The 115,343-nt window shown below is 67.3% G+C and carries 95 protein-coding genes (1 of these 95 running past the window's edge); 42 read left to right on the top strand and 53 right to left on the bottom strand.

Annotation, left to right across the window (positions count from 1 at the left end; genetic code table 11):
* The 6 genes from AC13GA_RS15555 to AC13GA_RS15530 form a co-directional block, all read right to left on the bottom strand.
* On the bottom strand, positions 1-860 hold the 5' portion of the coding sequence (locus tag AC13GA_RS15555) for a two-component system sensor histidine kinase NtrB (RefSeq protein WP_482998492.1). 202 nt of this gene lie to the left of the window's left edge; only the first 860 of its 1,062 coding nucleotides appear in the window; its start codon is at positions 858-860; the stop codon falls past the left edge of the window.
* 115 nt (positions 861-975) lie between these two features.
* Positions 976-3,021 carry a TonB-dependent receptor gene (locus tag AC13GA_RS15550; RefSeq protein ID WP_482998491.1) on the bottom strand — a complete coding sequence of 682 codons (2,046 nt, stop codon included), beginning with the start codon at positions 3,019-3,021 and terminating at the stop codon, positions 976-978.
* A gap of 79 nt (positions 3,022-3,100) precedes the next feature.
* A complete protein-coding gene (locus tag AC13GA_RS15545) occupies positions 3,101-3,403 on the bottom strand; it encodes a hypothetical protein (RefSeq protein WP_046985380.1) in 303 nt (100 codons plus the stop codon).
* Positions 3,404-3,511: 108 nt separating this feature from the next.
* A complete protein-coding gene (gene mltA / locus AC13GA_RS15540) occupies positions 3,512-4,666 on the bottom strand; it encodes a murein transglycosylase A (protein WP_482998490.1) in 1,155 nt (384 codons plus the stop codon).
* 51 nt (positions 4,667-4,717) lie between these two features.
* Complete coding sequence (locus tag AC13GA_RS15535; protein WP_253078084.1) at positions 4,718-5,212, bottom strand: cytochrome b; 495 nt, start codon at positions 5,210-5,212, stop codon at positions 4,718-4,720.
* 325 nt (positions 5,213-5,537) lie between these two features.
* Positions 5,538-7,043 (bottom strand): alpha/beta hydrolase, encoded by a 1,506-nt coding sequence (locus AC13GA_RS15530; RefSeq protein WP_482998489.1) that lies wholly within the window; start codon positions 7,041-7,043, stop codon positions 5,538-5,540.
* 127 nt (positions 7,044-7,170) lie between these two features.
* On the opposite strand from AC13GA_RS15530, the gene AC13GA_RS15525 reads away from it, so the two are divergent.
* Both AC13GA_RS15525 and AC13GA_RS15520 read left to right on the top strand, forming a co-directional pair.
* Positions 7,171-8,880 (top strand): histidine kinase, encoded by a 1,710-nt coding sequence (locus AC13GA_RS15525; RefSeq protein WP_482998488.1) that lies wholly within the window; start codon positions 7,171-7,173, stop codon positions 8,878-8,880.
* On the top strand, positions 8,868-9,569 hold the full coding sequence (locus AC13GA_RS15520) for a LytR/AlgR family response regulator transcription factor (protein WP_046985383.1): 702 nt from the start codon (positions 8,868-8,870) through the stop codon (positions 9,567-9,569). The genes AC13GA_RS15525 and AC13GA_RS15520 overlap by 13 nt, the downstream gene beginning before the upstream one ends.
* Before the next feature lie 121 nt (positions 9,570-9,690).
* On the opposite strand, the gene AC13GA_RS15515 is transcribed toward AC13GA_RS15520, so the two are convergent.
* The 4 genes from AC13GA_RS15515 to glnA form a co-directional block, all read right to left on the bottom strand.
* On the bottom strand, positions 9,691-10,437 hold the full coding sequence (locus AC13GA_RS15515; protein ID WP_482998487.1) for an N-acetylmuramoyl-L-alanine amidase: 747 nt from the start codon (positions 10,435-10,437) through the stop codon (positions 9,691-9,693).
* Positions 10,438-10,579: 142 nt separating this feature from the next.
* Positions 10,580-12,010, bottom strand: coding sequence for an ammonium transporter (locus AC13GA_RS15510; protein ID WP_482998486.1), 1,431 nt, complete (start codon positions 12,008-12,010; stop codon positions 10,580-10,582).
* 22 nt (positions 12,011-12,032) lie between these two features.
* A complete protein-coding gene (locus tag AC13GA_RS15505; RefSeq protein WP_004134334.1) occupies positions 12,033-12,371 on the bottom strand; it encodes a P-II family nitrogen regulator in 339 nt (112 codons plus the stop codon).
* 347 nt (positions 12,372-12,718) lie between these two features.
* On the bottom strand, positions 12,719-14,128 hold the full coding sequence (glnA, locus tag AC13GA_RS15500) for a type I glutamate--ammonia ligase (RefSeq protein ID WP_010487206.1): 1,410 nt from the start codon (positions 14,126-14,128) through the stop codon (positions 12,719-12,721).
* A 219-nt stretch (positions 14,129-14,347) separates the two neighbouring features.
* On the opposite strand from glnA, the gene AC13GA_RS15495 reads away from it, so the two are divergent.
* Positions 14,348-15,142: an undecaprenyl-diphosphate phosphatase gene (locus AC13GA_RS15495; RefSeq protein WP_033832703.1), complete on the top strand. Its 795-nt coding sequence runs from the start codon at positions 14,348-14,350 to the stop codon at positions 15,140-15,142.
* A gap of 73 nt (positions 15,143-15,215) precedes the next feature.
* A complete protein-coding gene (locus AC13GA_RS15490; RefSeq protein ID WP_482998485.1) occupies positions 15,216-16,043 on the top strand; it encodes an META domain-containing protein in 828 nt (275 codons plus the stop codon).
* 132 nt (positions 16,044-16,175) lie between these two features.
* Here the strand turns inward: AC13GA_RS15490 and AC13GA_RS15485 are convergent, their stop codons facing one another.
* From AC13GA_RS15485 to AC13GA_RS15445, 9 genes are all read right to left on the bottom strand, one after another.
* Positions 16,176-16,787: a YbhB/YbcL family Raf kinase inhibitor-like protein gene (locus AC13GA_RS15485; RefSeq protein ID WP_136638468.1), complete on the bottom strand. Its 612-nt coding sequence runs from the start codon at positions 16,785-16,787 to the stop codon at positions 16,176-16,178.
* Between the two features lie 10 nt (positions 16,788-16,797).
* Positions 16,798-18,867 (bottom strand): tetratricopeptide repeat protein, encoded by a 2,070-nt coding sequence (locus AC13GA_RS15480; RefSeq protein ID WP_046986730.1) that lies wholly within the window; start codon positions 18,865-18,867, stop codon positions 16,798-16,800.
* 56 nt (positions 18,868-18,923) lie between these two features.
* Positions 18,924-19,913: a YheT family hydrolase gene (locus tag AC13GA_RS15475; RefSeq protein WP_482998559.1), complete on the bottom strand. Its 990-nt coding sequence runs from the start codon at positions 19,911-19,913 to the stop codon at positions 18,924-18,926.
* A gap of 52 nt (positions 19,914-19,965) precedes the next feature.
* Complete coding sequence (locus AC13GA_RS15470) at positions 19,966-20,757, bottom strand: lysophospholipid acyltransferase family protein (protein WP_046986729.1); 792 nt, start codon at positions 20,755-20,757, stop codon at positions 19,966-19,968.
* 120 nt (positions 20,758-20,877) lie between these two features.
* Positions 20,878-21,312, bottom strand: a complete 435-nt coding sequence (locus tag AC13GA_RS15465) for a hotdog fold thioesterase (protein WP_253078076.1) — start codon at positions 21,310-21,312, stop codon at positions 20,878-20,880.
* 10 nt (positions 21,313-21,322) lie between these two features.
* Complete coding sequence (locus AC13GA_RS15460; protein WP_482998484.1) at positions 21,323-23,374, bottom strand: phospholipase D family protein; 2,052 nt, start codon at positions 23,372-23,374, stop codon at positions 21,323-21,325.
* Positions 23,371-23,988, bottom strand: a complete 618-nt coding sequence (locus tag AC13GA_RS15455) for a YceI family protein (RefSeq protein ID WP_046986726.1) — start codon at positions 23,986-23,988, stop codon at positions 23,371-23,373. Before AC13GA_RS15455 ends, AC13GA_RS15460 begins: the two co-directional genes overlap by 4 nt.
* Positions 23,989-23,992: 4 nt before the next feature.
* A complete protein-coding gene (locus AC13GA_RS15450) occupies positions 23,993-24,469 on the bottom strand; it encodes a SixA phosphatase family protein (RefSeq protein ID WP_004134282.1) in 477 nt (158 codons plus the stop codon).
* A 37-nt stretch (positions 24,470-24,506) separates the two neighbouring features.
* Positions 24,507-25,136 (bottom strand): ParA family protein, encoded by a 630-nt coding sequence (locus AC13GA_RS15445; RefSeq protein ID WP_012509676.1) that lies wholly within the window; start codon positions 25,134-25,136, stop codon positions 24,507-24,509.
* A gap of 123 nt (positions 25,137-25,259) precedes the next feature.
* On the opposite strand from AC13GA_RS15445, the gene AC13GA_RS15440 reads away from it, so the two are divergent.
* Positions 25,260-26,744 carry an AAA family ATPase gene (locus AC13GA_RS15440; RefSeq protein WP_046986725.1) on the top strand — a complete coding sequence of 495 codons (1,485 nt, stop codon included), beginning with the start codon at positions 25,260-25,262 and terminating at the stop codon, positions 26,742-26,744.
* A gap of 476 nt (positions 26,745-27,220) precedes the next feature.
* Here AC13GA_RS15440 and AC13GA_RS15435 read toward each other — a convergent pair whose 3' ends face one another.
* Positions 27,221-27,856, bottom strand: a complete 636-nt coding sequence (locus tag AC13GA_RS15435) for a tetratricopeptide repeat protein (RefSeq protein ID WP_046984760.1) — start codon at positions 27,854-27,856, stop codon at positions 27,221-27,223.
* A gap of 170 nt (positions 27,857-28,026) precedes the next feature.
* On the opposite strand from AC13GA_RS15435, the gene AC13GA_RS15430 reads away from it, so the two are divergent.
* Positions 28,027-31,713, top strand: a complete 3,687-nt coding sequence (locus tag AC13GA_RS15430) for an indolepyruvate ferredoxin oxidoreductase family protein (protein ID WP_482998483.1) — start codon at positions 28,027-28,029, stop codon at positions 31,711-31,713.
* Positions 31,714-31,786: 73 nt separating this feature from the next.
* Here AC13GA_RS15430 and AC13GA_RS15425 read toward each other — a convergent pair whose 3' ends face one another.
* Positions 31,787-32,401: a DUF938 domain-containing protein gene (locus AC13GA_RS15425; RefSeq protein ID WP_482998482.1), complete on the bottom strand. Its 615-nt coding sequence runs from the start codon at positions 32,399-32,401 to the stop codon at positions 31,787-31,789.
* Positions 32,402-33,109: 708 nt separating this feature from the next.
* Between AC13GA_RS15425 and AC13GA_RS15420 the strand changes: the two genes are divergently transcribed.
* From AC13GA_RS15420 to AC13GA_RS15380, 9 genes are read left to right on the top strand one after another with little or no spacing between them, the layout of a single operon-like run.
* Positions 33,110-34,741: a TldD/PmbA family protein gene (locus tag AC13GA_RS15420; protein WP_482998481.1), complete on the top strand. Its 1,632-nt coding sequence runs from the start codon at positions 33,110-33,112 to the stop codon at positions 34,739-34,741.
* 30 nt (positions 34,742-34,771) lie between these two features.
* Positions 34,772-36,406, top strand: coding sequence for a TldD/PmbA family protein (locus AC13GA_RS15415; RefSeq protein WP_046984783.1), 1,635 nt, complete (start codon positions 34,772-34,774; stop codon positions 36,404-36,406).
* A gap of 21 nt (positions 36,407-36,427) precedes the next feature.
* Positions 36,428-37,762: a TldD/PmbA family protein gene (locus AC13GA_RS15410; RefSeq protein WP_046984782.1), complete on the top strand. Its 1,335-nt coding sequence runs from the start codon at positions 36,428-36,430 to the stop codon at positions 37,760-37,762.
* Positions 37,762-38,469: a DUF4159 domain-containing protein gene (locus AC13GA_RS15405; protein WP_012509667.1), complete on the top strand. Its 708-nt coding sequence runs from the start codon at positions 37,762-37,764 to the stop codon at positions 38,467-38,469. The genes AC13GA_RS15410 and AC13GA_RS15405 overlap by 1 nt, the downstream gene beginning before the upstream one ends.
* A 16-nt stretch (positions 38,470-38,485) precedes the next feature.
* Entirely contained in the window at positions 38,486-39,469 is a 984-nt protein-coding gene (locus AC13GA_RS15400; RefSeq protein ID WP_004134018.1) for an AAA family ATPase, read from the top strand.
* 7 nt (positions 39,470-39,476) lie between these two features.
* Entirely contained in the window at positions 39,477-40,373 is an 897-nt protein-coding gene (locus AC13GA_RS15395; protein ID WP_295382263.1) for a DUF58 domain-containing protein, read from the top strand.
* On the top strand, positions 40,370-41,491 hold the full coding sequence (locus AC13GA_RS15390) for a BatA domain-containing protein (protein ID WP_426354691.1): 1,122 nt from the start codon (positions 40,370-40,372) through the stop codon (positions 41,489-41,491). The genes AC13GA_RS15395 and AC13GA_RS15390 overlap by 4 nt, the downstream gene beginning before the upstream one ends.
* Complete coding sequence (locus AC13GA_RS15385) at positions 41,488-43,656, top strand: hypothetical protein (RefSeq protein ID WP_482998480.1); 2,169 nt, start codon at positions 41,488-41,490, stop codon at positions 43,654-43,656. The genes AC13GA_RS15390 and AC13GA_RS15385 overlap by 4 nt, the downstream gene beginning before the upstream one ends.
* Complete coding sequence (locus AC13GA_RS15380; protein ID WP_482998479.1) at positions 43,653-45,461, top strand: hypothetical protein; 1,809 nt, start codon at positions 43,653-43,655, stop codon at positions 45,459-45,461. Before AC13GA_RS15385 ends, AC13GA_RS15380 begins: the two co-directional genes overlap by 4 nt.
* 130 nt (positions 45,462-45,591) lie before the next feature.
* On the opposite strand, the gene AC13GA_RS15375 is transcribed toward AC13GA_RS15380, so the two are convergent.
* Both AC13GA_RS15375 and AC13GA_RS15370 read right to left on the bottom strand, forming a co-directional pair.
* Positions 45,592-46,266: a hypothetical protein gene (locus tag AC13GA_RS15375; protein WP_136638456.1), complete on the bottom strand. Its 675-nt coding sequence runs from the start codon at positions 46,264-46,266 to the stop codon at positions 45,592-45,594.
* A gap of 40 nt (positions 46,267-46,306) precedes the next feature.
* A complete protein-coding gene (locus AC13GA_RS15370; RefSeq protein ID WP_136638455.1) occupies positions 46,307-46,825 on the bottom strand; it encodes a hypothetical protein in 519 nt (172 codons plus the stop codon).
* A 212-nt stretch (positions 46,826-47,037) separates the two neighbouring features.
* Between AC13GA_RS15370 and AC13GA_RS15365 the strand changes: the two genes are divergently transcribed.
* The 3 genes from AC13GA_RS15365 to AC13GA_RS15355 all read left to right on the top strand — a co-directional run bounded on the left by AC13GA_RS15365 (position 47,038) and on the right by AC13GA_RS15355 (position 50,927).
* A complete protein-coding gene (locus AC13GA_RS15365; RefSeq protein ID WP_482998478.1) occupies positions 47,038-49,527 on the top strand; it encodes a DEAD/DEAH box helicase in 2,490 nt (829 codons plus the stop codon).
* The gene (locus tag AC13GA_RS15360) at positions 49,524-50,546 is read left to right on the top strand and encodes a ribonuclease H-like domain-containing protein (RefSeq protein ID WP_482998477.1); all 1,023 of its coding nucleotides are present in this window, start codon (positions 49,524-49,526) and stop codon (positions 50,544-50,546) included. The genes AC13GA_RS15365 and AC13GA_RS15360 overlap by 4 nt, the downstream gene beginning before the upstream one ends.
* A 66-nt stretch (positions 50,547-50,612) precedes the next feature.
* Entirely contained in the window at positions 50,613-50,927 is a 315-nt protein-coding gene (locus AC13GA_RS15355) for an I78 family peptidase inhibitor (protein ID WP_482998476.1), read from the top strand.
* 67 nt (positions 50,928-50,994) lie between these two features.
* On the opposite strand, the gene AC13GA_RS15350 is transcribed toward AC13GA_RS15355, so the two are convergent.
* Positions 50,995-52,980 (bottom strand): M56 family metallopeptidase, encoded by a 1,986-nt coding sequence (locus AC13GA_RS15350; RefSeq protein ID WP_482998475.1) that lies wholly within the window; start codon positions 52,978-52,980, stop codon positions 50,995-50,997.
* A 3-nt stretch (positions 52,981-52,983) separates the two neighbouring features.
* Positions 52,984-53,370 (bottom strand): BlaI/MecI/CopY family transcriptional regulator, encoded by a 387-nt coding sequence (locus AC13GA_RS15345; protein ID WP_136638451.1) that lies wholly within the window; start codon positions 53,368-53,370, stop codon positions 52,984-52,986.
* Positions 53,371-53,561: 191 nt separating this feature from the next.
* Here AC13GA_RS15345 and AC13GA_RS15340 point away from each other — a divergent pair, with 191 nt between their 5' ends.
* Positions 53,562-54,683 (top strand): serine hydrolase domain-containing protein, encoded by a 1,122-nt coding sequence (locus tag AC13GA_RS15340; RefSeq protein ID WP_136638450.1) that lies wholly within the window; start codon positions 53,562-53,564, stop codon positions 54,681-54,683.
* On the opposite strand, the gene AC13GA_RS15335 is transcribed toward AC13GA_RS15340, so the two are convergent.
* The 3 genes from AC13GA_RS15335 to AC13GA_RS15325 form a co-directional block, all read right to left on the bottom strand.
* A complete protein-coding gene (locus AC13GA_RS15335; RefSeq protein WP_482998474.1) occupies positions 54,618-55,430 on the bottom strand; it encodes a hypothetical protein in 813 nt (270 codons plus the stop codon). The genes AC13GA_RS15340 and AC13GA_RS15335 overlap by 66 nt on opposite strands.
* A 3-nt stretch (positions 55,431-55,433) precedes the next feature.
* Positions 55,434-56,849 carry an XVIPCD domain-containing protein gene (locus tag AC13GA_RS15330; RefSeq protein ID WP_482998473.1) on the bottom strand — a complete coding sequence of 472 codons (1,416 nt, stop codon included), beginning with the start codon at positions 56,847-56,849 and terminating at the stop codon, positions 55,434-55,436.
* 119 nt (positions 56,850-56,968) lie between these two features.
* Positions 56,969-58,075: an SDR family oxidoreductase gene (locus AC13GA_RS15325; RefSeq protein ID WP_482998472.1), complete on the bottom strand. Its 1,107-nt coding sequence runs from the start codon at positions 58,073-58,075 to the stop codon at positions 56,969-56,971.
* Positions 58,076-58,270: 195 nt separating this feature from the next.
* Between AC13GA_RS15325 and AC13GA_RS15320 the strand changes: the two genes are divergently transcribed.
* Positions 58,271-58,579 carry a putative periplasmic lipoprotein gene (locus AC13GA_RS15320; protein WP_046984765.1) on the top strand — a complete coding sequence of 103 codons (309 nt, stop codon included), beginning with the start codon at positions 58,271-58,273 and terminating at the stop codon, positions 58,577-58,579.
* Here the strand turns inward: AC13GA_RS15320 and AC13GA_RS15315 are convergent.
* Positions 58,557-59,612 carry a DNA topoisomerase IB gene (locus AC13GA_RS15315; RefSeq protein ID WP_046984764.1) on the bottom strand — a complete coding sequence of 352 codons (1,056 nt, stop codon included), beginning with the start codon at positions 59,610-59,612 and terminating at the stop codon, positions 58,557-58,559. The genes AC13GA_RS15320 and AC13GA_RS15315 overlap by 23 nt on opposite strands.
* 111 nt (positions 59,613-59,723) lie before the next feature.
* Here AC13GA_RS15315 and AC13GA_RS15310 point away from each other — a divergent pair, with 111 nt between their 5' ends.
* The 3 genes from AC13GA_RS15310 to AC13GA_RS15300 all read left to right on the top strand — a co-directional run bounded on the left by AC13GA_RS15310 (position 59,724) and on the right by AC13GA_RS15300 (position 66,239).
* Complete coding sequence (locus AC13GA_RS15310) at positions 59,724-60,113, top strand: I78 family peptidase inhibitor (RefSeq protein ID WP_029380146.1); 390 nt, start codon at positions 59,724-59,726, stop codon at positions 60,111-60,113.
* Positions 60,114-60,288: 175 nt separating this feature from the next.
* On the top strand, positions 60,289-64,743 hold the full coding sequence (gltB, locus tag AC13GA_RS15305) for a glutamate synthase large subunit (RefSeq protein ID WP_337302969.1): 4,455 nt from the start codon (positions 60,289-60,291) through the stop codon (positions 64,741-64,743).
* 50 nt (positions 64,744-64,793) lie between these two features.
* Positions 64,794-66,239 carry an FAD-dependent oxidoreductase gene (locus tag AC13GA_RS15300; protein ID WP_046984763.1) on the top strand — a complete coding sequence of 482 codons (1,446 nt, stop codon included), beginning with the start codon at positions 64,794-64,796 and terminating at the stop codon, positions 66,237-66,239.
* Here AC13GA_RS15300 and AC13GA_RS15295 read toward each other — a convergent pair.
* Positions 66,225-68,633 carry an ATP-binding protein gene (locus AC13GA_RS15295; RefSeq protein ID WP_482998471.1) on the bottom strand — a complete coding sequence of 803 codons (2,409 nt, stop codon included), beginning with the start codon at positions 68,631-68,633 and terminating at the stop codon, positions 66,225-66,227. The genes AC13GA_RS15300 and AC13GA_RS15295 overlap by 15 nt on opposite strands.
* 167 nt (positions 68,634-68,800) lie before the next feature.
* Between AC13GA_RS15295 and AC13GA_RS15290 the strand changes: the two genes are divergently transcribed.
* A complete protein-coding gene (locus AC13GA_RS15290) occupies positions 68,801-69,667 on the top strand; it encodes a methylglyoxal synthase (RefSeq protein WP_253079662.1) in 867 nt (288 codons plus the stop codon).
* A 377-nt stretch (positions 69,668-70,044) separates the two neighbouring features.
* On the opposite strand, the gene AC13GA_RS15285 is transcribed toward AC13GA_RS15290, so the two are convergent.
* From AC13GA_RS15285 to ttcA, 3 genes are read right to left on the bottom strand one after another with little or no spacing between them, the layout of a single operon-like run.
* A complete protein-coding gene (locus AC13GA_RS15285; protein ID WP_046984705.1) occupies positions 70,045-70,824 on the bottom strand; it encodes a M48 family metallopeptidase in 780 nt (259 codons plus the stop codon).
* Between the two features lie 59 nt (positions 70,825-70,883).
* Positions 70,884-71,789: a recombination-associated protein RdgC gene (locus tag AC13GA_RS15280; RefSeq protein ID WP_005411825.1), complete on the bottom strand. Its 906-nt coding sequence runs from the start codon at positions 71,787-71,789 to the stop codon at positions 70,884-70,886.
* 36 nt (positions 71,790-71,825) lie between these two features.
* Positions 71,826-72,722, bottom strand: coding sequence for a tRNA 2-thiocytidine(32) synthetase TtcA (gene ttcA, locus AC13GA_RS15275; RefSeq protein WP_482998470.1), 897 nt, complete (start codon positions 72,720-72,722; stop codon positions 71,826-71,828).
* Positions 72,723-72,812: 90 nt separating this feature from the next.
* Here ttcA and AC13GA_RS15270 point away from each other — a divergent pair, with 90 nt between their 5' ends.
* The gene (locus tag AC13GA_RS15270) at positions 72,813-73,016 is read left to right on the top strand and encodes a YdcH family protein (RefSeq protein WP_012509637.1); all 204 of its coding nucleotides are present in this window, start codon (positions 72,813-72,815) and stop codon (positions 73,014-73,016) included.
* Positions 73,017-73,174: 158 nt separating this feature from the next.
* On the opposite strand, the gene plsB is transcribed toward AC13GA_RS15270, so the two are convergent.
* The 4 genes from plsB to AC13GA_RS15250 form a co-directional block, all read right to left on the bottom strand.
* The gene (gene plsB, locus AC13GA_RS15265; protein ID WP_482998469.1) at positions 73,175-75,811 is read right to left on the bottom strand and encodes a glycerol-3-phosphate 1-O-acyltransferase PlsB; all 2,637 of its coding nucleotides are present in this window, start codon (positions 75,809-75,811) and stop codon (positions 73,175-73,177) included.
* Positions 75,811-76,764: a hypothetical protein gene (locus tag AC13GA_RS15260; protein WP_046984702.1), complete on the bottom strand. Its 954-nt coding sequence runs from the start codon at positions 76,762-76,764 to the stop codon at positions 75,811-75,813. The genes plsB and AC13GA_RS15260 overlap by 1 nt, the downstream gene beginning before the upstream one ends.
* Before the next feature lie 398 nt (positions 76,765-77,162).
* The gene (gene pyrF / locus AC13GA_RS15255; protein WP_046984701.1) at positions 77,163-77,888 is read right to left on the bottom strand and encodes an orotidine-5'-phosphate decarboxylase; all 726 of its coding nucleotides are present in this window, start codon (positions 77,886-77,888) and stop codon (positions 77,163-77,165) included.
* Positions 77,885-78,808: a 5'-nucleotidase, lipoprotein e(P4) family gene (locus tag AC13GA_RS15250; RefSeq protein ID WP_046984708.1), complete on the bottom strand. Its 924-nt coding sequence runs from the start codon at positions 78,806-78,808 to the stop codon at positions 77,885-77,887. The genes pyrF and AC13GA_RS15250 overlap by 4 nt, the downstream gene beginning before the upstream one ends.
* A gap of 102 nt (positions 78,809-78,910) precedes the next feature.
* Between AC13GA_RS15250 and AC13GA_RS15245 the strand changes: the two genes are divergently transcribed.
* Positions 78,911-79,561, top strand: coding sequence for a YceH family protein (locus tag AC13GA_RS15245; RefSeq protein WP_046984700.1), 651 nt, complete (start codon positions 78,911-78,913; stop codon positions 79,559-79,561).
* A 114-nt stretch (positions 79,562-79,675) separates the two neighbouring features.
* Here AC13GA_RS15245 and AC13GA_RS15240 read toward each other — a convergent pair whose 3' ends face one another.
* Complete coding sequence (locus AC13GA_RS15240) at positions 79,676-80,203, bottom strand: GNAT family N-acetyltransferase (protein WP_253077931.1); 528 nt, start codon at positions 80,201-80,203, stop codon at positions 79,676-79,678.
* A gap of 261 nt (positions 80,204-80,464) precedes the next feature.
* Positions 80,465-82,441 (bottom strand): UvrD-helicase domain-containing protein, encoded by a 1,977-nt coding sequence (locus AC13GA_RS15235; protein WP_012509630.1) that lies wholly within the window; start codon positions 82,439-82,441, stop codon positions 80,465-80,467.
* 99 nt (positions 82,442-82,540) lie between these two features.
* On the opposite strand from AC13GA_RS15235, the gene AC13GA_RS15230 reads away from it, so the two are divergent.
* Genes AC13GA_RS15230 through AC13GA_RS15220 form a run of 3 tightly spaced genes read left to right on the top strand, consistent with a single transcriptional unit; the run spans position 82,541 to position 84,573 of the window.
* Positions 82,541-83,212 (top strand): SEL1-like repeat protein, encoded by a 672-nt coding sequence (locus tag AC13GA_RS15230; protein ID WP_046984695.1) that lies wholly within the window; start codon positions 82,541-82,543, stop codon positions 83,210-83,212.
* Positions 83,209-83,943 carry a hypothetical protein gene (locus tag AC13GA_RS15225; RefSeq protein ID WP_482998468.1) on the top strand — a complete coding sequence of 245 codons (735 nt, stop codon included), beginning with the start codon at positions 83,209-83,211 and terminating at the stop codon, positions 83,941-83,943. Before AC13GA_RS15230 ends, AC13GA_RS15225 begins: the two co-directional genes overlap by 4 nt.
* A gap of 9 nt (positions 83,944-83,952) precedes the next feature.
* Positions 83,953-84,573, top strand: coding sequence for a thymidine kinase (locus AC13GA_RS15220; RefSeq protein ID WP_046984694.1), 621 nt, complete (start codon positions 83,953-83,955; stop codon positions 84,571-84,573).
* Positions 84,574-84,722: 149 nt separating this feature from the next.
* Here the strand turns inward: AC13GA_RS15220 and AC13GA_RS15215 are convergent, their stop codons facing one another.
* The 4 genes from AC13GA_RS15215 to AC13GA_RS15200 form a co-directional block, all read right to left on the bottom strand.
* Positions 84,723-86,327: an OpgD/OpgG family glucan biosynthesis protein gene (locus AC13GA_RS15215; RefSeq protein ID WP_012509627.1), complete on the bottom strand. Its 1,605-nt coding sequence runs from the start codon at positions 86,325-86,327 to the stop codon at positions 84,723-84,725.
* Positions 86,328-86,432: 105 nt separating this feature from the next.
* Positions 86,433-87,245 (bottom strand): bifunctional DNA-formamidopyrimidine glycosylase/DNA-(apurinic or apyrimidinic site) lyase, encoded by an 813-nt coding sequence (mutM, locus tag AC13GA_RS15210; protein WP_482998467.1) that lies wholly within the window; start codon positions 87,243-87,245, stop codon positions 86,433-86,435.
* Positions 87,246-87,369: 124 nt separating this feature from the next.
* Positions 87,370-87,702: an EF-hand domain-containing protein gene (locus tag AC13GA_RS15205; RefSeq protein ID WP_482998466.1), complete on the bottom strand. Its 333-nt coding sequence runs from the start codon at positions 87,700-87,702 to the stop codon at positions 87,370-87,372.
* A complete protein-coding gene (locus tag AC13GA_RS15200; RefSeq protein ID WP_482998465.1) occupies positions 87,699-88,901 on the bottom strand; it encodes a DesA family fatty acid desaturase in 1,203 nt (400 codons plus the stop codon). The genes AC13GA_RS15205 and AC13GA_RS15200 overlap by 4 nt, the downstream gene beginning before the upstream one ends.
* Before the next feature lie 187 nt (positions 88,902-89,088).
* On the opposite strand from AC13GA_RS15200, the gene AC13GA_RS15195 reads away from it, so the two are divergent.
* The gene (locus AC13GA_RS15195) at positions 89,089-89,874 is read left to right on the top strand and encodes an ABC transporter ATP-binding protein (RefSeq protein WP_046984689.1); all 786 of its coding nucleotides are present in this window, start codon (positions 89,089-89,091) and stop codon (positions 89,872-89,874) included.
* Between the two features lie 141 nt (positions 89,875-90,015).
* Here the strand turns inward: AC13GA_RS15195 and AC13GA_RS15190 are convergent, their stop codons facing one another.
* A complete protein-coding gene (locus tag AC13GA_RS15190; RefSeq protein WP_482998464.1) occupies positions 90,016-91,218 on the bottom strand; it encodes a DUF4785 domain-containing protein in 1,203 nt (400 codons plus the stop codon).
* A gap of 11 nt (positions 91,219-91,229) precedes the next feature.
* The gene (locus AC13GA_RS15185; RefSeq protein WP_046984687.1) at positions 91,230-92,108 is read right to left on the bottom strand and encodes a hypothetical protein; all 879 of its coding nucleotides are present in this window, start codon (positions 92,106-92,108) and stop codon (positions 91,230-91,232) included.
* Between the two features lie 260 nt (positions 92,109-92,368).
* Between AC13GA_RS15185 and AC13GA_RS15180 the strand changes: the two genes are divergently transcribed.
* On the top strand, positions 92,369-93,208 hold the full coding sequence (locus AC13GA_RS15180; protein ID WP_100442918.1) for an acid phosphatase: 840 nt from the start codon (positions 92,369-92,371) through the stop codon (positions 93,206-93,208).
* 108 nt (positions 93,209-93,316) lie between these two features.
* Here AC13GA_RS15180 and AC13GA_RS15175 read toward each other — a convergent pair whose 3' ends face one another.
* Positions 93,317-95,587, bottom strand: coding sequence for a TonB-dependent receptor (locus tag AC13GA_RS15175; protein ID WP_046985030.1), 2,271 nt, complete (start codon positions 95,585-95,587; stop codon positions 93,317-93,319).
* Between the two features lie 159 nt (positions 95,588-95,746).
* Here AC13GA_RS15175 and AC13GA_RS15170 point away from each other — a divergent pair, with 159 nt between their 5' ends.
* Together AC13GA_RS15170 and AC13GA_RS15165 are read left to right on the top strand one after the other, a co-directional pair.
* Complete coding sequence (locus AC13GA_RS15170) at positions 95,747-96,763, top strand: TIGR00266 family protein (RefSeq protein WP_428709479.1); 1,017 nt, start codon at positions 95,747-95,749, stop codon at positions 96,761-96,763.
* A 178-nt stretch (positions 96,764-96,941) separates the two neighbouring features.
* On the top strand, positions 96,942-97,934 hold the full coding sequence (locus AC13GA_RS15165) for a patatin-like phospholipase family protein (RefSeq protein ID WP_019337382.1): 993 nt from the start codon (positions 96,942-96,944) through the stop codon (positions 97,932-97,934).
* A gap of 39 nt (positions 97,935-97,973) precedes the next feature.
* On the opposite strand, the gene AC13GA_RS15160 is transcribed toward AC13GA_RS15165, so the two are convergent.
* Entirely contained in the window at positions 97,974-98,459 is a 486-nt protein-coding gene (locus AC13GA_RS15160; protein WP_046985032.1) for an Lrp/AsnC family transcriptional regulator, read from the bottom strand.
* 125 nt (positions 98,460-98,584) lie between these two features.
* Between AC13GA_RS15160 and phhA the strand changes: the two genes are divergently transcribed.
* Positions 98,585-99,478, top strand: coding sequence for a phenylalanine 4-monooxygenase (gene phhA / locus AC13GA_RS15155; RefSeq protein WP_482998463.1), 894 nt, complete (start codon positions 98,585-98,587; stop codon positions 99,476-99,478).
* 98 nt (positions 99,479-99,576) lie between these two features.
* Here the strand turns inward: phhA and AC13GA_RS15150 are convergent, their stop codons facing one another.
* The gene (locus AC13GA_RS15150) at positions 99,577-100,632 is read right to left on the bottom strand and encodes a LacI family DNA-binding transcriptional regulator (RefSeq protein WP_428709480.1); all 1,056 of its coding nucleotides are present in this window, start codon (positions 100,630-100,632) and stop codon (positions 99,577-99,579) included.
* A 239-nt stretch (positions 100,633-100,871) separates the two neighbouring features.
* On the opposite strand from AC13GA_RS15150, the gene AC13GA_RS15145 reads away from it, so the two are divergent.
* From AC13GA_RS15145 to AC13GA_RS15130, 4 genes are all read left to right on the top strand, one after another.
* Positions 100,872-101,462 (top strand): cysteine dioxygenase family protein, encoded by a 591-nt coding sequence (locus AC13GA_RS15145; protein ID WP_046985035.1) that lies wholly within the window; start codon positions 100,872-100,874, stop codon positions 101,460-101,462.
* Between the two features lie 116 nt (positions 101,463-101,578).
* Positions 101,579-102,217, top strand: a complete 639-nt coding sequence (gene eda / locus AC13GA_RS15140; RefSeq protein WP_046985036.1) for a bifunctional 4-hydroxy-2-oxoglutarate aldolase/2-dehydro-3-deoxy-phosphogluconate aldolase — start codon at positions 101,579-101,581, stop codon at positions 102,215-102,217.
* 96 nt (positions 102,218-102,313) lie between these two features.
* On the top strand, positions 102,314-103,342 hold the full coding sequence (adhP, locus tag AC13GA_RS15135; protein ID WP_046985037.1) for an alcohol dehydrogenase AdhP: 1,029 nt from the start codon (positions 102,314-102,316) through the stop codon (positions 103,340-103,342).
* A 127-nt stretch (positions 103,343-103,469) separates the two neighbouring features.
* A complete protein-coding gene (locus tag AC13GA_RS15130; RefSeq protein ID WP_046985038.1) occupies positions 103,470-103,862 on the top strand; it encodes a hypothetical protein in 393 nt (130 codons plus the stop codon).
* Positions 103,863-103,933: 71 nt separating this feature from the next.
* On the opposite strand, the gene ligD is transcribed toward AC13GA_RS15130, so the two are convergent.
* The 3 genes from ligD to AC13GA_RS15115 form a co-directional block, all read right to left on the bottom strand.
* Positions 103,934-106,420, bottom strand: a complete 2,487-nt coding sequence (ligD, locus tag AC13GA_RS15125) for a DNA ligase D (protein WP_482998462.1) — start codon at positions 106,418-106,420, stop codon at positions 103,934-103,936.
* 3 nt (positions 106,421-106,423) lie between these two features.
* A complete protein-coding gene (gene ku / locus AC13GA_RS15120) occupies positions 106,424-107,329 on the bottom strand; it encodes a non-homologous end joining protein Ku (protein WP_136640057.1) in 906 nt (301 codons plus the stop codon).
* Between the two features lie 154 nt (positions 107,330-107,483).
* On the bottom strand, positions 107,484-107,882 hold the full coding sequence (locus AC13GA_RS15115; protein WP_004132921.1) for a hypothetical protein: 399 nt from the start codon (positions 107,880-107,882) through the stop codon (positions 107,484-107,486).
* A gap of 147 nt (positions 107,883-108,029) precedes the next feature.
* Between AC13GA_RS15115 and AC13GA_RS15110 the strand changes: the two genes are divergently transcribed.
* On the top strand, positions 108,030-108,374 hold the full coding sequence (locus AC13GA_RS15110) for a hypothetical protein (protein ID WP_428709484.1): 345 nt from the start codon (positions 108,030-108,032) through the stop codon (positions 108,372-108,374).
* A 43-nt stretch (positions 108,375-108,417) separates the two neighbouring features.
* Here AC13GA_RS15110 and AC13GA_RS15105 read toward each other — a convergent pair whose 3' ends face one another.
* Positions 108,418-110,508 (bottom strand): TonB-dependent receptor family protein, encoded by a 2,091-nt coding sequence (locus tag AC13GA_RS15105; RefSeq protein ID WP_482998461.1) that lies wholly within the window; start codon positions 110,506-110,508, stop codon positions 108,418-108,420.
* A 171-nt stretch (positions 110,509-110,679) separates the two neighbouring features.
* Here AC13GA_RS15105 and AC13GA_RS15100 point away from each other — a divergent pair, with 171 nt between their 5' ends.
* The 3 genes from AC13GA_RS15100 to AC13GA_RS15090 all read left to right on the top strand — a co-directional run bounded on the left by AC13GA_RS15100 (position 110,680) and on the right by AC13GA_RS15090 (position 114,048).
* On the top strand, positions 110,680-111,882 hold the full coding sequence (locus tag AC13GA_RS15100; RefSeq protein ID WP_447780585.1) for an amino acid aminotransferase: 1,203 nt from the start codon (positions 110,680-110,682) through the stop codon (positions 111,880-111,882).
* Between the two features lie 334 nt (positions 111,883-112,216).
* Positions 112,217-113,233, top strand: coding sequence for a class 1 fructose-bisphosphatase (locus AC13GA_RS15095; protein ID WP_014035428.1), 1,017 nt, complete (start codon positions 112,217-112,219; stop codon positions 113,231-113,233).
* Between the two features lie 107 nt (positions 113,234-113,340).
* A complete protein-coding gene (locus AC13GA_RS15090) occupies positions 113,341-114,048 on the top strand; it encodes a 2OG-Fe(II) oxygenase (protein ID WP_482998460.1) in 708 nt (235 codons plus the stop codon).
* A 54-nt stretch (positions 114,049-114,102) separates the two neighbouring features.
* On the opposite strand, the gene AC13GA_RS15085 is transcribed toward AC13GA_RS15090, so the two are convergent.
* Positions 114,103-115,194, bottom strand: coding sequence for a PA0069 family radical SAM protein (locus AC13GA_RS15085; protein ID WP_046986644.1), 1,092 nt, complete (start codon positions 115,192-115,194; stop codon positions 114,103-114,105).
* Positions 115,195-115,343 lie beyond the last annotated feature (149 nt).

The following is a 115,343-nucleotide window of genomic DNA, read 5'->3' as shown; positions in this document are numbered from 1 at the left end:
TCCTCGGGCACGCCACGGCCGTCGTCGGCAATCTCCAGGCGCAGCGCCAGCGTGTGCAGCTGCTCGGCGATGCGTACGCCGTGCTCGACGCGGGTGCGCAGGGTGATGTTGCCGGCACCGGCCTGGATCGCGTTGCGCACCAGGTTCCACACTGCCTGGGTGAGGCGATCGGCGTCGCCATGGAATTCGGGAATGCTGGGGTCGTAGTCGCGCTGCAGGCGTACCGCCCAGCCGGCCTCGTTCTCGGCCAGGCGCAGCACGCGTTCCAGCGCGGCGTGGATGTTCAGTTCGGCGTGAGGCGCGGCCGGGGCCGGTGACAGCAGCTGGTCGAGCAGGCCGTTGAGGCGCTCGATCTCCGAACCGATCAGCTCGATCAGCTCACGTTCGCTGGCGTCACGCTGGGCCGCGCGCCGGGCCAGCAACTGGGCCGCGCCCTTCAAGCCAGCCAACGGATTGCGCAGTTCATGGGCCAGCCCCTTCAGCGCCGCGCTGAGCGCGCTGGGCAGGGCCTGGGTCGGGTCGAGCCCGGGGAACTCATCGACCGGGTGCGCCTCCAGCAACCAGCCACCATCGTCGCGGCGGCTCATCCAGCCCTCGGCGAAGCGCGGTGCCTCGCCGGGCACCGCCAGCGCCAGCCGGTTCAGGCGCAGGCTGTCGCGCTCATCGCGGGCCAGGAAATGGGCCAGCGCCTCACCCTGCACTTCCAGCGCGGCCAGGGGCTGGCCGAGCAGGCGGCGGATGCTGACACCCAGCCAGCGCGCGAAGGCCGGGTTGCAGCCGATGATGCGGCCCTCAGCCCCGGCCCAGGCCAGCGGCGTGCCCAGGGCGTCGAGGGATGGCGGCGGTGCGGGGTCGGACATTGCACCAATGTAGTGCAAAACGAGGGTTTGGGGTCGGGGCCCTTTCTATCAGGAAAGGGGCCTGACCCCTGCCGCAGGGCGAGCAAGTTCGCCCACTACCGGATACGTGGGCGGGTCACAGCTTCATGTTGAGGCCGACGAACACGCTACGGCCCGGGGCCGGCGAGAACATCGGGCGGGCGCTGTCCCAGAAGAAGCTGTCGTACCAGGCGTAGGCGTACTGGCGTCCGGTAACGTTCTTCAGCTGCAGGTCCACGCTCCAGCGGGGGTTGATCTGGTACGCGGCGCTCAGGTCGAGTACGGCAAAGCCACCGAACTTGCCGGCCACGTTGCGCTCTTCCAGGTAGTAATCGCCCTGTGCACGCGCCTGCAGGCCCAGCCGCAGCGCGTCATTGGCGCGGTAATCCACGCCCAGGTTGCTGATGTGTCGCGGGGTGGCAGCCACTTCGAGGCCCTGCAGGGAAACGCTGGCATCGCGGTCGTCGCGGGTGATCTTCGCTTCCTGGTAGGCGTGCGACGCCCAGACCGTCCAGTCGTCGCCCAGCTGCAGGCTCAACTGCGCATCCACGCCGCGTCGGCGGGTCTTGCCCAAGGTGACCGTCGTACCGGTGGCCGGCATGTTGGATACCTCGTTTTCCGCGTCCTGCTGCCACACCGCCAGACGCGCCTGGCTGCCCGCGAACGGCTGGAATTTCAGGCCCAGCTCCATGCCGGTGTTGGTGGACGGCTGCATCGGCGCCTGCCCCGGGGTGAGGTAGGCCGGCGCGGTGGAACCGGTGAGCACCTGGAAGGTGCGGCCCCAGTTTGCGTAGACGTGGGTGTTCTGGCCCAGGCTGTGGATGACGCTCAGTTTGGGCTGGCCGATGCTGCCGTAATCCTGCAGCCGAGCGCTGAGGCCGTTCATCAGGTGGGTACGGCCACTGAAGCGGTCCACACGGTAGGCCGGCACGATCTTCCACGCCTCGACGGGCTGGTAGATGGCCTGCACGTAGGCGCCCCAATTGTCGAAGCTGTGGCGGTCGTTGTTCTGCACCCGTGCCGGGGCACGGCTGAAGTCGGTGGGTTCGGCGTAGACGTAGCGCTCGCGGATGTAGCCGTTGTCCTGCTGCTCGTAGTTCAGGCCGCCCTCGACGGTAAGCGCGGGGCTGGCCTGCCAGGTGAGCGTGCTGAGCAGGCCATTCTGGCGCTCATCCCACACCCGGCGCTGGCGCGGCAGGTTGCCGGTGGGCAGGTCGCTGAAGGTCACGCGGCGGTCGTCTTCGTAGCGGTTGTAATAGAGCCGCGTGCCGAAGGTGAGCCTCTCGGACAGTTTCATATCCAGGTGCGCGGCAATCTGGCGCATGTCGCGGTCATCACCATCGTTGCCGTTGCGCAGGTTGCTGCCACGTCGATGCGTACGCATTTCCTCGACGGTCATGAAGCCGGGCTCGTCGGCTTCGTGGTGGTAGGCGCGCGCGGTCAGGCCCACGCGCAGCCCATCGTCCAGCGTGCCGAGGAACCATTTGCCGCCCAGCGAGTACTTCCTGGAGGTGTCATGGTCGCGATAGCCATCGCTGGCCTGGGTACCAACGAAGTAGTTCTGCGCGAAGCCATTGGCTTCGCGGCCCACCGCCAGCTGCGCATCACGGGTGTTGTAGCTGCCGTAGGCCAGCCGTGCATCGGTGTAGTTGCCACCCTGGCGCGTACCGAAGTTCACGTTGCCGCCGATGTTGTGCAGGCCGTAGCGCGGGTCGTTGGTACCACGTACCACTTCGATGTAGCTGATTTCCAGCGGGAACAGCATGTCGATGTAGCGCTGGTTGCCGCTGTTGACGTTGCTGGGGATGCCATCGATCAGCGTCTTGATGGCATTGAGGTAGCCCTCGCCGTTGAAAGCCCGGAAGCTGACCTTGCCCGATTCGGCACCCTGCCGGGTTTCGGTCAGCTGGATGCCCGGCATCTGCCCCAGCAGCTCCCAGCTGTGGGAGACGTTGCGGTCTTCGATCTGGTCTGCGCCCAGCACGTCCACCGAAGTCAGTACCTGGTGCGCGCTCAGCTGGCCTTCGCCGTGCTGGTGCACATCGACCTTGCCCAGGGTGAGCGCGGCATCCGCCGACTGTGCGAGTGCTTCAGGGGCGAACGGCGCGGCCGCGAGGGCGGCCACCAGCGTGGAGGTCTTCATGGGGAGGGCGGCAGGAGGCAGAAAATGAAACTTTATAACATTTCAAATCTGCCAGCCATCCAGCGGGACCCGCCCTTCGTTACACCGGGTAGCCGGTCGCCTCGCGGGCCTTCTTCCAGGCGATGTCGAACTCGCGCGCGCTGATTTCGTCGTCTTCATCGAAATCCATGAACGACACCGGCTGGTCGGCCAGCACGAAGCGGTCATCGCTCTGCCCGGTTTCATCGGCCCAGACCACCTTGGCCCCGTAGATCTCCACCTGGCGCACGATTTTTTCACCACGGGCTTCCATCAGCACGTTGCCCTTGCCCAGGCTCGATTCGGCCCAGTGCTTGTAGTACTTCTTGCTGTTGGTCTTTGCGTTGGGTTTTGCGTATTTCATTGCATTGGTCCTGGCCGCAGGTGCGACCGGAAAGTTCGGAATGGCGCCATTATCAGGCATTCGCGCGCAGATCCCTTTCCTGCGGAGAGGGATCTGCCCCCTGCCAAACTACTTCGGCAAGGGGGCGCCCTTCGGCCACAGCATCCAGATGTTGCCCTTCTGCTTCATGTCACCGGCCAGCTTGCCGGCGGCATCGCCGCTGCCCCAGTACAGGTCCGCGCGCACTTCGCCGGCAATCGCGCCGCCGGTATCCTGCGCGGCCACCGGGCGCACCACCGGGCTGCCGTCCGGGCGCGTGGTGGACAGCCACAGCAGGCTGCCCAGCGGCACCACGGTGCGGTCCACCGCCACGCTGTAACCCGCCGTCAGCGGCACGTTCAGCGAACCGCGCGGGCCTTCCGGGCTGTCCGCGCTGCGCACGAAGAACACGTAGCTGGGGTTGCTGCGCAGCAGTTCCGGCACACGGGAAGGGTTGGCCCTGGCCCAGGCGCGGATCGCGTCCATGGTCACGTCCTCCTTCTTCAGCTGGCCCTGGTCCACCAGCCAACGGCCGATCGCGCGATAGGGATGGCCGTTCTGTTCGGCATAGGCCAGGCGCACCTGCGTGCCATCGGCCAGGCGAACCCGGCCCGAGCCCTGGATCTGCAGCAGCTGCAGGTCCATCGGATCGGTCAGCCAGGCCAGCACCGGGGCCTTGGCGCCCTTGGCCGCGATGGTGCCTGCATCGTCATAGGGCTTGAGCACCTTGCCATCGACGCGGCCGCGCAGGCGCTTGCCCTTCAGTTCCGGGTAGACGCTGTCCAGCTGCACCACGATCAGGTCATCCGGCGTGCCGTACACCGGCACGGTGGCCTTGTCGGTGCGGGTCAGGCTGCCGGGGTAGATCGGCTCGTAGTAGCCGGTGATCAGCCCATCAGCCTGGTGCCCCCCGGCACGCAGCGCGTAGGCATCGAGGTCGCGCTGCAGGAACTGGCGGATCGCGGCAGGGTCCTTGTCGTTCACTGCTGCAGCCGTGGTGCAGGGCTTGGCCCAGACAGCGTCGTTCTTCAGGCGGGTGCAGCTGCTGCGCCAGGCAACGAAGCCGGCCTGCAGATCGGTATCGGAAACCGGCGGCAATGCGCCCCATTCGGCCTTGACGTACGTGGCGGGCGATGGGGCAGGCGGTGTCTCTGGCGGCGTTCCCAATGTGGAACACCCCGCCAGCAGCACGAGGGTACCCAGGCTCCAGTACCTGCGGTTCGATTGGGCGTTGAATGCGGTCATGGGTCAAATGTAGTGCAAATGACCCTCTGCGTAGCAGCTTTTCCACGGCGTTTACCAACTCATCCGCTTCAGGATCGCATTGCCCGACAGATGATGCTTGACCACGGCGGCGACGTGCAGGAACAGGAGCCCGCCCAGAACGACGCATGCATAGCGGTGTGCAGTATTGAACGCCATGGTCAGCTGCGGGTCGCTGATGGGCTGTGGAAAGCTCACCAGGTTGAACACATTGATCTCCCGCTCCATCATCAGCACGCCCGTCAGCAGCACGACGGTCGTGACAAGATACAGAGCGGCGTGAGCAATCAAGGCCGCCCATTCCGCTCCGCTGGCGGGTGCGTCCCGGTGATTTGAGATGGCAATCACCACGCGTACGGCGAACAACGGAATCAACACCGAGGTGATGGACACGTTGAAGAAACCAATGGTTTCAGCGACGGTATGCGGCACGTCAAGAAGCGCCACGTAGAAACCACTGACAGTGGCCCAGAGGATGATGACCGCAGAGATCCAGTGCAGCAGCACCTGGGCTTTTGAGTAGCGCATGGGACACGATTCGCTCGATGAGGTCGAGCGATGCTAGGCATTCGCATGCTTGTACGACATCGAATGAATTGCAAAAAATTCTCGCAGCCGTCCATTCGGTGATCTGGATCAGATTCCCTAGGAATCCCTCCATTGCCGGGCGCAGCCCGGCAGCACCATTCAGGGAATCGGCTGCAGCAGCGACGTGGCTGACCGTGCAGATCGGATCATCGTGTCCAGTGACCTGCCCGTCGACCTCGCCGTCACCTGCACGCGGTACGTAGACATCGAGGCCGCGCTGCAGGAACCCGCAGATCGTGGCCGACGCCACGATCACCTTTCAGCATCAGCCACTGCCCAGCAACCCGCTGTTGCTGGTGGCGAACACCGGCGGCGGCACGTCCAGCACGACATCGTCCACCGCACGGCCGGCGAGGAAATCGACAATGCTGCGCGCAATGGCGGGGTTGCCCGTCCACAACTCGTTGTGATGGCTGGCGTTGCGTACCAGCAGCGAGCGGCCGTTGCGGAAGCCTGGACGCAGTGCATCGGCGTTGGCTGGTGGCGTGCGTCCATCCAGCGTGCCGCTGATGAACAGCACCGGCACCTCGCTGCGCAGTGGGCCACGGAAGGATTCGCCCAGATCGGCCAGGCCCAGGCCGTTGCCGATGGCGGGGAACGGGAAGTTCAAGGCGTCGCCGAACAGGCTTTCGCGCGCCTGCGCCTCCACCCGGGCCAAGCGCTGCGGGCTCTGCCCGGACGCCACATCCATCGCCAGCCCCATTGCCGGGTACTCGGCGAACTGCGCACGCACGATCAGCACCAGGTCTGCCAGCGGATCGTAGTTGCCGCGCTCGGCCTCGCGCAGCACCAGCGGCAGCCACTGCTGGGTGTGCCGCTGGCCGAGCGCATTGGCGATCAGGATCTGCGCATCGAATTCACCGATGGTCACCTGGCGACCCTCGTGCATGCGGCTGCGGCCCTGCCGTGGCTGCTCACGCAGCGCCTGCAGCACGCGTGAGGCCGATCCAGCCAGATCGTCGAAGCCATCCTTGCGCGCCAACTGCGCAAGCTCCTGCAGCAGCGCGTCGCTGCTCAGCGGCAGCTTCAGTGTGTCATCAGGACCTTCGGTGCCCATCAACACCACGCGCTCGAGGCCTTCACCGTGCAGTCGCACGGCAGCCAGGGCCAGATGCGTGCCGTAGCTCATGCCCCACAGGCTGATCTTCGGCACACCCAGCGCGCGGCGCAGGTCGTCAAGGTCGGCGGCGCTCTCGGCCGTGGTGTAGGCACCCAGATCAACGCCAGCCTGCCGCCAGAACGCCACGCACTTCGCTGCCGTTGCCTGCAGCGCGACCAGCGCCGTATCGCGCTGCAATGGCTGCGCATCATCGAATCGGGTCTGGTGCGGGCATTCCGGCGGCGGTTCGGACAGGCCGGCGCCGCGCTGGTCGAGCAGCAGCACATCGGTCTTGCGGCGGACCAGGTCGAACACCGGCCAGCGTGGGCCGCGCGCAGTGTCGATGCCGGAGCCGCCCGGGCCACCGGCCAGGTAGACCACGGGAGCGCTGCGACCATTGCCGCCGGTTGCACGCAGGCGTACCACTTTCAGCTGCATGCGTGGTCCATCCGGCTCGCTGTGCCGGCGTGGCACTGCAAGCACGGCGATCTCCGCAGGGATGCTGCCATGTGCTTTGGTCTGCAGCGTGTAGGGCTGGAACGCCAGCGCAGCCGGGCTGGCCTGTGCGGCTGTGGCCACGGCCAGCGCCAGGCCGATTGCAGCCAGCGTGGCGGCGACGGCAGTGCGGCAACGATGGGAACTGCGGGGAAGCGTGCGGGCGCTGCGGGTCATGTCGGGCTCCGATGGAAGGACGTGCGCCACCAGCGTCTGCCCTTCCGCAGCACACGGGGCGTGCGCACCTGCCGAACGTCTCCAGGCGGCCGTCCACTGTCTCCACGCAACCGATAGGATGGCCTCCATGCAGATCCCACGAACCCTGGCTGTCCTTGCTGTGCTGCTTGCGGCCGTGGCCGTCTGGCTGCTCGTGTCGACGCCGCCACCCGGTCTGGTGCAGGTGCCGGGCGCGCAGATGGCGCTTGCGAACATCGGGGCCACCGGCGCCGTGCCCGCGCGACCGCCGCAGGATCTGGACTGGCAGCCACTGGACCAGCGCGAGCTGGCAGGGTGGCGCGGCCCCTACTGGCTGCGCTGGCAGGTGCCAGCGCCGACCACCGCGGACGTGCATGGCCGCACGATGCGGCTGTCGCTGCGTGCCGCCAGCCAGCTGTACTGGAACGGCAACCCGTGGGTCGGCAATGGCGTGGTCGGCCGCAGCGCTGCGGAAGAGCACCCTGGACGCATCGACCTTGTGCGTGTGCTGCCTCCCGCTTCGGGCAACCGCAGCGACGAACTGATCGTGCTTGCGTCGAGCCAGCAGCAGCACTTCCATCTGCATGGTGCCGATGCGATGGTGCTGATCGCACCCGCGGCCGTGCTGTACGGCCAGATCATCCTGCCGTGGTTGATCGCCGCCTTCGCCACCGGTGCACTGGCGGCGGCCTGCCTGTACTTCCTCACCGTGTTGCGCGGCCAGACGCAGGCACCCGGGGCCCGTCTGCTGCTGGCACTGGGCGCAGTGGGGCTGGCACTGCCCGTGGTCGAGGCCTGGCGCTCCCTGCTTGGGTATCCCTATCCATGGCATGGCCCACGCCTGGTGGCACTGTTGTGCCTGCATGTGGCGGCAGCGGCGTTGCTGCCGGCCTATCTTGCACGCCGCTTCGCGATGGCCATGCCGCGGGCCGCCTACCTTGGCTATCTGGCCGTGATCATTGCCGCCGCTGTCGCGCTGCCCGGCTTCGATACGCGCTCAGCGGCGGTACTGCTGTCGAGCCTGATTGCATCGGCAGGCGTGCTGTTGCGCGCGCATGGCGAGTCCGAGGACCGCTGGCCGATCCTGGCCTTGCTGCTGGCCGGACTGCTGGCGCTGCTGGTCGCAGGCGGCGCCTTCCTCGATGGGCCCTATTTCCTGCTGCTGGCGGTGCTGATGGTGTTCCTGCTGCTGCGCCACGCTGCCCAGTTGCAGGCACTGGACCGGCACAACGCCTGGCTGAGCGAAGAACGCGCGCGGCTTTCGCTGCAGCTGCTGCAACGGGGCATCCAGCCGCATTGGCTGATGAACACCCTGACTTGCCTGCAGGAATTGATCGAACAGGCACCAGCGCGTGCCAGCCGCCTGGTGGAATCACTGGCCGACCAGTTCGATCGCCTGCGCGACAGCAGCAGCCGGCGCAGCGTTCCCCTGCAGGACGAACTGGCGCTCTGTCGCAGCCATCTGGATATCGTTGGCATGGCATTGGACCAGCGCATGCGGCTGGAGGTCGATGGCGAAGACGCGATGCTGTCGTTGCCGCCCGGCATCCTGCATGCCCAGGTGGAGAATGCATTGACCCACGCAGGTGCGCTGGCCTGCGCAAAGCATCCGTTCCACCTGCACGTGCAACGCACCAACGCGCGCTGGATACTGGAGCTGCGCAGTGCGCGGGGTTCCGCCCCACACCGTGGCCGCGGCACCGGCACGCGCTATATCGAGGCCAGCCTGGCCGCCGCCTGTCCTGACGGATGGGCCTTCGTGCAGGGCGCCGAAGGCGACCACTGGTGCAGCCGGATCGAACTGACATGCGCATCCTGATCGTCGAGGATGAGCCGCTGGTACGCCAGCGCCTGCTGCGCCTGTGCAGTGAACTGGCAGGCGCGCGCGCGCGCTTCGACGCCGTTGCTGATCTGGAGTCGGCCGGAGATCGACTGCAACGCAGCGTCTACGATGGCCTGCTGCTGGACCTCAACCTGGGCGGCGACGATGGTTTCGAGCTGCTTCGGCGCGCGGTGGCCGGACGCTATCAGTGCGTGGTGGTGTCGGCCCATCGCGATCGCGCGCTGCAGGCATTCGAGCATGGTGTGCTCGACTTCGTACCCAAGCCGTTCTCGCGTGAGCGCCTTGGCCAGGCACTGGAACGCCTGCTCGACACCGGCGGCTCCCGCCCTGGCCGCGCGCGCTATCTGGGTGTCTGGCGGGCGCAGGGCACGGCGACCGTAGAACTTGCTGACGTGCTCTGGATCCGCGCCGACGGCGACTACAGCCAGGTGCGCATGCGCGATGGCCGCAGCGAGCTGCACGACAAGTCCCTGGCCGGACTGGGCAGCGTGCTGCCTGGCGACTTCGTGCGTTGCCATCGTTCCTATCTGGTCAATCTGCAGCATGTGCGCATGCTGCATGCAGGATCGGGCAGCCGTTACTGGCTGGTGTTGAGCGATGGCAGCGAGCTGGCCGTGGGCCGCGCGCATGTGGCGGCAATACGCGGAGAGCTGGGGATGGAGTGAGGTGTGGAAGCTGCCAGCCATGGGCTGGCACTACTGCACTTCGTGGTGGTGGCCGCGCTGCGCGCTCGCCGGGCATGGCCCGGCGCTACCCACTTCCGGGTGTTCGGCGCCGCGCGAGCATCTACGGGGTCTGCAGCAGCAAGGAATGCAGGATGCGGGCATCTTCGGCATCCAGCGTCTTCGGCAGGTCGTCGCGGCCACGGAAGCGACGGTGGAAGGCGGCGACGGTGGCCTCGCGGTTGTCCAGCGGGTAGCCAAAGCGGGCCAGCGCATTCCATGCATCGAAGCCTTCCGGTGCCGCACCATCGGCGGCGCGAGGCCACACGCCGAACCCGGCGTCGGCCAGCTGCTGCCAGGGGAAGAAGCGGCTTGGGTCCTGCTTGCGGGTCGGCGCCAGGTCGGCATGGCCGATGACCTGCCGCGGCGGGATGTTCATCCGTTCAGTGAGATCGCGCAGCAGCACGATCAATGACTCGATCTGCGCCGGGCTGAAGGGACTGCGACCGTCGTTGTCGAGTTCGATGCCGATCGAGGCTGAATTGAGATCGGTGATGGTGCCCCAGCGCCCGGCACCGGCATGCCAGGCGCGGCGTTCATCGGCCACCAGCTGGTAGCGATGGCCATCGGCGCCGATCAGGTAGTGCGCGCTGACCCGTCCGCCGCTGTTGGCGGTACGCAGCGTGTGCAGGCTCTGCTGCACCGACTTCTGCTCGGTGTGATGGATGACGATGATGACCGGCGTGCGCGCGTTCTGGTTCGGCGACGGCACCCAGGTGGCGAGCGGATTGCGGGCTTCCTGTGGCGCGGAAGCGCAGGCGGCCAGCAACAGACAGGCCGAGAGCATCAGAGCGGTGCGGATCGGGTGCATGGCCCGATTGTGCGCGATCAGGCCGGATGATGCATGCCACGGTGCCGACCAACGGTCGGCACCCACCAGAGCAGGAGCAGTGCCAAGCAAGCTTGGCACCCACCAAACGCAAAGGCGGCCCCGCAGGGCCGCCCGCCACGCATCAGGCCTCGTAGGCGGATTCGCCGTGCGAGGTCACATCCAGGCCAGTACGCTCTGCTTCCTCGGTCACGCGCAGGCCGACCACGCTGCGCACCACCAGCAGGATCAGCGTGGTCACCACCGCCGACCAGACCACCGTCAGGCCAACACTGACCACCTGCACCCACACTTGGTGCGCGATATCCAGATCGGCCTTGGTGCCGCCCAGCGACTGCGCACTGAACACGCCGGTGAGGATCGCGCCGACGATACCGCCGACACCGTGTACGCCGAACACGTCGGCGGTGTCGTCCACCTTCAGCAGGCGCTTGAGACCGGTCACACCCCACACGCAGACCACACCGGCGACGAAGCCGATGACGATCGCGCCGAGCGGGCCGACTGTGCCGCAGGCCGGGGTGATGCCGACCAGACCGGCCACCGCACCCGAGGCGGCGCCCAGTGCCGACGGCTTGCCCTTGCTGATCGCTTCGACCAGCGTCCAGCCCAGCACGGCAGCAGCGGTGGCCAGCACCGTGTTGAGGAAGGCCAGCGAGGCGACGGTATCGGCGGCGGCGGCGGACCCGGCATTGAAGCCGAACCAGCCGACCCACAGCAGCATCGCGCCGATGTAGGTGAACGGGACGTTGTGCGGCTTCAGCGCGGTCTGTCCGTAGCCCAGGCGCTTGCCGACAAACCACGCGGCGACCAGGCCGGCAACACCGGCATTGATGTGGACCACGGTGCCGCCGGCGAAATCGATCGCACCCATTTCACCGAGGTAACCGCCACCCCACACGATGTGCGCCATCGGGATGTAGCTGAGGGTGAACCACAGCGCCGAGAACAGCAGCACCGCGCGGAACTTGATGCGCTCGGCGAAGGCACCGACGATCAGCGCGGTGGTGATGCCGGCGAAGGTCGACTGGAAGGCGACGAACAGGTAGTCCGGCAGTCCCTTGATCGGCGTGTTGCCCACCGACTCCGGGGTGAAGCCCTTGAGGAAGGCGAATTCGGTGAACGAGCCGAAGAACGGATTGCCGGCGCTGAACACTGCGCTGTAGCCATAGGCCACCCACAACAGCAGCACCAGCGAGAACACCACCAGGATCTGGCTGAGCACCGACAGCACGTTCTTCGAACGCACCAGGCCGCCGTAGAACAGGGCCAGGCCCGGTACCACCATCAACAGCACCAGCAGGGTGGAGGTGAGCATCCAGGCGACGTCGCCGTGGTCATAGGCGGGCGCGGCCACTGCTTCGGCAGCCGCAGGCGCAGCGGCCGTCGGGTCCTGCAAGGGCTCGACGGCCACGGCTTCGCTCTGCAGCGGCGTGACCTGGGCCTGGGCATGTGCACTGCCTGGCCAGACACCGGCGGCCAGCGCACTGAACAGCATCAGCAGGCACACCAGATGGAACCGGGCTTGCCACCCGGTGAAAAGGCGCATCTTCATGGGGGAGTCTCCGGAAGGGGGCTTACAGCGCGTCGGCGCCGATTTCGCCGGTGCGGATGCGGATGACCTGCTCGACAGCGGTCACGAAGATCTTGCCGTCGCCGATCTTGCCGGTGCCTGCAGACGACTGGATCGCTTCGATCACTGCGTCGGCACGTTCGTCGGTGACCACGGTTTCGATCTTGATCTTGGGCAGGAAGTCGACAACGTACTCGGCACCGCGATACAGCTCGGTGTGGCCCTTCTGGCGGCCGAAGCCTTTCACTTCGGTCACGGTGATGCCCGACACGCCGGCATCGGACAGGGCCTCTCGGACCTCGTCGAGCTTGAACGGTCGGATGATGGCGGAGATCAGTTTCATGCGCATGTCCCGATGGTGGATGGGGCCAGCGCGCGAACGCGCGATGGCATCAGGCAACCACGGGCCATCGTGGTGATGGCCGTGGCTGTTGCACCGGACACGAATCGGGCCGGGACAGCCGTGCCTCTCTCCTTGCACGGCCGACGCGGGAGGGAGGGCGGCCCATGTCGCGTGTCCGGTCTCTCTCTTGCCCCTGAATCTGCGGGCCAAGGGCCCGCGTTTCCAATGCAGCGGACCAACGGTCCGCTCTACCACGGCGGGCCGGAGCCCGCCCTGCGGCTCCCCAGCCGCAAAGACGGATGCGATGGCGGCGGGTGGGAGGGGTTACCCACCGCCATCGCAGCCGGTCAGCTGGCGTAGTACAGCTGGTATTCCAGCGGGTGGGTCGCCGCGCGGAACTTGGTCACTTCCTGCATCTTCAGCGCGATGTAACCGTCGATGAAGTCATCGCTCATCACGCCACCGGCCTTGAGGAACTCGCGGTCCTTGTCCAGCGCTTCCAGCGCCTGGTCCAGCGAGGAGCAGACCTGCGGGATCAGCTTCTCTTCTTCCGGCGGCAGGTCGTACAGATCCTTGTCGCTCGGTGCGCCCGGGTCGATCTGGTTCTTGATGCCGTCCAGGCCGGCCATCATCAGCGCGGTGAAGGTCAGGTAGCCCGACTGGATCGGATCGGGGAAGCGCATTTCAATGCGGCGCGCCTTCGGGTTGGACACCCACGGAATGCGGCACGAGGCCGAACGGTTGCGCGCCGAGTAGGCCAGCATCACCGGGGCTTCGAAGCCCGGCACCAGGCGCTTGTAGCTGTTGGTGCCCGAGTTGGCGAAGGCGTTGATGGCCTTGGCGTGCTTGAAGATGCCGCCGATGTACCACAGCGCCAGCTGGCTCAGGCCGCCGTAGCCGTCACCGGAGAACAGGTTGGTGCCGCCCTTGGACAGCGACTGGTGCACGTGCATGCCGCTGCCGTTGTCGCCGACGATCGGCTTGGGCATGAAGGTGACGGTCTTGCCGTTGCGGTGGGCGACGTTCTTGATGACGTACTTCATCCGCAGCAGTTCGTCGGCCTTCTGCACCAGGGTGCTGAACTTGGTGCCGATCTCGCACTGGCCGGCGGTGGCCACTTCGTGGTGCTGCACTTCCACTTCGATGCCGACCTGTTCCAGGGTCTTGCACATCTCCGCACGCAGGTCGTGCAGGGTGTCGGTCGGCGGAACGGGGAAGTAACCGCCCTTCACGCCCGGACGGTAGCCGCTGTTGGCGCCGTCGTACTTGGCGCCGCTGTTCCAGGCCGCTTCTTCCGAATCGACCTTGAAGAAGGTGTTGCCCATTTCATTGGCGAAACGGACCGAATCGAAGATGAAGAATTCCGGCTCCGGGCCGAAGAACGCGGTTTCGGCGATGCCCGAGGACTTCAGGTAGGCCTCGGCGCGCTTGGCGATGCCGCGCGGGCAGCGGCCGTACGGCTGCATGGTGGCCGGGTCGAGGATGTCGCAGCTGATCACGATGGTCGGATCGGCATAGAACGGGTCGACGTAGGCGCTGGCGGTATCGGGCAGCAGCACCATGTCCGATTCGTTGATGCCCTTCCAGCCGGCGATCGAGCTGCCATCGAACATCTTGCCTTCTTCGAACAGCGACGGCTCGATGATGCTGACCGGGAAGGTGACGTGCTGCTCGACGCCACGCATGTCGACGAAACGCAGATCAACGAACTCGATCTGGTTGTCCTTGATCAGCTTCTCAACGTTTTCCACGGACATCGGTACGACCTCGGATGGGAATGAATGCCTGCTGAGGTACAGCAACGACCGTGCCAACTTTTCGGCCTTCACAAGTTGTTGATTTCAAAGCGCCTGCCCCAGCGCGGTGCAGACGCACTTGCACCAAACGGGTGCGCGGATTGCCGCACGCACCCGTTTGGTGCGGCATGGATCGTCTATTCTCTCGGGCTTCTTCCGCCGCCAGCGCCCGCACCGTCCATGTCCGACCTGCTCTCCGCCCTGCTGCTGGGCATCCTCGAAGGCTTGACCGAATTCCTGCCGATCTCCAGCACCGGCCACCTGCTGATCGCCCAGCACTGGCTGGGCGCGCGATCGGACTTCTTCAACATCATCATCCAGGCCGGTGCGATCCTGGCCGTGGTGCTGGTGTTCCGCCAGCGCCTGCTGCAGCTGGCCACCGGCTTCGGCCAGCGCGAGAACCGCGAGTACGTGTTCAAGCTCGGCGCGGCCTTCCTGGTAACCGCAGTAGTCGGCCTGGTGGTGCGCAAGGCCGGCTGGTCGCTGCCGGAAACCGTCAGCCCGGTGGCCTGGGCGCTGATCATCGGCGGCATCTGGATGCTGCTGGTGGAGGCCTATACCGCGCGCCTGCCCGATCGCGACCAGGTGACCTGGACGGTGGCCATCGGTGTTGGCCTGGCGCAGGTGCTGGCCGGCGTGTTCCCCGGTACCTCGCGCTCGGCCTCGGCGATCTTCCTGGCCATGCTGCTGGGCCTGAGCCGCCGCGCGGCCGCTGCCGAGTTCGTGTTCCTGGTCGGCATTCCCACCATGTTCGCCGCCAGCGCCTACACCTTCCTGGAACTGGCCAAGGAAGGGAACCTGGGCAGCGAGAACTGGACCGACGTTGGCGTGGCCTTCCTTGCCGCAGCCATCACCGGCTTCGTCGTAGTGAAGTGGCTGATGGGCTACATCAAGTCGCATCGCTTCACGGCGTTCGCGATTTACCGCATCGCCCTGGGCGCTGCATTGCTGCTGTGGTTGCCGTCCGGCAGCTGAACAGCGCCGGGGCACGGCAACCCCGTTGCCGGCCCCGGTCCGTTTCCCCCTCGGTTCCCCAAGGAGAATCACCATGAACCGCAAGCTCACCCTGCTCCTCCCGCTGGCCCTGCTGGCCGCCTGCAGCCAGACCCCTGCCCCGGCCGGTACCGGCGGTGACGATCTGGCCCCGGCCGCGGCCAAGGCCGGCGACCAGAAGGCGCTGGCACACCTGGATGCGCAGCGCCTGCAGAGCCAGCACTGGCTGCTGCAGCAGGCCACCGCGGCCGATGGCAAGCGCATCGATGCGCTGTTCGCCCGCGAAGACAAGCCGGTCACCCTGGACTTCGTTGATGGCCGCCTGTCGGTCAGCAACACCTGCAACCGCATGGGCGGCGGTTACACCCTGGCCGATGGCAAGCTGAGCGTGAGCGCGATGGCCTCGACCATGATGGCCTGCACCGACAAGGCGCTGATGGCGCTGGACGAAGCCGTCTCCAGCCGTCTGCAGGGCGAACTGAAGGCCGAACAGGATGCCGACGGCAAGCTGACCCTGACCAACGCCAAGGGCGATGTGCTGGTCTTCAACCCGGAGCCGACCGCTGAAACCCGCTACGGCGGCGCCGGCGAAACCGTGTTCCTGGAAGTGGCCGCCAAGACCCAGAAGTGCTCGCACCCGCTGATCCCGGACTACCAGTGCCTGCAGGTGCGTGAGGTCAAGTTCGACGACAAGGGCCTGAAGCAGGGCGAGCCGGGCAAGTTCGAGAACTTCTACGGCAGCATCGAGGGTTACACCCACGAAGACGGCGTGCGCAACGTTGTGCGCGTGAAGCGCTACGAAGTGAAGAACCCGCCGGCCGATGCGCCGTCGCAGGCGTACGTGCTGGACATGGTGGTCGAGTCGGCCATCGAGAAGAAGTAAAACGATGGAAGGGCGGCCGAAAGGCCGCCCTTCTTCGTTGACGGCAGAGCCGGTCGCTGGCCGGCTGCCACAGGCACCTCCGGCGGACATGGGACATGCCGGCCAGCGGCCGGCACTACCCGATATACAGCCTCAGCCCAGCGCCGGGTTCAGCGTGTAGGTGCCGTGCAGCGCCGCTTCGGCCAGTACGTGGCCGTGCATGGCGCGGTACGCATCGGCGGCGGTGAAGCGCACCGGCAGATCCAGCGAAGCCACGTCCAGCGCGAACACGCGGAAGAAGTAGCGATGCATACGCTCGTCGTTGAACGGCGGATACGGGCCGTCGTAGCCAAGGTAATCACCGGCCATGTCCGGGTTGCCGGCGAACCAGCCGGTGAAATCGTTCAGGCCCTGGCGGCTGCCGGCCGGGCCAGCCGGCGCGGTCTTGCCCTTCACCACGAACCCGTCGCTGCAGCTGCCTGCGGCGATCTCCTGCACCGAGGCCGGGATATCGGCCATCACCCAATGCACGAAATCGCAGCGCGGCTGGTCGCGTGGCACGGTCATGTCCGCGCGGCCGACCGTTTCCGGCACGGTCGGCACGTCCGGGTCCACGCATACCAGCAGGTACGAACGGGTGCCTTCCGGCACGCCGCTCCAGGCCAGGTGCGGATTGCGGTCCGGCGCGAAGCCGGCGGCATCGCCGGCGGCGAACTCGCGGCCGATCGGTGCACCGTTGGTCAGGCTGTGGCTGCTCAGTTGCATCGGTGTCTCCTCACTCTTCCGGGTAACCCAGGCGCACCGCGATCGGGGTGAGCTTGGCGAAGGCGGCGCTCATCACGTCGCGGTAGGTGCGCCAGTGGCCCGGCGGGAAGCGCGGTGCACCCAGCTGGGCGGCCGGCGGCATCGGCCGCTCGAACAGGCGGCCCAGCAGATCGGCCATCGCCTGCGGATCGTTGCCGATCTGGTCGATGCGCAGCAGCACCTGCGGATACAGGTCTTCCTCGTGCAGGGTGGCGACCTGGGCCAGTGCGCGTGCCAGCCATTCGCTGGCTTCGGCCAGCGAGGTCATCGCCAGCGGTGCGGCGGCGCCATAGGCCACCCAGTCCAGCAGCATGTCGCGCGGATCGCGCACCACCACCAGCAGGCGGCCCTGCGGCAACTGCGGGCGCAGCGCCCACAGCAGCGCGTTGTCCCACCACAGCAGCCAGTCGATGACGGCGTCGTCCTGGATCCCACGCGACGGCAACTGCTCGCGCCAGCGCTGCACCAGCCGCTCCGGGGTCAGCACGCCGGACGCGAGGTCCTGCAGCGTGTGGTAGTTCTGGAAGGCATCGTCAGGCGCATTGGAGGTATAGCGGTCGCTGCGCAGCACCGGGCTGGCGGCGGCCAGGCCGGTCGCCACGCGTTCCACGCCCGAACCCGGTGCGCCCCACAGGAAGATCGGCGCAGAGGTGGCATCACCGTCGATCTCGCCCTTGTCCGGCCAGCTCGGCGGTGCCTTGGCCTGCGGCGGCAGCGGCAGGCGCTGTGGTGCCTGCTCGGCCTGCAGCGCCAGCCACGTGTTCAGTGCTTCTTCCGGCTGGCCGGCGCGATCCTGGATTTCACCCAGCCAGGTGCGCAGGTCGGCGCGATGGCCTTCCGGTGCCATGTCGATCAGCGCCTGCACGCGGGCGACGGCGGCGGCCGGGTCGCGCTGCAGCAGGCCTTCGACCAGGCGGGTTTCGCCGCTTACGCGGCCCGGCTCGAGGCTGACGATGCGCTCGGCGATTGCTTCGGCCTGCGCATGCTCGCCCAGCATGTCATGCAGGCGAAGGCGTGCTTCCAGCGCCGGCAGGTGGCCCGGCATCGTATCCATCCAGCGCTCGACCGTCGCGGCGGCGGTGGGGCTTCCAACGTCTTCCACGGCCAGCCGTGCCAGCCACAGGTCGTGCAGCTGCGGATGCTGTTCCAGCGCGGCGTCGAGGCGTGCGCGCGCCTCGTCCTCGCGGCCCAGGCGCTGCCAGGACATCAGCAGCAGCTGCAGTACCTGACGATCGTCGGGCAGCGATTCCAGTAACGGCAGCAGATGCTCCAGCGCCTGCAGCGGCTGCCCGCTGCGCAGGGCCAGCTCACCGGCCAGGCGGCGCATCGACGGTGTATCCAGGCCTTCCTGCTGCAGGGCGATCTGCATTGCTTCGGCCGCCGCCTCCAGGTTGCCCTGGCGCAGCGCCAGCTGCACCACCAGGCCGTGCAGCGAGGTGATCGCCGGGTTCAGCTCCAGCACACGGCGGAAGGCCTGTTCGGCGAAGGCCAGCATGTCCTTGCCCAGATAGGCGAAGCCCAGTGCGTAGAGCACGCGGGTATCGTTGGGCTGTGCCTGGTTGGCGGCCGACAGCAGCGTCAGTGCACGATCCGGGTCGTCACGGCGCAGCGCGATCATGCCGTCGATGGTCAGCAGTTCCGGATGGTCCGGCTCGACGCGCGAGGCAAGAGTGGACAGGCGCTGGGCTTCGTCGAAATCGTTGCGGCCGATCGCCAGGTGCGCCTGCATCAGGTAGGCGGAGAAGGAATTGGGATCGAGGCCGGTAGTACGCGCCAGCGCTTCGTCAGCACCTTCGAACTGGCGCAGCGCCAGCAGCAGGCCGGCGTGCTGCAGGTGCAGCTGGGCATCGTCCGGAGCCAGCTGCAGCGCCTGCTGCAGGGCCTCCATCGCGGCCCCGGCGTTGCCCTGCTGCTGCAGCGCAAGCGCCAGCCAGCGGTGGGCCTCGGCCTGGCCGGGTTCATCACGGGTCCACGCCTGGGCCAGCTGCACGGCCTGGTCGGCCTGGTTCTGGCGCAACGCTTGGATGATCTGGTCTTGCATGACAGTCCGGTTCAAGTGCAAACCCGCATTGTAGCGGCCTGCGCACCGGTGCCGGTTCAGGCCTGCAGCACCCGCTGCAGGCGCTGCGCCACCCAGCGCTCGGAGAAGCCATCACCCCGCCAGTTTTCGAGGAACCCGCAGTGGCCTCCCCAGCAGGCCGTTTCCAGGTGCGCCTGGCGCGGCAGCTGCCAGTCGCTGAAAGTCACGTACGGGATCACCGGGTCATCCTTCGCCATCAGGATGTCGGCCGGCACCTGCAGCGTGGCCAGGCGGTCACCGGCAATCGAATAACCGTCGAAATAGGCCTGCAACGAGCCGAAGCTGGTATGCCGTTCGACCAGCCATGCGGTCAGCGCGCGGATGTCCAGCTTCAGCACGCGGTCGTCGCAGTCGCTCAGCTCGGGGAACAGGTCGCGCTTGCGCCGCAGCGAACCGGCCCACTTGCGGCGGAAGTACCAGTCGTACATCGCCGGGCCGCTCTCGATGCTGTCCATGGTCAGCGCCGGGTCCAGCACCGGGCACACCGACGCCACCCGCAGCAGCGGCACGCCGGCGGCCGGCGCGCGCAGGGCCAGCCGCAGCACGAAGTTGCCACCCAGCGAATAGCCGGCCGCCACCAGCGGCAGCTGCGGCCAGCGCTGGGCGATATCGCCTGCGGCATGCACCACTTCGTCGATCAGATTGGAATGGAAGATGCCGGGGTTGAGGTGATGGGTGTTGCCGTGATCGCGGAAGTTCAGGCGCACCACATCGAAACCCTGTTCGATCATGCGCGCGGCCGCCATGCGCATGTAGCTGGATTCGGCACTGCCCTCCCAGCCGTGCAGCAGCAGCGCGATGCCCTTGGGCTCGCGACCTTCGACATGGCTGTGCCAGCCCTGCAGGCGCACGCCGTCGCCGCCATCCAGGATCAGTTCTTCGTTGACCGCACCGGTGGCCGCCAGCAGCAGCAGGCCGCGCTGCAGGCGCATGCGGCTGGAGCTGAGCATCGACTGCAGGTGCGGATTGCGCAGCCAGCGTGGCGGCTGGTAGTCGGCCGCATGCAGCGTCGGCGTACCGGCGTCCAGCACAGGTGGCGGGATCAGAGCCACCGCACCCTCACTGCGTGCTCATGGCCGCCACGATGCGCGCGCGCGAGGTTTCCGCGATGCGCCGACGGCCTTCCAGGTCCTGGGCACCGATCGGCTCCAGGAAATGCACTTCGGTATGCCGCGCCGGCTCACCGAGCAGGCGCAGGAAATTGGCGAAGAAACTTTCGCCTGGACCGAACGCGACAATGGTCTGGGCGTCGCCCTTCAGCCCGTACACCAGCGCCACCGGCTGCACCGGCACGCCGGTTTCAACGGCAGCCTGGAAGATGCGGGCATGGAACGGGCCCACCTCGTGGCCTCCGCGGGTGCGCCCTTCAGGGAACACGCCCACCGCCTTGCCGGCACGCAGCCGGTCGGCCATCACCTGCATCACCCCACCGAGCGATTCGGTGTTGCCACGCTGGTGGAAGATGGTCTGCCCGCGCGCGGCCAGCCAACCGACCAGCGGCCAGCTGGCGATCTCGCGCTTGGCAACGAAGCCCATCATGCGCTGGCTGTGCAGGATGGAGATGTCGACCCAGCTGACGTGGTTGGCAACGAACAGCACCGCGCCCGGCAGCGGCCTGCCGACCTGCGACAGGCGGAAGCCGAAGATCCACATCAGCCCGCCCTGCCACCAGTTCACCACTTTGGCTCCGAACGTATCCTCGCCCACCCGCAGCTCGCCCCACGGCGGCAGCATGCCGATCAGGATCAGCGGCAGGAACACGGTGATGTGGACCAACAGCAGCGGTACGCGGTACAGGTAACGGCACACACGCGCCACGCCGCCACGGGGGGCCGGAGTGGGGGAAGTCATCCGCGCACGATACCGGAGCGCCGCAGCAGCTGCCAGCCGATTTAGGCCATAACAGCCATTGGCCGGGGCAATCGGCGGGGAACGCTGGGTTCCGCTGCCGTCAACGCGCCCTCGTGGGGCTCAACCGTGGCCGGCGGCCACCACCGCCAGGGTCAGCCGCGATATACACACCAGCCGCCCCTGCTCGTCCTCGATGCGGATCTCCCACAGCTGGGTGCTGCGGCCCACGTGCAGCGCGCGGGCGGTGCCGGTGACCGTACCCGAACGCACGGCACGCACGTGGTTGGCGTTGATCTCCAGGCCCACGCAGATCTGCTTTGCGGCATCCACGCACAGGTTGCCGGCGCTGCTGCCCAGCGTCTCGGCCAGCACCACCGAGGCACCGCCATGCAGGATGCCGTACGGCTGCCGGGTGCGTTCGTCCACCGGCATGGTGGCCTGCAGCCAGTCCTCGCCAACCGCACTGAAGACGATGCCCAGCGATTCGATCGCCGTGTTGCGGCTGAGCGCGTTTAGCTGCTCGATGGAAACGGCTTCGCGGAAAACCTGGGTCATGCGGGCACCTTCAGAGAATGGGAACGAGGCCGGCACCGAATGCGGTCAGCATGCGTACCAGCAGCCACTTCGGCCCGACGTTGACTTCGGGGAAGTCACCGACGGCGCTGTAGCAGCGATGGAAATCAGGATCCTGCCTCGGCAGCGGCTGCGGGCAGTCCGGGCCGGGCTTGAATTCGTAGTCGGTGGCGTAGCGCCACGGCCAGAAATCGAGAATCGGCAGCGCTTCGGAAGCCTTGCCGACGCTATAGTTCAGCCCCGACAGCACCGGCGGCTTGGCCCGCGGCGCAACGGTCCACGAGTTCTGCGGATGGGTGTCGCGCAGGATGCTCTGCGCCAGTTCCTCGGCAAAGACCGGGTCGTCGATGATCACCGCGCCTTCGGTGTTGTAGTTCTCGCTGCGCGGATCGAAGTTGTGGGTGCCAACCACGCCGATGCGGCGATCCACCACCAGCGACTTGGCGTGCAACCCCATGCGCGCGCCCTTGCGGGTGACCGGCAGCGGCTTGTTGACTGCCTTGCTGCCCAGGAACGACGGCCGCGTCTCGGTACGCAGCAGTCGCGTTTCGACCTCGCTGCCAGCCGCCCGACGGCGTTCGCGGGCATTCTGGTAGGCGCTGCCGGTACGCGGGTGGTTCACCGGCCCCTGCTTGCCGGTCCCGTTTGAACCGCCATCGCTGCCACCCCGCGCGTTGCTGCCCGCCGCGCTGCCACCAATCAACGGGTTGCGGCCACTGTCATCCGCGCCATCGGGCACGGAGATCGGGTCAGGCAGCAGATTGCGGTAGTCGACCGGCGCATCCAGCGGGAACGGCTTGTATTCGAAGATGTTGAAGCCCAGTTCGCGCATGTTGCGGCGCTTGTACTTGTACGACAGCGCATACACGATCGGGTTGTCGGTGGCCGCCAGGCTGTTGCTGGACACCACCACGCGCGGCGGCTGCGGACGCTTGCGCAGTTCACGGAACAGCTTCTGCGCCGGCTTGGACAACACCAGGTAGGGCGTCTGCAGGATCACTTCCTTCTGCGCGCTGGCGATCAGCGCATCCAGCTGCGGCTCGGTCACATGCTGGCCGGCCAGCGGTGCATCGGCTTTTTCACGGCGATGCTTGCGCGGCAGGTCGGCGACATAGCGCACCGAGGCGACCGGCAGCGCGGTATCGACAAAGGAACGGGTGACGAAGTCGATGTCGTTGGCTTCAGCACTGACCCGCTGCACCCGCTCGGGACGGCGGAAGGTGGCCGGGGGCAATGTGGGCACGCCCTGGCGCAGCAGGGTACGGCCTACGTCATTCAGGCGTTCGGCCGGCACGCTGCGCTGCGCGCGCCAGAATGCATCGAAGTTGGCGGCCATCGCCCGCGCTTCCGGTCCGGCGATCAGCACATCGCGGTCGCGGAAGTTGTACTCGCGGTCCCAGTCGTAATAATCGTCCTGGTAGTTGCGGCCACCGACCACGCCGATCGCATCGTCGATCACCAGCAGCTTGTTGTGCATGCGCTGGTTGAAGCGACGGAAGCAGCACAGCACGCTGCCGGCGTAGTCGAAATAGTTCAGGCGCGCCTTGCCGAAGGTCGGGTTGTAGACCCTCAGCTGGAAATTCTGGTGGGCACCGGACAGCGCGCCGAGGATCTCGAGGTCGGAGATCGCCGAGAGCTGGTCGATCAGCACCCGCACCTTGACCCCACGCCGGGATGCGGCCAGCAGCTCGTCGATGACCAGGCGGGCGCTGTCGTCCTTGTCGAAGATATAGGTCTGCAGGTCGATGCTGCGGGTGGCGCTGCGCAGCAGGTTGAGCCGCGCGACCAGGGCGCCCTCGCCCTCATCCAGCAGCGTGGCGTAATGCTGCGGCCGTTCCGGGGTGGATTCGGTGAACGCCCGGCCGGCCAGCGCCCGCAGTGGCGAATCCAGCGCACAACGGTCGGCGCGCTGGCAATCGACTTCGGTCGAGCGTGCCTGCACGGCGATGGCTTCGGCCCGGTCACGCTCGGCATGTGACAGCGATGCACAACCGCTGCCCAGCAACACGGTTGCCAGCGCCAGTACACGCAGCAGGTGGTTCACGGTTTAGGCGCCTCGCTCAGGCGCGCACGCAATACGAAAGTCACTCGGTCACTCAAGGCAAGCTGCCAGCTTTCCATGCCATACCGGCCTCGTTGCACGGTACCGCGGCTGACGACGTCGCAATCATAGCCGGGTCGGGCGCAGTCCGCCTTCTCGACCTTGAGCGACTCCGGGTGGCTGATCCCACGCAGGGTCAACCTGCCGTTGATGTCGCCCCCGTCCTCCACGGTCTCCGGCCAGTACGGCAGGGAGTCGAACTCGACCACCGGATGGCGGCCGGCATCGAAGAACTCCTCACCGCGCATCCAACCGGTGTAGCGCGGCTTGCCAGGGATCTCGACCGAGCGTGTGAACATCTTCAGGTGCACCTGGTGGCGGCCGTCGGAGAGGATCTCGATGCGTCCCTCGAAGTGCGGAAACACGCCCTCGATGCGCTGCCCGAAGCGGGTGCGCACCTCGAAACCGATCTGCGAACGCTGCGTATCCAGGCGCAACACGCGGTGCGCCTCGGCGACCACCGGTGGCAATGTCGCAGGCGGTGGTGCGGCAGCCCAGGCCGGGCCGTACACCAGCAGCACGGGCAGCAGGAAGCGGCTGCGCCGCGCCATGCTCATCGGATCACGGCCACCAGAACGCATTCAGGCTGGCCACGCCCGGCTCGATCGAGGCCTCGCGGGGGAAACCGAGCACAGCCACGCCGCCCGGCGGCATGCCGCGATAGTCACTGCTGGTGCCGTCGGTCATCAGCGCCACCAGCTGCTCCAGGCCCGGGTTGTGGCCGACGATCAGCACCCTGTCCAGGTCACGCCGCTCATCCACCAGCGCCGCCAGGGTACCCGGGGTCGCTTCGTAGATGCGGTCTTCCAGGCGCTTTTCGACATAGCCGATGGCCGCCATCACCGCTTCCAGGGTCTCGCGGGTCCGTCGCGAAGGGGAACACAGCACGCAGTCCGGCAGCAGCTTGTTCTCCTTCAGCCACTTGCCGGCGGCTTCGGCTTCGGCGAGCCCCACCGGCGACAACGGCCGGTCGAGATCAGCCTGGCCGGAAACGGCCGGTTCGGCATGGGCGTGACGGAGCAGGATCAGTTCGCGCATTGCGGGATTCCAGTAAAGGGGTGGGTACCTACGACTCTTACAGCTTCAGCCAGGACAACAGGGGTTCCCAGTCGGCCTGGTGCTCGCGCACCTGGGCGGAGCGGTAATCGAACAGACTGCGGCCCAGGCCGGTCATGACCACGTAGCTCTGGCTGTCGCGCAGCTGCGCGACCACCGGGTACGGCCATTCGGACAGCATCTGCAGCGCCTGCTGCGAGGTCTGGGTCCAGGGCTTGGTGCGGTTCAGCACCAGCCCCACCGGCAGCTTGCGGCTGTGCACGCGCGGGTTCTGGGCCAGGCTGTTGAGGAAGCCGACGATGGCTTCGATGTCCAGCGCCGAGGGCAGCACCGGCACCACCACAGCGTCGGCAGCGTCAAGGAAATGGGGGATATCGTCGGCCAACGCCCCGGCCGGGGCATCGATGATGACGGTTTCGGTGCCGTCGGGCAGTTTCTGCGCCCACTGCTTCTTCCGATACACGTCGATGGGGAGCACCGCGCTTTCCAGCCCGGCACGCCGTTGCGCCCAGCGGGTGCTGGAGCCCTGCGGGTCGGCATCGGCGATCACCGTGGCCTTGCCCTGCAATGCCGCGTACGCGGCCAGGTGGGTGGCGACGGTGGTCTTGCCCACCCCGCCCTTGGAACCGGCCACCAGGATCGTCTTCATGCCAGCCTCGCTTCCGGGTACGTGCCCCGAGCGTACACCGGCGGTGGTGACGGGAGGTAGCACCGCGCTGAACCTGCGGCCATTGCCTTTGCTATCGTGGCGCCCCCGAAGGATCGAACCGGCATGAGCGAACTGCAGGACCTGAGCGCACTGATCCGCGCCAATACCCCCCTGATCGTGATCGAGACCCAGGATGAGGGTCGCATCGTCGAACTCTTCCGGCAGACGCTGATGCACGTCTGGCGGGCCCTGCACCGCTGGTCGATCACCGAGGGCCTGCGCCGCATCGATCTGGACAGCGAGGACCCCGCGATCGGGCCGCCCGATGCCAGCGCGGCCCTGCAGATGATCCGCCAGGCCGACCAGCGCGGGGTCTACCTGCTGCTCGATTTCCACCCCTACCTGGGCTATGCCAGCCACCAGCGCGCCCTGCGCGACCTGATCCAGCGCCGCCACAGCGAGCCGCACGTGCTGGTGCTGATCGGTGCCAAGGTCGAACTGCCGGCCGAGCTGGAAGCGCTGGCGGTACGCTTCAACCCGCGCCTGCCCGATGCCAACGCCCTGCTGAAGATGCTGCGCGAGGAGGCCGACGCCTATGCGCGCGAGCATGGTGGTCGGCGGGTTGAAGTCGACAGCGAAGCGGTCAAGAAGATCCTGAAGAACCTGCAGGGCCTGAGCCTGGTCGATGCCCGGCGCATCGCGCGCCAGCTGATCTATGCCGACGGCGCATTGCGCGACGATGACCTGCCACAGCTGGCGCGGCTGAAGTTCGAGCTGCTCAACCGCAGCGGCCACCTGTTCTTCGAGCATGACAGCGCGCGCTTCGGCGATGTCGCCGGAGCGAACCGGCTCAAACGCTGGATCAACCAGCGCCGGGTCGCATTCATCGCCGGCTCGGCGCCGGCCGGGCTGGATCCACCGCGCGGCATGCTGCTGCTGGGCGTGCAGGGCTGCGGCAAGTCGATGCTGGCCAAGGCCACCGCCGCCGGCTTCGGCGTGCCGCTGCTGCGCCTGGACGTAGGCGCGCTGTACAACAAGTACCACGGCGAGACCGAGGCCAACCTGCGCCAGGCGCTGGCCTCGGCCGAGCAGCTGGCGCCGTGCGTGCTGTGGATGGACGAGATCGAGAAGGGCCTGGCCACCGGCAGCGAGGACGGCGGCGTCTCGCGTCGGGTGCTCGGCTACCTGCTGACCTGGATGGCCGAGCGCAAGGCGCCGGTGTTCATCGTCGCCACTGCCAACCAGGTGCACGAACTGCCGGCCGAGCTGCTGCGCAAGGGCCGCTTCGACGAGATCTTCTTCGTCGACCTGCCCTCGCCGGAGGTCCGCGTGGAACTGCTGCGGCTGCACCTGGGCCGGCGCCAGCTCAACGCGGATGACTTCGCGCTGCCGGCGCTGGCCGCCGCCGCGAATGGTTTTTCCGGCGCCGAGATCGAGCAGGCGATCGTGGCCGGCCTGTATGCAGCACATGCCGAGGGCCGGCCGCTGGACACCGAGCTGCTGATGAACGAGATCCGCGCCACGCGCCCGCTGTCGGTGCTGATGGCCGAGCAGGTGGCGGCATTGCGTGGGTGGGCGTCGGGGCGGACGGTTTCCGCGGACGACTGAGGGGTTTCCAGCGAACGGCGCAGCCCCTCGTGGCGGCTGGTTGACTGTGAACATCAAAAGCCGCGCTTGGCTGGGCGGGGTGGATTCGCGGGGGACGCCGTGAACCCGTCCATGGGGGCTTGGCCTGCCGCTCTTTGTAGAGCCGAGCCCACGCTCGGCTGCCTTTCGATCAGATATCGAAAAATCGATTCCGATACAGATTCATCCACGCATGGCGTGGACCTACCGTGTCGACCAAGGTCGACACCTACCAACAGCAACAGGGAACTGTCAGAGGCGGGGCGGTATGGGCAGGCAGGACCGTTGGCGCCATGGATGGCGCCATCGAGCCCCATGGACGGGTTCACGGCGTGTCCTGACTGCCCATACCGCCCCGCCATCCTCGGGAAGTCTGCCGTTGCTGTTGCTTCGGCTGTTGCTGTTGCTTCAGCCCTTGCCTCTGCAGGTGCCGGGTGCAACCCGGCCGAACCTCCTCCTTATGGCCAGGCTGGCGGCGCGGCGGCCCAGGCCTGCTGCACTTCCATCAGCGTGGCGCGCTCGTCCTCGCGCCATTGCGGCAGCAGCTGCGCATAGTGCGCACTGGTGCTCCACTGCGACGGCTCGGTACGCACCGCAGCGGCGTACCACTGCACTGCCTCCTGCTTCTGCCCCAGCCGCCACAGCGCCAGCGCGTAGGTCGGTGGCACCCAGCTGGGCTTGGTACGGGCATTGCCGGCCGATGAAAGCCACTGTTCCAGCGCCGCCTCCACCCTGCCCTGGCGCAACAGATCCCATCCGTAGTTCCAGCGCACGCTGCGGCCACTGCTGCTCTGTGCCGATGCCTCCTTCAAGGCTTCGCCATACAGCTGCTCGGCCAGCTCGCCGCGGCCCTGGGCGCCGGCCACCGACGCCAGCTGCACCGTGGCCTCAACCGCACGCCGGCCGCGTTCACGCAGCTTGACCAACTGGGCAACGAGCTCATCGCCTTCACCCTGTATCGCCACCATCGGCGTGGCGGCCAGGTCGCTGTCGAAGTAGAACTCCTGTGGTGCCGGCAGGGCCGGCGCGGCCCACGCAGTGGCCGCTCCCGAAGCCAGCAGCACGCTGGCCAGGATCTTTCCTGAAACTGACATCCCTTCTCCCCAGGCCGCAAGCGCAGCCTCCCTCTCTCCCCCCGATCCTAACCCCGGCGCCGCCACCGGCGCGAGTGCCGGGGCCCGCACGGCCTCGCTGCTACAATTCGCGCCTTTCCCGCCGCGTGCCTGCACGTGGCCGGTGCCAGCCGATCCTCACCGGGCCAGCCATGACCAGTACCGCGCAACTCACTTCGCCCTCTTCCGCCGACCTGCTCGACCGTGATTACACGCTCGACCACAAGTACACCCGCAACGAGGGGCGGATCTACCTGAGTGGCGTGCAGGCGCTGGTACGGCTGCCCTTGATGCAGCGCCTGCGCGATGCCGCCGAAGGCATCGACAGCGCCGGTTTCGTCAGTGGTTACCGCGGCAGCCCACTGGGTGGTTTCGACCTGGAACTGTGGCGCGCGCGAAAGCATCTGGACGCAGCCAAGGTGAAGTTCACCCCCGGCCTCAACGAGGATCTGGGCGCGACCATGGTCTGGGGCACGCAGCAGACCAACCTGTTCCCTGGTGCCAACGTGCAGGGCGTGTTCGGCATGTGGTACGGCAAGGGCCCGGGCGTGGACCGTTGCGGCGACGTGTTCAAGCACGCCAATGCAGCCGGCACCTCGCGGTATGGTGGTGTGCTGGCGCTGGCGGCCGACGACCATGCCTGCCGCAGCTCGACCCTGCCGCACGGCAGCGAAGACGAGTTCGTCAGCGCGATGATGCCGGTGCTGAACCCGGCCGGCGTGCAGGACATCCTCGACATGGGCCTGCTCGGCTGGGCAATGAGCCGCTATACCGGGCGCTGGGTCGGCTTCAAGACGATCGCCGAGACAGTGGAATCCTCGGCCTCGGTAGAAGTCGATCCGTTGGCGCGCCGCATCGTGCTGCCGGAAGATTTCGAGATGCCGTCGGGCGGTCTCAACATCCGCTGGCCGGATCCGCCGCTGGACCAGGAGATGCGCCTGCACCGCTATGCGGTGAAGGCTGCACAAGCGTTTGCCCGTGCCAACGGCATCGACAAGGTGGTGATGGACGCACCGCGTGCGCGGCTGGGCATCGTCACCACCGGCAAGAGCTATCTGGACGTGCTGCAGGCGCTGGAGTACCTGGGCCTGGATGAAGCCGCCTGCGCCGACATCGGCATCCGCGTGTACAAGGTCGGCATGACCTGGCCGCTGGAGCCGGAAGGCATCGCGCGCTTCGCGCAGGGCCTGGAAGACATCATCGTGGTGGAGGAGAAGCGTGCCTTCATCGAGCGCCAGATGAAGGAACAGTTCTTCAACTGGCCGGCCAGCTGGGGCCAGCGCCCGTCGATCGTCGGCAAGTACGACGAGAGCGGTGAGTGGATCCTGCCGTCCACCGGTGAGCTGACGCCGGCCACCATCGCCGGCGTGATCGGTCGCCGCATCCAGAAGTTCTTCAACAACGAGTCGATCGAGCAGCGCCTTCAGTGGATGCAGGAGAAGGAAGCCGAGCTTGCGTTGCCGCGTGCCAGCTTCCCGCGCGTACCGCATTACTGCTCGGGCTGCCCGCACAACACCTCCACCCAGGTGCCGGAAGGCTCGCGGGCGCTGGCCGGCATCGGTTGCCATTACATGGTGACCTGGATGGACCGCAGCACCGATACCTTCACCCACATGGGCGGCGAAGGCGTGACCTGGGCCGGGCAGGCGCCGTTCACCGATACCCCGCACGTGTTCCAGAACCTGGGCGACGGCACTTATTTCCACAGCGGTTCGCTGGCGATCCGCCAGGCGGTCGCCGCCGGCGTCAACATCACCTACAAGATCCTCTACAACGATGCGGTGGCGATGACCGGCGGCCAGCCGGTGGACGGCCCGCTGAGCGTGCCGGACATCGCAAAGCAGATGCGTGCCGAGGGCATCCACACCATCGTTGTGCTGTCGGACAACATCGGCAAGTGGACCGGCCAACGCGAGCACTTCCCCAGTGACGTCGAGTTCCATGACCGCAGCGAACTGGATGCGGTGCAGAAACGCCTGCGCGAAGTGAAGGGTGTATCGATCCTGATCTACGAACAGACCTGCGCCACCGAGAAGCGCCGTCGCCGCAAGCGCGGCAAGCTGGAAGATCCGCAGAAGCGCGTGCTGATCAACTCGCTGGTCTGCGAAGGCTGCGGCGATTGCGGCAAGAAGAGCTTCTGCGTGTCGGTGCTGCCGAAGGAAACCGAGTTCGGGCGCAAGCGCGAGATCGATCAGTCCAACTGCAACAAGGACTATTCCTGCGTCAATGGTTTCTGCCCGAGCTTCGTCACCGTGCACGGCGGCCAGCCGCGCAAGGGCAGCAAGCGCGATGCCTCCACGCTGCTGGACAACCTGCCGGCACCGGTGGTGCGCGGCACCCTGGAGCAACCCTGGAACATCCTGATCACCGGCGTCGGCGGTACCGGCGTGGTGACCATCGGCGCGCTGCTGGGCATGGCCGGCCACCTGGAAGGCAAGGGCGCGACCGTGCTCGACCAGACCGGTCTGGCGCAGAAGGGCGGCGCGGTGACAACCCACATCCGCATCGCCCGTCGTCCCGAAGACATCCACGCCGTGCGCATCGCCGCCGGTGAGGCTGACCTGGTGGTGGGCTGCGACATGGTGGTGGTGAACGATTACTGGGCGCTGTCGAAGGTGCGCGCCGGTCGTTCGCAGGTCGTGCTCAATACCTACGAAGCAATGCCGGGCACCTTCACCACCCGCCCGGACATGCAGTTCCCGGCAGCCGACATCATTGCCGGCGTGCGCGTGGCACTGGGCGGCGAAGAACCGCTGCTGCTGGACGCCACCCAGCTGGCCACCGCGCTGCTGGGCGATGCCATCGCCGCCAACCTGTTCATCCTCGGCTACGCGTGGCAGCAGGGTCTGGTACCGCTGTCGTTCGACTCGCTGATGCGCGCCATCGAACTCAACGGCGCGGCCGTGGCGATGAACCAGCAGGCCTTCGCCTGGGGCCGCCTGGCCGTGGTCGATCCGCAGGCCGTGCAGCAGGCCGCTGGCCTGGTGCGCAACCGCCACACCGATACCGAAACCACCCCGGGGCCGCTGCATCCGCTGCCGCCGGGTGAGTGGGAAGGCAACGAATGGGGTGCCACCGCGGCACCGCGCAATACCGGCGACGAGCGCGAACTGCGTGGCCTGCCCTCGCACGGTGGCGACGTGGCGTTCCTGCCGCTGGACGACGCCCGCCTGTCGCGCTCGCTGGACGAAATGATCGAGCGCCGCGCCGCCTTCCTGGTCGAGTACCAGGACGCTGCCTACGCCAACCGCTACCGCAGTCTGGTCGAGCGCGTGCGCGCCGCCGAAGCCGACCGCATCGGCGGTTCCACTGCATTGACCGAGACCGTGGCCCGCTACCTGTTCAAGCTGATGGCCTACAAGGACGAATACGAAGTGGCCCGCCTGTACACCAGCGGCGACTTCCAGCGCCGCCTGCAGCAGCAGTTCGAGGGCGACTACCAGCTGCGCTTCCACCTGGCACCGCCGCTGTTCGCCAAGAAGGACGAGCAGGGCCGGTTGCTGAAGAAGGAATACGGCCCGTGGATGTTCAAGGCCTTCGGCCTGCTGGCCAAACTGAAGTTCCTGCGCGGCGGCCGCTTCGACGTGTTCGGCCGCACCGGGGAGCGCCGCATGGAGCGCAAGCTGATCGGCGATTACGAGGCCACCGTGCAGCTGCTGCTGGACGGCCTGGATGACGACCGCCTGGCGCTGGCGGTGGAGATCGCCAGCGTCCCCGAGCACATCCGCGGCTTCGGCCACGTCAAGGAAGCGCATTTCGAGCAGGCCAAGGCGCGCGAAGCCGCCCTGCTGGCGCAGTGGCGCAATCCGAAGGCGCTGCATATCGTGCAGGTGGCTTGAAGGTAGTGCCGGCCGCTGGCCGGCATCCCTCCTGGCAATCGGGTGCCGGCCAGCGGCCGGCACTACCGGCGATTCACCCCAGCCGCCACAGCAGCAGGCGGTTGTTGGCCGGCATTGCCACATCACCCAGGCGGGTGAATCCTTTATCCGCTGCCAGCGCCTGCACCACTTCCACATCGCGGATGCCGCTGCGCGGATCACGCGCCTTCAGCCAGGCATCGAACTGCGCGTTGCTGTCGCTGGTGTAGCGGCCGCCGTAGTTGAACGGGCCGTACATCGCCAACAGCGCACCGTGGCGCAACAGCGGCGGCAGCGCGCCGAACAGCACCTGCACATGCTCCCAGCCCATGATGTGCAACGTGTTGGCGCTGAATACGGCGTCGAACGTACTGCCCTCGGGCAACGACAGGCCCGGCGCCGGGGGCAGTTCCACCTGCAGCGCCACCGGCGGCAGCAGGTTCAGCAGCGCGGCCTGCGCACGCCACGCCTCGATGCCGGGCAGATGGTCCGGATGATCGCTGGGCTGCCAGCGCAGCCACGGCCAGCGCTCGGCGAAGAAGGCCGCGTGCTGGCCGGTGCCACTGCCGATCTCCAGCACCCGATGGCGGTCGCCCATCCATGGGTCGAGTGCAGTGGCGATGGGTTCGCGGTTGCGCTCGCAGGCTTCTGAATACGGCTTGCTCGACATCAGGACGGTGTCCAGGCGGGGTCGGCCCCATTGTGCACGAGGGGGTGTTGCTCGGCAGGGCTGCGCCCTGCACCCCGCCGAAGCCGGAGCAACGGCAACAGCCAAAGCAACAGCGACAGCGGGCTTCCTGTGGGATGGCGGGATGGGTCCGGTTGCGGGGGACGCCGTAAACCCGTCCTTGGGGGCTTGTCCGCGGCATCCATGCCGCGGACACCCCCGCAACCGGACCCATCCCGCCTTCGACAGTTTTCTGTGGCCTGTTGGAACGGCTCCTGGGGTCAGATCCGTTTTCCGCAGGAAAACGGGTCTGACCCCGGATACATTTCGATGTCTGACAGATGTGTCGACCAAGGTCGACACCTACCAACAGCCGCCGGAATCCGTCGAAGGTGGGGCGGTGTCGGATTGCGGGGTGTCAGCCGCATGGATGCGGCTGCCAAGCCTACACGGACGTACTTGCGGCGTCCCCGCAATCCGACACCGCCCCGCCAACCCACGGAATGCCGCTCTGGCTCTGGCTCTGGCTTTGGCCGTTGCCGTTGCCGTTGCCGTTGCATTGAGCAGGTGCAGGGCTGCAAGCCCTGCCGAAACACCACCAACCATGACTGCAGTCACTTGCCCGGAGGCGCCGCGCTGGCGAAAGTCGAGGAGTTGACGTGATCGGCTCGGCCTGTTGCCGGCTGCACGCAAGCGAGAGAGAGAAACGCTGTGCAACGACGTGAGTTCCTGGCTTTTTCCGGTCTGGGCCTGGCGGGCCTGCTGCTGCCGCATTCCCGTGCCATCGCCGCCGAGCAGTTGCTCGCCCCGGTCGACACCGCGCTGCGCAGGCGCTTGGCCGAGGTCGCCCTCGCTACCGCGCGCACGGCCAAGGCCAGCTACTGCGATGTGCGCATCGGCCGCTACCTCAACCAGTCGGTCATCACCCGCGAGCACCAGGTCGGCAACGTGACCAACCGCGAATCGTCCGGCGTGGGCGTGCGGGTGATCGTCAACGGTGCCTGGGGCTTTGCCGCTACCCATCAGCAGACCGAGGCCGCCGTACGCGCTGCGGTCGAGCAGGCCACGGCCATCGCCCGTGCCAATGCCAGCATCCAGACCCGGCCGGTGCAACTGGCACCAACGCCGTCGGTGGGTGACGTGCGCTGGCAGACGCCGATCCGCCGCAATGCCATGGAAGTACCGATCCAGGACAAGGTCGAGCTGCTGCTGGCGCTCAACGCCGCCGCGCTGAATGCGGGTGCCGACTACATCAACTCCACCCTGTTCCTGGTCAACGAACAGAAGTACTTCGCCTCCAGCGATGGCTCGTTCATCGACCAGGACATACATCGCATCTGGCTGCCGTTCACTGCCACCGCCATCGACAAGGCCAGCGGCAAGTTCCGCACCCGCGCAGGGCTGTCCTCGCCGATGGGCATGGGCTACGAGTTCCTCGATGGCGATGCGCGCGGCAAGGTGCAGCTGCCCGGCGGCATCACCGCCTATCGTGAATCCTACGACCCGGTCGAGGACGCCATCGCCGCCGCCCGCCACGCGCGCGAAAAACTGAAGGCGCCGTCGGTGAAGCCGGGCAAATACGACCTGGTGCTGGACCCGTCCAACCTGTTCCTGACCATCCATGAGAATGTCGGTCACCCGCTGGAGCTGGACCGAGTGCTCGGCTACGAAGCCAACTACGCCGGCACCAGCTTCGCCACGCTGGACAAGCGCGATGCCGGTTTCCGCTGGGGCAGCGACATCGTCACCTTCTTCGCCGACAAGACCCAGCCGGGCAGCCTCGGTGCGGTCGGCTACGACGACGAAGGCGTCAAGACCCAGCGCTGGGATCTGGTGCGCGACGGCATCCTGGTCGATTACCAGGCCACCCGCGATGAAGCCCACATCCTCGGCCGCAATGCTTCGCATGGCTGCAGCTATGCCGATTCCTGGTCCAGCGTGCAGTTCCAGCGCATGGCCAATGTCTCGCTGGCGCCGGGCAGGAAGCCACTCAGCGTCGAGGACATGATCAAGGACGTGGAGAACGGCATCTACATCCACGGCCGCGGTTCGTATTCGATCGACCAGCAGCGCTACAACGCGCAGTTCGGCGGCCAGCTGTACTACCAGATCAAGGACGGAAAGATCGCCGGCATGGTCGAGGATGCGGCCTACCAGATCCGTACGCCGGAATTCTGGAATGCCTGTACCGCGATCTGCGACGAGCGCGACTTCCGCCTCGGCGGTTCGTTCTTCGACGGCAAGGGCCAGCCCGGCCAGGTCTCGGCGGTCTCGCACGGTTCGTCCACCACCCGCTTCAACGGCATCAACATCATCAACACCGCGCGCAGTCTCGGCGCTTGAGCCACCCATCGTTCGACATGGAGAGCAGCCTTGCAAAGACGTGACTTCCTGGCCCTGACCGGGCTTACCGCGGGCGGGCTGATCGTGCCCTCCTTCTTCGGCAAGGTGATCGCCGCCGAACAGCTGCAGTCCAGCCTCGACCCGGCGTTGAAGAAGCGCCTGGCCGACGCCGCCCTGCAGGCTGCGCGCAGCGCCGGCGCCACCTACTGCGACGTGCGCATCGGCCGCTACCTGCGGCAGTTCGTGATCACCCGCGAGGACAAGGTGCAGAACGTGGTGAACACCGAGTCCACCGGCGTCGGCATCCGTGTGATCGTCAACGGCGCCTGGGGCTTCGCTGCCACCAACGCGCTGGGCACCGCCGACGTGGCCAGGGCCGCGCAGCAGGCCGCGGCAATCGCCAAGGCCAATGCCGGCGTGCAGACCGCCCCCGTACAGCTGGCCAAGGCACCCGGCGTCGGTGAGGTGAGCTGGCGCACACCGATCCGCAAGAACGCGATGGAGGTACCAATCAAGGACAAGGTCGGCCTGCTGCTGGACGTCAACGCCGCAGCAATGGGCGCCGGTGCCAGCTTCGTCAATTCGATGCTGTTCCTGGTCAACGAACAGAAGTACTTCGCCTCCACCGATGGCTCCTACATTGACCAGGACGTACACCGCATCTGGGCCCCGATGACGGTCACCGCCATCGACAAGACCAGCGGCAAGTTCCGCACCCGTTCGGGCCTGTCCTCGCCGATGGGCCTGGGCTACGAGTACCTGGACGGCGCCGCCGCCGGCAAGGTGGTCAGTCCCAACGGCGTGGTCAACTACAGTTCTTCCTACGACATGAAGGAAGACGCCATCGCCGCCGCCAAGCAGGCGCAGGAGAAGCTGAAGGCACCGTCGGTGAAGCCGGGCAAGTACGATCTGGTGCTCGATCCGTCGCACACCTGGCTGACCATCCACGAGTCGATCGGCCACCCGCTGGAACTGGACCGCGTGCTCGGCTACGAAGCCAACTACGCCGGCACCAGCTTCGCCACCCTGGACAAGCGCGAACAGCATTTCCAGTACGGCAGCGAGCTGGTCAACATCTTCGCCGACAAGACCCAGCAGGGCAGCCTCGGTGCGGTGGCGTACGACGACGAAGGCGTGAAGTGCAAGCGCTGGGACCTGATCAGCAACGGCAAGCTGGTGGACTACCAGACCATCCGCGACCAGGCCCACATCCTCGGCAAGACCGAGTCCGATGGCTGCTGCTATGCCGACTCGTGGTCCAGCGTGCAGTTCCAGCGCATGGCCAACGTGTCGATGGCGCCGGGCAAGAAGCCGCTGAGCGTGCCGGACCTGATCAAGGACGTGGAGAACGGCATCTACATCATCGGTGACGGTTCGTTCTCGATCGACCAGCAGCGCTACAACGCGCAGTTCGGTGGCCAGCTGTTCTACGAGATCAAGAACGGCCAGATCACCCGCATGCTGGAAGACGTGGCCTACCAGATCCGCACGCCAGAGTTCTGGAATGCCTGCACGGCCGTGGCCGACGAGCGCGACTACCGCCTGGGCGGTTCGTTCTTCGATGGCAAGGGCCAGCCGGGCCAGGTCTCGGCGGTCTCGCACGGTTCGTCGACCGCGCGCTTCAACGGCATCAATGTCATCAACACCGCACGCAGCCTCGGCTGATCGGTCAGGAGCCCTTACACCATGAGTATCTTTACCGAAGCCCAGGCCAAGGCCATCCTCGACAAGGTCATCGCCCTGTCCAAGGCCGACGAATGCACCGCCGTGCTGGCCGGCGCGATCAGCGGCAACATCCGTTTCGCACTGAACAATGTCTCCACCAGCGGCATCGTCGACAACACCGAGCTGGCCGTCACCGTCGCCTTCGGCAAGCGCGTCGGCACGGCCTCGATCAACGAGTTCGACGATGCCGCGCTGGAACGCGTGGTGCGCCGTGCCGAAGACCTGGCGCGCCTGGCCCCGGAGAATCCGGAGTTCATGCCGGCCATCGGCAAGCAGAGCTACCGCGCCAGCCCCACCTTCAGCGAATCCACTGCAGCAATCGACCCAGCCTTCCGCGCCAAGGTCGCCGCAGATTCGATCGCCCCGTGCCGTGGCCACGGCCTGATCGCCGCCGGTTTCCTTGAAGACGGCCAGGGCTTCCAGGCCACCGCAAACAGCAATGGCAACTTCGCCTACCAGCGCACCACCAACTTCGATTACACCTGCACCGTGCGTACCGAAGACGGTCGTGGTTCGGGCTGGGTCGGCCGCAACCTGAAGGACGCGGCGGACTTCAAGGCCGACCAGGACATCCGCATCGCCATGCGCAAGGCCACCGAGTCGGCCGAAGCCAAGGCGCTGGAGCCCGGCAAGTACACGGTGATCCTGGAACCGGCCGCGGCCGCAGGCCTGATCAGCTTCATGATGAACTTCTTCAGCGCACGCTCGGCCGATGAAGGCCGCAGCTTCCTGTCGAAGAAGGGCGGCGGCAACAAGCTGGGAGAGCAGGTCTACGACCCGCGCGTGACCATGTTCGCCGACCCGTGGCACCCGGATGCACCGGTGCTGCCGTGGGACAACGAGGGCATGCCACGCGAGCGCATCGCCATCATCGAAAACGGCAAGATCGCCAACCTGGACTACTCGCGCTTCTGGGCCCAGAAGCAGGGCAAGACCGCCAAGGCCTCGCCGGGCAACCTGCTGATGAGCGGTGGCGACAAGAGCACCGCCGAGCTGGTGCGCGGTACCCAGAAGGGCATCCTGGTCACCCGTACCTGGTACATCCGCATGGTCGATCCGCAGACCGTGCTGCTGACCGGCCTGACCCGCGACGGCACCTTCTACATCGAGAACGGCCAGATCAAGCACCCGGTGAAGAACTTCCGCTTCAACGAGTCGCCGGTGATCATGCTCAACAACATCGAAGAGCTGGGCAAGCCGGTGCGCGTGGCCGGTGATGAATCCAGCTACGTGATGATGATCCCGCCGATGAAGCTGCGCGATTTCACCTTCACCTCGCTGTCCGACGCGGTCTGATGGATCGCCGGGCCTGCCTGCGCTGGTTGGCCGCTGCCGCTTCGGCGGCGGCGCTGCCGGCCTTCGCGCAGGCAGGCCCGCGCAGTTCGCGCTACGACTTCTGGTTCACCCGCCTGCAGTACGACTCCGGCGACTGGGACGTGGACGCGCGCATGCCGTCCAACCTGATCACCTCGCTGATCGACTACACCTCGCTGCGCGTGGATCCGCAGGAACACGTGGTGGCGCTGGCCGACCCGCGTATGCTGGAAGCGCCGTTCTGCTACCTGGCCGGGCACACACTGGTGGAGTTCAACGCCGCCGAGCGTCAGAACTTCGTGCGCTACGTGCGCAATGGCGGCTTCGTCTTCGTCGATGACTGCAACCATGATATCGACGGCCTGTTCGCCACCTCGTTCGAGGCACAGATGGGTCGCCTGTTTGGACCGAAGGCATTGCAGAAGCTGCCCAACAGCCACGCGCTGTACCGCAGCTTCTTCCGCTTCCCCGATGGGCCACCGGCCACCAGTTTCGAGCTCAATGGCTGGGGCGATGACCTGGTACACGACTACCTGAAAGGCATCGAGGTCGACGGCCGCCTGGGCCTGCTCTACAGCAACAAGGACTACGGCTGCGAGTGGGACTACGACTGGCGCAACAAGCGCTTCCTGGCCGAAGACAACACCCGCTTCGGCGTCAACATCGTGATGTACGCGTTGAACAATTGATAGGACCTGCACGCCCATGACCACCGCTGACCTCGACTCCCTGCTGCCGCGCCTGCACGATCTGCGCGCCGCGCTCGCACGCGCGGTGGTTGGCCAGAACACCGTGGTCGAGCAGCTGCTGATCGGCCTGTTGGCCGGAGGCCACTGCCTGCTGGAAGGTGCGCCCGGGCTCGGCAAGACCCTGCTGGTGCGCTCGCTCGGCCAGGCGCTGGAACTGCAGTTCAGGCGCGTGCAGTTCACCCCCGACCTGATGCCCAGCGACATTCTCGGTACCGAGCTGCTGGAGGAAGATCACGGCACCGGCCATCGCCATTTCCGCTTCCAGCAGGGCCCGATCTTCACCAACCTGCTGCTGGCCGACGAACTCAACCGCACCCCGCCCAAGACCCAGGCCGCGCTGCTGGAAGCGATGCAGGAGCGCACCGTCAGCTACGCAGGCACCACGTATGCACTGCCTGCACCGTTCTTCGTGCTGGCCACGCAGAACCCGATCGAGCAGGCCGGCACCTACCCGCTGCCGGAAGCACAGCTGGACCGATTCCTGCTGCACGTGCTGGTGGATTACCCGAGCGAGGACGAAGAGCGGCAGATCCTGGAACAGACCACCGGCGGTGCCACCGACGCGGTGCCCAAGGTGATGGATGCCGAAGCGGTGATTGCCCTGCAGGCCGCGGTGCGCCAGGTGCATGTCAGCCCCGATGTGCTGGCCTGGATCACCCGCCTGGTGCGCGCCAGCCGTCCCGGCGAAGGCGCACCGGCAGCAATCAACCAATGGGTGAAATGGGGCGCCGGCCCACGCGCCGGGCAATCGCTGGTGCTGGCGGCGAAAGCACGCGCATTGCTGCAGGGCCGTTTTGCCGCCACCCGTGAGGATGTGCAGGCCTTGGCCGCGCCGGTGATGCGTCATCGCCTGCTGTTGTCGTTCGCCGCCGAGGCTGAGCAGAAGCGTGCCGACGACGTGGTCGCCGCCCTGCTGCAGGCCGTGCCGTTCCCGGGTTGATCCACGCGTGAACGCTGGTATGTCGTTGACCCTGCCCCCCGAACTGCGCGCGCGCCTGCGCCTGCTGCGGTTGCGGCCGCGCCTAGCCAGCGGTGCGAGCGGCATTGGCCAGCACGCCAGCCGCAGCCGTGGTGCCGGCCTGGAGTTCGCCCAGTACCGGGCCTACGAGCCGGGCGACGAACTGCGCCAGATCGACTGGAAGCTGTATGCACGCTCGGACCGCTTCTTCGTACGCGAATCCGAACGCGAAAGCCCGATCACGGTCTGGCTGCTGCTCGATGCCACCGCCTCGGCCGGCCAGGCCGATCGCGCCGCGCCGGAACGCACGCGCCTGGACCATATGCGCGGCGTTGCCGCCTGCCTGGTCGAGCTGGCCCTGCAGCAAGGTGACCGTTTCGGCCTGCTGGCGATCAATGGCGATGGGCTGCAGCTGGTGCCCGCAGCGAGCGGCGCACGCCAACGTGACCGCGTGCACCTGCAACTTCATGCGCTGCAGGCGCGCGGCGGCTGGCCTGCGGCGGATCGACTACGCCCACTGTGGGAACGCGTGCGCCCGGGCGACATGCTGCTGGCTATTGGCGATGGCTTCGATGAAGCCGGCATCGTGCTGCTGGAACAACTGGCCAGCGCGCGCCGTGAAGTGGCCCTGCTGCAGATCCTGACTGCCGACGAACGCGACTTCCCATTCGACACCGGCCACCGCTTCCGCGACCCGGAGACCGGCGAGGAACTGCTGGGCGATGGCGCGGCGATCCGCGCCGACTACCTGCAACGCTTCGCCGACGCACGTACCGCATTGCAGTCGCGGCTGCAGGCCAGCGGGATTGCCAGCGCAGCCGGCTGGCTCGACCAACCGCTGGACCAGCCGCTGCAGGCGCTGTTCGGTCGCGGGGGCGACGCGTGAGCCTGCTGTTTCCACTGGGGCTGGCAGCGCTGGCCGCATGGCTGCTGCCACTGCTGATCCACCTCGCTCGACGCCATCCGTATACGCCGCTGGATTTTGCCGCGTTGCGCTGGCTGCGCGCACAGATCCGGCCGCGCCAGCGCATCCGTTTCGATGACTGGCCGTTGCTGCTGGTGCGCCTGCTGTTGCTGGCCGCGCTGGCATTGCTGCTGGCACGACCTGCGCTGACCGGCCCCGCTCCGGCCCCCAGTGCGTGGACGGTGGTGGCCCCAGGACTGGATGCCGCGGCGCTGCGTGGCACGGCCAAGGATGGCAACTGGCATTGGCTGGCGCCCGGCTTCCCAGCCATTGATCAGGCGCCCCCCACATCCTCGGCAACCCTGCCCAGCCTGCTGCGCGAACTGGACGCGCAGCTGCCAGCCGGCACCGCGTTGACCGTGCATGTTCCCGATCCCCTGCCCGGCCTGGATGGCGCCCGCCTGCAGCTGTCGCGCGAAGTTCAGTGGCACCCGCAGCCGACGGCGATCACTCCGCCGCGGACGGCAGCCGCACTGCCGCAGCTGCGCGTGCACGGCGAGGCATCCGCCACTGCCCAGCATTGGTTGAACGCACTGCAGCGCGGCTGGGGCGTGCAGGCACCGCTCGCGCCGCTTGCAGCGAATGCGCTGCCCGAACGTGGCGAGATCGGTGTATGGAGCCGCAGCGATGCACTGCCGGCGAACTGGCAGGCCTGGCTGCATGAGGGCGGCAGCGTATTGACCGCGGCCAAGCCCGCCGCCAACGCCGCCGTCCTGCTGCGTGATACCGAAGGCGTGCCGCTGCTGGGGCAGCAGCGCATCGGCCAGGGTCGCCTGTTGTCGCTGACGGGCGAGTGGAACACCGCCAGCAACGCCGCGCTGCGCGATCCACAGCTGCCGCGTTCCCTGCTGCTGGCCCTGCAGCCGCTGCCGTCGCCACGCATGGGCGATGCACAGGACCAGGCGCCGCGCCAGGTTGCACTGCCCGCAGCAGCATCGCCGGTGCGTGAGCCCACGGCGTGGCTTCTGCTGGCAATCGTGCTGCTGTTCGCACTGGAACGCTGGATGGCCAGCAGCGCGCGGCGCAGGGCGGTCGCATGAAGACGCTGCAGCATGCCTGGCAACGTGCGCGCCGTCGCCGCGCCGCCATCACCCTGCTGCTGGGCCTGCCGTGGGCGCTGGCCGCGACGGCGCTCGCACTGCGGCTGTCCGGTTTCGATATCGCCTGCGTGGTCGCCACGGTCAGCCTGCTCGCCTGCGCGGCCTTCGCCACTGCACGTGCCCGCCAGCTGGACCGCCAGTGGCTGCAGCGGCAACTCGATGGCAGCGGTACGAGCGAAGACAGCGCCGATCTGCTGTTCGCCGACGCCACCACGCTCAATCCGCTGCAGCAGCGCCAGCGCGCGCATGTGCTTGCCACGCTGGAACAGGCGATGCCGGAGCTGCGTCCACGTTGGCCACACCTGACGGTGGTGCTGTGCTGGATCGGTGGCTTGGCCGTTGCCCTGCTCGCGTTCGGCTGGCCGCGCTCGAACCCAGTCCCGGCAGCCGTCCATTCCGCCACGACCGGCAGCGTCGCGTCCGCGGGCCCGCTGCGGCTGCAGTCCACCCGGCTGCGCATCAACGCACCGGCCTATACCGGACAGGCCACGATCACCCAGAACACGCTGGATGCCAAGGTCGCCGCCGACAGCCAGCTGTCGTGGTCGTTGCGCTTCGACCGCGTACCGGCCAAGGCATGGCTGCAGTTCCACGATGGTCGACGGCTGCCGCTGAGCGAGCGCGATGGACAGTGGCAGGCACAGGATGTGGCGCGCACGCCGGTGCTGTACCGCGTGGTGAGCGAACCGACGCTGGCCGAAACCCGCCTGCACCGGCTGGATGTAGTGGCCGACCGCGCACCCAGCGTGCGCGTGCTGGAGCCGGCCGCCAGCCTGGTTCTGGGCACGCCCGGGCAACGGCAATGGGCGCTGCGCTTCGAGGCCAGCGACGATTACGGTGTCGCGGCGCAGGCAACGCTGTCGATCACCACCACCCAGGGCAGCGGTGAGAACATCACCTTCGTGAAGCGCAGCGTCACGCTTGCCGGCAGCGGCGAAGCCACCGCGCGGCGTTTCGCCCATACCCTTGATCTTGCTGCGCTGGGCGCACAGCCCGGCAACGATGTGATCGCCCAGCTGGAGGTGCGCGACAACCACGCGCCAACACCGCAGACCGGGCGCAGCAGCAGCGTGATCCTGCGCCTGCCCAGCGCCGAAGTCGCACTCGGTGCAGAGCTGGAAGGCCGCATCAAGAAGACCCTGCCGGCCTACTTCCGCAGCCAGCGGCAGATCATCATCGATGCCGAAGCGCTGATCCGACAGCGCCGCACTCTCGCCGCCGAGGACTTCGTGAAGCGCAGCGATGCGATCGGCGTCGACCAGCGCATCCTGCGCCTGCGCTATGGCCAGTTCCTGGGTGAGGAAAGTGAAGGTGCGCCGAAGCCACCGCCGACCAGCGATCTGCCCACCAGCGATACGCCCGCCGCAGACGACCACGATCACGACGACGATCACGACCATGACGCCGATGCCGGGACGCACGACGCGCATGGCCACGATCACCGTGGCAAGCCGGCCAATGCCGATACGTCGCCGGTGTTCGGCAGCGCCACCGACGTGCTCTCCGAGTATGGCCACACCCATGACCATGCCGAGGCCGCCACTCTGCTCGATCCGCAGACCCGCGCGACGTTGAAGGCTGCGCTGGACCAGATGTGGTCGGCCGAAGGCGAGCTGCGCCAGGGCCGTCCGGAGCAGGCATTGCCATTCGCCTACAAGGCATTGGCCTTCATCAAGCAGGTGCAGCAGGCCGAGCGCATCTACCTGGCCCGGGTCGGACCGGAGCTGCCGCCGATCGATGAAGGCCGCCGGTTGGGCGGTGATCGCGCCGGGCTGGCCAGCCGCGAACTGCCGTTGGCCGCACGCACGCCGCCGGACCCGGCCATCGTCGAAGCCTGGCAGCGCCTCGGCGATGACACCGGCGCGCCCGATCTCGATGCGCTCGCGACCTGGCAGCAGCGCAACACCGCCTACCTGCCCGATGCACTCGATCTGGCTGCCGCCATCGAGCAGCTGCGCATCGAACCAGGATGCCGTGACTGTCGCCAGCGTCTGCGTGCGCAGTTGTGGCGTGCGCTGCAGCGGCCGCTGCCGCAGGCGATGCGGCGCAGTGCCGCCGATGCGATGGGGCAACGCTATCTTGATGCGTTGGAGACGCAGCCATGAGCGCCTCCGCTGTGAACCTGTGGATTGCTCTGGCGCTTGCTCTGGTCGTGGTCATCGCCAGCGTGCGCCAGCTGCGTGGAAGCACCACGCGCCGTGGACGACAGGGGATCGTGATCGGACTGCAGCTGATCGCCGCGACTCTGCTTTATTTCTGCCTGGTGCCGCCCACACGCCAGCAACCCGCAGGCGGGCTGGTCGTGCTCGGAACCGATGCCGGCAAGGCCGGCGCACTCCCGGCCAGCGAAGGTCCGCTGTTGCTGTTGCCGGAAGCTGCTGATGTGCCTGGCGCACAGCGCGTTCCCGACCTTGCCACCGCGCTGCGCCAGCATCCGGCCTCCGCGCTGACGCTGGTCGGTGCGGGCCTGGCGGCACGTGACCGCGACGCGGTGCTGCCACAGGATGTGCGCTGGCAGCCAACGCCCGCGCCGCGTGGCTGGGTCGCACTGCAGCCACCGGTCGACGTCGCCCCCGGTGCGCGCTTCGCCGTGCAGGCGCAGGCGCACGGCGTGGCAAAAGCGAAGGCAGAGCTGCTCGACCCGGCCGACAGCGTGGTCGATCGCGCGGTCGTTGACGACGACGGCCGCGTGCAGCTCAGCGGCATCGCCCGCGCGGCGGGACGCAGCGTATTCCGCCTGCGCCTGCTCGATGCAGATGGCCATGTGGTGGATAGCGTGCCGGTGCCACAGCAGACCGTGCCCGCGGCGCCGTTGCGCCTGCTGGTGCGCGCCAGCGCGCCGGGCCCAGAGCTGAAGTACCTGCGCCGTTGGGCGGCCGATGCTGGCATCCGCGTGCAGGTGCAGGCCGATACAGGCGCGGGCCTCAGCATCGGCGATGGCCCGGTGTCGATCGATGCAGCATCGCTCGCACACACTGACCTGCTTCTGCTGGACGAGCGCAGCCTGGCGGCATTGAGTGCGGGCCAGCTGGCCGCCGTGCGCCAGGCGCTGCGCGATGGAATCGGTGTACTGGTACGGAGTGCAGGCGCACCTTCGGCCAGCGCGCGCCAGCGCCTCCGCGATCTGGGCCTGCCAGTGCAGGGTGATGGCAGCAGCCATGCAGTCGAGCTTCCCGGCGACGGCGAAAGCGCCATCCTGGCCGCACGACGTGGCCCACTCGCCGCCGGCACACTGCCGACCGGCTACGGCGAAGACGCCGACCGCAGCTCGCACGGTGCCGCCCTGCCCGCGCTGGAAGCACTGGCGCTGCAGTTTCCGGGCGGCAGCGCGCTGCTGCATGATCGTGCTGGCAACACCATCGGTGGCTGGCGCGCGGTCGGCAAGGGCCGCATCGGCCTGTTGCCGCTGACCGACAGCTGGCGCTGGGTGCTGGCCGGCCGCGATGACCGTCATGGCGAGCTGTGGAGCAGCGTGGTCGCCACGTTGGCGCGGGCACTGGGCAGCGGTGATGCACTGTGGTCGCCGCAGCCGATCAGCTGGGCAGGCGAACGGCAGTCAGTGTGCGGCGTGCAGGCACCGCTGCAGGCCCTCAATGAGCGCGGCGAAGGCGCGCCGCTGATCGTCGATGGCGCGACATCTGCAATGCGCTGCGCTGGCTGGTGGCCCCGCGAATCGGGCTGGCAGCGCCTGCAGCATGGCGACAGCACCGTCTGGCGCTATGTGTTCGACCCGAAGGATGCAGCTGCGCTGCATCGGCAGGCGATGATCGATGCGACTGCACGGATGTTGGCCGCCAGCACTCCGACCGGCACATTGGCCACGCAGCCAGTACCGGGCTCGCGCTGGCCCTGGTGGCTGGCCTTCGTGTTGTGCGCATCGTTGTTGTGGTGGCTGGAACGGCGGCGCTGATCCCGGGGTCGGATCCCTTCCGCCCGCGAAAGGGCTCTGACCCCACCGATCGGATTGCAGGCAGCATCCACGCATGGCGTGGATCTACTGGCCGGTTGCCCTGGTAGATGCCAACCTTGGTTGGCACTTTTCAACGCATGCCCGCGCGCCGGTACACGCCATTGAAGCGCACGTTCATGCCACCGCATTCGCTGTTGTCGGCCACGATCAGCACCTCACCCAGAGAATGCACGCGCACTCTGCAAGTGTCCTCGACGAACTCGGCATCGGCACCACGGGGCGCCGCACGCGCTTCCACCTGGCCCATGTTCGGCCCATACGGGCGCTGCTCCGGCGTGGGGTTGGCGGAGGGCCAGTAGGCGTCGCCTTCGACATGCAGCTGCCCACCCTGCACGGTGATGCGCAGGCCGTTGTCGCCATCCTTCCAGTTGCCCGTCCAGTCCTGCAGCGACGGCACGACCACCGGCAACGCCTGCAGCTTGCTGCGGTCCACCCAGCCAGCACTACCGCCCACCTTGTTCGGGAAGAACGCGCAGCGGTATCGGCCAAGATCACGCCCGGTCACAACGGTATCGCCGTTGACCACATAGCTGCGCTGGCGGCAGGCGGGTTCGCCTTTCGCCGGGCAGCCGTCCATGTCACCAAGCAGGTACAGACGGGGCGCACCCGTCACCTTGGCCAGCGCGAACCGGCTCTGTTCGGAGGGAAACGCACCGTTGCGGCAGGCGCCATCACCGGCGATGGCATCCGCGAAGGCGGACGCCGGCAGCAATGCGGCCAGCAGGCAGATCGAACGCAGAAACATGGCAGCACTACCGGAGGGGGAGCCGGCAGGATATACCGACCTACTTCACCGGCGATGCATCACCGGCATCCTGCTGCTGGGAGAACCGCAGCGCACGCTGCCGCTGTTCCGCGCTGAGTTCCGGCGGTGGCCGTGCGGTCGCGGCCTGGATCTGGTCCGGTCCCCCGGTGAGCTTGTTCAAGCCCCTGCCGGCCGCCAGCACGCCCTTGACCACACCCATCATGATGTAGCCACCGCCCATGCTGACCTGCTCCGGCGACGGCGGCTCGCTCCAATCGCGACTGAAGCGGTTGTCGCCGAACTTGACCGGGTTCTTGAAGCGGTACAGGTCCAGCGGCTCGTCTTCGGGCTTGAGTGCACGCACTTCGCCGAGGGTGGTGACGTTGTCCTGCTGCGGGGTGGTGGAGACCGGCGCGGTGGTTGCCGCCGGCGCATCTGCAGGGGGCACGGGCGTTGGGTCGGGCACCGCTACCGGCGTGGCCTGCTGCGCCTGTGCGATGCCGGCCAGCAGCATGCTGGCCAGGAGTGCTCCCTGCGTTCCACGTCGTGCCACAGCCATCCACCCTGTTGGTTGCGTCCAGCACCCAAGGATACGGATGCGGGCTTCAGATTTCGTTGCTGCACTGGCAGCTGTTCAGCCAAGGGAGATGCGGCGACGCCACCGGGCGCGGGCACTGAACGGTTCACGCCCTTCGCGTGCGATGTCTCACATCCTGAGACGTGAATGTGGTGCCATGTGACCCCTCGAAAAACGTCCCGGCTCCATCTTCCATGGCTTACGAACTCGCCAAGCGCACCGCCGATGCCGAGCAGAAGCTCGCCACCCGTGATGGCCTGCCGGCCCGCGACGGCGCCCTGCTCAGTGCACGCCTGCAGCGCCGCTACCAGGACCGCATCACCGGCAGTTTCGCCATTCCCGGCCGCGAAGGCCGCTATGCGCCGATTCCCGATTCCGTGCCACCGGCCCTGGCTGCGGCACTGAAGGCACGTGGCATCGAGCAGCTGTACAGCCACCAGGCCGAGGCCTGGGAGGCCAGCCAGCGTGGCGAGCACGTGGCCATCGTCACCCCCACCGCCAGCGGCAAGTCGCTGTGCTACACCCTGCCGGTGGTCAGCGCCGCCATGCAGGACAAGGCCAAGGCGCTGTACCTGTTCCCGACCAAGGCACTGGCGCAGGACCAGGTGGCCGAACTGCTGGAGCTCAACCGCGCCGGCGACCTCGGAGTGAAGGCCTTCACCTTCGACGGCGACACCCCCGGCGATGCCCGCCAGGCGATCCGCCTGCATGGCGACATCGTGGTTTCCAACCCGGACATGCTGCACCAGGCGATCCTGCCGCATCACACCAAGTGGGCGCAGTTCTTCGAGAACCTGCGCTACATCGTCATCGACGAAGTGCACACCTATCGCGGCGTGTTCGGCAGCCATGTCACCAACGTGCTGCGCCGGCTCAAGCGCATCTGCGCGTTCTACGGGGTGCAACCGCAGTTCATCCTGTGCTCGGCCACCATCGGCAACCCGCAGGCGCATGCCGAAGCGCTGATCGAGGCACCGGTCACCGCCATCACCGAATCCGGCGCGCCCAGCGGGCCGAAGCAGGTGCTGCTGTGGAACCCACCGGTGATCAACCCGGACCTGGGCCTGCGTGCCTCGGCGCGCTCGCAGAGCAACCGCATCGCCCGCATCGCGATCAAGTCCGGCCTGAAGACGCTGGTGTTCGCGCAGACCCGGCTGATGGTAGAGGTGCTGACCAAGTACCTGAAGGACATCTTCGACCACGACCCGCGCAAGCCACCACGCATCCGCGCCTACCGCGGCGGCTACCTGCCCACCGAGCGCCGCGAGACCGAGCGTGCCATGCGTGCCGGCAACATCGACGGCATCGTCAGCACCTCGGCGCTGGAGCTGGGCGTGGACATCGGCAGCCTGGACGTGGTCATTCTCAACGGTTATCCCGGCAGCGTGGCCGCCACCTGGCAGCGCTTCGGCCGCGCCGGCCGCCGCCAGCAGCCCGCACTCGGGGTGATGGTGGCCAGTTCGCAGCCGCTGGACCAGTACGTGGTGCGCCATCCGGACTTCTTCGCCGAGGCGTCGCCGGAACACGCGCGCATCGCGCCCGACCAGCCGTTGATCCTGTTCGACCACATCCGCTGCGCGGCGTTCGAGCTGCCGTTCCGGGTCGGCGATGGCTTCGGCCCGATCGACCCGGAAGTGTTCCTGGAAGCACTGGCCGAAACCGAGGTGATCCACCGCGAAGGCGAGCGCTGGGAATGGATCGCTGACAGTTACCCGGCCAACGCGGTCAGCCTGCGCGCGGTGGCCGACGGCAACTTCGTGGTGGTCGACCGCAGCGATGGCCGCCAGCAGATCATCGCCGAAGTGGACTACTCCGCTGCAGCGCTGACCCTGTACGAAGGCGCCATCCACATGGTGCAGTCCACGCCCTACCAGGTGGAAACGCTGGACTGGGAAGGCCGCAAGGCTTACGTCACCCGCACCCACGTGGACTACTACACCGACAGCATCGACTTCACCAAGCTCAAGGTGCTGGACCGCTTCGATGGCGGCGTGGCCGGCCGTGGTGATTCGCACCATGGCGAGGTGCACGTGGTGCGCCGCGTGGCCGGCTACAAGAAGATCCGCTACTACACCCACGAAAGCATCGGCTACGGTCCGGTCAACCTGCCCGACCAGGAACTGCACACCACTGCGGTGTGGTGGCAGCTGCCACAGGCGCTGCTGCTGCGCGCCTTCGCCAGCAAGCAGGATGCGCTGGATGGCTTCCTTGGCGCCGCCTACGCGCTGCACATCGTCGCCACCGTGGCGGTGATGGCCGATGCGCGCGACCTGCAGAAGTCGGTCGGCAACGGTGATGGTTCCTGGTTCGCGATCGCCGACCAGAGCGGCCGCGGCCAGCTGCGTGGCAGCGAGGGCGATCCTGGCGTTGTTGAGCTGCTGCAGGAATTCGTGCCGACCGTATACCTGTACGACAACTTCCCCGGTGGCGTTGGCCTCAGCGAGCCGCTGTGGCAGCGCCAGGCCGAGCTGGTGCAGCGCGCGCGTGAACTGGTGCAGCGCTGCGACTGCAAGGCCGGCTGCCCGGCCTGTGTCGGGCCGGTGCTGGCCGCGCAGGAAGAAGATGAGACTTCGCCGCGTGCGCTGGCGCTGCGCGTGCTCGACCTGTTCGATGCCGACGCCTGCCAGCACGTGCCCGACGTGGTGATGACCACGCGCGATCCGATGGAGCTGCTGGCACCGTGAGCCTGAGCCTGGACAAGCTGCGCCTGCTACGGAAGCAGGCCGGGGACCCGAAGGCGGTTGCGGCGGCCGTGCCCGCGCCGCCGCCCGCAGCGCCGGCCCCGGTGGCCGCCAACGATACACGGCAACCACCGGCCGAACGTTCGGTGTTCGCCTGGGTCGAACAGGAAATCCGCCACAAGGCGACTGGCGCAGCGGCGCCCGTTGCTGCACCGGCACCGCTGCGCCAACCAGAGGTGGGCAGCCTGCATCGGTTGCTCGGCCTGCGCACACGCAGTGGTCCTTTGCCAACACGTGCCAGCGCGCAGGATCGCCAGCTCCCCGGTAAAGAAATCGCACCAGGCCTGTTCCTGATCGAATCGCTGCAGCCGCAACCGATCCCGACTGCCCCGCTGTCACTGGCCTTCGCCAAGCGCGAGGACCAACACGTGGCCGCGCGCGACCTGCTGTTCTTCGATACCGAAACCACCGGCCTGGCCGGCGGTACCGGCACCCGCGCCTTCATGATCGGTGCCGCCGACTGGCATGTGTGCCCGCAACGCGGTGAAGGCCTGCGCATCCGCCAATTGTTGATGTCGACGATGGCCGCCGAGGACGCGATGCTGGCCACCTTCGCCAGCTGGCTGCAGCCGTCCACCGTGTTCTGCAGCTACAACGGCCGCAGCTACGATGCGCCCCTGTTGAAGGCGCGCTACCGACTGGCCCGCCAGCGTTGCCCGATCACAGCGCTGGATCACGTTGATCTGCTCTATCCGACCCGCCGCCGCTATCGCGGCACGTGGGAGAACTGCAAGCTGTCCACCATCGAACGGCAGCTGCTGCGCGTGGTGCGCGAGGATGACCTGCCCGGCTCGGAAGCGCCCGGCGCATGGCTGCGCTTCCTGCGTGGCGGCGATGCGGTGAACCTGCGCCGGGTGGCCGACCACAACCACCAGGACGTGGTGACCCTGGCCCTGCTGCTGCAGCGGCTGGTACGGGAAGAACAGCGTGAACGCGAAACCCTGGCACTGGTCGGGCAGTAGGCGTTGACGCGGCCTGACGGTGGCAGCGGTGACACTGCCGCCATCATCCACGCCTGGAGCCCGACGATGCGCCTCAATCCCCTGGTCCTGCTCGCCATCCTGCCCTTGGCAGCCTGCAGTCACGCCGGCAGCAGCAGCACCCACGATCCCGCGCCAGCGCCAGTGGCCGACGCCACGCACGAATGCAGGCCGGAGGCGCTGGAAGCCTTCACCGGCAAGACCGCCGACGAAGCCACGATCAAGAAACTGGTGGCTGACAGCGGCGCGCGCGGTGCACGGGTGGTCAAACCCGGCATGGCGGTGACCATGGACTTCCGCCAGGATCGCGTGACCGTGCAGGTAGATGCGCAGAACCGCATCGAGCGCGCCAGCTGCGGTTGATGTTCCCAGGGTAGTGCCGGCCGCTGGCCGGCACCCCACATTGCCGGCCAGCGGCCGGCACTACCGATCAGAGCCGCTCGGCCTTGCCGCTGGCCAGTGCACGCGCGATCACCTGCTGCGCCTGCTGCGATGCCTGGGCCTGCACGCGTGCCTGGCGCTCGCCCAACGCGGCCTGCTGGCTGCCCAGTGCCGCCTGACGGCTGGCCAGTTCAGACTGCTGGCTGGCCAGGCGCTGCATGTCACGGGTGCGGCCGGATTGCGCGGCCTCGCTGCGGGCTTCCTGCATCGCACGACGTGCCTCGGCGGCAGCCTCGCGTGCAGCCTCTCGCGCAACGGCCACATCGTGGGTCGCACCGCGCGCCGCTTTCGCCGCTTCCGCGGCGGCATCACGGTTGATGTCATGGGCGGCCATCGCATTGCGTGCTGCCTCGGCGGCGGCCAGTGCGATGCGGCGCGACTCCTCGCCCTGCAGGCGGCCCATTTCACCCATCTGCCTGCCGAGTTCGCCCTGCTGGCGACCCAGCACGCTCTGTTGGCGGCCCAGTTCGCTCTGCTGGCGGCCCAGGTCTGCGGCGCCGCTGTAGGCGCGCTGCAGGGTCTGGATCAGCATCGGGTCACGCACCACATAGCGCTTGTCGCCCTGGCGGAACCACAGCGCCGGCCCCTTGCCGAGCTGCCTGCGGGCCACCGTTACATCGTCGATGCCGCCATTGGCGAAGGTCGAATCACCATCGACAAGCACGTAGGCCTGTCGCGGTGATTTGCCGAGATCCAGACGGCCATAGGTGGTGATGGAGGTGGTGTGGGAGGTCGAATGCTCACTGTCCATGTCGGTATCCACATCGACATCCACGTCGACCGCCACATCCGCATCGTCCGGGCCTGACAGCGCCTCGACATCGGCCGGCTCGGCCGGTGCCGCAGGAGCCACCGGAACGGCTGGCACTCGCGCGGACATCGGAGGCGCTGGCGGTGCCTTCGGTGGCGGCGGCATCACGGCCTTCGGTGCGGCCGGAGGCGCCGGCGGTGCCGGCGGCACTGGCGCCGCCACCAGCCGCATCGGTGCCACGCCCACCACAACGACGATAGCGGTCAACGCCATCGCCAGGATGCGCGGGCAGGACCGGCGCGACTGCAACGAAAGCAGGCGGCGCTTGAGGCTGGTGGTGTTCGGCGCGGCGCTGGCCACGCCCAGGTGTGGCTGCGGTGCCACGCCCAGCTGCAACAGCAGGCGGCCATAGGCCTGGCGACTCGCGCCGTGCTGGCCGACCACGGCCGCATCCACGGCTTCCTCGCGGGCCTGTGCGTATTCGCGCACCGACAAGCGCAGCAGCGGGTGGAAGAAGAACAGGTGCTGGGCCAATGCGGGCAGCAGGCCCCACTGCAGATCGCGCCGCTGCAGATGCTGCAGCTCGTGGGTCAGTGCCAGGTCCAGCGCATCGCCCTGCAAGGCGTTGTCGCCGGCCGGCAGCAGCAGCACCGGGCGGAACGGGCCGACCAGCTGCGGTGCGTCCACCTGCGTGCTCATCCAAAGCCGCGGTGCAGGGCGCACGCCGTGCGCATCGGCGGCCAGCTGCAGGGCCTGCACCAGCGCCTGGTCCTCGCAGGGATAGGCCGCTGCCAACAGCGCGCGGCAGCGACGCCACTCACCGAAGGTACGTAGTGCCATCAGCAGCACGCCGGACATCCACAGCGCGGCCAGTGCGACGGTCCACCATGCCACCGCCGGCACATCCGCGGCAGGCATCGGCATTGCGGCCAACAGCCGTGCCGAGGCCTCCGGGGCCAGCGGGTAGACCAGATCGGCGGCAACGTCAGTGGCGGTGATCGCCACCGCCTGCGGTGCCGGCAGCCAGGCCAGCTGCAGCGGCTGGCTCCAGAACAGGCCGAGCACGGCCTGCAGCGAAACCAGCCACCACAGGCGGCAGCGGGTGGCCGCCGACAGGGACGGCAGTGCGCGGCACACGCCGTACACCAGGGCCACCAGCAGCACGGTCTGCAGGCTGGTCCAGCCCAGCCGTTCCAACAACAGGATCAGCATCGTGGTGTCCATGGCTCAGCCCTCGTGGCGGCGCGATTGGAGTTCGGCGACCAGCGCTTCCAGCTCGGCCAGCTCGTTGTCGCTGACCTGCTGGCGCTGCGACAGGTAGGCCACGAACGGCGACACCGAGCCCTGCAGGGTGTTGTCGACGAACTGGGCCACCGCGCCCTGCAGCACGCTTTCCGGGCCACGGGTGGCCTGGTAGCGGTAGACGCCGTCCTGCTGCTGGCGACGAAGATACCCCTTCGCCCGCAGCCGCTCCATCATCGTCAGCACGGTGGAGCGGGCCAGGCCACGGGCCTCGCCATAGCCACTGGCAACCTCGCCGACCGTGGCCGGCGCATGTTCATCGATGTACTGCAGCAGGGCCAGTTCCTGGTCCCCGATCGTCTTGCCACGCATGACACCACTCCCTTGACTACACGTGTCGCCAATTTCTGCTTGACGACAACTGTAGTCAACCCCCCGGAAGTCATGGGCCGACGAACGGTAGGCGCAACAATGCCGTTAAACCTTTCCCGTGCCCCCTGCATCCGATCCTCGACGCCCCGCCGGAATCCCGCATTTTCCGCCCAACGCTTCGAGTCGTGCTCATGCTCATCAGCGCCCTGCCCTTACCCGCCGTGTCCGCCAGCCAGGACCACCCCAACGACCGGACCCGTCGCCTGATCCGCCAGACCATGCTGGAGCAGCGCATCCCCGGATTGCAGATCGCAGTGGTCAAGGATGGGCAGGTCGTGCTGTCCGAGGCCTATGGCCTGGCCAATGTCGAGAACGGGGTGCGGGCCTCGCGTGATACCCGTTTCCCGCTCAACTCGGCCACCAAGGCGTTCACCGGCGTGGCCATCGCGCAGTTGGCGCAGCAGGGCCGGGTGGATCTGGATGCCCCGGCATCGCGCTATCTGGATGATCTTCCGGCCACCTGGCAGGACGTGCGTGTGCGCCAACTGCTGGCACATACCTCGGGACTGCCCGACATCCTCGATGCGAGTGGACTGCTGGGCGGTGGTACCGAAGCCCAAGCGTGGGCGGCGGTCACCGCGCTGCCGATGGAGGCGGCCTCCGGCCAGCGCTTCGCATACAACCAGACCAACTACGTGCTGCTGGCGCGGATCATCGCGCAGCAATCGGGCATGTCCTATCAACGATTCCTCGCCACCGGCCAGTTCAGCAGCGCGCGCATGGCACGCACCACCTTTGGCGACAGCTACGACCTGATCCCGGATGTGGCGACGATGTACAGCCTGGCCCCGCGTGCCACCGACGCAGCCGATGCACCGCCGCGCCTGTCGCACTGGTTCTACGACATTCCGCCTTCACTGTGGGCCGGTGGTGGCATCCTCACCACCGCCGATGACACCGCGCGCTGGCTGGTTGCGTTGACCGAAGGCCGCCTGCTGCCGGAGACGGCCCTGCGGCGGATGTGGAGCGCGGAGCGCCTGGCTGATGGCCGTGCCGGCCCGTGGGCGGGTGGCTGGCCGGTACTGCGCGCATCGCCCGACCTTCAGGTGGCCGGTATCGGCGGTGCGCGCTCGGCCTTCGTGGTCTATCCCGACCGCGACGTCGCGGTGGTGGTGCTGACCAATCTGGTCGGCGCCAATCCACAGCAGTTCATCCCCCGCATTGCCGATTTCTACGCGCGTGACGCCTCACCGCCCGCTCACGAACGGGTCACCCTTGCACGGCAGCAACGGGCTGTCGTCGCAGGGCCATAGGGCGGCGGATACGGTCCTGGCCACTTCGAAGTGATCCTGGTTCCAGCGCAGGAAACCACCGTGGATGGCATTGCCATGGTCGAAGCTGCGCGCCTCGACGGCCAGTGGCTGTTCGGGGTCTGCTTCGGCCACCCAGCGCAGCACCGGCACCTTGTCCAGCGCCCCGATGAATGCGAACAGATCACCCGCGCCCTTGTCCTGGTAAGCCGTCATGGTCGCCGCGTCGGGCAGCTCGGCCTGCGCCAGCAACGACGCGGTGACATCCTGCAGCGGTGCGGCTCCCTGTGCGATGTAGGCGCGCATGCCCGTGGTGGTTGCCGGGCAGTCCTGCAGCTGCACCAGATACCCGGTGGTACCGCCACGACCGGAGAACGACCGCATCCAGTAGCGGAAACGCGGCCCGCTGCGATCGGTGACCATGAAATCCTGCTGGCCATCCTGCGCGGGAATGGAAAGCACCTGCACCTTGCTGACGCTCTCCACGTCGCACTTCAACTGCGCCAGCACCTGCCTGGCAGGTTCGGGCAGCGCAGCGTAGCGACCGCCGGGATGGGCGCTGCCGGAGGCTTCCGGCAGTGCGGGCAATCCACGATCAGTGGGGAGGGTCTGCGCAGGCAAGGCCTCAGGTTTCGCCGCCGAGCTGGCGGTGGGCGCTACCGGCGCGACGCGCTCCCCAGCGGGCGCGCAGGCGCTGCAGGCCAGCAACAGCGTCAACGAAACGCTCGGCATCAGGTGTGATCGGATCATCGCTCAACGCCCTCCCATCGCCGGCGCTTCCTGCAGGTGTGCAGGCGCGGGTGTGGGTGCCGCCTGTTCGCGTGATTGCTGCTGCAACTGACGCAGGCTGGTTTCCACCGAAGTTTCGCGCACCTCGGCTGCATTGACCCCTGCGCGCAGCGCCGCAGGATCGCCCGGACTGCCCTGCATCAGGAACAGTGTCTCGCCCGCCGCACGTCCAGCACTGGGATTGCTGGCCACGATCTGGTCGACCCGGGTGATGCCCGCGGCCTTCGCTTCGCGCAGCATCACCAGACTGTAGTCATCGGCATGCTCGGCGTAGCGTCCGCCCAGGGCCTGCAGGCGCGTGCTGATCTGCTGCTGCAGGGCATGATCGCGATGCTGCGGCTGACGGGGATCGTCAGTGGCCGCGAGCGGCACGTCCTGCCCCAGCTCGCGCGCCTGGCCGGGGGCAACCGAGGTCAGCACGTACTGCCAACGGTTCTGCCCAGGCGTGCCGCGCACCGTCGACACGAAGTCGTCGTACTCACCGCCGCCGATGGTCTGGCAGCCGGCCGAATCGGTGTTGGAGCGGCTGCCACGATGGATCTTGAAGGTGTCGTTGAGGTCCTGCACGCCCTGGGTATCGCGCGCATCGAACCAGCCATCGCCATTGCTGTCGCGCTCCACACGGCCGGCGCCTGCGGTGATCGCGTCCTGCGAGGGGCGCAGCGCAAACTCATCGGGATGACCATTGCGCGGATGGGTCGTTGCGCGCATCTCGGTGGTGCCCTCGCCCAAGCGCCCCAGGTCCTTGACCCGGTCGCCGTTGACGTCCTCACCCTCGGTCTTGGTACGCGGTGCCACGTTGCCGAAGCCCGGGCTGCGCGGCGTGGTCTTGGCATGGCCGTCGTACTGGGCGGTCGGTTCGGTCGTCGCCTGGTTGAACTCACGCACATGGCCTTGGCCCTGCGCATCCTTCCACAGCACCACGATGCGGTCGTCGTAGACGCCACGCCCGCGCGCCTCGGTGGTGCGGTTCTCGTCGCGCAGCCCCAGCACCACGCGGTCCTGCGTTGCCATCGCGTCATTCGCCGCAGTGTTGCCGCGCTGGGCCACGATGCTGCCATACACATCGTACTGCTGGGCCTGGCTCAGCGCTGCGGTCTCTGCCGCATCGGGCATCCGCGGTGGCCGCGTCGCCTCGCCCAGGCGATCCAGCATCGGGTTCACCGTTGCCGCATCCGCTGCGGCAACACCACCGCTGCGTCGCAACGCCTCGAGTTCGGTGGCGGCACGCGCCGAAATGTAGCGATCCAGCGATTCCTGCACCACGACACTCTGGCCGTCGTGCAGGGCCTCCAGGCGAACGGCGGCACCGCGCGCGTCGTTCTGTCGTAAAAGCGCGACGACTTCATTGGCCGCCGCGTTGATGTCCATCTCGGGCATGGTCGGTCCTTGAACGTGATCGGTTGGGAGTCAGCCTACCCCAGCCGCCCGGCGGTGCTTTTGACACAGCGCACACCCCGCGCCACGCCCCATTCAGGCAGCACATGCCGCGCCCGGCCTCATCCCCGCGGCCCGCCCATCACCGGCAGGATCACCCCGCTGATGTAACTGGCACAGACCGGCGAAGCCAGGAACACGTAGGCCGGCGAGAGTTCTTCGGGCTGTGCGGGCCGGCCCATGTCGCTGTCCTTGCCGAACTCCGCCACGTCCTCCGCCAGCTTGTCGGCCGGGTTCAACGGCGTCCACACCGGACCCGGTGCCACGCTGTTGACCCGGATGCCACGCGGCAGCAGCTGGCTGGCCAGCGCCTTGGTGAAGGCATGAATGGCGCCCTTGGTGGCCGAGTAGTCGATCAGCGCCTTGCTGCCGAAGATTCCCGTTTCCGAACCGGTGTTGATGATGCTGGCACCCTCGCCCAGATGCGGCAGTACCGCGCGCGCCATCTGGATGTAGCCGCCGATGTTGGTCTGCAGGGTTTCCTGCAGATGGGCGTCCTCCAGATCCTCCAGGCGCTCGCAATGCAGCTGGAAGGCAGCATTGTTGACCAGGATGTCGATGCCGCCGAAGGCCTTGGCCACCTGCTTCACCGCCTTGTTGCAGAAGCGCGGATCGCGCACGTCGCCGGCGATCACCACGCAGCGGCTACCTTCGCGCTCCACATGCTGGCGGGTGATGTCGGCGTCTGCAGCCTCGTCCAGGTGCAGTACCGCCACATCGGCGCCTTCGCGTGCGAACAGCACCGCCACCGCACGGCCGATGCCGGAATCGCCACCGGTGACAATCGCGCGCATGCCCTGCAGCTTGCCGCTGCCGGCGTAGTCCGGTGCAAGGAAACGCGGCGCCAACTCCAGCTCGTGTTCATGCCCGGGCTTGGCCAGCTGCTGCGCCGGCATCGCCTCCGGTTGTCGGCGTATGCCGGCCTGGGTTGCGGTCTTCTTCGTGGCTTTCTTTGCCGCGCGCACGTCCTTGGCCTTTTCCTGGTCCTGCAGGCGTCGCTGTCGGGCCGCGACGCGCGCTGCCCGTGGATCGCTGGCGGCCGCCTTGCGGGTTGCCGTCTTCACCACCCGTGGGCGATCGGGGTCGGCAGCGGTCTTCGTCGCGGTGCTGCCTTTACGCACCTTGGGCGAGGCTTTACGGCGAACGGGGGTTTTCTTGGTGGTGGCCATGCAGGTCTCCTCGGGAGGGAAGGGAGCTGCCGGCCAGCGGCCGGCACTACCGGGGGCGGCGCACGCCGCTCCTGCAGTGTCTGCACCTATCCTGTTAGCGGCAGTGAGCGCACCGTGTCCACGATGTGCACGGTATTCATTCCGCCACCACGTGCGGCGTCGCACGCTGCACGCAACCACACAAGGAACGCCTCCATGAAACATGCCATTGCCACCGCCGCCGTCTGCTTTGCCCTCGCCGCCTGCAGCAGCTCGCCGGTGGCCCAGGTGCAGCCAATCGACGGCGTCATTTCCGGGCAGTGCCACAGCGACATGGTGCGCGGCGCACTGGGCCTGGCCGCTTCGGATGCCACCGTGGCCCGCGCACGCGTGGACAGCGACAGCCTGCACGTGCGGGTGCTGCGCCACGACGGTCCGCGGGTGCCGCCGGCCAGCGAGGGCGGCGACCGGCTGACCATAGAGAAGGGCCGCACCAACAACATCACCGCGATCTACTGCGGCTGAGCCTGCGCGCCCTGCGCAGCACGCGCAAGGTGGCCTGTTCCCACTGGCGCGGCCCACGCAGGCCGGCCAGCTTAGCCAGTTCGCCGCGCTCCCAGCCGACGAACACGCAAGGGTCGATGTAGGCCTTGCGGCATACCGCCGGGGTGTTGCCCAGCAGCGCCGCCACTTCGCACACCACCGCGCGCTGCGCCTGCGCCAGCGCGCGCTGGCTGGCCGGTTCCGGCAGCTCGGTGGCGGCGAACGCCTGCACCGCCGCCACCGTTCCGCCCCAGGTGCGGAAATCCTTGGCAGTGAAGTCCTCGCCCATCACCCCGCGCAGGTAGTCGTTCACCGCGCCGGAATCCACCGGCTGCAGCGCACCGTCGTCATCGCGGTACTGGAACAGCGCCTGCCCCGGCAGCTGCTGCAGGCGCCGTACCAGCAGTCCCAGCCTGCGATCGCCCACCGTCACTTCCTGCAGCTGGCCGGACTTGCCACGGAAACGCATGCGTACCCGGCCGCCGCGCAGCAACTCCAGATGGCGGTTGCGCAGTGTGGTCAGTCCGAACGAGCGGTTCTGTTGTGCATAGGTTTCATTGCCGACCCGAACCAAGGTGTCCGCCAACAGCGCGACCACCATGGCCAGCACCTTTTCCTGCGGAAACCCAGGTCGCTTGAGATCCCGCGACAACCGCCGCCGCAGCGCGGGCAAGGCCTCGCCAAAGGCGATGATGCGGTCGAACTTGCCGGCGTCGCGCTCCTTGGCCCAGTCGGCGTGGTAGCGGTACTGCTTGCGGCCGCGTGCATCGCGGCCGGTGGCCTGCAAGTGGCCGTTGGCGTGGGCGCAGATCCACACGGCGGTATACGCCGGCGGAATCGCCAGCGCACGGATGCGTTGCAGGGTGGTGGCGTCGCGTATCGCGTGGCCATCAGCATCGCGGTAGCTGAAACCCTTGCCTGCGCGGCGCCGGCTGATGCCCGGCTGGGTGTCGTCGACATAGCGCAGGCCGGCCGCGCGTGCGGCCTGTCGTTCGGGGGTGGAGGGGGTTGGCATGCCTGTAGTGTCGCCGTCGCCATGCCGCGATCCTGTCGATAACACAAGACAAACACGTGAGGGCCGGTTCGCCGCTATGCTCGGGTCTTCACAACCCCTTCCGGAGTCATGATGTCGTTCCCGATTCGCGCCCGTTCGCTCTCCGCCCTGTTGCTGCCGGCCGTGCTGGCCCTGACCGCCTGCCAGGCACCGGCGCTGGATGAACAGGATTCGGCCACGGCCCACGCCCAGCAGGCCGCCGAAGCAGCCAAGGCGCCGGCCGACGAAGCCGGCAAGGCCACCGAGGCTCCGCCGGTCGGCACCTGCGATGCCAGCCAGGTGCAGAGCCTGGTCGGCCAGGCCTACACCGATGCACTGGGCAAGCAGGCACAGGAAGATGCCGGCGCAAGCCAGGTGCGCGTGCTCAAGCCCAACGACGTGGCCACGATGGAGTTCCTCGGCGACCGCCTGAACATCGAAGTGGACGCCAAGGGCGCCGTCAGCGGCGCGCGCTGCGGCTGAGTCCGGCCCCGCGCCGGCACCGTGTTGCCGGCGCGTTCTGTTGCACCTGCAACCGTGTATTGCGGCGTTGCAGCAACCTGTGATCTAGTCGAGGCATCCGGTGGCCTCACGATGCGCTCCAGGGATTGAGCGGGCTTGAGTGTCCCCGTTCAATTCATTCCGCATCGAGGTAGAGATGGCCCCCCGCAACCGCCAAGGGCTTTACGACCCGCGCTCCGAGCGCGATGCCTGTGGATTTGGCATGGTCGCCCAGCTCGACGATCAACCATCGCGCCTGTTGGTTGATACCGCCATCGCCGCGCTTTCGCGCATGACCCACCGTGGCGGTGTCGCCGCCGATGGCCTGACCGGTGATGGCTGCGGCCTGCTGCTGCGCCGCCCCGATGCCTTCCTGAAACTGCTGGCCAGCGAAGCCGACATCGCGGTCTCCGCACGCTTCGCCGCCGGCCTGGTGTTCCTGCCACACGATGCCGATTCCGCGCAGGCGTGCCGTACGCAGCTGCAGGCGCAGCTGGAAGCGGTGGGCTGCAAGCTCGCCGGCTGGCGCGAGGTGCCCACCGATGACAGCGTCTGCGGCCAGCTGGCGCGCGACACGCTGCCGCGCATCGAGCAGGTGTTCGTCGACGCCGGCGTCGGCCAGGATGATGCTGGCTTCGCGCTGGCGCTGTTCCTGGCCCGCCGTCGCAGCGAACAGCAGCTGCGCGAGCATGCCGATTTCTACGTCACCACCCTCACCCCGGATGCGATCAGCTACAAGGGCATGGTGCTGCCAGACAAGCTCAGCCGCTTCTTCCTGGACCTGCAGCGCCGCGAACTGGCCTCCAGCGCGATCGTGTTCCACCAGCGCTTCTCCACCAACACGCTGCCGCGCTGGCCGCTGGCACACCCGTTCCGGATGCTCGCCCACAACGGCGAGATCAACACCATTGAAGGCAACCGACGTTGGGCGCAGGCGCGCAGCAAGGTGTGGAAGACGCCGCGCTTCGACATCGGTGAGTTCGACCCGGTCATCTCCATGCATGGCTCCGATTCGCAGAGCCTGGACAACATGCTGGAACTGATGGTCGCCGGTGGCATGGAGCTGATCCAGGCCCTGCGCATCCTGGTGCCGCCGGCAACGCAGTCGCTGGAATTCAAGGACCCGGACCTGGCCGCGTTCTACGAATTCCACGGCCTGAACAGCGAGCCGTGGGACGGCCCGGCCGGCATCGTTGCCTGTGACAGCCGCTATGCGGTGTGCACGCTGGACCGCAACGGCCTGCGCCCGGCGCGCTGGATGCTGACCGCCGACCGCCATTTCCTGGTCGCCTCCGAAGCAGGCGTATGGGAAGTGCCCACCGAGCGCGTGGTGCGCAAGGGCAAGCTCGGCCCGGGCGAGATGATCGCCATCGATCTCAAGCGCGGCGACCTGCTCGATTCGGATGCGGTGGACCGCATCAACCGCGGTCGCGCGCCGTACAAGCAATGGCTGCAGCAGGGCGTGACCTACCTGCAGACCGAATTGATCGATCCATCGCTGGTGGAGGAACCGTTCGACGAAGGCACCCTGCGCAGCTACCACAAGCTGTACCAGCTCAGCAGTGAGGAAGTGGAGCAGGTGCTGCGGCCCTTGGCCGAGACCGAGCAGGAAGCCACTGGCTCGATGGGCGATGACACGCCCATGGCCGTGCTCAGCCAGCGCAGCCGTCCGCTGTACGACTACTTCCGCCAAGCCTTCGCGCAGGTCACCAACCCGCCGATCGACCCGCTGCGCGAAGACTGCGCGATGTCGCTGTCCACCCAGCTCGGCAAGGAGACCAACATCTTCCATGCCGGCCCGGAGACGGTGAACCACGTCATCCTCAACTCGCCGGTGCTGAGCCAGCGCAAGCTGCGCCAGCTGCTGAAGATGGACCAGTACGTGCAGGCCAACCGCCTGCTCGACCTGTCCTACGGCGAGGATGAAGGCCTGCGTGCCGGCATCGAGCGCATCTGCGCCGAAGCCGAACAGGCCGCGCACGATGGCATGGTGATGCTGCTGTTGTCCGACCGCTACCCGGTGGCCGGGCGTCCGATGGTGCATGCCCTGCTGGCCACCAGTGCGGTCCACCACCACCTGTCGCGCCTGGGCCTGCGCTGCGACGTCAACCTGATCGTGGAAACCGGTACCGCGCGCGATCCGCACCACATGGCCTGCCTGCTCGGCTTCGGCGCCACCGCGGTGTATCCGTACCTGGCCTACCAGACCCTGTTCGACCTCGGCCGTCGTGGCATCCTCAAGCTCAGCAAGGGCGGCGAGCAATCGCAGATCGGCCGCCGCTACCGCAAGGGCATCTACAAGGGCCTGTCCAAGATCATCTCGAAGATGGGCATCTGCACCGTGGCCAGTTACCGCGGCGCGCAGCTGTTCGAGATCATCGGTCTGGAGCCGGAAGTCGTGGACCTGTGCTTCCCCGACACCGCCTCGCGCATCGGCGGCGCCGGCTTCGCGCGGCTGGATGCCGACGCCCGCGAACTGTGCGCTCAGGCCTGGGACGCGCAGCAGGGCGTGGATGTCGGCGGCCTGCTGAAGTATGTGCACGGCGGCGAGTACCACATGTACAACCCGGACGTGGTGACCACCCTGCAGCGCGCGGCGCGCAGTGGCGACCCGCGTGCGTGGCAGCAGTACTGCGATGCGGTGCATGCGCGCCCGCCATCGGCGCTGCGCGACCTGCTGGAACTGGTTCCAGCCGCTGCGCCGACACCGCTGGATGACGTGGCTCCAGCCAGCGAACTGTTCCCGCGCTTCGACACTGCCGCCATCAGTCTCGGCGCCCTCTCTCCGGAAGCGCATGAAGCGCTGGCCATCGCCATGAACCGCCTTGGCGGCCGCAGCAATTCCGGCGAAGGTGGCGAAGATCCCGCACGCTATGGCACCGCGCGGCGCAGCAAGATCAAGCAGGTGGCCTCGGGTCGCTTCGGCGTCACCGCCGAATACCTGGTCAACGCCGAAGTGCTGCAGATCAAGGTTGCCCAAGGCGCAAAGCCCGGCGAAGGCGGCCAGCTGCCCGGGCACAAGGTCAATGAACTGATCGCACGCCTGCGCTATGCCAGGCCGGGCATCGGCCTGATCTCGCCACCGCCGCACCACGACATCTATTCCATCGAAGATCTGGCGCAGCTGATCTACGACCTCAAGCAGGTCAACCCGACCGCGCTGGTGTCGGTGAAGCTGGTCAGCCATGCCGGTGTGGGCACGATCGCCGCAGGCGTGGTCAAGGCCGGTGCGGACCTGATCACCATCTCCGGACACGATGGCGGTACCGGTGCGTCGCCGGTCAGCTCGATCCGTTATGCCGGTGTGCCGTGGGAGCTGGGCATTGCCGAAGCACACCAGGCGCTGCTGGCCAACGACCTGCGCGGGCGCACGTTGCTGCAGACCGACGGCGGCCTGAAGACCGGCCTGGATGTGGTCAAGGCCGCACTGCTGGGCGCGGACAGCTTCGGCTTCGGCACCGCGCCGATGATCGTGCTCGGCTGCAAGTACCTGCGCATCTGCCACCTCAACAACTGCGCCACCGGCGTTGCCACCCAGGATGAGCGCCTGCGCGAGAACCACTTCACCGGCCAGCCCGAGCGCGTGGAGAACTTCTTCCGCCTGCTGGCCGAGGAAGTGCGTGGCTGGCTGTCCTACCTGGGCGTGCGCTCGCTGGAAGAGATCGTCGGCCGTACTGACCTGCTGCGGCAGATCGAGGCGGCGCCACGCGACGGCGTGCGCGTGGACCTGTCGCGCCTGCTGGCCGATGCCCGTTACGAAGGCAGCCACTGTGCCGCGCAGCGCCTGTACGAATCGCCGGACAGCCTGGCCACGCAGATGGATGGCCTGTTGGCCGATTCCATTGAGCACAAGCGCGGTGGCGAACACCGCTTCCTGATCCACAACACCGACCGCAGCATCGGCACCCGCCTGTCCGGTGCGGTGGCACGCGCGCATGGCAACCAGGGCATGGCCGAATCACCGTTGGAACTACGCTTCCGCGGCAGTGCCGGGCAGAGCTTCGGCGCGTTCAACGTCGGCGGCCTGCATCTGGAAGTGGAAGGCGAAGCCAACGATTACGTCGGCAAGGGCATGGCCGGCGGCCGCCTGGTGGTGCGTCCGCCGCGCGGCGCGCGCTTCGAGGCACGCAGCACGGCCATCATCGGCAACACCTGCCTGTACGGCGCCACCGGCGGCGAACTGTTCGCGGCCGGTCGCGCTGGCGAACGCTTTGCTGTGCGCAATTCCGGCGCGCTGGCGGTGGTGGAAGGCGCCGGTGACCACTGCTGTGAATACATGACCGATGGCGTGGTGCTGGTGCTGGGCAAGGTCGGCCTGAACTTCGGTGCCGGCTTCACCGGTGGCCTGGCCTACGTGCTGGACGTCGACCGCGATTTCGTCGACCGCTACAACCACGAGCTGATCGACATCCACCGCGTATCGGCCGAGGGCTTCGAGAACTACCGCCAGCACCTGCACCGCCTGATCGGCCGCCACCGCGAGCTGACCGGCAGCATCTGGGCACAACAGATCCTGGACGAGTTCCGCGATTACATCGGCAGGTTCTGGCTGGTCAAACCCAAGGCCGCCAGCATCGAATCCCTGACCGAAACCCTGCGCCGCGCCGCATAACGGTAGTGCCGGCCGCTGGCCGGCAACCGGAAAACACCACAGAGCCCGCCATGAGCCGCAAGCACGCCTTCCAGTTCCTCGACCTGCCCCGCACCATGCCGCAGCGCATTCCGGTGGAACTGCGCACCTCCGGCGACTGGGGCGAGCTGTACGGAAAATTCGGCAAGGAAGATGCCCAGTACCAGGCCGGGCGCTGCCTGGACTGCGGCAACCCCTACTGCAGCTGGAAGTGCCCGGTGCACAACGCCATTCCGCAGTGGCTGCAGCTGGTGCAGGAAAACCGCATCCATGAAGCGGCCACCCTGTGCCACAGCACCAACCCGTTGCCGGAAGTGTGCGGCCGGGTGTGCCCGCAGGACCGGCTGTGCGAAGGCAGCTGCACGCTGGAGGAGTTCGGTGCGGTGACCATCGGCGCAGTGGAGAAGTACATCGTCGATACCGCGCTGGCCACCGGCTGGCGGCCGGACATGGCCGCCGTGCAGGCCACCGGCCACACGGTAGCGGTGATCGGCGCCGGCCCGGCCGGTCTGGCCTGCGCCGACCGCCTCGCGCATGCCGGCATCGCCGCCGTGGTCTACGACCGCTACGAGCAGGTCGGTGGGCTGCTGCAGTTCGGCATTCCCAGCTTCAAGCTGGACAAGGACGTGATCCGTCGCCGCCGTGAGGTGCTCGAAGGCATGGGCGTGCAGTTCCGCCTGGGGGTAGAGATCGGCCGTGACATCAGCCTGCAGCAATTGCTGGATACGCACGACGCGGTGTTCCTCGGCACCGGCGCCTACCGCTACACCGATGGCGGCCTCGACGGCCAGGACCTGAAGGGCGTGCTGCCGGCGTTGCCCTTCCTGGTGCAGAACAGCCGCATCGTCGGTGGCGATGATCCGCAAGGCCGGCCGATCGCCGGCTGGGAAGACACCATCGCCCTGCCCGATCTCAACGGCAAGCGCGTGGTGGTGCTCGGCGGCGGCGATACCGGCATGGACTGCGTGCGCAGCGCAGTGCGCCTGGGTGCGGCCAAGGTGACCTGCGCCTACCGCCGGGACGAAGCGAACATGCCGGGCAGCGCGCGCGAAGTGGCCAATGCGCGCGAGGAAGGCGTGCGCTTCCTGTTCAACCGGCAGCCGCTGTCGATCGAAGCCGGTGCCGATGACGAAGTGATCGGCGTGACCGTAGTTGAAACGCGGCTGGGCGAGCCCGATGCCAATGGCCGCCAGAACGCGGTACCGATCGAGGGCAGCGAATCGCTGCTGGAAGCGGACGTGGTGATCATCGCGTTCGGTTTCTCGCCGAGCGTGCCGGCGTGGCTGGCCGAACATGGCGTGGAGGGGCAGTCCAACGGCCGCATCCTCGCCGGCGGCAAGGACCGCCTGCCGTTCCAGACAGCACATCCGCGCCTGTTCGCCGGAGGTGATGCGGTGCGCGGTGCCGACCTGGTGGTGACTGCGGTAGCTGAAGGCCGCGACGCCGCCGCCAGCATCGTCCGGCTACTGGCGCACTGAGTCCGGCGCCAGCAGCGCCGCAAGCAATGCACGCAGTTCACGCGGCTCCAACGGCTTGGCCAGGAAGTGATCGATGCCAGCGTCGCGGCAAGCCTCGCGGGTGCGTTCCAGAACGCTGGCGGTGAGCGCTATGATCGGTACCCGCGCGCGGTGCTGGCAGCTGTCAGCACGGATCGCCCGTGCCAGCGCGAAGCCATCCATGCCCGGCATGTGGCAGTCGGTGATCACCAGTTCGAATGGCTGCGACTGCCAGGCCCGCAGGGCCTGCGCTCCATCGGCGCAGGCATGCACCTGCAACCCCAGGTCGTGCAGGCGCTGCTCCAGCAGCTGCAGGTTGGTGGGATGGTCTTCGGCCACAAGTACCCGCGCCGGCGGCAACGGCGGTTCCTCGGCGATCGCAGGTGATGGCGCGCCAGCAGGCAGCTCGCAGGCACTCAGGTCCAGCTCCAGCCACACCGTGGTGCCCTCGCCGGTCGTGCTGTGCAGCTGCAGGTCTCCCCCCATCGACACGGCCAGCTCACGGCAGATTGCCAGGCCCAGTCCACTGCCGCCGAAGCGGCGCGTGGTCGAAGCCTCGGCCTGGGTGTAGGCAGCAAACACCGCCTGCTGCCGTTCCGCACTGATGCCCACGCCACTGTCGCTTACCTGCAGGCGCAACCGCTGCCCCTGTGCGTGCTGCTGCAGCACCTGCACCCGTAGTTCCACCCCGCCATGCAGGGTGAACTTGAGCGCATTTCCGACCAGGTTGAACAGGATCTGGCGCAGGCGCAGGCTGTCGGCCAGCGACCCGGCCTGCAGCGCAGGATCGAGATGGATTCGCAGGTACAGGCCTCGGCTGGCAGCCACCGGCAGCAGCAGCTGCTGCACTGCCCGCAGCAATGCGGCCAGATCGGTCGGCTGCCGTTGCAGTGGCGCGGGTTGCAGGCGCTGGCTGTGCAGCACGTCGTCGAGGATCTGCCGCAGCATCTGCGCGGCGTCGCCGATGGTGGCCAGCACCTGTTGCTGCCGCGGGTCCAGATCACTGGCGGCCAATCGTTCGAGCATGCCCAGCAGCGTGCTCATCGGCGTGCGGATCTCGTGACTCATGGTCGCCAGGAAATGGGTCTTGGCCAGCGCGGCCTGTTCGGCCTCGCGCCGTGCATCTGCAAGCGCCTGGGTACGTGTGTGCACCTCGCTGACATCCATCCAGTAGCCGCTCCACTCAACGTTGCTGTCATCGCACGCCAGCGTGCGGCCCTGCGAATGCACCCAGCGCCAGCCCTGTGGCGAGCGCGTACGGAAGGTGACGTCGATCGGTCCACGGGCCAATGCAGCCGCTTCGACACAGCCCATCACCACAGTCCGGTCATCGGGATGGACCGCAGCCAGCAGCCGCGGGTGGTCGATCCGCGCGGTCTCCACGCTCACCCCGAACAGCGCCTGCACATCGCCGGCAATCTGCGGAAAGCTGTAGTCCCCGGTAGCGGTGCGGCGCGCCTGGTAGACCACAGCCGGCAGGTTCGCGGTCACTTCCTGCAGGCGTTGCGCGGCGATGCGACGCCTTGCGCTTTCGCGATGTACGCGCCAGTAGCCGAAGGCGTAGACCAGCGCGAGCGCCAGCAGGATCAGCGAGGCCGGCACCAACCAACGCAAGGGGGACGACGACGGCGGGTTGCGTGGCCGGGCCGGCAGCCATGCTGTGCGGATCGCGTCGCGCTGCGTGTCGGTCAGCTGCGACATTGCATGCTCGAAATCGGGGATGACGCCGGCGCAGGCCGGTACGGTGGCCAGCACCAGCGCGTCGTTGAACCCGGCTGGCGCGGCAATCATCAGCCGATCACCCTGGTAGCGGCGCAGCGCGGCCTCGACCTCGCCGAGATTGGCGATCACCGCGTCGATCAGACCGGTGCCCAGCAGCGACAGCGCATCATCCAACGGCGCCGGCGGCAGCAGCTGTGCACCCGGAGCCTGCTCGGCCAGCAGCGTGGCCAACGGCAGCCGGTCGGGACTGGCCACCGCGTGCTCGCGCAGGTCGTCCAGCCCCAGTACCGGCCGCGCATCGGCGCGGCGCACGATCACCTGCGGCAGCTGCAGGTACGGTGCGCTGGCCACCCAGCCGGCAGGCAGCTGCGAGTGCGGCCAGCCCAGCAACGCCTGGGTGGCGGGCGGCAACAAGCCTTCGACGACCGCCGTGGCCGGCAGCAGTTGCGCCTGCAGCGGCCGTTGTTCGCCCAGCAGGTTCAGGTAGGTCGCGCTGACCCCGTCCGCCTGGCCCTCGACCACGGACGACAACGGCGCCCGATCGGAGGGCAAGGCAATGCGCAGCGGTGTCTCGCAGCCAGCCGCAGACGCAGTTGCGGGCAGCATCAGGCAGACCATGACAGCAACAGCTGCAGGGAGGCCGGCGGCATTCACGGTGGACTTCCTCATTTCGCAGGCGGAAACAACGGCCGCGCAGCGGTACCGCTGCGTGACACGCTATCGACCTGCGGACGGGCGGCAATGAAGAAAGTTGCAAAAGCATCCGGAAGCGCTAATGGCGACATACACTGCCGCCTTCACCCGTACCTGCGGAGCTCTTGATGCGTATCGGCCTGGCTGCCAACCGTCTCCACCACCACGACGTGCGCGCCGCCCTGTTTCGTTGGCTGCGTGCCAGTGAGGCTGGCCTGCGCGAACTCGGTGTATCGCTGCACGCGGTCGGGCGTACCCATGATGCGATCGAACGGCACGGCTTCCTGGCCGGATACGGCGGCCTGCACCGTTATCCCTATGGCCGCGAAGGCGGGTTGATGAAGCTGGTCGCCGAGGTGGTCGGCATGGGGCCGGATCGGACACTGGATGGTGCGATCTATCTGATTGATCCGGTCGATCCGTCCTCGGTGTTTCCGGAAGCCACGGCATTGAAACGGCAGTGCGTGATCCACGGCAAGCCGTTCATTTCGACGGTGGCGACGGCGCGCGACTGGGTCGAGGTCGAACGCATCCACGCCGGGCTGGCGGCCGATGCCGGCGCCGACGATCTGCATGCGTTCGAAGACCAGACACTGGCGCTGATCGCGCACGATGCGATGAAGCCGGCGATGCTGGCCTTCGCAGATGAGCACTTCGATGTGCTGGCCCGGTTCGGCGAACGCGTGGCAACCGGCACCACCGGCCAGCGCTTGAACGAGCTGGCCTGGAGCCGCGGTTGGCCCAGCGATACGCCATGGGTGACGCGCTACCAGAGTGGCCCGATGGGCGGGGATGCGCAGATTGCTGACCGGGTACTGGAAGGCCGCTGCCAACGCGCGATCTTCTTCGAGGATCCGCATGTGGCGCGCCAGCATGAGGCGGATATCCAGCTGCTGGAGCGTGCGGTGACGACGGTGACCGACCAGGCGGTGTGCATTACGGCGCCACGGGTGGCGGCGCGGTGGGCGACGGCGGCGGCGCTGCGGGCGGGGTGAGGGTTTCGGCCAACGGCTGAGCCCCTCTTGGTGGGTGACATCTGAAGGCAAAGCCGTGCTTGGCCGGGCGGGGTGAATTGCGCAGGGGTCGCTGCAAGTCCCCCTCCGGGGCCCGGCCCAGCCGCTGGCGGCTGTGCGTTCAGGCGCTTGCGAAGCAGTGCTTCGCAAGCAAAGCGCCTTCACCCCTGTAAGCTCGATGGCGCCATCCATGGCGCCAACGCCCCTGCATGGCTCACCCGCCCGGCCTCAGACAGTTTCCGTGCGTGCTCAGCCACGGAAGAAGGAAGGAAGAGCAGGAGCGGGTCGCGCGCTGCGCGCGCTCCTGGCCCATGCTCGCTTGCATTCAACGGCAGCCGAGCGTGGGCTCGGCTCTACAGTTACAGAAGCTGGCGAAGCATGGCTTTCAAGCGGCGCCCTTCCAGCTGGAAGTAGTCGCGCTGTTCGCGCCAGGCGGGGAAGCGTTGTTCCACTTCGTGCCAGAACGCGGGCGAGTGGTTGGCCTGGATCAGGTGGCAGAGTTCGTGCACCAGCACATATTCGAACGCTTCCGGTCGACCGAGCACCAGGGCCAGGTCCAGCGCCATGCTGCCATCGGGTGCCAGCGAGCCCCATTGCGAAGACATCACCTTCAGGCGCAGACGGCTGGGTGCACGCGGCAGGCCCGGCAGGTACTTCGGCAGCCAGCGGCCGACGTCGGCGCGGGTCTGCGCTTCGTAGAACTCGCGCAGCAGGCGGCGCAGTGTGGCATCACCGGCACGGGTCGGCCATTGCACGCAGGCACCGTGGTCGTCGATCTCCAGGCGCGCGTAACGGCCTTCCTGCCAGCGCAGTGGCAGCAGTTCACCGCGCAGTGGCAGCACGCCGGCTTCGCCCGGCTGCAGGGGTGCTGGCAGTTCCTGGCCCTGGTACTGGCGTAGCTGCAGTGCCAACCAGTCACGGTGCTGTTCCAGGAAGCGTTCGCCCATCACCAGGCTTGCACGCGGCGGCAGGGTCAAGCGTGCGCCGCGCTCGTCCACGCTCAGCTTGATGCGGCGCGCACGCGGATCACGCACGCGCAGCACCTCGATCTCGGCATCCTCCAGGCGCAGGCGAACGGTGTCGCGCTGGACGGTGGCGGGCGGGGTCGGGCTGATCAGGCGGCGCAGCAGACGGCTCATGTACCCAGCATAGCGCCGCTTCGGGCCGCCGGATGACCGGCGGCCGTCGGGCTGCCTGTTCAGTCAGCCTTGCTGAGCTTGAAGGCTTCTTCCAGCAACAGGAACAGGCGGCGGATCTCGGCACTCTGCAGGGCGAAGCGGGCATCAAACTCGGCGCGTCGGCCGTCTTCGTCGGCATGCTCCAGCTGGTCCAGCGCGCCGTCGAGGAACTTCAGCTTGCGTACGATCAGGTCGTCGCCGATGACGAAGGACAGGTTGTCTTCGAAGATCAGCGCCAGCTTGGTCACCTGCTTGCCGGCGTCAAGATGCTTGTCGATCTCGTCGCAGCGCAGTTCCTGGTGCTGGCACTTGACCACTGCACCACCTTCCACCGGGTCCTTCATCTCGCACTCTTCGCCCAGGCTCAGCCCGGTCGGCAGCGGCTCGCCGGCGATCCAGCCGGTCAGGATCGAGCGCGGCGCGACTTCGGCGTTCAGCGGCATCGCCGGGAAGCTGCCGAGCAGGCCACGGATGTCGGACATGAAGTACTCGCCGGTCTTCCGGCTGGAGGTATCCACCGCGACGTAGCCGTGCTGCAGGTCGATGAAGGCGTCGTTGCGCGAGGACTTCACGAAGGCGCGCGGCAGCAGTTCATGCAGCAGGTCGTCCTTCATGCGCTTGCGCTCGCGGCCACCGGGGCGGCGGCCTTCCTTCTCCTCGATCTCCTCCAGCTTGCGCTCGAGCAGGTCGTTGACCACCGCTGCCGGCAGGATCTTGTCTTCGCCGCCCACGGTCAGCCACAGGTGCTCGGCGATGCGGTGGGAGAGCAGTTCCTTCTCCTCGCGGCCGAACGGCGAGATGAAGCCGCGCGAATTCATTTCCAGTGCGCCGACCGGCTTCAACAGGGCATGCGGCAGCAGCGTGTCGACTTCGGAAAAATCGGTGGTGGTCGGGAAGCGGAAGAACGTCAGGTTGCGAAAGAACATGGAATTCCGGTGTCTGAAGGAGAAGGGCGCCTGACCTTAAACGGCAGGCGTCTCGGGGACTGCGTCGGCCAGCCAGGCATCGGCATGCGCCGCACGCCCGCTGTGGCCCAGGGCCCTGAAATCGAACAGGGTGGCATCGGCCAGTTGCGCTGGCCGCACATCGGCCATGGCGCGTGCGATCTGTTCGATGCGGCCCGGATGGTCCTGGTCCCACTGCTTGAGCATCAGGCCGACCTGCCGACGCTGCAGGTTTTCCTGGCTGCCACACAGGGTGCAGGGAATGATCGGGAAACGGCGGGCCTGCGCATACTCGGCGATGTCGCGCTCGCGCACGTACGCCAACGGGCGGATCACCACGTGCTGGCCATCGTCGCTGAGCAGCTTCGGTGGCATGGCCGCCAGCTTGGCATGGTGGAACAGGTTCATGAACAACGTAGCCACCATGTCGTCGCAATGATGGCCCAGCGCGATCCGGGTGAAGCCATGTGCCTTGGCGTGGTTGTACAGCGCACCGCGGCGCAGGCGCGAGCACAGCGAACACATCGTCCGGCCTTCCGGGATGACCCGGCTGACGACCGAGTAGGTGTCCTGCTCGATGATCTGGTACGGCACGCCCAGCGCGGCCAGGTACTCCGGCAGGACATGCTCGGGGAAGCCGGGCTGTTTCTGGTCCAGGTTCACCGCGACCAGTTCGAACGGCACCGGCGCCTTTTTCTGCAGCTGCAGCAGCATGTCCAGCAGGGTGTAGCTGTCCTTGCCGCCGGACAGGCAGACCATGACCTTGTCGCCCGCTTCGATCATGCCGAAGTCGGCGATGGCCTGGCCGACCTCGCGGCGCAGGCGCTTGCCCAGCTTGTCCGCCCCGGGCCCGGCCACGCGCGGATCGCGCGAAGCGCGCTGCGGGGGATCGGGAAGGGAAATCACGGCGGTCATCGGCCCATTCTAACGGCTTGCGGCAGCCTGGACCCCGTGTCGGGATTCCCCTCTCCCGGCAGTCATCATCGCTGTGTATGCTCGGAGGCTGTGGACACCTACAGCCCCGCCGAGATCGTCGAACACCTCGCCGCCCTGCGCGCCGAGCACCGCTTGCTGGATGAACAGATCACCCGCATGGCCGCCAACGGCGAGGACGAGCTGGAATCCAAGCGCCTGAAGCGGCGGAAGCTGCAGCTGAAGGACTGCATCGCCAAGCTGGAAAGCCTGCAGATTCCCGACGAACCGGCCTAAAGACGGCCCTGATGGGTGCCAATCCTGGTTGGTACCTTTGCTTGCGGTAGCTGCCAACCTTGGTTGGCCTCCTGCTCTGGTAGGTGCCAACCTTGGTTGGCACGGCTGGAAGGTGTGTGGACCAAGGTCCACACCCACCGCATGTCCCAGCGCCAGCCTCAATCCTGCGGCGCAGGCTCGTCCGGGCGTGCCGCTTCCGGGCTGACCCGTTCGATGGTGTGGCGCAATTCGCGGCCGAGGATGAACTTGGCATCCTTGGCCCAGGCATCCAGGCGTTCGTCGAACAGCAGCTTGCTGTTCTCGTCCGGCCACACCAGGCGCAGCTCGCGCAGCTTCTGGATGAAACCACGGAACAGGGACTTGTCGAAGAACTCCGGTGCCGCCGGTGCATAGAGCAGGCTCAGCCGCTGCGCGGCCTGCTGGCACAGGCTTTCCAGCTCGGCCGCGCCGAGCACGCCCGGGCCGTTCTTCACCAGCACCGAGATGGCGATGTAATAGCGCTCGAAGGCCTGCTGCAGCGAGTGGCCGATGGCCCGCAGGCGGAACACTTCATCGGTCTGCCCGGTGTTGCGGGCAAGGATGCCGCCGTCGTCCTCGTTGACGTTCTGCAGCAACCCTTCGCGCACGAACACGTCGATGGTCTGGTCGATGCGCTGGGCGAACTCGTCCTCGGTCCACGGCAGGAACAGTTCGGCCTGCAGGAACGGGTACACCGTGCGGCCCAGCTGGACCAGGCCGGTGCGGCTCATGCGGCGGTTGTTCTGGAAGCAGCAGGCCACCCACGACGAGGCGGTGAACAGGTGCACCACGTTGTTGCGGAAGTAGCTGAGCAGCACCGCGGTGTCGCCGCTGACGCTGAGCACGTCGCCCAGCGGGTGCTTGATGCGGGTGAGGACGTTGATTTCCTCGGCGTGGGCGATGATCCGCTCGGGCGAGTGCGGGGTCACCGTCACCCGGTCCGAATACGGCATCTCGACCAGCAGGGTCTTGCACAGCTCGATCTGCGCGATCAGGTCGGCCTCGCCCATCGCGTGCTTCGGCGTGGACAGCAGGGCCAGCGCAAGCAGGTTGATCGGGTTGACGTCGGCGGCGGCATTGACGCGCACGTTGATGCTCTGCGCGAGAGTATCGACGGTCTTCATCAGCCAGGCCGGCTTCTCATCCTCCGGCACAGCCCGGCCATCCCATTCGGGAGCATTGGCTGCAAGAACACTTGTCAGCTCGATCGGCTCGCCGAAGTTCACCACCACCTGGCCGTAGTTCTGCTTGAGCACCTTGGGGATGCCCCACAGCAGCGACCAGATCGATTCCTTTTCTTTCGGCCGGCCGGACAGCTCGTCCAGATAGCTGTTGCCTTCCATCAGCTTCTCGTAGCCGATGTAGATGGGCTGGAACAGCACCGGCTTGCGCGGCTGGCGCAGATAGGCCCGCAGGGTCATCGAGATGACACCTCCCTTGGGCTGCAGCAGTCGGCCGGTACGCGAGCGGCCACCTTCGACGAAGTACTCGATGGAATATCCGCCTGACACCAGCTGCGCCATGTATTCGGAGAACACTGCCGAATACAGCGGATTGCCACGGAAACTACGGCGCGCGAAGAACGCACCGCCCTTGCGCAGCAGGGTGCCGACCACCGGCAGGTTCAGATTGATACCCGCGAAGATGTGCGGCGGCACGATGCCACGGTCGTACAACAGGTAGGACAGCAGCAGGTAGTCCATGTGGCTGCGGTGGCTGGGCACGTAGACCACTTCGTGGCCCGGCGCGGCGGCCTTGAACTTGTCCAGGTGGTGCACCAGCACGCCCGCATAGATGCGGTTCCACACATGGCTGAGCATGAAGCTGGCCGAGCGCACTACCGGGCTGGAATAGTCCGCGGCGATTTCCCAGGCATAGGCATGCGCCTTCTTCCAGGCATCGGCCGGCTTCGAATTGTCGCGCTTGGCCTGCGCAGCAATCGCTTCGCGCACCGGTTCGGCGGCAAGCACCTGATCCACCAGCAGGCGCCGGGTAGACAGGTCGGGGCCGATCACCGATTCACGGATGCGGCGGAAATGGGTACGCAGCACGCGCTGCAGCTTGCGCACCGTACGCTCCGGCTCCAGGCCTTCGTCCACGGTGCTGCGCAGCGAGATCGGCGGGGCGAAGCGGACGATGGTGCTGCGGCCGTTGAGCAGCACCGCCAGCAGTCGGCGGAAGCGGCCCACCAGCGCCCAGTTTTCCGAGAACAGCACGGCGAACCAGCCGCTCTGCTTGTCCGGCGCGCGGCCGACGAAGATCGACACCGGCACCAGGTGCACGTCCAGGTCATCGCGCACGCGATGTGCCTGCAGGACCTTGGCCAGCGAATCGGAGTGGGTCTTGGCGCCGCGCTGCTCGGGGATCAGCGAATTGCTGGAACTGCGCCGCGACAGCGCCAGGTAGGCGCGCTTGCGCCCGGTCGGGTCACCGGCCAGCGGCACCAGTGGCGACGGCAGTCCGGCCTGGCGGCAGGCCTTGTCCAGGATCAGCGCATTGGACAGGCCGTAGTCTTCCAGCACGTACATCACCGGGCGGCCATCGTTGTACTGGCCCGGGTCTTCCGGCTCGATCTTCAGCGACAGCCATGGCTCGACCAGGCGGCCGAGCAGGCGCGCCCACAGCGGGCGGCGGCCGACCGGACGCGCATGCGCCGACGGCGGTACCGGATTCGGGCCGGTACCGGTCGAGGGGGACGCCGGCGCCGTATCGGCGGGCGTCGACTGGGATTCTTCGCCGGGGAACGGCAGCGGGTTCTGTTTCGACATCGGCGCCATTATGGCTTAGGCGGCGGCGTTGCCGCTTCCCCACCCTCGATGGGGGCGTCGGCAGGCGTTGGAGCCGCCGCTGCCCGGGCAGCATCGGCCTGGCGCAGCAGGGCATCGGTATCGGCCAGGGTGCGGGTCAGGTACCAGTGGCCCTCGCGCCGGCTCAGCGGCAGCTGCAGGGTCATCTCGCGGCCGGCCAGGTCGTAGCGCAGGCGCACCAGCGCGTTGTCGCCCTCCACCGACAGCAGTTCGCCACGCACACTGCGCAGCGCTTCGTCCACACCCAGCCCGTAACTGCCAAGCACGGCCTTGAGCGTGTGGATGAACGGTGCCAGCTGCTGCAGGCTGCCTTCCATGCCCGCGGCCTGCAGGCCGGCCTCATCGTCGAAACCGACCTTGCCCGCCGCACCGACCAGCGCGGCGATGGTGTTGCGCGCACGGGCGCGGTCGCTGATGGGTGCTCCCTGCGCCCACTCGGCGAGGGTTTGCACCAGGGCGACGTAATGGGCCTGCTGGCCAGGCGTGTAGCCCTTCTGGTGGCGCAGGTACTGCACGCCGAAATTGCCCATCGACTGCGCCGCCTGGCGTACGGCGCTGGCCTGGCCTGCCAGCTGGCGGTCGAAGCTGCGCTGCAGTTCGGTACTGGCGTTGGGCTTGCGCAGTGCGGCCAGCATCGGCAGCAGCTGGTCGCCCAACGGCAGCTCGGTCAGCGGCCATTGGCTGTGGCCGTCGGCCCAGGCCTGCTGCAGGCGCTGGTACTGGCTGGGTGGAACCGACAGCTTCGCGTAGCCGATCAGATCGTCCTCGGCCAGGCGCAGGGCCATCGCCTGTACCGCCGCCACGGGTTCGGCCGCGGGCTTGGCCGGATCGTCGGCCGATTCGCGGCACGCGGCCACGGCCAGCAGCAGCATGGCTGCCAGCCCCCATCCACGCGCAGACCTTCCTCGCACCGCCACGCTCATGCAATCGGACTCCCCGGACCGGTCCGCATCTTGCGGCCTGCGACGTGACAGCGGCAAGCCGCCCGGTCACGGTTCCGTCAGCAGAGGGGTCAGATCCCGCTGCCAGCGGCAGGAGGCTCTGACCCCGCGCGAAAAAAAAGAGCCCGGATCACGAGGATCACAGGCTCTTCAAGCCGGCGCGAGGCCGGTGGACAGTGTTGTGGCACATGTCCGGTCCGAGGACCGGATGGCGGCGATCCTACGCTGCCCCGCAAGTTAAGGCAACACATGATGTAATGCCATTCAACTTGTTGATTTATTTAAAAATCTAGAGCCATAGGCGAGACCGGAGGACTTCTCCGGCGCGATTCCTGCCGATTCGGGCACAACACCTGCGTGGAGCAAGATCGGCGACAGCCTCAGCGCGCTGCCAGTGCCGACGCGATTTCCTGCTGGATCGCCCGCGCTGCGGCCTGCGGATCGGCGGCCAGACGGATCGGGCGGCCGACCACGATGGCGTCGGCGCCATCGGCGAAGGCCTGGGCCACGCCGACCGTGCGCTTCTGGTCATCGCCGACCGGGCCACCGGGGCGGATGCCCGGGCAGACGATCGAGAACCCGGCGCCGGTGGCGGCGCGGATCGGGCCAGCCTCCTGACCCGAGGCGATTACGCCATCAATACCGGCGGTCTGGGCGGCCAGCGCGCGTTCGACAACGACGTCCACCGGCTCGCGGTCGATACCCATCTGCGCCAGGTCCGGGCGCCCCATCGAGGTCAGCACGGTCACCGCCAGCAGGCGCATGTCGCTGCTGTTGGCGGCCGCGCAGGCTTCCATCATCGCCGGGTGCCAGCCATGGATGGTGGCGTAGCTGACCGGCCACTGCGACAGGCGCTTGATCACCGCAGCGGCAGTGGCCGGGATGTCGAAGAACTTCAGGTCGACGAACACGCGCTTGTTACGGCGAGCCAGCTCGTCCAGCACCTGGAAGTACTCGCCGGAGGCCAGCAGTTCCATGCCGATCTTGTAGAACGCCACGCTGTCGCCGAGGCGCTCGACCCAGTCCAGCGCCTGCACGCGGTCAGGCACGTCCAGCGCGAAGATCAGGCGCTCTTCATCGCGCAGCGGCAGCGGCGCGCGGCTCACGGTGCATAGTCCAGGGCAGCGCGCTTTGCGTCGTGGCGGGCCTGGCGCGACTGGCTGTAGTCATTGTTGAACTGCGCCGGTTCGAAGCCGCCGTAGGTCGGGTTCGGCAGCATCCACCAGCGCTCGCCGAACCAGTCGTGGTACTGCTGCAGCAGCGCGTCGCGGCCGTCGTTGGTGTTGGCGGTCACTTCGACGAAGTCACCCAGCTGGTCGCCGAACTGCATCAGCACGCGGTACTTCTGCCCGGCCAGGCGGCGGCGGCAGTTCTTCTCGCTGCCGGCCTGCTCGCAGCCTTCAACCACGGTGCCCAGGCCGAGGAACACGCTGTCGTCGGCCACCGGCAGGCCCTGCTCGCGCAGGTTGGCCAGGGTCGCGTCCTTCAGGTGCACGGCGCGGTTGGAGATGTACAGCAGGGTCACGCCCTTGGCGTTGGCGGCCTTGGCGAAATCGACCACGCCCGGGATCGCCTTGGCCTTCTTTTCGGCCACCCACTGGTCCCAGGTCATTTCATCGTATTCCTTGCCGTCGCGGACCAGGCGCGCCTGGTAGGGCGAGTTGTCCAGCACGGTCTCGTCCACGTCCAGCACCACCGCCGGCTTAAGGCCCTTGGCCTCGTTGCCGCGTTCTTCCGGCACCAGCGCGTCCCAATGGGCTTCCTTCAGCGCCACATCGAGGTGGTCGGCGGCAGCACGGTAGGTCTGCTCGGTGATCGCCTTGTACTCCTGCGCGCGCTGCATCCACAGCACCGCGTTGAGGTTGTCGTTGGCGGTCAGATCGGGCGTGCCTTCAGCCTTGGCAGCGGCGGCCGGAGCCTCCGGCGCAGCGGCGTCGGCGGCAGGCGCGTCCACGCGCTTGCAGGCGGACAAGCCCAGCGCCGCGGTGGCGAGCAGGGTCAGGGACAGGGAAACGGGACGACGCATGAAGATCACCGGCAATCAGATATACCGGCCCATTTTACCGGCAAAGGCGGCCCCGGGACGGCTATGCTTGATGGTTGACCCGTTGTCCCTGCGAAGGCCGCCATGACCGATTCCACCCCGACCCCCGACGTTCCCCTGCTCGACGCCGTGCAGGCCCGCCTGCTGGGCTGCCTGGTGGAGAAGGAAGCGACCACCCCGGACACCTATCCGCTGACGGTCAATGCCGCGCAGTCGGCCGCCAACCAGAAGACCGCCCGCGAGCCGGTGATGAACGTCGATGCCGGTAGCGTGCAGCATGCGCTGCGCCAGCTGGAGACGCTGGGCCTGGCCCGCCAGCACTTCTCCTCGCGCGCCGATCGCTACGAACACCGCCTGCAGGCCGCGCTGGACCTGACCCGGCAGCAGACCGTGCTGCTGGCGCAGCTGCTGCTGCGCGGGCCGCAGACCCTGGGCGAGCTGGTCACGCGCAGCGAACGCCTGCACCGCTTCGCCGACGCCGACGAAGCCCGCCACGCCATCGAGCGCCTGCAGCAGCGCGCCCTGCTGGTGGTGCTGCCGCGCGCCAGCGGCCAGCGTGAGGACCGCTACATGCACCTGCTGTGCGGTGAGGTGGATGGCGCTGCATTGGCGGCGAAGTACGCCAGCAGCGGCGGTGGCAGCGAAGCAGCCGATCCCGGCCTGGCCGAGCGCGTGGCCCAGCTGGAAGCGGCGGTGGCCGAACTGCAGGCGCAGCTGGCCGAACTGCGCGGCTGAAACAGTCCATCGGGATCGGATCCCGCGAGGCGGGCTCCGACCCCGTGCGCATCAGGTAGTGCCGGCCGCTGGCCGGCATCCATGATCCACCGGGTTGCCGGCCAGCGGCCGGCACTACCCGACCAGCGCCGCACCCGGCGTGGCATACAACCGACTGGGCGAGTCGACACCCGGCAACTGGACCACACCGCGCTCCTGCATGCCCAGCCCCAGCAGGATCTTCCCGGAAACCACGTTGTCCAGGTCGGTGATGCCGTACAGATCCTGCAGGTCCAACTCAGCGCGCGCATGCGCGAACACCGCCCGTGCCGCCTCACCGGCATAGCCCTGCCCGGCGAATTCGGACAGTACCGCATAACCAATATCCGGCCCCGGCAGGCCATCACGCCGCACCAGCCCGGCATTGCCCAGCCACGCGCCATCGGCCAAGCGCTCGATCGCATACATGCCGAACCCATTCAACGCGTAGCTGTGCAGCACCCGCAGTGCGATGTACTCACGCGCCTGCTCCTCGCTGCGCACGTTGCGGTCACCGATGAAGCGCACGAAGCCCGGATCGTTGAGCAGCGCCAGCATCGGCGCCGCATCGCGGTCGGGTTCAATGGCCCGCAGGCGCAGGCGTTCGCTTTCAATGGGATGCACGCGCAGACCTCCAGCAGAAACCCCGATTCTGCCTCAACGCGCGGCTGTTGCTTTTGATTTTCTTTGCATTGCCGTGGCAGGACGCGCCCGGAATCTGTCAGAGGCCGGGCGGGGTGGGTTCGCGGGGGTATCCGCGCCATGGATGGCGCGGCTAAGCCCCCAGGGACGGGTTCACGGCGTCCCCCGCGAACCCACCCCGACCAGCCACACCGCGTAGCCAACGCGCGCTCCACCACGGAGGGGCGGCGCCGTTGGAGCGCCTTAGTCGAACAGCGCCTCGATCGCCGCCAACCCGGCACTCGCCCGCTCCTTCTTGCGCGCCGCATCCGCCACCGGGTCAGCGCCATCACGCTGGATCTCCTCGGCCGGAATTTCCTCGAAGAACCGGCTCGGCTTAAGCCGCACGTGCTCGCCGAACTTGCGGGTCAACTTGCTGTAGCTCATCCACAACTGGATCTTGGCGCGGGTGATGCCCACGTACAGCAAGCGACGTTCTTCCTGCAGGTTGCCCTCGTCCAGGCTCACCTGGTGCGGCAGCACGCCGTCCTCGCAACCGACGATGAACACATACGGGAACTCCAGGCCCTTGGAGGCGTGCATGGTCATCATCCGCACCTGGTTGCCGCCCTCGTCCTTGTCACTGCGCGACAGCAGTGCCAGCTGGCCGGCAAGGTCGGCGGCAGTGGCACCGCGCGGGCCGCCCTCGAACCACTGCGCCAGTTCCTCGATGTTGTTGGCACGGCGCTGGTAGCTGGCCTCTTCCTTGGCCTGCTGGCGCAGCTCGCTGAGCAGGCCCGACTCCTTGGCCACCTTGCGGATCATGTCGCCGGAGCTGATCTGGCGGGTCTGCGCACGCAGGTCACGCAGGATGTCGGTGAAGCGCGCCAGGCTGTTGGCCGCGCGCGGCGGCAGCTGCTGCAGGGCACCGATCGCTTCTGCGGCCTGGGCCATCGGCATGTCCTTTTCCTGCGCCAATTCGGCCAGCTTGGCCAGCGTGCCAGCGCCCACATCGCGCTTGGGCGACTGCACCGCACGCATGAACGCGGTGTCGTCGTCCGGGTTCACCAGCAACCGCAGCCAGGCCAGCGTGTCCTTCACTTCCTGGCGTTCCAGGAACATGGTGCCACCGGTCAGGTGGTACGGAATGCGCAGCAGCTGCATGGCCTTCTCCAGCGGGCGCGACTGGAAGTTGCCGCGGAACAGGATGCAGAAATCGCTCCACGGCACCTTGCGCGACTGCGCCACGAAGGCGATCTCGGCGGCAACCTTTTCCGCTTCGTGTTCGCTGTTGCGGCATTCCCATACGCGGATGCGCTCGCCATCAGCCTGGTCGCTCCACAGCTTCTTCAGGTGCTCATGCGGGTTGTTGGCGATCAGCGCGTTGGCCGCGCGCAGCACGCGGTTGGAACAGCGGTAGTTCTGTTCCAGCTTGATGATTTCCAGCGCAGGGTAATCGCGCCCCATCTGCTGCAGGTTTTCCGGGTTGGCACCGCGCCAGGCGTAGATCGACTGGTCGTCATCACCCACGCAGGTGAAATTGCCCTTGTCGCCGGCCAGCTGCTTGAGCAGTCGGTACTGCGCATCGTTGGTGTCCTGGCATTCGTCCACCAGCAGGTAACCGATACGCTCGCGCCAGGCCACGGCGATGTCCGGGTTCTCTTCCAGCACCTGTACCGGCAGACGGATCAGGTCGTCGAAGTCGACCGCATTGAATGCAGTCAGGCGCAGCTGGTAGCGCTCGTAGACGCTGGCCGCTTCCTTCTCGCGGTTGCTGCGAGCGGCCGCCATCGCCTGTTCGGGCGACAGGCCGGCATTCTTCGCGCGCGACACCAGGTTCTTCATGTCCTCGATGTCATCGGGCTTGGCCCCGTACATCAGGTCCTTGATCTGCGCGGCGGCATCGTCGGCATCGAAGATCGAGAAGCCGCGCTTGAGGCCCACCGCCGCGTGCTCGATCTGCAGGAACTTCAACCCCAGTGCGTGGAAGGTGCAGATGGTCACCTCGTCGGCGTCCTGCTCGCGCAGTCGCTTGGCCACGCGCTCGCGCATTTCCTTGGCCGACTTGTTGGTGAAGGTGATCGCCGCGATGCGCCGGGCGGGATAACGGCCGCAGCCGATCAGGTGGGCGATCTTTTCCACGATCACGCGCGTCTTGCCGCTGCCCGCGCCGGCGAGCACCAGCAACGGACCTTCGATGTGCAGGACGGCGGCGGCTTGGGGGGGATTGAGACCGTGCATTGGATGGGGATTGTAGCGGGGCGGCGACGGGCCGACCTGACTTGCACCGCAGCGCGCCGTAAGGTATTGAATCGGCTTCGGAACACAGGAGCGTGGTCCATGTCATCGATTGTCATCATCCGACCGTTCGCGGCCGCCCTGCTGGGCCTGCTGGCGGTACCCTCCCTCGGGTCGGCGCAGGCGCCGCGCGCCGATGCCTATGAAGCGATCGTGCTGCAGTCGCACGAATTCCTGACCTACCACCCGGACCTGCGCTTCCGCGGGCTCGGCATGGATGCCCGTGAACGCGGCCGCGACGAAGAAGCCCGCACCCAGTTCCGCAATGCCGCGCGCTATGGCGACAAGCTCTCCCAGGCGGCGCTGGCGGACATGCTGTGGAACGGCCAGGGGGGTCCCGCCGACCGCGCGCTGGGCTATGCCTGGATGGACCTGGCCGCCGAGCGCGGCACCGAATGGCTGGTGGTGCAGCGCGAGCGCTACTGGCAGGCGTTGACGCCCGAGGAACGCGAGCGCGCCGTGCGCGAGGGTCGCACGCTGTACACCGAGTTCGGCGACCCGGCAGCCAGCCCGAGGCTGGAGCGCGAACTGCGGGCCGGCAGCATGCAACAAACCGGCAGCCGCGCCGGCTGGAGCGGTGCCATGCGCAGCCAGGGCCGCGGCGATGCCGGGGCACGCGTGCTGCAGCCGGAGAAGCATCAACTGGCGCGCTACTGGGATCCAGTGGCCTACCGGCAGTGGCAGGACGAGGAGCTGGCCCGGTCCGGACGATGACCCTCATCCCACGTGCAATCGGCGCCGTCGCGCTGATGCTGCTGGCGCCCTTCTGCGCCACCGCCAGCCCCTGCGCTCCCGACCCTACGGCGTCGATCCCGTCGGCCCTGCTGACCGAAGGCTTCCTGCAGGCCCACCCTGACCTCTACTGGCGCGACCTGGGCCAGCTGTCCTGGCGGCGCGGCAAGCCGGCACAGGCCTTGATGCGCTTCCAGCGCGCGAGCCTGTACGCCGACAAGTTCTCGCAATCGATGGTCGCGCGCATGTACCAGGAAGGTGTCGGCACCGAGACCGACCTGGTACTGGCCTACATCTGGATGGACCTGGCCTCCGAACGCGGCTACCGCGACCTGCTGGTCGAGCGCGAGCGGTACTGGCAACGGTTGGATCCTGCACAGCGCCAGCGGGTGCTTGCCGAAGGCCCGGCGTTGTACGCGCAGTACGGCGATACCGTGGCCAAGCCACGCATGGAGACCGTTCTGCGGGTCGCGCGCAACAGCATGACCGGCAGCCGTACCGGCTTCGTCAACCCCGGTCTGCGCATGGAGCTGGGCGAAGGCCCGGAAGCCAACCGGATGATTACCGGCGATGATTACTACCGTGACGCCTTCTGGGAACCGGACAGCTACTGGTGCCTGCAGGACCAGATCTGGCAGAACGCTCCGCCGACACCCAGCGTCGAGATCGGCACCCTGCGGCAGGTGCGCGACGAGGAGCCGGGTGGCGACTAGAATTGGCCGATGGCCAAGCTCTATTTCTACTATTCGGCGATGAACGCCGGCAAGACCACCACCCTGCTGCAGAGCGCACACAACTACCGCGAGCGCGGCATGCGGGTGGCGATCCTGACCCCGCGCCTGGACGATCGTGCCGGCGCCGGCGTGGTCGCCTCGCGCATCGGCCTGCGTGCGGACGGCATGGCCTTCGACCGTGACACCGACCTGCAGCGCTGGGTCGAGCAGGACCTGGCGACGAACGGGCCGATGGGCTGCGTGCTGGTGGACGAAGCGCAGTTCCTCAGCCGCGCCCAGGTCTGGCAGCTCAGCGAGGTCGTCGACCAGCTGCGCATTCCGGTGCTGTGCTACGGCCTGCGCACCGACTTCCGGGGCGAGCTGTTCGAAGGCAGCCAGTACCTGCTGGCCTGGGCCGACGAAATGCAGGAGATCAAGACCATCTGCCACAGCGGCAAGAAGGCGACGATGACGGTGCGCGTGGACGAGCATGGCCACGCCGTGCAGGACGGCCCGCAGGTGGAGATCGGCGGCAACGACCGCTACGTGTCGGTCAGCCGCGCGGAGTTCAAGAAGATCACACGCGGCGAAGGCCGGATCGATCCGGCGCAGGCGCCGCTGCCGCTGTAAAGGGTGTTCGGCAGGGCTGCGCCCTGCACCTGCCGAGGCCGGAGCCAGAGCAACGGCAAAAGCGGGCTATCCGTGGGATGCCCGCTTTTGACGTTGATCTGGCTTGTAAGCAGGTGCAGGGCTGCAAGCCCTGCAACCCACCACCCCTCTTAGTACAGCGTGCGCTCCGGCGCACCCGCCGGCGGCGGGGTGTACTGGTACAGCCAGGTCTCGGTCAGCGTCTTGCCACCACTGCGCAGGAACAGGCGGATGTCGATCTGCTCGGTGCTGCCTTCCGGCGGGACCAGGTCGAACATCGCGCGGTAACCGTTGATCTCGCGCAGCGGGCGCGCCGACACGATCTCGACCCGGCCGCGGCTGGCTTCCACCACTGCCTCGACCTCGCCCTTGTCGATCAGCCGGGCCAGTTCGCCGCCTTCGAAGTCCACCGCGAAGCGCCAGCTGAAGTACTCGCGCTTCTTGCCGACCACGCCACCCAGGCCGGTGCGGCTGGCCACGCAGTGCGCAAGCGGCGGCCGTGCGGGCGGCTCGGCACCCCAGTACAGGCGATACCCGACCAGCAGTTCCTGGCCCGGCTGCGGTTTTTCCTTCGGGTTCCAGAACGCCACGATGTTGTCGAAGGTCTCGTCCACGGTGGGAATCTCCACCAGCTGCACCGAGCCTTCGCCCCATTCGCCCTTCGGCTCCACCCACAGGCAGGGGCGCTTCTCGTAGAACACGCCGTCGTCCTGGTAGTGGTCGAAGTTGCGGTCGCGCTGCAGCAGGCCGAAACCACGCGGGTTGCGGTCCACGAACATGTTGAAGCGCAGGTTGCGCGGGTTCAACAGCGGCCGCCAGATCCACTCACCGGCGCCGGTCCACAGTGACAGGCCGTCGGTGTCGTGGATCTCCGGGCGCCAGTCCCATGCCATGCGGCGATCGTTCTCGCCCACCTGGTACATGCTGGTGCACGGCGCGATGCCCAGCCGCTCGATCGCCTTGCGCGGGTACAGCGCGCTGTCGATATCCATCAGCAGCACGTCGCCATTGGTGATCGCGAAGCGATAGGCGCCGGCCACGCTGGGCGAATCCAGCAGGCCGTAGACCACGATCGTCTCCGAATCAGCCGACGGCTGTTCCAGGTAATAGGCGATGAAGTCCGGAAATTCCTCCGGCTTGCCCATACCGGTGTCGATCGCAAGGCCGCGCGCGGACTGGCCGTACTGGCCTTCCTTGCCGACCGCACGGAAGTAGCTGGCGCCGAGGAAGGCGGCAAAATCGCGGTCGGTGTCCTTGCGGGTGTTCAGCCGGAAACCGGCGAAGCCAAGGTCGGCCGGCAGCTCGCCGTCCTTGATGCCGCTCTTGCCGTAGTTGAACGCTGCGCCGTCATAGGCCAGTTCCTGCGCCTTGCCGTCGACCACGTCGAACATGCGCACCGGCGAATGGAAATACAGGCCCAGATGGAAGAACTTGGCCTGGAACTTGCCCGGCTGGTCGGCCCACAGTGCGTGGTCCTGGCGGTAGCCGATCGACTGGTACTGGTCCCAGTCCAGGCCTTCCAGGCGGCCCGGCAACACCCGCTTGTGGCTCTTGTAGGGCGCCTGTGCCAGCGCGCGCGCCTGGCCCTTCAGGGTGGCGAAGTCGAACGGCTGCGGCTGGCCGAGGCGGCGCAGGCCCATCTGGCCGCTCTTGCTGGCCGCACACGCGGGCAGGGACGGCAGGCCGAATGCAGCCAGGGCGAGGGAGGCATTGCGGATGAAGTCGCGTCGTTGCATGCAGGCGCGTCGGGCACAGAGGGAAGGTCGGCCATCATAGGCAGACAAACGTTAACGGGCAGCGGAGACGCGCCCTGCCCGTTCAGCTGCCGCTGGCCGCGCGCCTCAGCGCTGGCAGTGGCTGCACCAGACGCTGGCGCGCTGGCCAATGGTGGCGTGCTTCAGCGTGCGGCCACAGTTCGGGCAGGGCAGGCCGTCGCGGCCGTACACCAGCAGTTCCTGCTCGAAGTAGCCCGGCGCACCATCGGGACTGATGAAATCGCGCAGCGTAGTGCCGCCACGGGTAATGGCGTAGCCCAGGATCTCCTTCACCGCGTCGGCCAGCCGTTGGTAGCGCTCGCGTGAGATCTTCCCGGCCTCGCGCAGCGGGCTGATGCCGGCCTTGAACAGGCTCTCGGCGGCGTAGATGTTGCCCACCCCCACTACCACCGCCTGGTCCATCAGGAAGGTCTTCACCGGCGCGCTGCGTCCACGGCTGCGGGCAAACAGATAGCTGCCGTCAAAGGCATCATCCAGCGGCTCCGGACCCAGCCCCTGCAGCAGCGGGTGGACCTCGCCGGCGGGTTGCCAGAGCAGGCTGCCGAAGCGGCGCGGGTCGTTGAAGCGCAGCAGGCGACCGTTGTCCAGGCTGATGTCGACGTGGTCGTGGGTACGCAGCGGGGTATCGCCAGGCAGCACGCGCAGGCTGCCGGACATGCCCAGGTGCAGCACCGCGCTGCCGATGGCGGTATCCAGCAGCAGGTACTTGGCGCGCCGACGGATGTCCTCGATGCGCTGCCCTGGCAGCAGCTCGGCTACTTCCGGCGGAATCGGCCAGCGCAGGTCGGCGCGGCGAAGGATCACGCCGTGCACGCGGCGGCCCTGCAGGTGCGGCGCCAGGCCGCGGCGGGTGGTTTCTACTTCGGGCAGTTCAGGCATGGGGCGATTCTACGCCCGCCCCTCATGCTATCCGTCACCGACCGGTAGCGCCGGGCCATGCCCGGCGGGGTGTCCCGTCCGCGCGGCGCGCTCGCCGGGCATGGCCCGGCGCTGCCAGGCGTGCTCAACGCGGCGGTGCCGCCAGCTCTCGCGCATCCAGGAATCCATCACCGTTGGCATCCTGCTTGTGGAAGCGCTGCACGATCACCTGCCGCTGCTGCTCGCGGCTGATCGCCCGGCCCTTGCCGCCTGGCAGCTCATCGGCGCTCAGCACGCCATCGCCATTGCGGTCCATGCGGTCGAAGGCATACAGCATCCACTGCACGTACTCGGATTCACTCACCTGGCCGTCGCCATCGCTGTCCATCCGTTGGAGATAGCTGGTGGTGTCGGTGACCTGGGCCAGCGCCACGCCCGGCAGCAGCACCGCAAGCAGAACCCCGTACCCTGCCCTCACGCGCCCACCAGGCTGTAGCCCTTCAAGCGCGCGGCGTAGGCCTGGAGCGCGGCAATGCCACTTTCCTCGGCCTCGCGGCACCAGGCCTGCAGCTGGTGCAGGCGCTCGGCCGCATCGTGGCCGCGGGCTTCCAGCAATGCGGCCAGGCGCCCGCGGTATTCAACCAGGGTGCGGATCCGCGGCCGTTGCGACACCCATTCGCTGAGCTGGGCGCGACCATCCGGCTTCAGCCAGCGGCCATCGTTGACCAGGCCACGGCGCAGCCGGCGCGGCAGCAGGCGGCGCAGCTTGGCCCCGGCCAGTGCGGCTTCCTCGCGCAGGGCCGGCATGAACACGTTGCGCTGGTAGTCGGTCATCGCCTGGAAGCGGTGCGACAGCAGCGCCTTCAGCGTTTCGGCATCGGGTACGGCGATGTTCGGGCGCACGTCCATGGCCGGCGCCACCCGCAGCACCTTGGCAAGGCGCAGCGCCTGCAGCACGCGGATCGCGCCCCAGCCGATGTCGAATTCCCAGCGCCGCATCGCGAAGCGCGCCGAGCTGGGGAAGGCATGGTGATTGTTGTGCAGCTCCTCGCCACCAATCCAGACGCCCCACGGCGTAAGGTTGGTGGAGGTATCGGCCGATTCGTAGTTGCGGTAGCCCCACCAGTGGCCCAGGCCGTTGACCACGCCGGCCGCCCAGAACGGGATCCACGCCATCTGGATCGCCCACAGGGCCACGCCGGGCAGGCCGAACAACACGGTATTGATCGCGAACAGCAGCACCGGCCCCAGCGTGGCATGCGGGGTATACAGGCGGCGCTCGATCGCATCATCCGGAGTGCCGCGGCCGTACTGCTCGATGTCCGCGCGCTGGCCGCGCGCTTCCCGGTACAGCTCCACGCCGTGCCAGAACACCTTGCCGATGCCGCGGGTGACCGGGCTGTGCGGGTCGTCCTCGGTCTCCACCTTGGCGTGGTGCTTGCGATGGATCGCCACCCACTCCTTGGTGATCATCGAGGTGGTCAGCCAGGTCCAGAAGCGGAAGAAGTGCGCGACCACCGGATGGAAGTCCACGCCCCGGTGCGCCTGGCTGCGATGCAGGTACAGGGTCACCGAGAAGATGGTGATCTGGGTGAAGACCAGCAGCACGACCAGCATGGCCCACCAGCCCAGGCCGAGCACACCACCGGTCAACAGGGACATCAGGACATCAGGCATGACGGCTCTCCGGATCGACGCGGGGATGGCAGACATCATGGGCGCTTGCGTTGCAAACTGCATCCCTGCGGCGGTGCTTCGCATCGCCATCCGAGGCACCGTTCACAGTTGGGGACCTGAGTTGTCGAGCCTTGATCCGCGCGCCTGCGCCGTTACCGTTGCCCCGTCCGCCGGGGAACTGCCGCCGTTGATCGAACTGGACCGCGCCACCGTGGTGCGCGGCCAGGTGAAGGTGCTGCACGGACTCAGCCTGCGCATCGCGCAGGGCCAGCACACCGCCCTGCTCGGCCCCAACGGCTGCGGCAAGTCGACCTTCATCAAGCTGATCACCCGCGAGCTGTACCCGCTGGCGCAGGCCGACGGCACGGTGGCGGTGAAGGTGCTGGGGCAGAACCGCTGGCAGGTCGACCGGCTGCGCTCACAGCTGGGCATCGTCACTGGCGACCTCAGCAGCAACCTGGCCGACATGCCCGGGCTGACGGTGGAGCAGGCGGTGCTGTCCGGCTTCTTCGCCAGCTACGTGGTGCCGGCCTTCCGCGAAGTGACCGCCGACATGCAAGAACGAGTTGGCGAGACACTGGCGATGACCGGCGCCCTGTCCCTGCGCGGGCGCGCGTATGCCGAGCTGTCCGCCGGCGAAACCCGCCGCGTGCTGATCGCACGGGCGCTGGTCAACCGGCCACAGGCGCTGCTGCTGGACGAGCCCTCCACCGGCCTGGACCTGGTCGCCCGCGAGCAGCTGGTGGCGACCATGCGAGTGCTGGCCCAGCAGGGCATCACCCTGGTGCTGGTGACCCACCACATCGAAGAGATCATTCCCGAGATCGAGCGGGTGGTGCTGCTGCGCGACGGCCGCGTACTGGCCGACGGCACCCGCGCCGAGCTGCTGCGCAACGAGCCGCTGTCGGCGGTCTTCGGCGGCGCGATCACGGTGGTCGAGCAGGAAGGCCGGCTGACCGCGTACGCGGGGTAGACAGACGCATCGCTTTCCGCAGCCGTCTGTAGCGTCGAGCCACGCTCGACTGCCGTTCGCCGCGAGCAGAAGCAGCCGAGCATGGCTCGGCTCTACAAGGAGCATTGCAGCGGGCCGGAACCCGGCCCGCTGCACGCAACCTCAGAACCGCAACGCCAGTGCGCGCGATTCAATCGGTGCCATCCGGCTCTGGTCCTGCAGTTGCAGGTCGCGCAGCTCGTACGGTGCGCCGAAGCCAGCCGGCAACGCAGCCTGGTCGAACGGCAGCACCAGCTGGCCTGCGCCCGGGCCATCGAACCACGCCGCCACGTGCGCCTGTGCAACCGGCTTCAATTGGCCATCGCGGGCAGTGGCGTACAGCGTGCCGCGCGCTTCGTAGCGACCGGCCGCAGCCACCAGCAGGGGCAGTGCCACCCGGCGGGTGTCCGGGTCCGGTGCGGCCTGTCCACTGAAGCGGGCAGTCGGCCGTGCCACCGCGAAGGCGACCTTGCCATCGCGCAGCACACCGTCGGCCTGCGCGAACACCTGCAGTTCCCACAGCCCCTGAACGGTTCCGACATCGGCCGGGATCCTTACCTGCGCGCGCAGCGCACCATCGGTGGTGCGCAGCAGCCGTTGCGGCCAGCTGCGGCCATCCGGTGCGACCAGCAACGCTTCACCGCCCAGGCTGCCGCGACGCGACGCCAACGCTGCGGCGGAGGTACCGTCTTCCAGCAGGCGTACCTGCAGCTGCACGCTGCCGCCGGCCAGCACCTGCGCCTGGTTGGCCTGCACCTCCAGCCGCAGCGGGCTGTTCGGTTCCAGTACCTGCACCACATAGCGACCCTGCGCCTGCGTGCTCTGCAGCGTATACGCACCGACTGCACTGGTCGCGCCGGTACGCAGCATGCTGCTGCCATCGCTCACCGGCATGCCGGCATCCTGCAGCGCGCGCGCATCGACACTGCGCGCCACGCTGCTGCGTCCGGCCGGGTCGCGCACCTGCAGGGAGTTGGCCGGCAGTGCGCGGGCACCGTCGGCCGGGCTCAACTGGATCACCGCATCCGGCGCCGTCAGCGGCAGGTCCAGGCCGCGTTGCAACTGCATGCCATCGACCTGCTGCCAGTAGCTGCGACTGACCGAGGCATACGGCGTGGTCGGCTGCAGCGGTTGCGTCGGGTCCAAGGCCCAGGCAAAGGCCAGCGGCGCGTGTTCGCTTTCATCGGTGGGCAGCGGCGCGGCCACCAGGGCGGCGGGCACCTGATCGCCTGCGCGGACGGCCTGCAGCGGCTGTGCGGCCTGCGCTGTGGACAGGGACAGCACTGCCAGCACGGCGCTGGCCAGCAAGGTGGAATGGATCGTCATGGTCGTTTCCCTCACTGGGTCAGGTCGTTGCGCAGAAGGGTGCCGAGGCCGAAGCACTCGCGGCGGCTCTGGTTATGGCTGAGCGGTTCTGCACCCTGGGTACGCGCCTTGTCGGTGAACCAGGTGGTGCCGGCAGCCTTCTGGCTGCTGCACTCCAGGAAGCCATCGGAGCAGGACGACAACCAGTTCTGGGTGAATTCCAGGCCGACGTTGGCGGCATAGCCACCGCAGTAACTGTTGCTGTCCCACACGGCCGACTCCACGTCGCTGCCGACCACCGCACGGAACGGCTTGGGCAGCGCAGGGCGACCGGCGGTGCCGTAGAGGTTCTGCGCGTTGTAGGTGGCCATGCTTGCCACCTGTTGCTGGCGCACCGCGTCGTTCTTGTAACCCAGCAACCAGCCCAGCGAGGTTTCGAAGGTATTGCCGTTGAGCACCGCATCGGCCAGCGGTGTGCCGGCAGAAGACGGCGCCAGCGCGTTGACCTTGCGCACCGTGCGGATGATCTTCGGATAGCGGCTGTCGTAGGTCGGATTGGACAGGATCCAGCGCATCACGTTGCCGCCATTGGAGTGGGTGATCACCACCAGCTGGGTGATGCCGCGGCTGTCGATGAAGCCGGTCAGCTGGTTGGCCAGGCAGCCGGCGGCTTCCGGCTTCCACATGTACTGGGTGAAGTCGCAGTTGATGACCACATAGTTGTTGCTGTTCGGCAGGCCCTGGCGCACGGTGTCGATGATCGCCGGCTGCCAGTAGTCCTGGGTGGCATTGGTCTGCGCGCCGGTGCCATGCACGAAGGCCACGCCGACCACGTCGGCGGCTTGCGCTTGGGCGGTTGCCAGCCCCAGGACCAGGGCCAGGACGGTACTTCCTGTTGCGGTGCTGCGCATCGCTTCTCTCCCTCTGTCAGCGGATCCCCCCGACCCGGCTGGAACTGGACGGCGTCTCGATCACCGTTGTGCCGATGCTCACGGCGCGGCCGCGTGAAAGTCCGTGCGCTGCGCCCGGATTCAGGAGACTGACAACACTCGATGACGTTTTTCATACTGCTGCGATGACCATGCCGGGTCTGGCCGTATGACCGATGGCCACTGCGGTGTCGCATACGGGCTGCGATCATGACGCGATGTTTTTCCTCCGGAGCCCGTCCATGTCGCTGATTTCCCACCCCGCCCGCCCCCTGCTCGGCCTCGCCGTTGCCGTGGCCCTGGCTGGTTGTGCCGCCACCGCCGCCAAGCCGACCGCCGTCGAAGCCAACATCACCACCAAGGCGGTGGGCTATCTGGACAAGAGTGCGGTTCCGGCCAGCCTCGACCTGGTGCCGGCACCGCCGGTGGCCGGTTCGGCCGCCCTCGCGCTGGACGAACAGGTCAGCCGTGAAGCCCGCGCGCTGCGTGGCAGCCCGCGCTTCGCCCAGGCCGGCGTCGATGCCGAACTCGGCTTCCCCGAAGGCGCCAACCACTTCTCCTGCGCCGCTGACATCGACGTCGATGCAGTGAAGACCCCGGCGCTGTACCGCCTGCTCGAGCGCAGCCGGATCGACGCCAGCGCCGCCACCAAGGCGGCCAAGAACCACTACCAGCGCCCGCGCCCGTTCATGGTCAACGGTGAGCCGACCTGCTCGCCGAAGGACGAGGAAGGCCTGCGCAAGAACGGCTCCTACCCGTCCGGCCACACCTCGATCGGCTGGGCCTGGGCACTGATCCTGTCGGAGATCGCACCGGACCGCGCCGATGCCATCCAGGCGCGTGGCCGCAACTACGGCGAGAGCCGCCTGGTGTGCAACGTGCACTGGCAGAGCGACATCCTGGAAGGCCGTTTCATGGGCGCCGCCGCCGTGGCCCGCCTGCACGACAACGCCGCGTTCAACAAGGATCTGCTGGCCGCACGCAAGGAGATCGCTGCCGCGCGCAAGGCCGGCCTGCACTCCAGCCGCGACTGCGCTACCGAGAATGCGGTGCTGAAGGTGCGCCCGCAGAGCGCGCTGTAAGCGGCGATCCGGGGTCGGATCCCTTTCCGCAGGAAAGGGCTCTGACCCCATACAGCAGAAGGGCCGGCATTGCGCCGGCCCTTCTTCATTGCATCACGATCGACCGCATCAGAACTTCGCGGTGAACTCCACGCCCCAGGTACGCGGCTCGTTGAGGAAGCCGGTCAGGTTGTTGAAGTCGATCGCGCCGACCACACGGGTCTGGTTGGTCAGGTTGCGGCCGAACACCGCCACATCGTACTGACCGTAATCCCAGTTGTAGCCCAGGCGCAGGCCGCCTTCCAGCGAACTACGGCCGCGGAATTCCGGCGACTCGTAGATGAAGAAGTTCACCGCGCTGCGGTAGGCCCAATCGGTGTAGGCATACAGCTCGCTGCCATCGCTGAGCGGGAAGCCGACGCGCAGGGTCGCGTTGTGGATCCACTTCGGCGCCTGCGGCAGCGGGTTGCCGTTCACCAGTGCGTAGGTGCCACCGTTGATGACGGTGGTCGGGTCGTTGATGGTGCAGCCACCGCCGCAGATCGCCACCGCCAGATCCTTGTCCTTGATCTCGGTGTCGTTGTAGCTGCTGCCGAAGGTCAACAGGACGTTGTCAGCCAGGTAGGCTTCCAGGTCCAGCTCCACGCCCTGGCCGATGGTCTTGTCGGCGTTGAGCAGGGTGGCGGTGTTGTTGGTGCCGCCCACCGCGATCAGCTGCTGGCCATCGACGTTGTAGCGGAACACGCTCAAGCCCAGGCGCGCGCGACGCTCGAACAGGTCGGCCTTGATGCCGGCTTCGTACGAGATCACCTTCTCCGAATCGGCCTGAGACAGGCCCGGCGCGAAGGCCAGGCGGCCCTGGATCGACGGCGCACGGAAGCCCTTGGCCACGCGGGCGTAGGCATTCACGTTGTCGGTCAGCTTGTACACGCCGCTGACATCCCAGCTGACGTCGTTGACGTCGGTGTTGGCCAGATACGGGCCACTGACCGGGGTACCGAACGGCACGGCCTGCAGCACGCTGGCGCTGAAGTCCTTCTTGTCCTGCGTATAGCGCACGCCGGCACGCAGCTTGAAGCGGTCGGTGACATCGAAGTCACCCGAGGCGAACACCGCCCACGCCTTGTTGCGCTGGTTCTGCACCACGTGGCCGGTCTGCGGGTTGCCCGGGGTCAGCGAGTCGTAGTTGAAGTTGTTGATGGTCACGTCTTCATCGAAGTAGAAGACACCGGCCTGCCAGTCGAAGCGACCCCACTCGTTGGATTCGACGCGGAATTCCTGGGTCCACTGGCGGTGGTGCGGCAGGCCGTCGGCCGACTCGGACGAGAACGGGATGAGGCCCGGGCCGGAGTTGCCCGCGCCCAGGAACGCAGCGCCGTAGCCACCGTCGATATCACCGCGGTTGAGCGATTCGGCGGTCTCGTAGCCGGTGATCGAATGCAGGGTCACCGAGCCGAGGTTCCACTGCAGGCGTGCGCTGCCGCCCCAGGTCTTCAGGTCGGAGAAGTTGACGCCGTCGTTGGCGACCTTGTCGCGGTCGAAGTTCTCGACCAGTGAATTGCCACCCTTTTCGATGATGTTGGCGCGGAACAGGCGAGCGGTGCCGTTGAGCTTGCGCTTGTGCAGGTTGAACAGTGCTTCGAAGTCGTCGCCTTCGTACAGGAACTGCACGCGGCCGGCAGCTTCGTCATAGCCTTCGAAACCGCTGTTGGGCGCACCGGCACGGGTGTTGTCGACCCAGTCGTCACGGCGCTGGTAGATGGCCGACACGCGCGCCGACCAGCGATCGGTCAGCGGGCCGCCGTAGGCACCCTGCACGTTCCAGCTGTTGTAGCTGCCATAGCCCACGCGCACGTAGCCGTCGGCATCCTGCGACGGGCGCGCCGAATCGAACTTGACCACGCCGGCCGGGGTGTTGCGGCCGAACAGCGTGCCCTGCGGGCCGCGCAGCACTTCCACGTTGGCCAGGTCGAACAGCGGGAAGCCCTTCAGCAGCGGGCTTTCCTGCACCACGTCGTCGTACACCAGCGACACCGGCTGCGACGCGTTGAGGTCGAAGTCGGTGTTGCCGAGGCCGCGGATGTAGAAGCGCGGGAAGGCACGGCCGTAGGAGGACTCGATGTTGAGGCTGGGCACGCGTGCGGCCAGGAAGCGGATGTCATCACCCGCCGAACCCAGCACATCGAGCTTCTCGCCCTGGATCGCGCTGATCGCAACCGGCACGTCCTTGGCGTTCTCGACACGGCGCTGCGCGGTCACCTGCAGGGCATCGAGGGCAACCGGATCCTTGGCGGCGGGGGTTTCCTGGGCGGCTGCTACCAGCGGCAGCAGGGCGGAAAGAGCAGCAACGAGGGGGCGCGCGACCGGAAGGCGGCCACGGGAAGTGCGGGTCGGAGACATGGCGGTAGGCTGTGTTTGGAGGGGTGGTAAAACGGCGCTACCAGATAATTGTTGCAATACAGCACCTGCCCCGCAAATGCCGGCCGTTCATGGCCGCGTCGCCCGGCGGCCGGGTCGCTCGCTAGACTCGGGGTTTTCCAACCCTGCGGAGCCACCGCGATGACCCAGTGGTACTTCCATGCCTCCGCCCAGGCCGAGCGTATCGGCCCGCTTGATGACGAGGCCGCGCGCCGATATGCGCAGGCCAACCCGCGCGCTCTGGCCTGGTGCCAGGGCATGAGCGGATGGACCCCTATTGCCGATGTGGCCGAGCTGCAGTCCGCGGCCCCGGGCATGCCCAACACCCCACCGCCAGTCCCCGCCGCCGCCAGCGGCCGTGCCGACGACATCGAATTCCGCATCGTCGGCCATGAAATGCAGTTCGTCGAAATCGAGCTTGATCCCGGCGAGAGCGCCATTGCCGAAGCCGGCGCACTGATGTTCAAGGACGCAACGGTGCAGATGGACACGGTGTTCGGTGCCGCCACCGGCGACCAGGGCGGCGGTTTGATGGGCAAGGTGATGGCCGCCGGCAAGCGCGTGCTGACCGGCGAGAGCCTGTTCGCCACCGTCTACACCCAGAGCGGCCACGGCAAGGGCAAGGTCGCCTTCGCCGCGCCCTACCCCGGCACCGTGCTGGCAATGAAGCTGGACCAGCATGGCGGCCGCCTGATCTGCCAGAAGGACAGCTTCCTGGCCGGCGCGCGCGGTGTGCAGATCGGCGTGCAGTTCCAGCGCAAGATCATGACCGGCCTGTTCGGCGGCGAAGGTTTCATCATGCAGAAGCTGGAGGGCGACGGCTGGGTGTTCATCCACGCCGGTGGCTGCGTGGTGGAGCGCGAGCTGGCGGCCGGCGAGCGGCTGGATGTGGATACCGGCTGCGTGGTGGCCTACCACCCGACCGTGGACATGGATGTGCGCCGGGTCGCCGGCATCAAGAGCATGCTGTTCGGTGGCGAAGGCGTGTTCCTGGCCACGCTGACCGGTCCCGGCAAGGTCTGGCTGCAGTCGCTGCCGTTCTCGCGCCTGGCCGGCCGCATGTGGATGGCCGCGCCACAGGGCGGTGGCCAGAACCGCGGCGAGGGTTCGGTGCTGGGCGGCCTGGGCCGGATGCTGGACGGCGACAACCGGTTCTGACCACAGGATATCGGTGGGTGCCGACCTTGGTCGGCACTGGAATCTGCGCGTGCCGACCAAGGTCGGCACCTACCGGCCCCCTTTCCTGAATGGGCGAGACTCCCCACCCTGCCCGGCCCACCACGGCTTCGGTATGCTGGCGCCCTTTCCTGAATCCGGCGCCGCGAGCGCACTGCCGATGAGCCTGTTCCGCCCCCGCATGCTGCTGTCCGTCGCCCTGATCGGCCTGCTGGCCGGCTGCGGTGGCGACCCGGTCCGCCCCACGCCGCCGCCGGCGCCGACCGTGGTGCCGCAGGCCAAGCCGGTGAAGATCGGTATCGCCCTCGGCGGTGGCGCAGCCAAGGGCTTCGCCCACATCGGCGTGATCAAGATGCTGGAGGCCAACGGCTTCGAGCCGGCCGTGGTGTCCGGCACCAGCGCCGGCAGCGTCGTTGGCGCGCTGTATGCCAGCGGCATGGACGCGTTCCAGATGCAGAGCAAGGCGGTCGCGCTGGACGAAGCCAGCATCCGCGACGTGCGCCTGTTCTCCGGCGGCCTGGTGCAGGGCCAGAAGCTGCAGGACTACGTCAACGAGCAGGTCGCCAACCGTCCTGCCGAGCGCCTGAAGAAACCGTTCGCCGCGGTCGCCACCCAGCTGGAAACCGGCGAACGCGCGATCTTCGTGCGCGGCAATGTCGGCCAGGCCGTGCGCGCGTCGAGCAGCATTCCCGGCGTGTTCGAGCCAGTGAAGATCGGCGGTCGCAACTACATCGACGGCGGCGTGGTCAGCCCGGTGCCGGTGGATGCCGCGCGCCAGCTCGGCGCCGACTTCGTGATCGCCGTGGACATCTCCAGCAAGGCAAGCGGCAAAGCGCCGACCGATATGCTGGGCATCGTCAACCAGTCCATCTCGATCATGGGCCAACGCCTGGGCGAGCAGGAACTGGCGCGCGCCGACATCGTCATCCGCCCGAAGGTGCTGGACATCGGCGCTGCCGATTTCAGCCAGCGCGGCACCGCCATCCTGGAAGGCGAAAAGGCCGCAATGGCGGCGATGCCGCAGATCCGCGCCAAGATCCAGCAGCTGCAGCGCGCACGCGCCGCCGCGGCGGCACCGGCGCCGGTGGCCGCGCCGAAGTGCGAGGAAGCCTCGCGCCTGGGCAAGCTGATGGGCCGCAAGGACAAATGCTGACGGCGTGATGCCTGGCCACCGGGTTCGCCCGGTGGTCGCTCAGGGCTCCAGCTGCGAGAGCGGCAGTGCCTGGAAGCCCTTCACCGTGCGCAGCACGAAGCTGGAGTTGGCATCGGCCACGCCACCGGCATTGAGCAGGCGGTCCAGCAGGAAGCGCGAGAAGTGCTCCAGGTCGCGCACGTAGACGTGCAGCAGGTAGTCCATGTCGCCGGTCAGCGCATGGCAGGCCACCACTTCATCCCAGGCCTGCACGCTGTCGACGAAGTGCCCGATCGCGGCCTGGTCGTGCTTTTCCAGCTGCACGCGCACGAAGGCCTGCAGGCCCAGGCGCAGCTGCCGTGGTTCCAGCCGCGCGCCATAGCCGACGATGACGCCCTCGCTTTCCAGCCGCTGCAGGCGCCGCAGGCAGGCCGAGGGCGAGAGATTCACCCGCGTTGCCAGCTCGGCGTTGGTGGCGCGCCCATCCCGCTGGATTTCAGCCAGCAGACGTATATCCGTGCGATCGAACTGGACTTCTCCGGCCATTGTTGCCCCGCAACATGGTGAGTACGCAAGGATATTGCGCCAACAAGGCCAATCGACGCAACTTTTGCAACCCTGTTGCGCGCGCCCTGCCCTAGCATCGTGGGTATCTCATCCCGGAGTGCCCCATGGACCTCGCCCAGCCCCGCCGCGTCGAACACCAGCAGACCGACAAGGGCTACGTGCCGGTGTATACCACCGCGCTCGTCGAGCAACCGTGGGACACCTACAGCGCCGACGACCACGCCACCTGGAGCACGCTGTACCAGCGCCAGCGCGAACTGCTGGTCGGCCGCGCCTGCCAGGAATTCCTGGATGCGCAGGACGAGATGGGCATGAGCGCGCACATGATTCCGCGCTTCGACCAGCTCAACGAAGTGCTCGGTGCCGCCACCGGCTGGACCCTGGTCGGTGTCGAAGGCCTGTTGCCGGAACTGGATTTCTTCGACCACCTGGCCAACCGTCGTTTCCCGGTGACCTGGTGGATCCGTCGTCCGGACCAGATCGACTACATCGCCGAACCGGACCTGTTCCACGATCTGTTCGGCCATGTGCCGCTGCTGATGAATCCGGTGTTCGCCAATTACATGGAGGCGTACGGCCGTGGCGGCGTCAAAGCACACGCGATCGGGCCGGACGCGCTGCAGAACCTGACCCGCCTGTACTGGTACACGGTGGAGTTCGGCCTGATCGATACGCCCGACGGCCTGCGCATCTACGGCGCCGGCATCGTGTCGTCGAAGGGCGAATCGCTGTACTCGCTGGAATCGGCCGCGCCCAACCGCATCGGTTTCGACCTGCAGCGGATCATGCGCACGAAGTACCGCATCGACACCTTCCAGAAGACCTACTTCGTCATCGACAGCTTCGAACAGCTGATGCAGGCGACCTCGCCGGACTTCACCCCGATCTACGCCGCGCTGGCCGATCAGTCGCATCTGCCTGCGGGTAATGTGCAGGGCGATGACCGCGTGTTCCAGAAGGGCACCGGCGAAGGCTGGGCCGACGGCGGCGACGTGTAAGCACGCGCAACCTGCCAATGAAAACGGCGCACTCCGGTGCGCCGTTTTCATTGATGCTTGCCTGCACTGCTGCTGCGGTGCAGGCGAGGGCAGGGCAGTCAGCCGTCCACCGCCCGGCAGGAACCGCGCACCATCAGCTGTGGATGCACACTGGCCGCAGTCGGCGCATCCGGCACGTCGGTCTGCACCAGCATCGCAGCGGCCATGCGGCCGATGTCGGAGACGTGGCGGCGCACCGAGGTCAGCGGCGGCCACAACCGCGACGCCAGCGGGCTGTCGTCGTAGCTGACGATCGACAACTGCTGCGGCACCGCGATGCCTGCACGCAACGCCACCTGGTACACGCCGGCCGCCATTTCATCGTTGCCGGCGAAGATCGCACTGGGCCGTCCTTCGCCCATCAGCAGGCGCTCGGCGGCATGCACGCCGGACTCGAACGTATCGCCTGCTTCCAGCACACGCTCACCCGGCAGGGTCAGCCCCACCTGGGCCAGCCGATCGAGGAAACCATGGGTACGCTCGCGTGCGGTACGGCGGTCGCCCGGACCGGCAATCACCGCGATGTCGCGGTGGCCGAGCGAGAGCAGGTAGCCCGCTGCCGCGGCTGCGCCGTCGCGATCGTGGGTGACCACCGCCTGTGCTTCGTCGTCCGAGGCATGCGCGTTGATGCGGATGTAGCGGCATTCGATCTCGTCGAGCATTCCAGTCAGCGCCACCGACTCGGAGGCGCGCGGGCCAAGGATCACGCCATGCAGTTTCTGCTGCTGCACGAAGCGCCGCACACCCTGCGCGCAGTCCGCGGACTGGCTGTCGCAGGGATGCACCACCAGCTCATAGCCGGTGCCGCGCAGCGCTTCCAGTGCGCCCTGCTGCAGGTCGACGATGCATTGGGCGCCCGGGTCGTCATACACCAGGCCGATCAGGAAGGAGCGGCGGAACGCGAGCCCGCGCGCCAGGGGGTCGGGCACGTAACCGACCTCGCGCATCAACGCCTCGACCTTGTCGCGGGTGTCTTTGCGCACCAGCGGCGAGTTGTTGATGATTCTTGAAACCGTTTTCTTGGAAACTCCCGACAGTCGTGCGATGTCGTTGATCGTGGCAGCCTTGCCCTTCGATGCCGGCAACGCGGCATCGCTAATAATTCGCACTGACATGTATAGAACCAGGTAAGTCGGAGAATTCTAGCCTTGCGCCGTTGGGGCGCGAAGTTGCGGAATGTCGCAGCGAAGATGGATCGCGTCGTGTTCGACCGCTTCTGCTGCGCGAGGTTCCATTGTGATCGCTCTACTTGATGTGCATCTGAACCGTTCTTCCGCGCGTGTTCACCATGAATGCGGGCGCGACGCGCGCGAACGCCAACATTCCCTTAACCAGGCTCCGCTACAGTCGGGGCATGGACCTGCAGACTTCTCCGTTTCCGGCGTTCCGTGGCCGCGATCGGTTGATCGCCGCCGTCGACGCGGCGATGACCTCCGGTGATGCCGGGCGCATCACCGCCGATCTGCAGTTGGCACTGCAGGACGCCATCGCAGACAGCCGCATCGAACTTCCCGAGTGCGTGCATCGTCCGGTCGGTGATCATTACGCGCGACGCCCGCTCTACCACAGCCGCGAACACGGCTACAGCGTGATTGCCATGAGCTGGGGCCCAGGGCAGGGCACGCCGCTGCACGACCACGATGCCATGTGGTGTGTGGAGGGAGTGTGGTTGGGCGAACTGGAGATCACCCGCTATGAACTGCTGGAGCGCAACGGCGAGCGCTGCCGCTTCCGTCGGCATGCCGCGCTGCGCGGGGGCTGCGGCAGTGCTGGCAGCCTGATTCCACCGCATGAGTACCACACCCTGCGCAATGCCAGCGACGCGGCCCTGGCAATCTCGGTGCATGTGTATGAGGCACCGATGGAGCGGGCCGCGGTGTTCGATCCGCTCGGTGGTGACTGGTACCAGCGTCGCATCCAGGCACTGCAGGCCGACCCGGCCTGAGCGGGGGGCAGGGCGGGGCACCACCAGCACCCTCGTGAGCCACGTGGCATCATGCGCCGCTGCGCTGCCGGACCCGGCGGCGATCCGCGATGCCCCGTCGGGCAAGGAGCAAGACCATGTCCAGCGCTGATCCGCGCCTGCGCGCGCTGTTGAAGCTGGCACCGGTGATTCCGGTGTACACCCCCGAAGATGTGAATGAAGCGGTCGAAGTGGCCCAGGCACTGTTCCGCGGTGGCCTGCCGGTGATCGAAGTGACGCTGCGCACGCCGCAGGCACTGGATGCAATCAAGGCCATGGTCGAGGCCGTGCCCGATGCCGTGATCGGCGCCGGCACCGTGCTCAACGCCGCACAGATGCAGGCGGCAAAGCAGGCCGGTGCGCGTTTTGCCGTTTCCCCCGGTGCCACGCCGGCGCTGTATGCCGCCGCGCGCGATGCCGACCTGCCGTACCTGCCCGGTGCCGCCACCGCCTCGGACCTGATCCTGGGCCTGGAGCACGGCCAGGACACCTTCAAGTTCTTCCCGGCAGTGCAGGCCGGTGGCGCCGCACTGCTGGCCGCCTGGCATGGGCCGTTCGCCGATGTGCGCTTCTGCCCGACCGGCGGCATCAGCGCGCAGACCGCGCCGCAGTTCCTGCACCTGCCCAACGTGCTGTGCGTGGGCGGTTCGTGGCTGACCACCCCGGCGCTGCTGCAGACCCGCGACTGGGATGCGATCGAGCGCCTGGCCCGCGAGGCTTCGGTACTGGCAGGCTGAACCTGCTGCAGGAATCTTCAAAGGTTTGATCGTGATCAAAGCGCCGGCCTCGCGCCGGCGTCATTCTGTGGGCAAGCGCACTACGGAGATCCGAACATGAATTCGACCATGAAGGCCGCTGTCGTGCGCGAGTTCGGCAAGCCACTGGTGATCGAGGAAGTCTCGGTACCACGCCCGGGGGCGGGCGAGGTACTGGTCAAGATCGAGGCCTGTGGCGTCTGCCACACCGACCTGCACGCCGCCGAGGGCGACTGGCCGGTGAAACCGAACCCGCCGTTCATCCCCGGTCACGAGGGCGTGGGGCACATCGTGGCCGTGGGAGGCGGGGTAGGGCACGTCAAGGAAGGCGACAGGGTCGGCATCCCCTGGTTGTACTCGGCGTGTGGCCATTGCGAGCACTGCCTGGGTGGCTGGGAGACGCTGTGCGAAACGCAGCGCAATACCGGCTACTCGGTCAACGGCGGCTTCGCCGAGTACGCACTGGCCGATGCCAACTATGTCGGCCTGCTTCCGAAGGAAGTGGGCTTCGTCGAGATCGCGCCGGTGCTGTGCGCCGGCGTGACCGTCTACAAGGGCCTGAAGGTTACCGATACCAAGCCAGGGGACTGGGTGGTGATTTCCGGCATTGGTGGCCTCGGCCACATGGCGGTGCAGTACGCCCGCGCGATGGGCCTGAACGTGGCTGCGGTGGATGTGGACGACAGCAAGCTGGCATTGGCCCGGCAGCTCGGCGCGCAGATCACTGTCAACGCGCGCACCACCGATCCCGCCGCCTTCCTGAAGAAGGAAATCGGCGGCGCGCACGGTGCGCTGGTCACCGCGGTTTCGCCGAAGGCGTTCGAGCAGGCACTGGGCATGGTCCGCCGTGGCGGCACCGTCTCGCTCAATGGCCTGCCACCCGGCAATTTCCCGCTGGACATTTTCGGCATGGTGCTCAACGGCATTACCGTGCGTGGCTCGATCGTCGGCACCCGGCTGGACCTGCAGGAATCGCTGCAGTTCGCCGCCGAGGGCAAAGTCGCGGCCACGGTCAGCACCGACCGCCTGGAAAACATCAACGAGGTGTTCGCGCGCATGCACGCGGGCACCATCGAAGGCCGCGTGGTGCTGGACTTCGCCGCCTGACCGCCTGTGCATGGCCGTCGTCGCTCCGTTCCCCTCTCCCACGGACGCGGCGGCCATGCCTATCCATCGGTAGTGCCGGCCGCTGGCCGGCATCCCCAGGCACTTCGCGCAGCCGTACAATGCGCGCATGCCCGGCCTGCTCAAGACTCTGTTCCTGTCCCTCGTCGCCCTGATCGGCGGCGTGCTGTCGCTTGCGCTGGTCAGCAGCGTCGCCAGCTGGCTGCCCCCATTGTTGGGCCTGTCACCGGACAGCAACAGCGTGCAGCTGGGATGGGACCTGGCCTTCAGCGTGCTCGGTGGCGTTGCCGGCATTTCCTTCGCCACCTACTACGCGCCGTGCTGGCCGCGTTCGCATGGCTTCTCGATCTGGTCGCTGATCGCACTCGGATGCGGTTACGCGATGTGGACCGCCGGCGCGGATTTCCCACTCTGGTTCGTCATTTCGCTGCTGGCGTCACTGCCGCTGCAGCTGTTGGCCGGCTGGTGGTTCGGTCGCCGCGCGTCGCGCGATCCGCGCTGAGCGCATCCAGGTAGTGCCGGCCGCTGGCCGGCAACCTCGGCCATCCTACAGTTGCCGGCCAGCGGCCGGCACTACCGCTTCAGCGACGGCAGCGTCTGCTTCAACCGTTCAATGCCCTGCCATGGGTCACCCTTCAGCCGCTGGGCACGCGCCAGCGCCTTGGCCATCGGAAACGCGTCAGCCGCGCTCACCCGGGCCAGCTCTTCCCAGCGCAGCGGCACCGCCACGCCCGCACCATCGCGCGCGCGCAGCGACCACGAACAGACGCTCGTGGCCCCCCGCGTATTGCGCAACCAGTCGATGAAGATGACGCCATTGCGCTTGGCCTTGCTCATCGTCGCCACGTAGCGATCAGGCTGCTCCAGCGCCATTGCCTGCGCGAACGCCTCGCAGAACGCCTTCGCCTCGTCCCAGCCTGCATTGGGCTGCAGCGGCACCACCACGTGCACGCCCTTGCCACCGGACAGGCGTACGAAGCTCTTCAGGCCCACCTGCTGCAGGCGGTCACGCACATCGCGTGCACCGGCTTTCACCTGTGCCCAGCTGACGCCTTCGCCGGGATCGAGATCGAACACCAGGCGATCCGGATGCTCTGGATCGATCACGGTTGCGCCCCACGGATGCAGCTCCAGGGTGTTCATCTGCACCAGCTGCAACAGGCCCCGTGCATCGTCGATATAGACATAGTCCTCGCGGCCGCTCTTCTGTTGCAGCGGAACCGCGTGCACGGCATCGCCCAGGCCGGGACCGTGGTGCTTCTGGAAGAAGCAGGCCTTGCCCACGCCGTCCGGGCACCGGAGCAGTGACAGCGGACGTCCGGCAAGTTCGGGCAGGATCCAACGCGCCATGCGCTGGTAGTAGTCGGCCACGTCGCCCTTGCTCAGCTTCTCCTTTGGAAACACCACCCGCTCTGGATGAGTGATCTGGACCTCGCCTCCGGCTTCGATGTCGGCTGTGCTCATACCCAGATCCTCCTTCTGCTTGTCGCTGCGCAGCCGCTTGAAACTGGCCTGGCGCAGCAGGCCTTCCTTGCCCCAGCCACGGAATGCCACCTCCGCCACCGTCACCGGTTTCACCCAGCGCACGCTGGCGGCACGGAACGGCACATGCGCTGGCAGCTGCAGCACCGGTGCATTCACTGCGAACGGCTGCAGTGCCTTGAGCAGCGCGCGCAGGCTATCGTCGTCGAAGCCGGTGCCAACGCGGCCCACATAGCGCAGGCCAGCCTTGTCCGGCGTGGCCAGAAGCAGCGAACCAAATCCCACCCGGGAACCCTTGGGTGCCGTGTGGCCGACAATCACGAACTCGTCGGTGTCTTCGTGCTTCACTTTGACCCAGCTGCGCGCACGCGTGTTCACGTAGGGAGCATCCACCTGTTTGCTGACGATGCCTTCGAAGCCGGCCCCACCGCTGGCGTCGAACACCTGCGGTCCATGGTCGATAACGTGTTCGCTGAAGGCCAGAGTGCCGGGCGCCGGCCCGATGAGATCCTTCAGCAGCGCCTTGCGTTCCAGCAACGGCACACGACTGATGTCCACGCCGGCCACACCCGGAAGATCGAACACGATGTAGCGCAGCGGTTGTTTCGAACTACCGTCGATCACCCGCTGCAATGCCGCAAAGTCACTGCGTCCTTCCTTGTCCAACACCACCAGCTCGCCATCCAGGCGCGCATCGCGCAGCGGCAGCGCCTGCACGGCCTGCACGACCTCGGGAAAATCCGCCGTCCAGTCCAGGCCGTTGCGGGAGCGGAGCTTCACCTCACCATCGTGCAGATCGGCCAGCAGACGATAACCATCCCACTTGATCTCGTGCAGCCAGCGCGCGCCGTCCGGCGCGCTGTCGCGATGATCGGTCAACTGCGGCTTGAACACGCGTGGATAGGGCGTATCGCGTGCACCGTCCAGTTTCAGCGCGCGCGCATGCCAGCGCGCGTCGGTCGTTCGGGTGACCGTACGGGCGGCCAGTGCAGTGCGCGCTGTCTTCGCCGCAGTGGCCTTCTTCATTGCAGAACCGCGTTTCGGGATGGGCGTTTCCAGCAGATCGTCTGCTTCGGCATCGCGCGCTTCCTCGTCACCGCGCTTGATCAGCAGCCACTGCACCTGACGCCCTTTCATTGCCGTACGCACCAGCTTCCAGCCACCGGCCAGGCGTTGCCCGTGCAGCACGAAGTCGATCTTTCCAGCCGCCAGCGCCTGCAGTGGATCACCTTCACAGGCCCAGGTGCCGTGATCGAAGACATCCACGTGGCCAGCACCATAGTGACCTTCAGGAATGTTTCCCTCGAAGCCGGCGTAGGACAACGGGTGATCTTCCACTTCCACGGCCAGCCGCTTCTCACCGACGCGCAGCGAAGGCCCCTTCGGCACGGCCCAGCTCTTCAGTACACCGTCCATTTCCAGGCGGAAGTCATAGTGACGCGAGCTTGCATGATGCAGCTGGATGACGAAGGTCGGCCGCCGCTTCGGATCACCGCGTGCGGGCGTGTCGTCAGGCTCCGGCGTCTGTCCGGCGCCACCACCCAGTCTGCGCTTGCGCCGGTACTGGTGCAGCGACATGGTTCAACCTGCCTTGCGCCGCGTGGTCTTCTTTGCGGCCTTTTTGGTGGCCTTCTTTGCCACCTTCTTCGCCGGTGCCTTGCGCGTTGCCGTCTTCTTCGCCGGCGTGCGCTTGTTCGCGTCCAGGCTCTTCTGCAGCAACGCCATGAAATCCACCACATTGGTGGTGGCATCTTCGCGCGGTGCGGGCTCGTCTTCCACCCGGGTAGTGCCGCCCTTGGATTTGATGCGCTTGTTCAATACCAGCTGCAGACGCTCGCGGAACTCATCGTGATACTGCGAGGGATCCCAGTCACCGGCCATTGACTCGATCAGCTGTTCGGCCATCGCCGTTTCCTTGCTGGTGATGCGATAGTCGGACAGTTTTCCGGTGGGCAGCTTGTAGTCCTCGGGATCCACCAGCTCCTGCGGATAGCGCAGGATCATCAGCACCAGCGCGTCCTGCTGCGGCATTACCGCGCACAGGTACTCGCGCGTGCGCACCACCACCCGCGCGATGCCCACCTTGCCGGTACTGCGCAGCGTTTCGCGCAGCAGCACATAGCCCTTTTCGGCCTTCTTGCCGGGCACCAGCAGATACGGTTTCTCGTAGTAGCGTGGGTCGATCTGCGCCGCGTCCACGAACGATTCCACTTCCACCGCTTCGTGGCTTTCCGGCGCTGCCGAACGGATATCGCCTTCCTCCAGCACGACGTAGCTGCCCTTGTCGTACTCGTAGGCTTTGACGATGTCCTTCCACGGCACCTCCTCGCCGGTATCGGCGTTGACCCGCTCGAAGCGGATCGGCTTGCGGTCACGGGAGTCGAGCATGCGGAACTGCAGATCGACCTTGCGTTCGCCGGACATCAGCGACACCGGCACGTTGAGCAGGCCAAACGACAGCGTGCCGGTCCAGATCGGGCGAGCCATGGGTGCACCTTTGGCGGGGCAGGGGGCCCAGAGTGGGCCGGAGGGCGTAAACCAGCCGTGTCCGTGCCGTGCACGTGGGTTCTACGGAACACGGTAGTGCCGGCCGCTGGCCGGCAACCAAAGCACACCTGAGCGTGTACGCAGAACCCCTGCGCTACTGCAGCAACGGCCTCACCGCTGCCGCCGGGATATGGTCCAGTGCGCGCCACGCATCTTCCACCACCGGCCGCGCCTGCGACCAGCTCAAGCGCGAGTGCCCACGCATCTGTTCCCAGTGCTCGGCCAGCTCCTCGCAGGTATCGGCGGCGTCACCGCGCGGCCAATCGGCGGCATGCGTGGTCAGCGCAAAGGCGTAGACCGGGCAGAGGTCACGCCAATTGCGATGGCTCTGGCCACGGCGCTCTTCGTAATCGCTCAGCATGTACTGCAGGTAGTCCTGCGCCACCGCCTGCGGGTCCTCATGGCGACGCGTGCGGCGCTGAGCTGTGCGCTGGCCGAGCGGATCGAGCAGGGCGTTGAACACGGACGGTGCGGGTCGTTCAAGACGGGGCATGGCCGGCTCCTGCAGCGGGGGCGGGTGGGCAGGAATACGCGCGATCCCGTTACCGGGGGGTGAGCGAGATGTTCATGACGCCAGGTTCGCGGCGGCTTTACCTTGTGAGGGGTGTAGTGGGAGCCCCCGAGCGCAGGTAGCCAGATCATGAGCCGAGAGACCTCCCGTGACCCGCTGCGGGAAAACCACCCGCCCATTCCCGGCGAGCAGCGCGGTAAGCGCGATGCCGACAACGCCGACTACCGCGGCACCGGCGCACCGTTCTTTGACGCCGAACACGGTGGCGCGCATCTGCCGGTGAAGCACGAGTCTGAACAGGCCGCACAGGACCGCAAGGACGGCGGCGACCGCCATCGTGGGGGCCAGGAAAGCCCGCTGAAGCGCCGCGAGCGCAAGCAGCATGCCAGCGACAACCAGGACGAGGCGCTGGAGGAGACCTTCCCGGCCAGCGACCCGACCTCGCCGTTCGTACCGGCCAAGGCCCCCGACTAAAGGGTAGCGCCGGGCCATGCCCGGCGCTACCGTTGGAAGGGCGTCACCGCCACGACCACTGCAGCCCGAGGCTGGCCCGCCGTCCCGGTCCCGGCTCGTAGAAGCGGCCATTGCCGTCATTGACGATCACCGAGCCGATGTAGGCCTGGTCCAGCACGTTCTCCAACCGCGCGAAGGCACGCAGCTCACCGCCCGGCAGGGTCCATCGGCGCCCGCCTTCCAGGTGCAGCAGAGCGAAACCGGGTGCGCGCGCCGTAGCCACGTCATTGACCACGGTATCGGTGCTGGCCGAGGCCTCCAGCGCCCACTGCCAGTCGGCGGGGCTCCACTGCAGGCGGGCGAAGGCCTGCTGGCGTGGCACGCCGGGCAGACGGCTACCCACGGCGACGCCGGTGTTCGAGGTCAGGTACGGCGAGCGCACCTGCGCCTGCAGCCAGGTCCAGGCCAGCTGCAGTTCCAGCTGTTCGGCCAGCGGCTGTCGGTACTGCAGCTCCACGCCCTGGCGACGGGTGCGGCCGATGTTGCGATAGGTGCTGCGTCCTCCGATATTGCTGGCAACTGCCAGCTCATCGTCGGTATCTGCGCGGAACAGGCTGATATCGAGCTGGGTTCCATCCTGTGCGCGCCACTTGCTGCCAATCTCCAGATTGCGGCTGCGCGCGGCCGCCAGATCCAGCGCCAATCCCGCCTGGCCGTCGGCGCGATAACCCAGCTCGTTGAAGGTAGGCGTCTCGAAGCCCCGCCCCACGGCGGCGTGCAGCCGCCACTGCGGGCTGGCCTCGAAGCTGACCCCCGCCACCGGCGTGGTTGCCTGGTAGCGGCGGCGGCCGCTGTCGTCCGGATTGCGCCCGGTGACGTAGCGGTCATCGGATTCGAAACGCACCACGCTGTGGCGCAGCCCGGCCAGCAGCGACCAGCGCGGGCTCCACTGCCACCAGGCCTGGGCGAACTGGTCGACGTTCTGCACGGTGTCGATCTGGTCTCGGCGCAGGCGCCCACGCAAGCCCAGGGGGCTGCCGATGAAGTTCTCGTAGCCGGTACGGTGCTGGCGCTGGCGGTCGGCGCTGAGCCCGGCCACCAGATCCAACGGGCGGCCGGCGAGATCGCCGTGCCAGCCCCAGCGCGCGTCCAGCCCGCCATAGCCCGCGTCCAGATCGATCACGCCGCCCGCATGCAACGGGTTGGCCTGCGCGGTCGGCGGAATCGGCAGGTACTGGGTGACCTCACGCTGCCCGGCATAGCCCATCAGCTGCCAGCGTTGGGTGTCGGTTTCGCGGGTCCAACGCAACCCAGCCTGCTGCTGGCGCACCGATTTGCGGGTGTTGTACTGGCGCGCCACCGCAGTAGCCTGCCGTGGATCCGCAGCGACCTGCGCGCGGGTCAGGCCCAGTGGATCCTGTGCGTCCGGCGCATCCAGCGCGTTGAGCAGCAGCTCCAGTCGCCCACCGCCCAGATCGCCGCCAATGCGCGCAGTGAGCGATTCGCGGCGCGCGCGGCTGTGTTCGCGCCAGCCATCGGTGCGGAAGTGATTGGCGGCGATGTTGTAGTCCAGCCCGTGGCTGGCTCCCTTCAGCTGCGTGCCGACGCTGAGCGTGTTGTCGGCACCTGAGTTGAGACGCAACCGCCACGGGTCGCCGGCCTGGCCCTGCGCGCTCCACACCTGCAGCACGCCGCCGGAGGAGTTGCCGTACAGCGCCGAGAACGGCCCGCGCAGCACCTCGATGCGTTCGGCACCCAGCAGGCTGGCATGCGACAGCTGGCCCTGGCCATCGGGCATGGTCGCGGGCACCCCGTCGATCAACACCCGCACCCCGCGCACACCGAAGGTCGAGCGCGCGCCGAAGCCTCGGATCGACAGCTGCGTGTCCTGGGCGAAGTTCTGCCGGTCGCGCGCCAGCAGTCCCGGCACCCCGGCCAGTGCCTCGGACAACTGCACGCTGTTGCCGGCCCGGCCAGCGTCGATCCAGACCGTGTCCTGGCTGGCCGGCAGCGCGAACGGGTCGATACCCGGAACCCGCGCCGCCTGCACCTGCACGGCGGGCAGGGCGGTGGGCGCAGGCTCGGCCATGGCAGCCAGTGGCGACAGCAGCAGGGCGGACAACGGCAGGCAGTGGCGTCGTGCGGCGGGATTCATGATTCAGGTTGATGGATCGGGCGGCAACGCACGCCATGGTACGGGGACACGGATGACGATGGCGGCGGCCAGCCCCGGCAGGCTTTGTTACGATGGGCTGTTTCCGGCCGAAAAGCCGCAGACCGCGTGGCGCAATTCCTCCCCCTTTCCGTCTACCGAACGAGTACCGCCGTGTCCTTCTTTGCAAACGTGGAACTGGTCCCAGGCGACCCGATCCTGGGCCTGACCGAGGCGTACAACGCCGACAGCCGCCCGACCAAGGTCAACCTGGGTGTGGGCATCTACTACGACGAGAGCGGCCGCATTCCGCTGCTGCGCGCCGTCAAGCAGATCGAGCAGCAGCTCGCCAACGAAGCCAAACCGCGCGGCTACCTGCCGATCGATGGCCTGCCGGCGTACACGCAGGCAACGCGTGAGCTGGTGTTCGGCAAGGACTCGCCGCTGCTGGCCGCCGGCCGCGTCACCACCGCACAGACCGTCGGTGGCAGCGGTGCGCTGCGTGTCGGCGCCGATGTGCTGAAGAAGCTGCTGCCGCACGCCACCGTTGCACTGAGCAACCCGAGCTGGGAAAACCATCGCGCGGTGTTCAGTGCGGCCGGTTTCGAAGTGGTGGATTACACCTACTTCGACCCGACCACCCATGGCGTGAACTTCGATGGCCTGCTGGCCGACCTCGGCAAGCTGGAAGCCGGCACCGTGGTGCTGCTGCACGCCTGCTGCCACAACCCCACCGGTGCCGACCTCACCGTCAGCCAGTGGAAGCAGGTCGCGCAGCTGCTGAAGGACAAGCAACTGTTCCCCTTCATCGACATGGCCTACCAGGGCTTCGACAAGGGCATCGAGCAGGACGGCGCCGCCGTGCGCATCATCGCCGAAGCCGGCATCGACAGCTTCATCGTCGCCAACTCGTACTCCAAGTCGTTCTCGCTGTACGGCGAGCGCGTGGGTGCGTTGTCGATGGTGGCGCCGACCGCTGCTGACGCCAAGGCCGTGCAGTCGCAGGTCAAGCGCGTGATCCGCACCATCTACTCCAGCCCGTCCACCCACGGTGCCGCGCTGGTGGCCGGCGTGCTGACCAACCCGGAACTGCGCGCGATGTGGGAGCAGGAGCTGACCGAGATGCGCGAGCGCATCCATGCCCTGCGCCACGGCCTGGTCGAGAAGCTGGCCGCCGCTGGTGCGCCGCAGTTCGCCTTCATCAACGAACAGGCCGGCATGTTCTCCTACTCCGGCCTGAGCCGTGAGCAGGTCGAGCGCCTGCGCGACGAGTTCGGCATCTACGCCGTCGGCACCGGCCGCATCTGCGTGGCCGCGCTGAACCAGAACAACCTGGAATACGTCGCCAAGGCCGTGGCCACCGTCGCCAAGGGCTGATCGACCGCTCCAGCAAGCTGTGGAAACAAAGGCGCCGAAAGGCGCCTTTGTTTTTGCTCCTGCCTTGCCACACCCTCCGCGCTCGCGGCCAACCCTGAAGCGCGCGGGAGGGGGAGGCAATGCAGGACCGTTGGCGCCATGGATGGCGCCATCGAGCTTACATGGACGTACTTGCAGCGTGTCCTGCATTGTCTCCCCCTCCCGCGCGCCTCGATGAAGGGAAGGCGCCACGAGCGCAACGCATCTGGAAACGATTACGCCTTCCCGCGCTCACGCACGGCCCCGCCATACGGGCGACAATAGGCGTTTTCCCGCTGCCGAGACCTGCCCGCTCATGTCCCGTACTTCGTTGACCCGCTTCCTGATCCAGGAACAGCACGCCGGCCGCATCAACGCCGACCTGCGCCAGCTGATCGCCGTGGTCGCCCGCGCCTGCACCAGCATCTCCATTGCCGTCAGCAAGGGCGCCCTCGGTGGCGTGCTCGGCGACGCCGGTACCGGCAACGTGCAGGGCGAAGCGCAGAAGAAGCTGGACGTCATCAGCAACGAGATCCTGCTCGAAGCCAACGCCTGGGGTGGTCACCTCGCTGCCTGCGCCTCTGAGGAAATGGACCACAGCCAGCCGGTGCCGGACATCTATCCGCGCGGTGACTTCCTGCTGCTGTTCGATCCCCTCGATGGCAGCTCCAACATCGACGTCAACGTCTCCGTCGGCACCATCTTCTCGGTGCTGCGCTGCCCGACCAATGTCGAACTGCCGGGCGATGACGCCTTCCTGCAGCCGGGCAGCAAGCAGATCGCCGCCGGCTACTGCATCTACGGGCCCAGCACGCAGCTGGTGCTGACCGTCGGCCACGGTACCCACGCCTTCACCCTGGACCGCGAGAAGGGTGAGTTCGTGCTGACCACCGAGAACATGCAGATTCCGGCGGCCACCCAGGAATTCGCCATCAACATGTCCAACCAGCGTCACTGGGAAGCGCCGATGCAGGCGTACGTCGGCGATCTGCTGGCGGGCAAGGAAGGCGCGCGCGGCAAGAACTTCAACATGCGCTGGATCGCCAGCATGGTCGCCGACGTGCATCGCATCCTGACCCGCGGCGGCATCTTCATCTACCCGTGGGACAAGAAGGATCCGTCCAAGGCCGGCAAGCTGCGGCTGATGTACGAAGCCAACCCGATGGGCCTGCTGGTCGAACAGGCCGGTGGCGCTGCCTGGACCGGTCGCGAGCGCATCCTCGACATCCAGCCCGACCAGCTGCACCAGCGCGTGCCAGTGTTCCTCGGTTCGCGCGAGGAAGTGGCCGAAGCCGTGCGCTACCACCACGCGCACGACGACGCGCAGGGCTGAGGCAAGTCTCCCGACAACGGTCATGGCAGAACGATGACATGACCGTGGGGTGACACCGAGGGCGGCAAACGGCACCATCAAGCCATTGCCGCCTAAGGAATGCACGCATGCACGAGCAGGGCCCGGTCGATTTCATCGAAGTCATCCACAACGCCGTCCCCAGCGAGGTCTGCGCGGCGATCGTTGAGCGCCTGCGCGCCACGCGTGGCCTGCAACCCGGTGCCGTAGGCAGTGGCGTGTTCCCGGAACTCAAGCACAGCAAGGATCTGCGCATCAGTGGGCTGGACGGCTGGCAGGATGTCGATCAGCAGCTGCAGATCGCAGTGTTCAATGGCCTGCTGACTTATCTACGCCGTTATCCACAGGCGTTGATCGCACCGCTGATGTTGCAGATCCAGGACAGCAACGGCCAACCGCGACGCCTGTCTGCCGAGGACTTCCCCGACATGCCGCCGCAGCAGCTGGCCGATCTGGCCCGCACCTGCCTGCGCCCGGGCGCGATCAACCTGCAGTGGTATGCGGCAGGCGAGGGCGGCTACCCGTACTGGCACTGCGAGCTGTACCCCAAGGACGCGCAGGCCGAGACCCTGCACCGGCATGTGCTGTGGACGCTGTACCTCAACGACGACTTCGAAGAGGGCGAAACCGAGTTCCTGTTCCAGGGGCGGAAGATCGCGCCGCGCACCGGCAGTCTGCTGATCGCGCCGACTGCGTTTACTCATACCCATCGTGGCAATCGGCCACAAGGTGGAGACAAGTTCATCGCGACCAGCTGGATCCTGTTCCAGAGCGCGCAGAAGTTGTTTGGGGGGTAGCGTCGAGCTGGCTCGACTGCTTTTTCGTCTCCAGTCGAGCAAGCTCGACTCTACTCAGAACAACGAGCCCTGCGGCGATTCCTTGCGCGGCGGTAGCGGCTTCTGGAACCGGCTGCAATCCAGCTTCGGCCAATGGCTGTTCTGCGCATTGAAACCCAGCCGCTTGCGTGCCAGCTTGAAGCGGTTGTTCAACAGATCGGCATACACGCCCTGGCCACGCATGCGCGTGCCGAACTGGCTGTCGTAGTCCTTGCCGCCGCGCAGCTGCTGGATGGTGCTCATCACGTGTGCAGCGCGATCGGGATGATGGGTATCCAGCCAGTCGCGGAACAGCGGTGCTACTTCCAGCGGCAGACGCAGCAGCACGTAGCCAGCGGTGCTGGCGCCGGCGTCGTGTGCGGCCTCCAGTACGGCTTCCAGTTCGCTGTCGTTGATCCACGGAATCACCGGCGCCACCATCACCCCAACCGGAATACCTGCCTCATGCAGGCGCTTCATCGCGCGCAGCCGTGCATGCGGTGCAGACGCGCGTGGCTCCAGCTTTGCGGAAAGATGCGGATCCAACGAGGTAACCGAGAAGTGCACGCTGACCAGGTTCTCCGCCGCCAGCGGCTCAAGCAGATCGATATCGCGCTCAACCAGCGCGTTCTTGGTGATCAGCGAAAACGGATGCTTGGTTTCCAGCATCACTTCGATCAACTGGCGGGTGAGTTTGAACTTGCGCTCGATCGGCTGGTAGGCGTCGGTGTTGATGCCCAGCGCGATCGGCTGCGGCACGTAACCCGGTTTCGACAGCTCCTTGCGCAGCAGTTGCGGCGCATTGGTCTTGGCGAACAGCTTGGTTTCGAAGTCCAGGCCTGGCGACAGATTCAGATAGGCGTGCGAGGGTCGCGCGAAGCAGTACGAGCACCCGTGCTCGCAACCGCGATAGGGATTCACCGATTGACTGAAGCCGACGTCCGGCGAGTTGTTGCGGGTGATGATGCTGCGCGCGGTTTCGGCACGCACTTCGGTACGCAGGCGCGGAGCGAGGAATTCTTCGCTCTCGTCGACCGCCCAGCCGTCGTCCACCGCCTCGCTGACGGTGCTTTCAAAGCGCCCGGCAAGGTGGGACGTGGAACCTCGGCCCTTGATCGCAATACCCATTGGGGAAGCGTAGGCTGCGGCCGTCTCAATGGCTGCGACGGGCGTCTGAAGGGTTCAGGACTGTGCTGAGCCGGGCATGGGCTCGGCTCTTATCTCTTGCGACTCTGGCACCTTAGGTGCCGAGAGCCCGGCGCGGGCGACCGTTCGGC

The sequence above is a fragment of the Stenotrophomonas sp. 22DLJC03 genome (assembly GCF_056861405.1).
The sequence above is the reverse complement of the archived record's forward strand: the minus strand, read 5'-3'. Positions and strand labels throughout refer to the sequence as shown.

Coding starts and splice junctions, on each gene's coding strand:
- AC13GA_RS15400 (WP_004134018.1), top strand. CDS start 38,486: ATGACCACCGCTGACCTCGACTCCCTGCTGCCGCGCCTGCACGATCTG.
- AC13GA_RS15130 (WP_046985038.1), top strand. CDS start 103,470: ATGCCCGGCCTGCTCAAGACTCTGTTCCTGTCCCTCGTCGCCCTGATC.
- AC13GA_RS15315 (WP_046984764.1), bottom strand. CDS start 59,612: ATGCCAACCCCCTCCACCCCCGAACGACAGGCCGCACGCGCGGCCGGC.
- ligD (WP_482998462.1), bottom strand. CDS start 106,420: ATGTCGCTGCACCAGTACCGGCGCAAGCGCAGACTGGGTGGTGGCGCC.
- AC13GA_RS15370 (WP_136638455.1), bottom strand. CDS start 46,825: ATGGCTGTGGCACGACGTGGAACGCAGGGAGCACTCCTGGCCAGCATG.
- AC13GA_RS15095 (WP_014035428.1), top strand. CDS start 112,217: ATGTCCCGTACTTCGTTGACCCGCTTCCTGATCCAGGAACAGCACGCC.
- AC13GA_RS15180 (WP_100442918.1), top strand. CDS start 92,369: ATGTCGCTGATTTCCCACCCCGCCCGCCCCCTGCTCGGCCTCGCCGTT.
- AC13GA_RS15145 (WP_046985035.1), top strand. CDS start 100,872: ATGGACCTGCAGACTTCTCCGTTTCCGGCGTTCCGTGGCCGCGATCGG.
- AC13GA_RS15470 (WP_046986729.1), bottom strand. CDS start 20,757: ATGACTTCCCCCACTCCGGCCCCCCGTGGCGGCGTGGCGCGTGTGTGC.
- AC13GA_RS15510 (WP_482998486.1), bottom strand. CDS start 12,010: ATGAAGATGCGCCTTTTCACCGGGTGGCAAGCCCGGTTCCATCTGGTG.
- AC13GA_RS15190 (WP_482998464.1), bottom strand. CDS start 91,218: ATGACGATCCATTCCACCTTGCTGGCCAGCGCCGTGCTGGCAGTGCTG.
- gltB (WP_337302969.1), top strand. CDS start 60,289: ATGGCCCCCCGCAACCGCCAAGGGCTTTACGACCCGCGCTCCGAGCGC.
- AC13GA_RS15545 (WP_046985380.1), bottom strand. CDS start 3,403: ATGAAATACGCAAAACCCAACGCAAAGACCAACAGCAAGAAGTACTAC.
- AC13GA_RS15530 (WP_482998489.1), bottom strand. CDS start 7,043: ATGACCCGCAGCGCCCGCACGCTTCCCCGCAGTTCCCATCGTTGCCGC.
- AC13GA_RS15320 (WP_046984765.1), top strand. CDS start 58,271: ATGAAACATGCCATTGCCACCGCCGCCGTCTGCTTTGCCCTCGCCGCC.
- AC13GA_RS15345 (WP_136638451.1), bottom strand. CDS start 53,370: ATGCGTGGCAAGACGATCGGGGACCAGGAACTGGCCCTGCTGCAGTAC.
- AC13GA_RS15280 (WP_005411825.1), bottom strand. CDS start 71,789: ATGTTCTTTCGCAACCTGACGTTCTTCCGCTTCCCGACCACCACCGAT.
- AC13GA_RS15250 (WP_046984708.1), bottom strand. CDS start 78,808: ATGCGTCGTCCCGTTTCCCTGTCCCTGACCCTGCTCGCCACCGCGGCG.
- AC13GA_RS15200 (WP_482998465.1), bottom strand. CDS start 88,901: ATGCCTGATGTCCTGATGTCCCTGTTGACCGGTGGTGTGCTCGGCCTG.
- AC13GA_RS15220 (WP_046984694.1), top strand. CDS start 83,953: ATGGCCAAGCTCTATTTCTACTATTCGGCGATGAACGCCGGCAAGACC.
- AC13GA_RS15405 (WP_012509667.1), top strand. CDS start 37,762: ATGGATCGCCGGGCCTGCCTGCGCTGGTTGGCCGCTGCCGCTTCGGCG.
- AC13GA_RS15150 (WP_428709480.1), bottom strand. CDS start 100,632: ATGTCAGTGCGAATTATTAGCGATGCCGCGTTGCCGGCATCGAAGGGC.
- AC13GA_RS15330 (WP_482998473.1), bottom strand. CDS start 56,849: ATGCCCGAGATGGACATCAACGCGGCGGCCAATGAAGTCGTCGCGCTT.
- AC13GA_RS15310 (WP_029380146.1), top strand. CDS start 59,724: ATGTCGTTCCCGATTCGCGCCCGTTCGCTCTCCGCCCTGTTGCTGCCG.
- AC13GA_RS15290 (WP_253079662.1), top strand. CDS start 68,801: ATGCGTATCGGCCTGGCTGCCAACCGTCTCCACCACCACGACGTGCGC.
- AC13GA_RS15535 (WP_253078084.1), bottom strand. CDS start 5,212: ATGCGCTACTCAAAAGCCCAGGTGCTGCTGCACTGGATCTCTGCGGTC.
- AC13GA_RS15520 (WP_046985383.1), top strand. CDS start 8,868: ATGCGCATCCTGATCGTCGAGGATGAGCCGCTGGTACGCCAGCGCCTG.
- AC13GA_RS15385 (WP_482998480.1), top strand. CDS start 41,488: ATGAAGACGCTGCAGCATGCCTGGCAACGTGCGCGCCGTCGCCGCGCC.
- AC13GA_RS15425 (WP_482998482.1), bottom strand. CDS start 32,401: ATGTCGAGCAAGCCGTATTCAGAAGCCTGCGAGCGCAACCGCGAACCC.
- AC13GA_RS15335 (WP_482998474.1), bottom strand. CDS start 55,430: ATGATCCGATCACACCTGATGCCGAGCGTTTCGTTGACGCTGTTGCTG.
- AC13GA_RS15435 (WP_046984760.1), bottom strand. CDS start 27,856: ATGTCAGTTTCAGGAAAGATCCTGGCCAGCGTGCTGCTGGCTTCGGGA.
- AC13GA_RS15170 (WP_428709479.1), top strand. CDS start 95,747: ATGACCCAGTGGTACTTCCATGCCTCCGCCCAGGCCGAGCGTATCGGC.
- AC13GA_RS15550 (WP_482998491.1), bottom strand. CDS start 3,021: ATGAAGACCTCCACGCTGGTGGCCGCCCTCGCGGCCGCGCCGTTCGCC.
- AC13GA_RS15090 (WP_482998460.1), top strand. CDS start 113,341: ATGCACGAGCAGGGCCCGGTCGATTTCATCGAAGTCATCCACAACGCC.
- AC13GA_RS15515 (WP_482998487.1), bottom strand. CDS start 10,437: ATGCACCCGATCCGCACCGCTCTGATGCTCTCGGCCTGTCTGTTGCTG.
- AC13GA_RS15110 (WP_428709484.1), top strand. CDS start 108,030: ATGAGCCGAGAGACCTCCCGTGACCCGCTGCGGGAAAACCACCCGCCC.
- AC13GA_RS15525 (WP_482998488.1), top strand. CDS start 7,171: ATGCAGATCCCACGAACCCTGGCTGTCCTTGCTGTGCTGCTTGCGGCC.
- AC13GA_RS15450 (WP_004134282.1), bottom strand. CDS start 24,469: ATGCGCGAACTGATCCTGCTCCGTCACGCCCATGCCGAACCGGCCGTT.
- AC13GA_RS15380 (WP_482998479.1), top strand. CDS start 43,653: ATGAGCGCCTCCGCTGTGAACCTGTGGATTGCTCTGGCGCTTGCTCTG.
- AC13GA_RS15375 (WP_136638456.1), bottom strand. CDS start 46,266: ATGTTTCTGCGTTCGATCTGCCTGCTGGCCGCATTGCTGCCGGCGTCC.
- plsB (WP_482998469.1), bottom strand. CDS start 75,811: ATGGCGCCGATGTCGAAACAGAACCCGCTGCCGTTCCCCGGCGAAGAA.
- ttcA (WP_482998470.1), bottom strand. CDS start 72,722: ATGACCGCCGTGATTTCCCTTCCCGATCCCCCGCAGCGCGCTTCGCGC.
- adhP (WP_046985037.1), top strand. CDS start 102,314: ATGAATTCGACCATGAAGGCCGCTGTCGTGCGCGAGTTCGGCAAGCCA.
- AC13GA_RS15085 (WP_046986644.1), bottom strand. CDS start 115,194: ATGGGTATTGCGATCAAGGGCCGAGGTTCCACGTCCCACCTTGCCGGG.
- ku (WP_136640057.1), bottom strand. CDS start 107,329: ATGGCTCGCCCGATCTGGACCGGCACGCTGTCGTTTGGCCTGCTCAAC.
- AC13GA_RS15325 (WP_482998472.1), bottom strand. CDS start 58,075: ATGGCCACCACCAAGAAAACCCCCGTTCGCCGTAAAGCCTCGCCCAAG.
- AC13GA_RS15350 (WP_482998475.1), bottom strand. CDS start 52,980: ATGGACACCACGATGCTGATCCTGTTGTTGGAACGGCTGGGCTGGACC.
- AC13GA_RS15300 (WP_046984763.1), top strand. CDS start 64,794: ATGAGCCGCAAGCACGCCTTCCAGTTCCTCGACCTGCCCCGCACCATG.
- AC13GA_RS15490 (WP_482998485.1), top strand. CDS start 15,216: ATGAACCGCAAGCTCACCCTGCTCCTCCCGCTGGCCCTGCTGGCCGCC.
- AC13GA_RS15465 (WP_253078076.1), bottom strand. CDS start 21,312: ATGACCCAGGTTTTCCGCGAAGCCGTTTCCATCGAGCAGCTAAACGCG.
- AC13GA_RS15445 (WP_012509676.1), bottom strand. CDS start 25,136: ATGAAGACGATCCTGGTGGCCGGTTCCAAGGGCGGGGTGGGCAAGACC.
- AC13GA_RS15410 (WP_046984782.1), top strand. CDS start 36,428: ATGAGTATCTTTACCGAAGCCCAGGCCAAGGCCATCCTCGACAAGGTC.
- AC13GA_RS15215 (WP_012509627.1), bottom strand. CDS start 86,327: ATGCAACGACGCGACTTCATCCGCAATGCCTCCCTCGCCCTGGCTGCA.
- AC13GA_RS15225 (WP_482998468.1), top strand. CDS start 83,209: ATGACCCTCATCCCACGTGCAATCGGCGCCGTCGCGCTGATGCTGCTG.
- AC13GA_RS15285 (WP_046984705.1), bottom strand. CDS start 70,824: ATGAGCCGTCTGCTGCGCCGCCTGATCAGCCCGACCCCGCCCGCCACC.
- AC13GA_RS15235 (WP_012509630.1), bottom strand. CDS start 82,441: ATGCACGGTCTCAATCCCCCCCAAGCCGCCGCCGTCCTGCACATCGAA.
- AC13GA_RS15455 (WP_046986726.1), bottom strand. CDS start 23,988: ATGAGCATGGCGCGGCGCAGCCGCTTCCTGCTGCCCGTGCTGCTGGTG.
- AC13GA_RS15185 (WP_046984687.1), bottom strand. CDS start 92,108: ATGCGCAGCACCGCAACAGGAAGTACCGTCCTGGCCCTGGTCCTGGGG.
- AC13GA_RS15160 (WP_046985032.1), bottom strand. CDS start 98,459: ATGGCCGGAGAAGTCCAGTTCGATCGCACGGATATACGTCTGCTGGCT.
- phhA (WP_482998463.1), top strand. CDS start 98,585: ATGGACCTCGCCCAGCCCCGCCGCGTCGAACACCAGCAGACCGACAAG.
- AC13GA_RS15495 (WP_033832703.1), top strand. CDS start 14,348: ATGTCCGACCTGCTCTCCGCCCTGCTGCTGGGCATCCTCGAAGGCTTG.
- mutM (WP_482998467.1), bottom strand. CDS start 87,245: ATGCCTGAACTGCCCGAAGTAGAAACCACCCGCCGCGGCCTGGCGCCG.
- mltA (WP_482998490.1), bottom strand. CDS start 4,666: ATGACCGCATTCAACGCCCAATCGAACCGCAGGTACTGGAGCCTGGGT.
- glnA (WP_010487206.1), bottom strand. CDS start 14,128: ATGTCCGTGGAAAACGTTGAGAAGCTGATCAAGGACAACCAGATCGAG.
- AC13GA_RS15440 (WP_046986725.1), top strand. CDS start 25,260: ATGAGCGAACTGCAGGACCTGAGCGCACTGATCCGCGCCAATACCCCC.
- eda (WP_046985036.1), top strand. CDS start 101,579: ATGTCCAGCGCTGATCCGCGCCTGCGCGCGCTGTTGAAGCTGGCACCG.
- AC13GA_RS15505 (WP_004134334.1), bottom strand. CDS start 12,371: ATGAAACTGATCTCCGCCATCATCCGACCGTTCAAGCTCGACGAGGTC.
- AC13GA_RS15480 (WP_046986730.1), bottom strand. CDS start 18,867: ATGCAAGACCAGATCATCCAAGCGTTGCGCCAGAACCAGGCCGACCAG.
- AC13GA_RS15245 (WP_046984700.1), top strand. CDS start 78,911: ATGACCGATTCCACCCCGACCCCCGACGTTCCCCTGCTCGACGCCGTG.
- AC13GA_RS15430 (WP_482998483.1), top strand. CDS start 28,027: ATGACCAGTACCGCGCAACTCACTTCGCCCTCTTCCGCCGACCTGCTC.
- AC13GA_RS15230 (WP_046984695.1), top strand. CDS start 82,541: ATGTCATCGATTGTCATCATCCGACCGTTCGCGGCCGCCCTGCTGGGC.
- AC13GA_RS15340 (WP_136638450.1), top strand. CDS start 53,562: ATGCTCATCAGCGCCCTGCCCTTACCCGCCGTGTCCGCCAGCCAGGAC.
- AC13GA_RS15115 (WP_004132921.1), bottom strand. CDS start 107,882: ATGCCCCGTCTTGAACGACCCGCACCGTCCGTGTTCAACGCCCTGCTC.
- AC13GA_RS15175 (WP_046985030.1), bottom strand. CDS start 95,587: ATGTCTCCGACCCGCACTTCCCGTGGCCGCCTTCCGGTCGCGCGCCCC.
- AC13GA_RS15105 (WP_482998461.1), bottom strand. CDS start 110,508: ATGAATCCCGCCGCACGACGCCACTGCCTGCCGTTGTCCGCCCTGCTG.
- AC13GA_RS15165 (WP_019337382.1), top strand. CDS start 96,942: ATGAGCCTGTTCCGCCCCCGCATGCTGCTGTCCGTCGCCCTGATCGGC.
- AC13GA_RS15260 (WP_046984702.1), bottom strand. CDS start 76,764: ATGAGCGTGGCGGTGCGAGGAAGGTCTGCGCGTGGATGGGGGCTGGCA.
- AC13GA_RS15485 (WP_136638468.1), bottom strand. CDS start 16,787: ATGCAACTGAGCAGCCACAGCCTGACCAACGGTGCACCGATCGGCCGC.
- AC13GA_RS15355 (WP_482998476.1), top strand. CDS start 50,613: ATGCGCCTCAATCCCCTGGTCCTGCTCGCCATCCTGCCCTTGGCAGCC.
- AC13GA_RS15365 (WP_482998478.1), top strand. CDS start 47,038: ATGGCTTACGAACTCGCCAAGCGCACCGCCGATGCCGAGCAGAAGCTC.